This is a genomic window from Candidatus Pseudothioglobus sp. uisw_070 (assembly GCF_059512545.2).
In genome coordinates this window covers 1439605-1554947 of sequence record NZ_CM183456.2, presented here as the reverse complement: position 1 = coordinate 1554947, position 115343 = coordinate 1439605, and the positions used below count along the sequence as shown (strand labels likewise).

117 protein-coding genes and 1 tRNA gene (2 of these 118 only partly in view) are annotated in these 115343 nt (G+C 36.1%); 87 read left to right on the top strand and 31 right to left on the bottom strand.

From position 1 onward, the window contains the following. The 6 genes from AC5YGD_RS07805 to AC5YGD_RS07780 all read left to right on the top strand — a co-directional run. A protein-coding gene (locus tag AC5YGD_RS07805; RefSeq protein WP_416686599.1) for an acetate--CoA ligase family protein crosses the window boundary here: on the top strand, nucleotides 1-923 show its 3' portion. The gene continues 1135 nt to the left of window position 1, outside the view; 923 of the gene's 2058 nt are visible here — the last part of the coding sequence; the start codon falls outside the window, past its left edge; its stop codon occupies nucleotides 921-923. 23 nt (nucleotides 924-946) lie between these two features. After that, nucleotides 947-1732, top strand: a complete 786-nt coding sequence (locus tag AC5YGD_RS07800) for an enoyl-CoA hydratase-related protein (protein WP_496141368.1) — start codon at nucleotides 947-949, stop codon at nucleotides 1730-1732. Nucleotides 1733-1812: 80 nt separating this feature from the next. Next, nucleotides 1813-2124: a c-type cytochrome gene (locus tag AC5YGD_RS07795; RefSeq protein WP_271556499.1), complete on the top strand. Its 312-nt coding sequence runs from the start codon at nucleotides 1813-1815 to the stop codon at nucleotides 2122-2124. 86 nt (nucleotides 2125-2210) lie between these two features. After that, nucleotides 2211-2849, top strand: a complete 639-nt coding sequence (locus AC5YGD_RS07790) for a c-type cytochrome (protein ID WP_271556498.1) — start codon at nucleotides 2211-2213, stop codon at nucleotides 2847-2849. An 18-nt stretch (nucleotides 2850-2867) separates the two neighbouring features. Next, nucleotides 2868-3056, top strand: coding sequence for a hypothetical protein (locus AC5YGD_RS07785; RefSeq protein ID WP_416677688.1), 189 nt, complete (start codon nucleotides 2868-2870; stop codon nucleotides 3054-3056). 21 nt (nucleotides 3057-3077) lie between these two features. Next, nucleotides 3078-3254, top strand: coding sequence for a hypothetical protein (locus tag AC5YGD_RS07780; protein WP_416677687.1), 177 nt, complete (start codon nucleotides 3078-3080; stop codon nucleotides 3252-3254). A gap of 209 nt (nucleotides 3255-3463) precedes the next feature. Here the strand turns inward: AC5YGD_RS07780 and AC5YGD_RS07775 are convergent, their stop codons facing one another. From AC5YGD_RS07775 to AC5YGD_RS07730, 10 genes are all read right to left on the bottom strand, one after another. After that, nucleotides 3464-4252 (bottom strand): SDR family oxidoreductase, encoded by a 789-nt coding sequence (locus tag AC5YGD_RS07775; RefSeq protein ID WP_271556496.1) that lies wholly within the window; start codon nucleotides 4250-4252, stop codon nucleotides 3464-3466. Next, nucleotides 4252-5286, bottom strand: coding sequence for a betaine/proline/choline family ABC transporter ATP-binding protein (locus AC5YGD_RS07770; RefSeq protein ID WP_496141367.1), 1035 nt, complete (start codon nucleotides 5284-5286; stop codon nucleotides 4252-4254). Before AC5YGD_RS07770 ends, AC5YGD_RS07775 begins: the two co-directional genes overlap by 1 nt. Before the next feature lie 9 nt (nucleotides 5287-5295). Continuing rightward, nucleotides 5296-6198 carry an ABC transporter permease gene (locus tag AC5YGD_RS07765; protein WP_416679580.1) on the bottom strand — a complete coding sequence of 301 codons (903 nt, stop codon included), beginning with the start codon at nucleotides 6196-6198 and terminating at the stop codon, nucleotides 5296-5298. 157 nt (nucleotides 6199-6355) lie between these two features. Next, nucleotides 6356-7372 (bottom strand): glycine betaine ABC transporter substrate-binding protein, encoded by a 1017-nt coding sequence (locus AC5YGD_RS07760; protein WP_496141366.1) that lies wholly within the window; start codon nucleotides 7370-7372, stop codon nucleotides 6356-6358. A 315-nt stretch (nucleotides 7373-7687) separates the two neighbouring features. Next, a complete protein-coding gene (locus AC5YGD_RS07755) occupies nucleotides 7688-9631 on the bottom strand; it encodes an alpha-L-arabinofuranosidase family protein (protein ID WP_496141365.1) in 1944 nt (647 codons plus the stop codon). Next, nucleotides 9624-10679 carry an ATP-binding cassette domain-containing protein gene (locus tag AC5YGD_RS07750; RefSeq protein WP_496141364.1) on the bottom strand — a complete coding sequence of 352 codons (1056 nt, stop codon included), beginning with the start codon at nucleotides 10677-10679 and terminating at the stop codon, nucleotides 9624-9626. Before AC5YGD_RS07750 ends, AC5YGD_RS07755 begins: the two co-directional genes overlap by 8 nt. 27 nt (nucleotides 10680-10706) lie before the next feature. Then, complete coding sequence (locus AC5YGD_RS07745; protein ID WP_496141363.1) at nucleotides 10707-11570, bottom strand: ABC transporter permease subunit; 864 nt, start codon at nucleotides 11568-11570, stop codon at nucleotides 10707-10709. Between the two features lie 5 nt (nucleotides 11571-11575). After that, nucleotides 11576-12451, bottom strand: coding sequence for an ABC transporter permease (locus tag AC5YGD_RS07740; protein WP_416651554.1), 876 nt, complete (start codon nucleotides 12449-12451; stop codon nucleotides 11576-11578). Between the two features lie 9 nt (nucleotides 12452-12460). Next, nucleotides 12461-13711 (bottom strand): ABC transporter substrate-binding protein, encoded by a 1251-nt coding sequence (locus tag AC5YGD_RS07735; protein ID WP_496141362.1) that lies wholly within the window; start codon nucleotides 13709-13711, stop codon nucleotides 12461-12463. A 47-nt stretch (nucleotides 13712-13758) separates the two neighbouring features. Continuing rightward, nucleotides 13759-15189 carry a hypothetical protein gene (locus AC5YGD_RS07730; protein WP_496141361.1) on the bottom strand — a complete coding sequence of 477 codons (1431 nt, stop codon included), beginning with the start codon at nucleotides 15187-15189 and terminating at the stop codon, nucleotides 13759-13761. Between the two features lie 184 nt (nucleotides 15190-15373). On the opposite strand from AC5YGD_RS07730, the gene AC5YGD_RS07725 reads away from it, so the two are divergent. The 18 genes from AC5YGD_RS07725 to lon all read left to right on the top strand — a co-directional run bounded on the left by AC5YGD_RS07725 (nucleotide 15374) and on the right by lon (nucleotide 35768). Next, nucleotides 15374-16354, top strand: a complete 981-nt coding sequence (locus AC5YGD_RS07725) for a thiamine pyrophosphate-dependent enzyme (RefSeq protein ID WP_496141360.1) — start codon at nucleotides 15374-15376, stop codon at nucleotides 16352-16354. After that, nucleotides 16351-17367 carry a pyruvate dehydrogenase complex E1 component subunit beta gene (locus AC5YGD_RS07720; RefSeq protein WP_496141359.1) on the top strand — a complete coding sequence of 339 codons (1017 nt, stop codon included), beginning with the start codon at nucleotides 16351-16353 and terminating at the stop codon, nucleotides 17365-17367. Before AC5YGD_RS07725 ends, AC5YGD_RS07720 begins: the two co-directional genes overlap by 4 nt. Then, the gene (locus AC5YGD_RS07715) at nucleotides 17360-18073 is read left to right on the top strand and encodes a GntR family transcriptional regulator (RefSeq protein WP_496141358.1); all 714 of its coding nucleotides are present in this window, start codon (nucleotides 17360-17362) and stop codon (nucleotides 18071-18073) included. The genes AC5YGD_RS07720 and AC5YGD_RS07715 overlap by 8 nt, the downstream gene beginning before the upstream one ends. Further along, nucleotides 18073-19182: a nucleoside hydrolase gene (locus AC5YGD_RS07710; RefSeq protein ID WP_496141357.1), complete on the top strand. Its 1110-nt coding sequence runs from the start codon at nucleotides 18073-18075 to the stop codon at nucleotides 19180-19182. Before AC5YGD_RS07715 ends, AC5YGD_RS07710 begins: the two co-directional genes overlap by 1 nt. Then, nucleotides 19179-20024 (top strand): TIM barrel protein, encoded by an 846-nt coding sequence (locus AC5YGD_RS07705; RefSeq protein WP_496141356.1) that lies wholly within the window; start codon nucleotides 19179-19181, stop codon nucleotides 20022-20024. Before AC5YGD_RS07710 ends, AC5YGD_RS07705 begins: the two co-directional genes overlap by 4 nt. Further along, entirely contained in the window at nucleotides 20017-20616 is a 600-nt protein-coding gene (gene dhaL / locus AC5YGD_RS07700; protein ID WP_496141355.1) for a dihydroxyacetone kinase subunit DhaL, read from the top strand. The genes AC5YGD_RS07705 and dhaL overlap by 8 nt, the downstream gene beginning before the upstream one ends. Then, nucleotides 20613-21611 (top strand): dihydroxyacetone kinase subunit DhaK, encoded by a 999-nt coding sequence (locus tag AC5YGD_RS07695; RefSeq protein ID WP_496141354.1) that lies wholly within the window; start codon nucleotides 20613-20615, stop codon nucleotides 21609-21611. The genes dhaL and AC5YGD_RS07695 overlap by 4 nt, the downstream gene beginning before the upstream one ends. After that, nucleotides 21611-22558: a tagatose 1,6-diphosphate aldolase gene (locus tag AC5YGD_RS07690; protein WP_496141353.1), complete on the top strand. Its 948-nt coding sequence runs from the start codon at nucleotides 21611-21613 to the stop codon at nucleotides 22556-22558. The genes AC5YGD_RS07695 and AC5YGD_RS07690 overlap by 1 nt, the downstream gene beginning before the upstream one ends. Before the next feature lie 18 nt (nucleotides 22559-22576). Continuing rightward, entirely contained in the window at nucleotides 22577-24007 is a 1431-nt protein-coding gene (locus AC5YGD_RS07685) for an aldehyde dehydrogenase family protein (protein ID WP_496141352.1), read from the top strand. A gap of 16 nt (nucleotides 24008-24023) precedes the next feature. Continuing rightward, nucleotides 24024-24911 carry an NAD(P)-binding domain-containing protein gene (locus AC5YGD_RS07680; RefSeq protein ID WP_496141351.1) on the top strand — a complete coding sequence of 296 codons (888 nt, stop codon included), beginning with the start codon at nucleotides 24024-24026 and terminating at the stop codon, nucleotides 24909-24911. Beyond that, entirely contained in the window at nucleotides 24904-26028 is a 1125-nt protein-coding gene (locus AC5YGD_RS07675; protein WP_496141350.1) for an enolase C-terminal domain-like protein, read from the top strand. Before AC5YGD_RS07680 ends, AC5YGD_RS07675 begins: the two co-directional genes overlap by 8 nt. 74 nt (nucleotides 26029-26102) lie before the next feature. Beyond that, entirely contained in the window at nucleotides 26103-27725 is a 1623-nt protein-coding gene (locus tag AC5YGD_RS07670) for a choline dehydrogenase (protein WP_496141349.1), read from the top strand. A gap of 18 nt (nucleotides 27726-27743) precedes the next feature. Next, a complete protein-coding gene (locus AC5YGD_RS07665) occupies nucleotides 27744-28853 on the top strand; it encodes an enolase C-terminal domain-like protein (RefSeq protein ID WP_496141348.1) in 1110 nt (369 codons plus the stop codon). Nucleotides 28854-28922: 69 nt separating this feature from the next. Then, nucleotides 28923-30221 (top strand): trigger factor, encoded by a 1299-nt coding sequence (tig, locus tag AC5YGD_RS07660; RefSeq protein ID WP_496141347.1) that lies wholly within the window; start codon nucleotides 28923-28925, stop codon nucleotides 30219-30221. Nucleotide 30222: 1 nt separating this feature from the next. Beyond that, a complete protein-coding gene (clpP, locus tag AC5YGD_RS07655) occupies nucleotides 30223-30819 on the top strand; it encodes an ATP-dependent Clp endopeptidase proteolytic subunit ClpP (RefSeq protein WP_271558459.1) in 597 nt (198 codons plus the stop codon). Nucleotides 30820-30833: 14 nt separating this feature from the next. Further along, nucleotides 30834-32099 carry an ATP-dependent Clp protease ATP-binding subunit ClpX gene (gene clpX / locus AC5YGD_RS07650; RefSeq protein WP_271558460.1) on the top strand — a complete coding sequence of 422 codons (1266 nt, stop codon included), beginning with the start codon at nucleotides 30834-30836 and terminating at the stop codon, nucleotides 32097-32099. A gap of 40 nt (nucleotides 32100-32139) precedes the next feature. Next, nucleotides 32140-33465 carry a ribosome rescue GTPase HflX gene (gene hflX, locus AC5YGD_RS07645; protein ID WP_496141346.1) on the top strand — a complete coding sequence of 442 codons (1326 nt, stop codon included), beginning with the start codon at nucleotides 32140-32142 and terminating at the stop codon, nucleotides 33463-33465. After that, entirely contained in the window at nucleotides 33429-35768 is a 2340-nt protein-coding gene (gene lon / locus AC5YGD_RS07640) for an endopeptidase La (RefSeq protein WP_496141345.1), read from the top strand. Before hflX ends, lon begins: the two co-directional genes overlap by 37 nt. Nucleotides 35769-35781: 13 nt before the next feature. Here lon and rsmB read toward each other — a convergent pair whose 3' ends face one another. Together rsmB and AC5YGD_RS07630 are read right to left on the bottom strand one after the other, a co-directional pair. Next, nucleotides 35782-37050, bottom strand: a complete 1269-nt coding sequence (gene rsmB / locus AC5YGD_RS07635; protein WP_496141344.1) for a 16S rRNA (cytosine(967)-C(5))-methyltransferase RsmB — start codon at nucleotides 37048-37050, stop codon at nucleotides 35782-35784. Further along, complete coding sequence (locus tag AC5YGD_RS07630) at nucleotides 37040-37759, bottom strand: thioredoxin fold domain-containing protein (protein ID WP_496141343.1); 720 nt, start codon at nucleotides 37757-37759, stop codon at nucleotides 37040-37042. Before AC5YGD_RS07630 ends, rsmB begins: the two co-directional genes overlap by 11 nt. 78 nt (nucleotides 37760-37837) lie before the next feature. Here AC5YGD_RS07630 and AC5YGD_RS07625 point away from each other — a divergent pair, with 78 nt between their 5' ends. The 9 genes from AC5YGD_RS07625 to AC5YGD_RS07585 all read left to right on the top strand — a co-directional run bounded on the left by AC5YGD_RS07625 (nucleotide 37838) and on the right by AC5YGD_RS07585 (nucleotide 45724). Further along, complete coding sequence (locus tag AC5YGD_RS07625) at nucleotides 37838-39265, top strand: leucyl aminopeptidase (protein WP_496141342.1); 1428 nt, start codon at nucleotides 37838-37840, stop codon at nucleotides 39263-39265. Nucleotides 39266-39274: 9 nt separating this feature from the next. Then, nucleotides 39275-39586, top strand: a complete 312-nt coding sequence (gene ppnP, locus AC5YGD_RS07620; RefSeq protein ID WP_496141341.1) for a pyrimidine/purine nucleoside phosphorylase — start codon at nucleotides 39275-39277, stop codon at nucleotides 39584-39586. Nucleotides 39587-39716: 130 nt separating this feature from the next. Next, nucleotides 39717-40550: an aminodeoxychorismate lyase gene (gene pabC, locus AC5YGD_RS07615; RefSeq protein WP_496141340.1), complete on the top strand. Its 834-nt coding sequence runs from the start codon at nucleotides 39717-39719 to the stop codon at nucleotides 40548-40550. Continuing rightward, complete coding sequence (gene mltG, locus AC5YGD_RS07610) at nucleotides 40541-41524, top strand: endolytic transglycosylase MltG (protein ID WP_496141339.1); 984 nt, start codon at nucleotides 40541-40543, stop codon at nucleotides 41522-41524. Before pabC ends, mltG begins: the two co-directional genes overlap by 10 nt. A gap of 16 nt (nucleotides 41525-41540) precedes the next feature. Then, on the top strand, nucleotides 41541-42158 hold the full coding sequence (gene tmk / locus AC5YGD_RS07605; RefSeq protein ID WP_496141338.1) for a dTMP kinase: 618 nt from the start codon (nucleotides 41541-41543) through the stop codon (nucleotides 42156-42158). Further along, nucleotides 42155-43195, top strand: a complete 1041-nt coding sequence (locus AC5YGD_RS07600) for a DNA polymerase III delta subunit-related protein (protein WP_496141337.1) — start codon at nucleotides 42155-42157, stop codon at nucleotides 43193-43195. The genes tmk and AC5YGD_RS07600 overlap by 4 nt, the downstream gene beginning before the upstream one ends. Continuing rightward, the gene (gene hemL, locus AC5YGD_RS07595) at nucleotides 43195-44478 is read left to right on the top strand and encodes a glutamate-1-semialdehyde 2,1-aminomutase (RefSeq protein ID WP_496141336.1); all 1284 of its coding nucleotides are present in this window, start codon (nucleotides 43195-43197) and stop codon (nucleotides 44476-44478) included. The genes AC5YGD_RS07600 and hemL overlap by 1 nt, the downstream gene beginning before the upstream one ends. Next, nucleotides 44475-45077, top strand: a complete 603-nt coding sequence (locus AC5YGD_RS07590) for a TIGR00730 family Rossman fold protein (protein ID WP_496141335.1) — start codon at nucleotides 44475-44477, stop codon at nucleotides 45075-45077. Before hemL ends, AC5YGD_RS07590 begins: the two co-directional genes overlap by 4 nt. Continuing rightward, nucleotides 45068-45724 (top strand): histidinol-phosphatase, encoded by a 657-nt coding sequence (locus tag AC5YGD_RS07585; protein ID WP_496141334.1) that lies wholly within the window; start codon nucleotides 45068-45070, stop codon nucleotides 45722-45724. The genes AC5YGD_RS07590 and AC5YGD_RS07585 overlap by 10 nt, the downstream gene beginning before the upstream one ends. A gap of 1 nt (nucleotide 45725) precedes the next feature. Here the strand turns inward: AC5YGD_RS07585 and AC5YGD_RS07580 are convergent, their stop codons facing one another. The 5 genes from AC5YGD_RS07580 to rpiA all read right to left on the bottom strand — a co-directional run bounded on the left by AC5YGD_RS07580 (nucleotide 45726) and on the right by rpiA (nucleotide 48114). After that, a complete protein-coding gene (locus AC5YGD_RS07580) occupies nucleotides 45726-46241 on the bottom strand; it encodes a DsrE/DsrF/DrsH-like family protein (protein ID WP_271537945.1) in 516 nt (171 codons plus the stop codon). A 14-nt stretch (nucleotides 46242-46255) separates the two neighbouring features. Continuing rightward, nucleotides 46256-46480, bottom strand: a complete 225-nt coding sequence (locus AC5YGD_RS07575; RefSeq protein ID WP_271558474.1) for a sulfurtransferase TusA family protein — start codon at nucleotides 46478-46480, stop codon at nucleotides 46256-46258. 47 nt (nucleotides 46481-46527) lie between these two features. Continuing rightward, nucleotides 46528-46938 carry a DUF6691 family protein gene (locus tag AC5YGD_RS07570; protein WP_496141333.1) on the bottom strand — a complete coding sequence of 137 codons (411 nt, stop codon included), beginning with the start codon at nucleotides 46936-46938 and terminating at the stop codon, nucleotides 46528-46530. Next, nucleotides 46935-47366, bottom strand: a complete 432-nt coding sequence (locus AC5YGD_RS07565; RefSeq protein WP_496141332.1) for a YeeE/YedE thiosulfate transporter family protein — start codon at nucleotides 47364-47366, stop codon at nucleotides 46935-46937. The genes AC5YGD_RS07570 and AC5YGD_RS07565 overlap by 4 nt, the downstream gene beginning before the upstream one ends. Before the next feature lie 82 nt (nucleotides 47367-47448). Next, nucleotides 47449-48114 (bottom strand): ribose-5-phosphate isomerase RpiA, encoded by a 666-nt coding sequence (rpiA, locus tag AC5YGD_RS07560; RefSeq protein ID WP_496141331.1) that lies wholly within the window; start codon nucleotides 48112-48114, stop codon nucleotides 47449-47451. 37 nt (nucleotides 48115-48151) lie between these two features. On the opposite strand from rpiA, the gene rdgB reads away from it, so the two are divergent. From rdgB to AC5YGD_RS07530, 6 genes are all read left to right on the top strand, one after another. Next, a complete protein-coding gene (gene rdgB, locus AC5YGD_RS07555; RefSeq protein ID WP_496141330.1) occupies nucleotides 48152-48739 on the top strand; it encodes an RdgB/HAM1 family non-canonical purine NTP pyrophosphatase in 588 nt (195 codons plus the stop codon). Then, nucleotides 48732-49865 carry a radical SAM family heme chaperone HemW gene (gene hemW / locus AC5YGD_RS07550; protein WP_496141329.1) on the top strand — a complete coding sequence of 378 codons (1134 nt, stop codon included), beginning with the start codon at nucleotides 48732-48734 and terminating at the stop codon, nucleotides 49863-49865. Before rdgB ends, hemW begins: the two co-directional genes overlap by 8 nt. Before the next feature lie 100 nt (nucleotides 49866-49965). Next, nucleotides 49966-50838, top strand: coding sequence for an acetylglutamate kinase (argB, locus tag AC5YGD_RS07545; RefSeq protein ID WP_496141328.1), 873 nt, complete (start codon nucleotides 49966-49968; stop codon nucleotides 50836-50838). Then, the gene (locus AC5YGD_RS07540; RefSeq protein ID WP_496141327.1) at nucleotides 50831-51691 is read left to right on the top strand and encodes an iron-sulfur cluster-binding protein; all 861 of its coding nucleotides are present in this window, start codon (nucleotides 50831-50833) and stop codon (nucleotides 51689-51691) included. Before argB ends, AC5YGD_RS07540 begins: the two co-directional genes overlap by 8 nt. Further along, nucleotides 51691-52329 carry a YggS family pyridoxal phosphate-dependent enzyme gene (locus tag AC5YGD_RS07535; RefSeq protein WP_496141326.1) on the top strand — a complete coding sequence of 213 codons (639 nt, stop codon included), beginning with the start codon at nucleotides 51691-51693 and terminating at the stop codon, nucleotides 52327-52329. Before AC5YGD_RS07540 ends, AC5YGD_RS07535 begins: the two co-directional genes overlap by 1 nt. Nucleotides 52330-52361: 32 nt before the next feature. After that, on the top strand, nucleotides 52362-52853 hold the full coding sequence (locus AC5YGD_RS07530) for an asparaginase domain-containing protein (RefSeq protein WP_271537718.1): 492 nt from the start codon (nucleotides 52362-52364) through the stop codon (nucleotides 52851-52853). A gap of 17 nt (nucleotides 52854-52870) precedes the next feature. Here the strand turns inward: AC5YGD_RS07530 and AC5YGD_RS07525 are convergent, their stop codons facing one another. After that, the gene (locus tag AC5YGD_RS07525) at nucleotides 52871-53332 is read right to left on the bottom strand and encodes a c-type cytochrome (RefSeq protein WP_496141325.1); all 462 of its coding nucleotides are present in this window, start codon (nucleotides 53330-53332) and stop codon (nucleotides 52871-52873) included. An 81-nt stretch (nucleotides 53333-53413) separates the two neighbouring features. Here AC5YGD_RS07525 and AC5YGD_RS07520 point away from each other — a divergent pair, with 81 nt between their 5' ends. From AC5YGD_RS07520 to AC5YGD_RS07430, 19 genes are all read left to right on the top strand, one after another. Next, on the top strand, nucleotides 53414-55933 hold the full coding sequence (locus tag AC5YGD_RS07520) for a YhdP family protein (RefSeq protein ID WP_496141324.1): 2520 nt from the start codon (nucleotides 53414-53416) through the stop codon (nucleotides 55931-55933). Further along, nucleotides 55930-57348: a metalloprotease TldD gene (gene tldD, locus AC5YGD_RS07515; protein ID WP_496141323.1), complete on the top strand. Its 1419-nt coding sequence runs from the start codon at nucleotides 55930-55932 to the stop codon at nucleotides 57346-57348. Before AC5YGD_RS07520 ends, tldD begins: the two co-directional genes overlap by 4 nt. 94 nt (nucleotides 57349-57442) lie before the next feature. Beyond that, complete coding sequence (gene ndhC, locus AC5YGD_RS07510; protein WP_271537725.1) at nucleotides 57443-57799, top strand: NADH-quinone oxidoreductase subunit A; 357 nt, start codon at nucleotides 57443-57445, stop codon at nucleotides 57797-57799. A gap of 12 nt (nucleotides 57800-57811) precedes the next feature. Then, the gene (locus AC5YGD_RS07505; RefSeq protein WP_271537727.1) at nucleotides 57812-58291 is read left to right on the top strand and encodes a NuoB/complex I 20 kDa subunit family protein; all 480 of its coding nucleotides are present in this window, start codon (nucleotides 57812-57814) and stop codon (nucleotides 58289-58291) included. A 2-nt stretch (nucleotides 58292-58293) separates the two neighbouring features. Further along, on the top strand, nucleotides 58294-58908 hold the full coding sequence (locus AC5YGD_RS07500) for an NADH-quinone oxidoreductase subunit C (protein WP_496141322.1): 615 nt from the start codon (nucleotides 58294-58296) through the stop codon (nucleotides 58906-58908). 2 nt (nucleotides 58909-58910) lie between these two features. Continuing rightward, on the top strand, nucleotides 58911-60164 hold the full coding sequence (locus AC5YGD_RS07495) for an NADH-quinone oxidoreductase subunit D (protein ID WP_271537730.1): 1254 nt from the start codon (nucleotides 58911-58913) through the stop codon (nucleotides 60162-60164). Continuing rightward, a complete protein-coding gene (nuoE, locus tag AC5YGD_RS07490) occupies nucleotides 60161-60634 on the top strand; it encodes an NADH-quinone oxidoreductase subunit NuoE (protein ID WP_496141321.1) in 474 nt (157 codons plus the stop codon). The genes AC5YGD_RS07495 and nuoE overlap by 4 nt, the downstream gene beginning before the upstream one ends. After that, complete coding sequence (gene nuoF, locus AC5YGD_RS07485; protein WP_496141320.1) at nucleotides 60631-61932, top strand: NADH-quinone oxidoreductase subunit NuoF; 1302 nt, start codon at nucleotides 60631-60633, stop codon at nucleotides 61930-61932. Before nuoE ends, nuoF begins: the two co-directional genes overlap by 4 nt. Further along, complete coding sequence (nuoG, locus tag AC5YGD_RS07480; protein WP_496141319.1) at nucleotides 61925-64168, top strand: NADH-quinone oxidoreductase subunit NuoG; 2244 nt, start codon at nucleotides 61925-61927, stop codon at nucleotides 64166-64168. The genes nuoF and nuoG overlap by 8 nt, the downstream gene beginning before the upstream one ends. A 12-nt stretch (nucleotides 64169-64180) precedes the next feature. Further along, nucleotides 64181-65248 (top strand): NADH-quinone oxidoreductase subunit NuoH, encoded by a 1068-nt coding sequence (nuoH, locus tag AC5YGD_RS07475; protein WP_416651470.1) that lies wholly within the window; start codon nucleotides 64181-64183, stop codon nucleotides 65246-65248. A 12-nt stretch (nucleotides 65249-65260) separates the two neighbouring features. Next, nucleotides 65261-65752, top strand: coding sequence for an NADH-quinone oxidoreductase subunit NuoI (gene nuoI, locus AC5YGD_RS07470; RefSeq protein ID WP_496141318.1), 492 nt, complete (start codon nucleotides 65261-65263; stop codon nucleotides 65750-65752). Between the two features lie 9 nt (nucleotides 65753-65761). Continuing rightward, nucleotides 65762-66376, top strand: coding sequence for an NADH-quinone oxidoreductase subunit J (locus AC5YGD_RS07465; protein ID WP_496141317.1), 615 nt, complete (start codon nucleotides 65762-65764; stop codon nucleotides 66374-66376). Continuing rightward, nucleotides 66373-66678, top strand: coding sequence for an NADH-quinone oxidoreductase subunit NuoK (nuoK, locus tag AC5YGD_RS07460; protein WP_416651464.1), 306 nt, complete (start codon nucleotides 66373-66375; stop codon nucleotides 66676-66678). Before AC5YGD_RS07465 ends, nuoK begins: the two co-directional genes overlap by 4 nt. 2 nt (nucleotides 66679-66680) lie before the next feature. Further along, nucleotides 66681-68642, top strand: coding sequence for an NADH-quinone oxidoreductase subunit L (nuoL, locus tag AC5YGD_RS07455; protein WP_496141316.1), 1962 nt, complete (start codon nucleotides 66681-66683; stop codon nucleotides 68640-68642). A gap of 9 nt (nucleotides 68643-68651) precedes the next feature. After that, complete coding sequence (locus tag AC5YGD_RS07450; protein ID WP_496141315.1) at nucleotides 68652-70199, top strand: NADH-quinone oxidoreductase subunit M; 1548 nt, start codon at nucleotides 68652-68654, stop codon at nucleotides 70197-70199. Further along, nucleotides 70199-71644: an NADH-quinone oxidoreductase subunit NuoN gene (gene nuoN, locus AC5YGD_RS07445; RefSeq protein ID WP_496142368.1), complete on the top strand. Its 1446-nt coding sequence runs from the start codon at nucleotides 70199-70201 to the stop codon at nucleotides 71642-71644. Before AC5YGD_RS07450 ends, nuoN begins: the two co-directional genes overlap by 1 nt. Before the next feature lie 44 nt (nucleotides 71645-71688). Continuing rightward, nucleotides 71689-72390: a glycerophosphodiester phosphodiesterase family protein gene (locus AC5YGD_RS07440; RefSeq protein ID WP_496141314.1), complete on the top strand. Its 702-nt coding sequence runs from the start codon at nucleotides 71689-71691 to the stop codon at nucleotides 72388-72390. After that, the gene (locus AC5YGD_RS07435; RefSeq protein ID WP_496141313.1) at nucleotides 72383-73249 is read left to right on the top strand and encodes an EamA family transporter; all 867 of its coding nucleotides are present in this window, start codon (nucleotides 72383-72385) and stop codon (nucleotides 73247-73249) included. The genes AC5YGD_RS07440 and AC5YGD_RS07435 overlap by 8 nt, the downstream gene beginning before the upstream one ends. Before the next feature lie 16 nt (nucleotides 73250-73265). Beyond that, entirely contained in the window at nucleotides 73266-74408 is a 1143-nt protein-coding gene (locus AC5YGD_RS07430; RefSeq protein WP_496141312.1) for a glycerate kinase, read from the top strand. Here AC5YGD_RS07430 and AC5YGD_RS07425 read toward each other — a convergent pair. Then, nucleotides 74405-75433, bottom strand: a complete 1029-nt coding sequence (locus AC5YGD_RS07425; protein ID WP_496141311.1) for an NAD(P)-dependent oxidoreductase — start codon at nucleotides 75431-75433, stop codon at nucleotides 74405-74407. The two genes, AC5YGD_RS07430 and AC5YGD_RS07425, sit on opposite strands and share 4 nt — an antisense overlap. Nucleotides 75434-75439: 6 nt before the next feature. Further along, nucleotides 75440-76810: a Rieske 2Fe-2S domain-containing protein gene (locus AC5YGD_RS07420; protein WP_496141310.1), complete on the bottom strand. Its 1371-nt coding sequence runs from the start codon at nucleotides 76808-76810 to the stop codon at nucleotides 75440-75442. A gap of 242 nt (nucleotides 76811-77052) precedes the next feature. Between AC5YGD_RS07420 and AC5YGD_RS07415 the strand changes: the two genes are divergently transcribed. The 22 genes from AC5YGD_RS07415 to AC5YGD_RS07310 all read left to right on the top strand — a co-directional run bounded on the left by AC5YGD_RS07415 (nucleotide 77053) and on the right by AC5YGD_RS07310 (nucleotide 97982). Further along, nucleotides 77053-78144, top strand: a complete 1092-nt coding sequence (locus AC5YGD_RS07415; protein ID WP_496141309.1) for an SRPBCC family protein — start codon at nucleotides 77053-77055, stop codon at nucleotides 78142-78144. A gap of 11 nt (nucleotides 78145-78155) precedes the next feature. Then, a complete protein-coding gene (gloA, locus tag AC5YGD_RS07410) occupies nucleotides 78156-78578 on the top strand; it encodes a lactoylglutathione lyase (RefSeq protein WP_416651446.1) in 423 nt (140 codons plus the stop codon). Between the two features lie 12 nt (nucleotides 78579-78590). Then, entirely contained in the window at nucleotides 78591-78989 is a 399-nt protein-coding gene (locus tag AC5YGD_RS07405; protein WP_416651444.1) for a EutQ-related cupin domain-containing protein, read from the top strand. 7 nt (nucleotides 78990-78996) lie between these two features. Then, entirely contained in the window at nucleotides 78997-79548 is a 552-nt protein-coding gene (locus AC5YGD_RS07400; protein ID WP_496141308.1) for an AsnC family transcriptional regulator, read from the top strand. Between the two features lie 33 nt (nucleotides 79549-79581). Next, the gene (locus tag AC5YGD_RS07395; protein WP_416651440.1) at nucleotides 79582-81000 is read left to right on the top strand and encodes a glutamine synthetase family protein; all 1419 of its coding nucleotides are present in this window, start codon (nucleotides 79582-79584) and stop codon (nucleotides 80998-81000) included. Between the two features lie 121 nt (nucleotides 81001-81121). Continuing rightward, nucleotides 81122-82015 carry a class II glutamine amidotransferase gene (locus AC5YGD_RS07390; protein ID WP_496141307.1) on the top strand — a complete coding sequence of 298 codons (894 nt, stop codon included), beginning with the start codon at nucleotides 81122-81124 and terminating at the stop codon, nucleotides 82013-82015. A 2-nt stretch (nucleotides 82016-82017) separates the two neighbouring features. Continuing rightward, nucleotides 82018-82692 (top strand): protein glxC, encoded by a 675-nt coding sequence (locus AC5YGD_RS07385; RefSeq protein ID WP_496141306.1) that lies wholly within the window; start codon nucleotides 82018-82020, stop codon nucleotides 82690-82692. Between the two features lie 12 nt (nucleotides 82693-82704). Continuing rightward, nucleotides 82705-84027 carry a glutamate synthase-related protein gene (locus AC5YGD_RS07380; protein WP_496141305.1) on the top strand — a complete coding sequence of 441 codons (1323 nt, stop codon included), beginning with the start codon at nucleotides 82705-82707 and terminating at the stop codon, nucleotides 84025-84027. A 43-nt stretch (nucleotides 84028-84070) separates the two neighbouring features. Beyond that, nucleotides 84071-85384 (top strand): type III glutamate--ammonia ligase, encoded by a 1314-nt coding sequence (gene glnT / locus AC5YGD_RS07375; RefSeq protein WP_416686496.1) that lies wholly within the window; start codon nucleotides 84071-84073, stop codon nucleotides 85382-85384. Nucleotides 85385-85429: 45 nt separating this feature from the next. Continuing rightward, nucleotides 85430-86440, top strand: a complete 1011-nt coding sequence (locus AC5YGD_RS07370) for an alpha/beta fold hydrolase (protein ID WP_496141304.1) — start codon at nucleotides 85430-85432, stop codon at nucleotides 86438-86440. Nucleotides 86441-86448: 8 nt separating this feature from the next. Continuing rightward, the gene (locus tag AC5YGD_RS07365; RefSeq protein ID WP_416651430.1) at nucleotides 86449-86784 is read left to right on the top strand and encodes a tRNA-binding protein; all 336 of its coding nucleotides are present in this window, start codon (nucleotides 86449-86451) and stop codon (nucleotides 86782-86784) included. Between the two features lie 273 nt (nucleotides 86785-87057). Continuing rightward, a complete protein-coding gene (locus tag AC5YGD_RS07360; RefSeq protein WP_416694865.1) occupies nucleotides 87058-88368 on the top strand; it encodes an ABC transporter substrate-binding protein in 1311 nt (436 codons plus the stop codon). 79 nt (nucleotides 88369-88447) lie between these two features. Next, the gene (locus AC5YGD_RS07355; RefSeq protein WP_496141303.1) at nucleotides 88448-89308 is read left to right on the top strand and encodes an ABC transporter permease subunit; all 861 of its coding nucleotides are present in this window, start codon (nucleotides 88448-88450) and stop codon (nucleotides 89306-89308) included. Between the two features lie 17 nt (nucleotides 89309-89325). Further along, nucleotides 89326-90141 carry a carbohydrate ABC transporter permease gene (locus tag AC5YGD_RS07350; protein ID WP_416653548.1) on the top strand — a complete coding sequence of 272 codons (816 nt, stop codon included), beginning with the start codon at nucleotides 89326-89328 and terminating at the stop codon, nucleotides 90139-90141. Beyond that, nucleotides 90138-90926, top strand: coding sequence for an SDR family oxidoreductase (locus AC5YGD_RS07345; protein ID WP_496141302.1), 789 nt, complete (start codon nucleotides 90138-90140; stop codon nucleotides 90924-90926). The genes AC5YGD_RS07350 and AC5YGD_RS07345 overlap by 4 nt, the downstream gene beginning before the upstream one ends. 8 nt (nucleotides 90927-90934) lie before the next feature. After that, nucleotides 90935-91819, top strand: coding sequence for a helix-turn-helix domain-containing protein (locus tag AC5YGD_RS07340; RefSeq protein WP_496141301.1), 885 nt, complete (start codon nucleotides 90935-90937; stop codon nucleotides 91817-91819). A gap of 4 nt (nucleotides 91820-91823) precedes the next feature. Next, the gene (locus tag AC5YGD_RS07335; protein ID WP_496141300.1) at nucleotides 91824-93257 is read left to right on the top strand and encodes a mannitol dehydrogenase family protein; all 1434 of its coding nucleotides are present in this window, start codon (nucleotides 91824-91826) and stop codon (nucleotides 93255-93257) included. 32 nt (nucleotides 93258-93289) lie between these two features. Then, entirely contained in the window at nucleotides 93290-94285 is a 996-nt protein-coding gene (locus tag AC5YGD_RS07330) for a sn-glycerol-3-phosphate ABC transporter ATP-binding protein UgpC (protein ID WP_496141299.1), read from the top strand. 106 nt (nucleotides 94286-94391) lie between these two features. After that, nucleotides 94392-95315: a PfkB family carbohydrate kinase gene (locus AC5YGD_RS07325; protein ID WP_496141298.1), complete on the top strand. Its 924-nt coding sequence runs from the start codon at nucleotides 94392-94394 to the stop codon at nucleotides 95313-95315. Between the two features lie 121 nt (nucleotides 95316-95436). Next, nucleotides 95437-96360 carry an ATP-binding cassette domain-containing protein gene (locus tag AC5YGD_RS07320; protein ID WP_496141297.1) on the top strand — a complete coding sequence of 308 codons (924 nt, stop codon included), beginning with the start codon at nucleotides 95437-95439 and terminating at the stop codon, nucleotides 96358-96360. Continuing rightward, nucleotides 96360-97121, top strand: a complete 762-nt coding sequence (locus AC5YGD_RS07315) for an ABC transporter permease (protein WP_416651412.1) — start codon at nucleotides 96360-96362, stop codon at nucleotides 97119-97121. The genes AC5YGD_RS07320 and AC5YGD_RS07315 overlap by 1 nt, the downstream gene beginning before the upstream one ends. Nucleotides 97122-97139: 18 nt before the next feature. Next, nucleotides 97140-97982 (top strand): MOSC N-terminal beta barrel domain-containing protein, encoded by an 843-nt coding sequence (locus AC5YGD_RS07310; RefSeq protein WP_496141296.1) that lies wholly within the window; start codon nucleotides 97140-97142, stop codon nucleotides 97980-97982. A gap of 21 nt (nucleotides 97983-98003) precedes the next feature. Here AC5YGD_RS07310 and bioC read toward each other — a convergent pair whose 3' ends face one another. From bioC to cmoB, 3 genes are all read right to left on the bottom strand, one after another. Beyond that, nucleotides 98004-98789, bottom strand: coding sequence for a malonyl-ACP O-methyltransferase BioC (gene bioC / locus AC5YGD_RS07305; protein ID WP_496141295.1), 786 nt, complete (start codon nucleotides 98787-98789; stop codon nucleotides 98004-98006). Next, nucleotides 98777-99685, bottom strand: coding sequence for a metal ABC transporter solute-binding protein, Zn/Mn family (locus tag AC5YGD_RS07300; RefSeq protein WP_496141294.1), 909 nt, complete (start codon nucleotides 99683-99685; stop codon nucleotides 98777-98779). The genes bioC and AC5YGD_RS07300 overlap by 13 nt, the downstream gene beginning before the upstream one ends. A gap of 61 nt (nucleotides 99686-99746) precedes the next feature. Beyond that, nucleotides 99747-100712 carry a tRNA 5-methoxyuridine(34)/uridine 5-oxyacetic acid(34) synthase CmoB gene (gene cmoB, locus AC5YGD_RS07295; RefSeq protein WP_496141293.1) on the bottom strand — a complete coding sequence of 322 codons (966 nt, stop codon included), beginning with the start codon at nucleotides 100710-100712 and terminating at the stop codon, nucleotides 99747-99749. An 88-nt stretch (nucleotides 100713-100800) separates the two neighbouring features. On the opposite strand from cmoB, the gene AC5YGD_RS07290 reads away from it, so the two are divergent. Both AC5YGD_RS07290 and AC5YGD_RS07285 read left to right on the top strand, forming a co-directional pair. After that, nucleotides 100801-101808: a hypothetical protein gene (locus AC5YGD_RS07290; RefSeq protein WP_496141292.1), complete on the top strand. Its 1008-nt coding sequence runs from the start codon at nucleotides 100801-100803 to the stop codon at nucleotides 101806-101808. 102 nt (nucleotides 101809-101910) lie between these two features. Beyond that, complete coding sequence (locus AC5YGD_RS07285; protein WP_496141291.1) at nucleotides 101911-103641, top strand: hypothetical protein; 1731 nt, start codon at nucleotides 101911-101913, stop codon at nucleotides 103639-103641. A 22-nt stretch (nucleotides 103642-103663) separates the two neighbouring features. Here the strand turns inward: AC5YGD_RS07285 and frr are convergent, their stop codons facing one another. Together frr and pyrH are read right to left on the bottom strand one after the other, a co-directional pair. After that, on the bottom strand, nucleotides 103664-104221 hold the full coding sequence (gene frr / locus AC5YGD_RS07280) for a ribosome recycling factor (protein WP_496141290.1): 558 nt from the start codon (nucleotides 104219-104221) through the stop codon (nucleotides 103664-103666). A gap of 3 nt (nucleotides 104222-104224) precedes the next feature. Beyond that, nucleotides 104225-104947 carry a UMP kinase gene (gene pyrH, locus AC5YGD_RS07275; protein WP_496141289.1) on the bottom strand — a complete coding sequence of 241 codons (723 nt, stop codon included), beginning with the start codon at nucleotides 104945-104947 and terminating at the stop codon, nucleotides 104225-104227. Nucleotides 104948-105031: 84 nt separating this feature from the next. Between pyrH and uvrA the strand changes: the two genes are divergently transcribed. Beyond that, nucleotides 105032-107848: an excinuclease ABC subunit UvrA gene (gene uvrA / locus AC5YGD_RS07270; RefSeq protein WP_496141288.1), complete on the top strand. Its 2817-nt coding sequence runs from the start codon at nucleotides 105032-105034 to the stop codon at nucleotides 107846-107848. Nucleotides 107849-107850: 2 nt separating this feature from the next. On the opposite strand, the gene AC5YGD_RS07265 is transcribed toward uvrA, so the two are convergent. The 3 genes from AC5YGD_RS07265 to purM are packed head-to-tail and all read right to left on the bottom strand — an operon-like array spanning nucleotide 107851 to nucleotide 110154. Continuing rightward, nucleotides 107851-108543, bottom strand: coding sequence for a DUF3108 domain-containing protein (locus AC5YGD_RS07265; RefSeq protein ID WP_496141287.1), 693 nt, complete (start codon nucleotides 108541-108543; stop codon nucleotides 107851-107853). Then, the gene (gene purN, locus AC5YGD_RS07260; RefSeq protein WP_416686480.1) at nucleotides 108540-109148 is read right to left on the bottom strand and encodes a phosphoribosylglycinamide formyltransferase; all 609 of its coding nucleotides are present in this window, start codon (nucleotides 109146-109148) and stop codon (nucleotides 108540-108542) included. Before purN ends, AC5YGD_RS07265 begins: the two co-directional genes overlap by 4 nt. Before the next feature lie 4 nt (nucleotides 109149-109152). Next, entirely contained in the window at nucleotides 109153-110154 is a 1002-nt protein-coding gene (gene purM / locus AC5YGD_RS07255) for a phosphoribosylformylglycinamidine cyclo-ligase (RefSeq protein WP_496141286.1), read from the bottom strand. 52 nt (nucleotides 110155-110206) lie between these two features. Between purM and AC5YGD_RS07250 the strand changes: the two genes are divergently transcribed. The 4 genes from AC5YGD_RS07250 (at nucleotide 110207) to AC5YGD_RS07235 (ending at nucleotide 113136) form a co-directional block, all read left to right on the top strand. After that, nucleotides 110207-110767: a CDP-alcohol phosphatidyltransferase family protein gene (locus tag AC5YGD_RS07250; RefSeq protein ID WP_496141285.1), complete on the top strand. Its 561-nt coding sequence runs from the start codon at nucleotides 110207-110209 to the stop codon at nucleotides 110765-110767. Next, entirely contained in the window at nucleotides 110764-111432 is a 669-nt protein-coding gene (locus AC5YGD_RS07245) for an HdaA/DnaA family protein (RefSeq protein WP_496141284.1), read from the top strand. The genes AC5YGD_RS07250 and AC5YGD_RS07245 overlap by 4 nt, the downstream gene beginning before the upstream one ends. Nucleotides 111433-111604: 172 nt before the next feature. Continuing rightward, nucleotides 111605-112987: a siroheme synthase CysG gene (cysG, locus tag AC5YGD_RS07240; protein WP_496141283.1), complete on the top strand. Its 1383-nt coding sequence runs from the start codon at nucleotides 111605-111607 to the stop codon at nucleotides 112985-112987. Between the two features lie 64 nt (nucleotides 112988-113051). Next, a tRNA-Leu gene (locus AC5YGD_RS07235) sits at nucleotides 113052-113136 on the top strand. A 21-nt stretch (nucleotides 113137-113157) separates the two neighbouring features. Here AC5YGD_RS07235 and AC5YGD_RS07230 read toward each other — a convergent pair. The 3 genes in view from AC5YGD_RS07230 to AC5YGD_RS07220 are tightly spaced (at most 23 nt apart) and all read right to left on the bottom strand, a layout consistent with a single transcriptional unit that may run on beyond the window. Further along, on the bottom strand, nucleotides 113158-113715 hold the full coding sequence (locus AC5YGD_RS07230) for a TetR family transcriptional regulator (protein ID WP_496141282.1): 558 nt from the start codon (nucleotides 113713-113715) through the stop codon (nucleotides 113158-113160). A 6-nt stretch (nucleotides 113716-113721) separates the two neighbouring features. Continuing rightward, nucleotides 113722-114630, bottom strand: coding sequence for an oxidoreductase (locus AC5YGD_RS07225; protein ID WP_416686474.1), 909 nt, complete (start codon nucleotides 114628-114630; stop codon nucleotides 113722-113724). A gap of 23 nt (nucleotides 114631-114653) precedes the next feature. Beyond that, a protein-coding gene (locus AC5YGD_RS07220; RefSeq protein WP_496141281.1) for an MBL fold metallo-hydrolase crosses the window boundary here: on the bottom strand, nucleotides 114654-115343 show its 3' portion. Its footprint extends 456 nt past the window's final position; only the last 690 of its 1146 coding nucleotides appear in the window; its start codon lies beyond the right edge, outside the window; the stop codon is at nucleotides 114654-114656.

Below are 115343 nucleotides of genomic sequence, written 5' to 3'. Positions count from 1 at the left end.
ACTGGCCAAGAACGCAAGAATCAGAACAAAAAGATTGGGACTTAACTTTATTGGCTCTCTCTGATGCGATTTCTGGGACACGTGAGAAGACTATAGTATTAGCTTCAATTGCAGATTGTATGCCTAAAAGGATTATTAAGGAATGCCAAAAATATGGTATCGCGCCAATGATAGGGCTGGATATTTGCTTGAAGGCTCTTAATCACTCCTATAGAATTGGACTCGCTTTTCAGAAAAGCTCAATGCAATCGATAGAGATATTACGCTCATTATCTCACCCTTCTAAAATTTCAACTCTAACAGAGTTTGAAGGCAAGAAATTGTTGAAAAAATATGGAATTCCTGTGCCAGATGGAAAAATTATTAGTAGCACTTCTGAGGCTTTAATTGCCGCTGAAAAAATACATTACCCTATAACACTGAAGGTTTCAGATGTTGAGTTGGTACATAAAACAGAGCTAGGTGCTGTTATGCTAAATATAAATGATCCTTTAGCGCTAGAGAAGGCTTGCCAGGATTTATTTAAGATTGGTTCATCCCTTCTTATTGAAAAAATGGTGCAAGATTCAGTTGCTGAATTGATTATTGGTGTTGGCCTTGACCCAATTTTTGGAAAATATATTATTATTGGAAGTGGTGGAATTTTGGTGGAGCTTTTCAAAGAAAGTATTCCACTTCTATTTCCAGTTAATAGGAAGGATGTTTCTCTAGCCTTATCAAAATTAAAAGCTTTTCCTTTAATTAACGGTTATAGAGGTAATCCACAAGGAGACGTTGAGATGATTATTGATTGCGTAATGGCTACTGTCAAACTAGTTAGTGAAAATGATATTGATGAATTGGATATTAATCCATTATTAGTATTGAAGAGAGGCAGCGGAGTTATTGCTGTCGACACTCTTATTAAGTTAAACTTAGGCTAATCAGCCTTTTAATTGGGAAATTTATGAACAACAGTGTTAATTGCAAAATCTATGATGACGTAATGTTGATTACCTTGGACCGACCAAAAGCTAATGCAATTGATGCTAAAACAAGTCATGCGCTGGGTGATGCATTTATCAGTTTTAGAGATAATAATAATTTACGGGTGGCTGTGATAACGGGTGCTGGTGATCGTTTTTTTTGCGGTGGCTGGGATTTAAAAGCCGCATCTGAAGGCGAGGCAATTGATGCAGACTTTGGGCTTGGTGGTTTTGCAGGACTAACGGAGTTGTGGGATCTTGATAAACCTGTCATTGCCGCAGTTAATGGACTAGCAGTTGGAGGAGGCTTTGAGTTAGCTTTAGCAGCTGACCTTATAATTGCAGCAGATACTGCAGAGTTTTTTGTTCCAGAAGCGACCTTAGGCATTATCCCTGATAGTGGGGGCGTCTTAAGATTGCCACGACGATTGCCATCTGCAGTGGCGATGGATATGCTTATGACAGGTCGACGAATGGCCGTAGATGAAGCAAAACACTTTGGCCTAGTTAATCGAAGCTGTACTTTAAGTGAATTAGAAGATTCAGCAATAGAGTGGGCACATCAAATTGCTAAGTCTGCACCTCTTTCTCTGGCAGCAATAAAATCTGTATTAAGGCAAACAGACCAAATGGATTTAGAAAGTGCTTATAAAGTTATGCGATCTGGTGAGATCCAGGCTTATCAGAAAATGTTGAACTCTGAAGATGCAAAAGAAGGTCCTAAAGCTTTTTCTGAAAAGAGATCTCCAAGCTGGAAAGGAAAATAATCATTATAAATACAACAGATTTTGAACAAGCTAGAACTGGGTATAATTTATTTGATGAATTAAGTTAGGATATAGATTCAATGAAAAGATATTTTTTAACATCAGTCACAATTGCTTTAGCTATTTTTTCGCTAAGTTCAAATGCCAATAGTGAAGGCGAAGCAATGTATAGTGCTTTGGGCTGTGTAAGTTGTCATGGCCAGAATGGACATTCGACAGATGAAAATGCACCTTCTTTAGCTGGAAAAGATGCTGATTGGATTGTTCAGCAATTAGAATATTTTCAGTCAGGTGAGCGTCAGAACTCATACATGAATGCAATGGCTCCAATGGCTGAAGGATTTGAACGCTCGATTGCTGAATATCTTTCTATTCAAAATTCTAAATACTAATATTAGTCGATAAAACTGTCCTAATTGAAGTTTACGATACCATTATTTTTCACGTATAATTTCCTTGAATTTTTTGGAGATTAAGAATGAAAAAGACCATTATTGCTTTAGCTTATATATTAATTGCTTCTTTCAGTAGCCCTATTATTGCTGCTGGTGATGCTGAGGCAGGTCAAGCAAAGACTGCAACATGTATGGGTTGCCATGGTCTGGCAGGTAATAGCACTATTCCTACTTTTCCTAAGTTAGCTGGACAAGGTGAGGCTTATCTTATAAAACAATTACAGCACTTTAAGTCAGGTGAAAGAAAGAATGCAATGATGAATGGTGTTGCTGGAATGCTCTCTGAGCAAGACATGATGGACATTGCAGCTTACTATTCAATCCAAACTATAAGTGAAAACAGTGCGAATGCAGATGCTGAAACTCTTGAGCTTGGTCGTAAGATTTATGTTGGTGGAAAAATGGATACTCAAACGACAGCTTGTATTGCTTGTCATGGAGCTAAAGGTTTAGGTATTCCAACTGCAGGCTTCCCAGCAATCAGCGGTCAGCATGCAGCATATACTACTTCACAGCTAAAAGCATTCCGTCAATATTCCATAAATGAACAAACGGGCTCCACAGATGTTTCTAGGGCAAATGAGATGATGGTGAATGTTGCTAAAGGTTTAACGACAGTTGAAATTGAAGCTTTGTCACAATATATAGCTGGACTTCATTAAACTAGAGCTGGTGATTTTATGAAAAGAAAAATTGGGATAGTAGCCCTATCCCTATCATTTTTGGCAGTACTCTGGCTTTTGCTTGGTATGGCTAATTTGGTGCCACTTTTGATAGAGTTACCGAACGAAACAAGTATAAGAGCGCATGCCTCACTAGCAGTAATTTTCTTGTTGATAGGTTCTGCGGCTTTTTGGAACGAAGATTAATTTTTAAAGAAGGATGTAATTATGATGAAAACGTCAGATATATGTATTTTAATGTCAGTGGGTGTTGCATTTGTAACAACTGCTTTTCTTTGGTTTCAAGGAGTGGACACAAAGCAAGAAGCATTGTTTACCGCAACTTGGATTCCATCTATTTTAACGTTCGCTATTTATTTTAAAATAATAGCCAGGAAGGACTAATTATGGATGATTCACTAATATTCTTTACTGGGTTATTTTGCTTTGCGCTTGCTTTAGTAGGAGCGGTAATGACTGTTGTAGAATTTAAACGTCTAGAGTCAGAAGATAAAAAATAACATTGGGCTGTTAAGTCTTTTAATAGAATAGTCTAGTTTTAAATAAGAGCTTTTATAGGCACTATTAAAATTATAAACGCGTAACTTTTGAGCTTAACCCATTCTCTCTGTGTTGCCGTCGACTGTCATTATTTGACCAGAAATTTTGCTTGCTTCATTTGATATTAAAAAGCTTGCCATGTTTGCTATATCTTCTTTATCTACAAATGTTTTAAGAGAAACCATTGCCTCATAGTCTTCTTTTACCTCATTTTCAGAAGAGCCTATTGATTTGGCTCTTGCTTTAATAACACGATTAATTCTATCGCCTGAGACTGACCCTGGGCAAATCGCGTTTACTCTAATATCGAATTCACCGAGCTCCATGGCGAGTGACTTTGTAATTCCAATGATGGCCCATTTACTAGCAGCGTAAGGAGTCCTTAGTGGAAATCCAAATAGTCCAGCTGTTGAAGATAGATTAATAATTGAGCCCCCCTTATTCTTCTTTAAAAGCGGAATTGCAAACTTAGTGAAGTAGAAGTGGCTATTTAAATTTATATCTATCGTTTGCCTCCAGTCCTCGATGGTTAAATCTTCCATTGGTCCAGTGGGACCAGCAATACCAACATTATTTATGAGAACATCAATGCGTGTAACTTTTTGAGAAAGGGCTTTAAAGTAAGACTTAACTGACTCCGGATTCCCAGCGTCAACATTTTCAATAAATACCCTTTTATTGAAAAGCGGATGCTTATGAATTTCATCAATTTTTTGCTGATTAATGTCAGATAAGTAAACTGTGTGGCCTTGATCTATCAAAACATTAGCCATACACCAGCCAAGTCCATCAGCTGAGGCTGAAATGATTATATTTTTACTTGCAAAATTACCCTGAGACATTACTTTGTTTTTGTTAAGGCTTCAGAGAGTTCGTCAGATGAGATGTACCCAGTTGTGCTTCCATTTTTATCAATAACTTCAATAGTTGATCTATCTTTCAAAACCTTAGGCACTAGTTCTTCAATAAAAGTATCTTCATCATACTTGTATGTTGATGATGGGTTAATGCCAGAGGTATCAAATTTATCAATTTTTGTCATTACAGTCTTAGCTCTTAAAACTTTTGAGCGATTAACGTCTTTAACAAAAGCTTTAACGTAATCATCCGCTGGATTGAGGATAATATCTTCTGGGCGACCAACTTGAACCAATCGTCCGCCATTTAGGATTCCTATATGATCGCCAAGTTTAAGCGATTCATCAAGGTCATGGGTTATAAAGACAATCGTTTTTTTAAGTTTCGATTGAAGATCAACTAGTTGGGTTTGCATTTCACTTCTAATCAAAGGATCTAAAGCGCTAAACGCTTCATCCATTAGAAGGATTTGTGGGTCAGTTGCAAGAGCCCTTGCAAGACCAACTCTTTGCTGCATTCCGCCAGATAGTTGAGCTGGGTATTGGTTTTCAAATCCTTGGAGCCCTACGGCATCAATTTGACCCTGGGCAATTTCTTTTCTCTTATCTTCAGGGACTTCCTGAATTTCAAGTCCATAAGCCACATTTTCAATGATTGTCTTGTGAGGGAATAATCCAAAGCGCTGAAAAACCATACTCATGGTTTTTTTTCTAAATTCTAAAATTTCTTTCTCATCTAAGCTTAATACGTCGACATCATTTACAAGAACTTGTCCTGCAGTAGGATCAATTAATCTATTAATGTGCCTAATCAAAGTCGACTTACCTGAGCCAGATAGGCCCATACAAACAAAAATTTCACCTTCTTCGATAGATAATGAAACGTTATCTAAGCCAACAGTATGTCCAGTTTCTTCTAGAACTTGTTCTTTATCTGCCCCGTTTTGGACCATTGATAAAACCTGGTCAGGCTGGGGACCAAATATTTTATAAATATTTTTAATTTCGATTTTTGACATAATAGGGGTTTATTCTGGTGGTTTATTTCTATCTTGTATTCTTTTACCGTAAGCCTGCGTAATTCTATCTAACACAATTGCTAATAGAACAATTGCGAGACCGGCTTCAGTTGCTTTTCCAACGTTTAGCTGTTGAAGTCCAAGTAAAACTTCATCGCCAAGGCCTCGAGTTCCAATCATTGAGGCAATGACAACCATAGCTAGTGCCATCATTGTGCACTGGTTGATTCCTTGCATAATGTTTGGTAGGGCAAGAGGTAACTGTACCCCAAGTAATTTTTGTTTCGGGCTAGCCCCAAATGCTTCAGCTGCTTCAATAACTTCGGTATCAACTAGTGTAATTCCAAGATCAGTCAATCGGACTAATGGGGGAACCGCATAAATAACGGTTGCAATAATTGCTGGAACAGCGCCCAATCCAAACAGCATAATTCCTGGGATTAGGTAACAGAAGCTTGGAATTGTTTGCATTAAATCAAGAACTGGCAGTATTGCATTTCGAACTTTATTATTTCGAGACATTGCAATACCCAATGGAATACCAATAATAATACAAATAATAATTCCAATTATCATAATAGAGGTTGTTTCTATGGCTTTATCCCAAAACTTTGGATGCAGGAAGCCTATAAAAAATGTACAGAACCCAACAAAAACGGTGGTTCCTATTTTTCTGCCACTAGAAAAGAAGACAACTGCAACAACGAGTGCAATGACTACTGGCCAAGGTAGAACGATTAAGAATTTCTTAAGAGATAGGATTGCACCAAGAAGAAAATCGTTGATTACTTCGAAGTAAATTCCATATTTTTCATTAAAGACTTTAAAACCGTCATTAATCCATTTCATTAGAGGAATATCTAACCATTTAGGCCAGTCATAGAGCCAACTTAAATCAGTAAATAGCTCCATAACACTATCGGGCTTTCTTTTCGATGAGTTATAACTTACGACTAAAAGCCATACAAAGAATATTGGGAATGTAAAGTACGTGAGAATTTTTCTTATCATAATGATTTTGATGAAAAAAAGAGCCCACAAGTGAGCTCTTTTTTATATTAAGATTAACTTATAGAGCTCCAGATACTTTAGCAGCAACGTCTGCTGGTACCCAAGATTTCCATGAATCATCATTCGCTAAGTACTCCATTGCAGTTAGCTCCATATCACCATCTGACTCATCTTCATAGAATGCAAGTAGTCTGTTAACTTGCGCAGTTGGTATGCTATAAGCCTCTAAAAATGCAGTCTCTGCAGGGTGTGAATCCGCCCATGAAGAAAGAACTGACTTGTCTAGTGACATGTCTCTGTACTCAACTCCACAAGTAGGTACCCATGCATCTGTTCCATTGGCTTTGATGTCTTCAACAACAACTTGCATAGATGCCCAGCACTCAGAGTTAAATGGAGGCTCTGCTAGTCTAACTAAATCAACCTTACCCATAAGACCAGTTGGCGCCCAATAGTAAGTAAAGATTGGTTGCTTTTTAGCAAACGCACCTGCGATTGCTGCATCTAGTGCTCCACCTGAACCTGGATCAAAGTTAGTATAGTATTTATCTAGTCCATAAGCTTTTTGTTTAACAAGGTTAATTGTGTAGCAAGTCCAGCCACCAATACAGCTTGTCATTCTTCCCATTGATGGGTTTTCTGGATCACTGAATAACGCAGCAATTTCTGGATTATTCATATCTAGAACATTTGTAAGATTGTACTTATCAGCAGTTGCTCTATCAACATAGAATGCTTGCTGAGAGTCAGGAGTATTTACTCCTAGGTTTCTTACTGTTCCTGCAGCTTCATGACCATCAAAAGTATCTTTAATGTTGTCATACCAAAGCTCAGTAACTACATCAAGCTGTCCATCATAGTGCGCAGCCATAATAGGCGTTGTACTTCCTTTAGTTATACTAACTTCACACCCATAACCATGCTCCAAGATGAAGCCAGCAATAGCAGTATGAATATTAGCACTACTCCAGTCAAAATCAGCTAGTCTTGCCTTACCGCAGTCAGCACTAACAACTCCTGGCATTAGAGCAACTGAAATAGCTGAAATAGCTAATAGTTTATTTATTAGTTTCATTTTTTCTCCTTAGGTTTAAAACAAAATCCTTATTAAATATAAGGATTGATTTTTAGTATATATAAAATTTCAGTGCAAGTTGAATTATATTAAATTATTCAACATATTGTTTTTATTAAAAAATTTATATTAATAAAATAATAGAAATATTAAGTTAATAATAATTCTATTTATTTAGAGTCGATAGCAATCATTAAAAGATGCTTTAAATTAATTAGGGTCGTTAATTAAAGAGGGTTATGAAGTAATGGTGATAAGGGAAATTTACTTATTTATTTCACCATGAATTATTCCAATTTAGGCAATTTAATATGTCTATACTTTCATCAATATTAGGCTGAATGAATGAGGTGGGATTTCAACAAAATCTTCACCACATTCTAATTGATTTTTTTTAATAGCTATTTTATTTAGATTTTTCTTGTCATTTAAGTCAGTTGGTGAGCTACCATTAACTAAATAGTTTGCTATTATTTTCTTATGTTGGGGTATTGAAACTATTAAACTTTCTTTTTCTGATTTGTTTACTATTGAAAGACATACCTGATTTTGATCATAGGTGGCTGAAGCATCTATTAATTTATTATTTTTGTATACTGGCTGTTTTCCAAGCGCGGGAGATGAAAAAGTAGGGCTACTTACAGACGTTTTAAGTATTTCTCCTTTGTGATATTTAGTAAATAATTCTAATACTAAAGTAGTAGGAGTTTTCCATATTTTTTGACCGTCTATCCTATAGTTACCCATCACATTAATAAGGTGATACACCCCAGTATTTGTAATCATATCACCCCTATTAATACAAGCGTTTAATAAAGAGCCTGCATATAATGCATCAGAAATATTATAATTTTCAATATAGTTTGGATGTTCAGCTTCTACGTAGGTGTTCCACTCATCAAAGGCAATGGTAATATTTTTTTTAGTATATTTTTTGATTTCAGCAATTGTTTTATCAAGCATTATTTCTACTTCTGTTGACGCAGCAACTGTAGGAATATATCTAGAGGTGTAATGAGGATGTGTTTTATCTTTTTCAGTTCTTATAGAGTAATAATGAACACTTAATTCATCGACTCTTTCTCTGATATTTTTCAATACTATTTCATTCCAATGACCAAAATGATCCGCACAAGCTCCTACTGCAATATATCTTAAATTTGGATTAACTTTCTTGATTGCTCTTACAAATTTATTATATTTAAGTGCATAGGTTTTTGCATCTGTATGACCAATTTGCCAGCCTCCAAACATTTCATTACCAATAAATATGGTTTTAAGATCATAAGGCTTAACTCTTCCATTTTTTGCCCTAAGTTTGCCATATTTTGTTTTGATTGATCCGGTGATATATTCAATCCAAGAGGCGGCTTCTTCAGGAGTTCCATTGCCTGTATTCATCGTTATCATTGGCTCACTTCCAATATACTCACACCACTGCATGAATTCATCAGTTCCAACGTCATTGTTTTCCCATTCATACCAGGCATAGTCATAAAAAGGTAGACGATAATTCTTATCTCCAATTCCATTAATCCAATTATAGCCAGATAGGTAATTTCCACCTGGCCACCTTAGATAACTAGGGACCCATTCTTTAATTAATTTAGTGATATCTTTCCTGAAACCAAAATTTGTATTTTTTGGCTTTAAAGAACAATTGGCGATAAATAATTCATCACTATTAATTGAAATAGATAAAGTTTTTTTGGTTTTTAAATTATTAAACTTAATATTTTTTTTAAATTCAAACCACTTAGAGCGACTTTTTATAACAAAATTTAATTCACCAATTTGTATATAAACTTTTTGACCAGCCCCCTTTAGCATTATGCTGAATTGATGTGCTTCATCAACAAAATTTACGTTTATAGGCTGTTTAATACCTCTATTTTTTTCACTTTTGTCTCTTATGGTAATTTGTTGAGATTGTTTACCACTGCCAAACCTATTTATTTGTTCTTCACCCTTAACTACAAATTCAGAATTTGAATGAGCATACATGACATGCTTTGCCGAAGGATTAAAACCTTGCCAGGGTTTTATAATTCCAAAATCTAAATGATCATGCTCAACTCCTGTTTCCCAAGTAAATTTATCAGCGCCACAAAACTTCCTATTTTCAATGACCTCTGCCCAGACACCATTTTTATATATGGCTTCACCAATGTGCTCTAGATTAGCACCAAACATATGAGGAGAAAGTTTGCCTATGCCTTCATCTATGTTAAATAGAATTTTATTTTTTGATTTAATCATTCATTCCCCATATCTTGTCTTCGGGCAAGTGGACAAAGACTTGATCATTCTTAGATATCTCTTTATTACCTACAGATTGGACAGAACAGTCCAGGATAATATCTTTAATTTTAATTTTGTACCTAGTATTTGTTCCTGAAAAAATAATAGATGTAACAATTCCTGAAAAGTAATTTTCTTTAAAAGTGTTGGTTTTTGATATCTTTATATTTTCAGGTCGGATAGTAAGTAAATGATTACTATTCAAGTCTTTTTTATTTTTTTGATTGTAATTTAAAGCCCCAATCTCTGTATCAATTTCTTGATTCTTTATTGTAGATTTTAGAAAGTTAACGCCACCAAAGAATCTTGCAGCCCTTTCATTAATTGGCGATTCATAATATTCTTTTGGTGATGCAAAACTTTGAAGCTCACCATCAAAAATTAACGCAATATTATCAGCTAATAGAACTGCTTCTTCTTGGTCATGGGTTACGAAAACTGTTGTGACATTTAATTTTTGCTGAATAGTTACAATTAATTCTCTCATCTCATCTCTTAGATGCGCATCAAGATTACTTAATGGCTCATCCAATAATAGTAGTCTTGGTTTTGAAATTAACGCACGAGCAAGTGCAACTCTTTGCTGCTGACCGCCTGATAGTTGTTTGGGTCTCCTGTTACCAATATCTGGCAGTTTAACTAGCTCCAGCATATCCTTAACCTTTTTATCAATTTCCCCTTTATCCATGCCCTTCATTTTGAGTGCGAAGCCAACATTTTCATTAACGTTCATATAAGGAAATAATAAATAGTTTTGAAAAACCATAACTACCCCTCTTTTCTCTGTAGGAATTGGCAGTAGAGATTCATTATTAAGAGTTATATCTCCACTATCAGGTGGAAATAATCCTGTAATCATTTTTAATATTGTTGTCTTTCCACAGCCAGATGGGCCTAAAAAAGCTATTAATCCACCTGTTTTTATATCTAAACTAACATTATTAACTGCAGGCCTATCCATTCCAGGAAAGCTTTTAAATAAATTTGAAATTTTTAAATCACTCATCTTCTATGTAGCCTTTTCTATGGTTAATTAAAGTTTGCCAAATCCAGATGTCGCAGAAGAATCTCCTGAGACGAATTTAGAGGTAAAGAACAAAATTACTATTGCTGGAAAGATAAATACGATTGATATTGCAGCTGTTAATGCTGGATTTCCAGATGAGGCTGTTGAGAATACAAGCAGCGGGAGTGTCATAATCTTTCCAGCTCCAATCAAGAAAGTTAATAAATATTGACTCCAAGAAACTAAGAAAGCAAATAAAGCAGCCACTACCATTCCTGGTGCAATTGCTGGGAGTGTAATCAAATAAAAGGTTCTGAATTTGTTAGCACCTAATGTTCTAGCTTGGTGTTCAAAGTCAGGATTATAGTTAGCAAAAATTCCAGTCATTGTTAGAACTACATAAGGCATTATTGGAACTAAATGTACCAAGCAAACACCCCAGAAACTGCCTGAGAAGCCCCATGAAATAAAGTTAATGTTTAATCCAAGTACAAATGCTATTGGAGGCAAAATGGTAGGAGAAATCATGATGAAAATAATAAGTTTTTTAAATCTGAAATTAAGTAGACCCAGCACTCTTGCTGCTGGTAATGCAATAATAATAGAGACAATAGTAACAATGACACCAATTGTAACGCTATTAACTAGCGCTTTAATAATTGCAGGGTTTGATAGCCACAAGTCTATAAAACCATCTAGAGACCTAAGGCCTTCTTTTGGAATTAGTTTAAGTCTTACCCAGGCTTGTAAACTAAGCTCTTTAGGAATAAGTTGGGGATAAAACCATCTAAATGAAAATGCATTTATAAAAAAAGCAATTAAGGGAAGAATTAGAATGAACGCCCCTAAATAAATTGCATAAATGTTTGTTTTTTTTAAATTAGTATCCATAAAAATTAATCTTTTCTAATCTTACTTTGCGTTAGTCGGAAATAAATCACAACTAAAACCATTACAATAAATGCAATAATCATACTAAGAGCCATTCCTTCACTTCTCGCGTTTAGATCTGGATTGAGAAAGAAATCTAAGGACATTACTGGAAGCATTTGAGGGTAGTTAACACCCAGAATTGCTGGAACTTCATATGCTCCAAAGCTAAATGCAAAAACAATTATTGAGGCGGAAAATAAATTTGGCATTACCAGGGGAAGAATAACGTATCTAAATCTTTGCCATTTATTAGCACCCAAGCTCTGAGCTAATTCTTCAAAATTTTCTCCAAGAGACTGAAGAACTGACATTAGTATAATAAAAAAGAATGCAGCTTCTTTCCATATATAGGCCAAGATAATTCCGAAGCCATATTTATCTTTAACTAAGATAGGAAACTCACTTGGTGAGGCAATAAATCCTATCTGAGTAAAAAATCTAGCTAATAATCCACTTTGAGAGAAAACAAAAATCATCCCTACTGCAACTACTAGGTGAGGCATAGGTAAATTTAAGGAAAATATAAAATTACAAATCTTTTTTGCAAAAAAAGTTTTTCTAATAGATAAGGCTCCCCATAAAGCGAATGCTGCAGCTAAAAAGGTACTAACAAAGCTAACCCATAAATTTAATGCTAGGCCTGACCAGAATAACTTTGCATATCTTTCAGAAAACATGACGTTATAGTATGCGTCAAAATTAAGATCATATCTTCCAATAGTTGGCTGATAGCCAAGACTTTGAAGAAATCCATATAGTATTCCTCCAAAAAACAATGTACCAATAATTAGAAGGGGCGGAGTTAAAGAAAGTACAATTTTTAATTTATCTCCACCCATTCTTATATCCTATTTTAGAAGGACATTTGCTTGCCAGTCAGCTTCAATTTTATCTTGATACTCTGCAGCAATATCTGAAACAAGAGCTCGCGCTAATATTCCTTGATCTTCCGCGGCATCACCAAGATTATTTTGAGCATCTTGAATAGCAGCAACACCATCAGAGCTTGTTACTTTTGCAGTGCTTATTCCCCAGCCACAACAAAAACCATTGGCAGGTTGAACTTGAGCAGCTTGGAGAGTAGGCTCTAAAACAAGGTTAGCATAAACTAACGCTGCTGCTTTATTAGGGGCATTGTATGGAATTGCCCAGTAATTGAAATCACCAATCATGTTGTCATAAAAAGCAAAAGCTCGAGACGTTGGAGGTGTTGTTCCAGCAGAGTTTGTTGGTCCTGCTCCTCTTGGAGACTGAGTAAAACTCATATCAACTTCACCATTAGCAAATAACGCATGTAGTTCAGCATTATTAGTTGGATAAGTCTCACCACCTCTATGAAGATCAGCTTCCCAAGAATTTAATAGAGCCCATACTTTTGGAGCCCACTTGTTGTATAGCTCTTCATTGTATGGCCCAACCCATTGTTCTTGGCCACCACTTAGTTCAAAGAAAATTTGCTTAACAAATCTCGTTCCAACAAATCCACCTTTACCAGGTCTGATATATGTAAATCTACCTGGATTGTCAGAAATCCATTTAGTTAGAAAACCATAATTTCTTGGCATGTCTTCATAGTCGTTTCTAGCTGAGTCATACATAAAATGAAACTGCGCACTTGACCAAGGACTTTCCATACCATCAACTGGTCTTCCAAAGTCTAAATTTACCGCAGGGTTATCCCATGCAACGAATTTACTATTTGGTAATCCAGCAGCAAATGGACCATACAGAAGGTCTGCTTGCTTTAGAGTCCAGAAGTTTTCACCGTTGATCCAGATCAAATCAACATTACCATTATCTCCAGTGATACCAGCTTCTTTTTCACTTAAAACTTGGTTAACCACATCAACAGTTCCTGCAACACCAATTCTATTTAAAGTAATGTTGTAGTCACTTTTTAAAGGCGCGCCATAGAAATCATCTACGAAGCCATTAATTGCATCTGATCCACCCCACATATAAACGTTGACTTGTCCACCATTTGCTGCAGCTTCGACGTCGTCCCAGTTATTAAACCCTGGGGCAACCTCAGCTGAGGCTATTTTGGCGAAAAGTAAACTAAATATGGCAATGGATACTATCTTGATTTTATTATTCATCGTATCTCCTTTTTTAGTTACAAATTATCAAATAAACATTTATTTGATTAGTCATCCAATGGTGATAAGTAATCTACCAAGGGAATTTCTTTTATTAGCTTTAATTTATTCCAAGCTGCAAATTCTATTAATTCTTTACTGTAATCACCTTGTCCAACCGCATAATGATGTTCATGACCAACCATATTTAAGGTGTTTACTAAATTTTCTGAAGTTATCTTTTTTCGATTTAAATGGATATTTCTAAACCATCCTCTAGTTCCATCAAAGCCCTTATTTGTATGCTCAAAAATACTAGAATTCAATACTAATATTCTTTCAGCATTGTTGCTTATGTATGTAGTTGTAGTTTCTTGAGGAGCAAACACTTGATCACCTGCAACGCCATATTTTTTATCGGTCTTTCTTCCAAGGGTTGTATGATCTACCCATTTAATACCATCTTCGTTTGAAAAATGTCTTGGTGATACGCCGCAATGCCACATTTGTACAGCATCTGCTTCTTTATCAAATGTTGCTAAGTCTAATAATGTAGATGATTTTTCCGCATTTGAGATGTAGTTCAAAAGAAGCATGCTCATAGATCCTTGAACATCTCCTTCGCATGATACTGCAATCCCATCTTCACTTCCCAACCAGCCATAAGCCATGCATGGAGCAACCCCGTATAACTCTTGCATCTGGGACCAGCATTGAACAGCCATAGAATCCCAATTATTATCTTCCTTCATTTTCTTTAAAGCAAAATAAATACGCGTAACCTTGTTAAATGAATCATCATTAGAGACCGAAATACTAGAGGCTGCACTTTTAATTTTTATAACTTCACTATCAATAATTTTTTGATCAAAACTATCAGCAATCTTAACTAGTTCTTTGATTGTTGACTCTTCAACTGATAATCCAATATTTTTTTTAATAATTGATTGGTCAACCTTCATGTTGTCAAAGCCAGGAGATATACCTCCTACAAGACCTATTTTGGCATGCTTCATTTTCTTTAAAGCAACTAATGATCTAATTGTTACGGAAAATTTGTTTATAAACTCATCAGTATCTGCATAATTGTAAAACCACTTGGTTGTAATATCTTTATCCGATAAAACTTTTTTTATCATGGCCAGATAATGACTTGTAGACACTAAAGAATGAAGCTTAACATCACCTTCGGTCTCAATATCTGGAACAGCCCATACACCTATTTTGTCTGTAATGTTGCATAGAGGATACAATTGCTCACCTGCACTGCATGAACTTGTTTGAAGAAGCAAGAAATCTATCTTATTCTTAAAAAATTGCTCTGCCTCTTCTGAATCTTTTTTTGAAAAGATAGTTTTATGAAATGGAATAAAATTTACATCAAAATTACTGAGTAATTTCTTCAGAGCAATTTCTGATTTCTCTCTCACTTTATACTCATTTGAATAGTAGGGAGCAATTGCCGTAGCCACGTATCCAATATTTAGCTTTACTGTCATTTAATTAATTTATCCGAATTTAGTTAGGAGTCAAATTGATATCATATCACATAGTAAAGTTATAATAAATACTTTTTTAAGTATTTTAATTTCATACTAAAAAAACTACCTATATAACAATGTTTTTAGGTTATCATAGTTATTAATTATTTTTTTTATTGGAGTTGTTATAACAACTTATATTATGGATATTGATGCAGATAAGCTACATTGGATTTATAAAAAACTATTTACTATTCGGTCATTTGAAGAGAGAATTAAAAAGATCGCCAAGGAGAAATCAGTTCCTGGATATTTACACACATGCATCGGATCAGAGGCAATTTGTGTTGGAGTTATGGCTGCGTTAGGAGATGATGACTGGATTTCAAGTACTTACCGTAATCATGGCCACTCAATTGCTAAAAATTGTGAATTAAAAGAAATAACATCAGAAATCTATGGAAGAAGTACTGGTATATGTAAAGGCAGAGGTGGAAGTATGCATATCAGTGATTTTGACAAAGGCATGCTTGGATCTTTTGGAATTGTAGCCGCTGGGCCTCCAGTAGTTTTAGGGGCCGCACTTCAAGAAAAAATTAATGGTGGGACCAAAATGGCAGCAACTTTTTTTGGTGATGGTGCTATACATAATGGGGCCTTTCATGAGGCTGCAGGCCTGGCTAAACTTTGGGATATCCCTATGCTTTTTGTCTGTGAAAATAATGGTTATGCCGAAGCTACTGCAACTGATTGGCATCTCAATACCAAAGAACTAAAAGATATTGCCAAAGCTTATGACATGATTTCATATCAAGGTGATGGTAATAATGTTTTTGAAGTGCACCAAATAACCAGAGATGCCATTATTGAATCCAAGACTAAAAACACCCCTATTTTTTTAGAGTTTAAAAATTATCGATTTTCAGGGCAATATGAGGGGGATACTCAGCTTTATCAGCCATTAGAAGAGATTGAAGAAGCAAAAAAAAATGATCCAATCAAAAAATCTATAGAAATGGCCGCTCAATATAATCTTTCATCTGACGAAGTTAAAAAAATACAGGCTGATGCATTGAAAGAGGTAAATGACGCGTTTGATTTTGCTGAAACTCAGCCTTGGCCAAAGCCAGAAGATGCATTAGAAGAAGTTTATGTTAACTATCCTAGAGAGTTACTAATATGAGAGAACTAACTGTAAAAGATGCTATCAATGAAGCCCTTGTGGAGTCATTTCAAAATGATAAAAATGTAATTTTGATGGGAGAAGATATTGCTGGAGGCAAGGGAAGGGAGCAGTATCCTGGTACACAAGATAGTTGGGGCGGGCCCTTTGGTGTTACCCAAGGATTGCTGACTAAATTTGGTCCTGAGCGAGTCAGGGATACAACTATTACAGAGGCTGGTTTTTTTGGTGCAGCAGTTGGAGCTGCTATGACTGGCTTAAGACCAATTGTAGAGTTAATGTACGTTGATTTTTTAGGGGTTTGTTTTGATCAGCTGATGAACCAAGCAGCTAAAATGAGATATATGTTTGGTGGAAAACAGCGAGTTCCAATGGTTGTTAGAACTGTGGTTGGTGCTGGCTTTAGAGCTGGTAGCGAACATTCACAAGCACTTTATAGTTTATATGTTCACATACCTGGATTAAAAGTTGTTGCGCCTTACGATGCTTATGACGCAAAAGGATTATTATTATCAGCAATTCAAGATGACGATCCAGTAATATTCATGGAACACAAAAGGCTATATATGAAAACTTGCCATGTTCCTGAGAATATGGAGCCTATCCCTTTAGGTAAAGGAAGGATAAGGCGACCAGGAAAGGATGTCACTATCATAGCAATACAAAGAATGAATCTCTTTGCAGAAGAAGCTGCAGAGGAAATGGCTAAGGAGGGTATAGATTGTGAAATTATCGATCCTAGAACTTATTCACCATTGGATGAAGAATTAATTTTTGAATCAGTTAGAAAAACAGGGAGAGTAATTGTTGTTGATGAGTCCAACCCTAAATGTTCCTTAGCATCTGAAATTACTTCTTTGATTTCGGAAAAATGTTTTGATGATCTAAAGGCTGCCGTTATTAAAATAACTGCTCCACATACTCCTGTGCCCTTTAGCCCTCCTATGGAAGATTTTTATATACCTTCCACAGCAAAAATAACTCAAGCAATTAAGAAACTTTATCATGGCTAATACTGCAAAGACTAAATATCAAGATGTCTATACTCAGATTCGAAGCTTTATTTCCTCTGAAAAGTGGCCTTTGGGAGGCACAATCCCTTCAGAAAATGATTTAGTTGATTACTTCAATGTTAGTAGGATAACTGTCAGATCAGCCCTTAGGCTGCTTGCTGATGATGGACTAATTGTCAGAAAAAGAGGCAAAGGAACAGTAGTCACTGGTTCAATGCCTCAAACAGAAAATTGTTTTGAATCATTAACACAAAAAATTATTCAGAATGGAGATGTTCCTTCATCAGTTATCTTAGATTTTCAAAAAATTACAAATGATAATCATACTGATCACTTCAATCAGGGCGAAAAGTTATATTATGTAAAGCGATTGAGAAAAGTTAATGATGAGCCATATTTGATTAGTAACGCTTTTGTGTCATATAAACATGCGTTTGGTTTGAGCAAAAATTATTTCTCAGAAGATGGCTCAAATCAGTCAATTATATTTATCTTAAATGAGAAATTTGATATTGATTTTAAGAAAAACTCACAATTTATTTGTGCAGAAACCTTGTCTTCATATGACTCTTTAGTTTTAAACAAAGACTCTGGAATTCCCTGTTTGGCTCATGAGTGTCTTTTATTCAACCACACAAACGAATTAATTTTGGTTGATAAAAACATTACTTTTAATACAATTAAACTAGATCAGGAGTTAGTGTAATGACAGTACCTATTGAGATACTCAATAAATTTCCAAAGCTTTCAAATGACCAATTGTTACTAAATTTATCAAACCCTATTGGTAAAAGTAAACTAATAATTGATACTGATACCGCAAATGAAATTGACGATCAGTTTGCCTTGGCTTGGGCCTTATTGTCTGAAGATAAAATTGACTTATTAGGAGTAACTGCTGAACCATACTCTTTTCAACACCACAAAGAAGAGCTTTTAAAGGCTTATAAAATAATTAAAGAAAAAAAAGAAATTTCTGACAATAATATTGAATTAGTTAATAATTATAAAGATTGGGTAAATGGATTAATTGATTCGAACAAACACCCTGATGATATATATTTTGATTCACCTGCAGAAGGAGTTGAAAAAAGTTATCAAGAAATAATTAAAATATTTAATAAATTAAAAATGCCTCATGAAGGGAGGGTTTTTAGGGGTTCAGATCAATATTTAACTAGTTTTGATGAGCCTTTAGTCACGGAGTCTAGTGAATTTATTGTTAAAACATGTCTTCAATCTCCTAATGAAAAGATTTATGTTTGTGCGATTGGGTGCTTAACAAATATAGCTTCAGCTTTATTGATGGCGCCAAAAATTATTAACAATTTAGTAGTGGTTTGGACATCTGGATTTCCTACTTATAGTGTCAATAATAATACTAATTCTTTGAATTTAGTTCAGGATGTATTATCCTCTCAATTACTTTTTGAGTGCGGTGTTGCGCATGTGTACTTACCAGGATATAACGTTGGCGCACAATTAACTTTATCTCTTCCTGATATGAAAGAATTTGTTAATGGAAGAGGAGATATTGGAAATTATCTTTATGAGCTTTATACAAACAACCCTCTTCATAAGCAAAGAGGAGTAATTGATCAAACTTGGAGAACTTGGGTTATTTGGGATGTTATCAACATTGCTTGGATGATTGAGCCTTCATGGGTCCCATCACATATTGTTTCTTCACCCGTCTTAAATGATGAGCTTTTCTGGAAGCGAGAAAATGAATCTTATCCAATGAGAGAGGCGTTCGGAGTTAATAGGGATGCAATATTCCATGACTTTTTCGTAAAAATTGATAAATTAAAATGATTTTAGGAGTCCATTCAGCAACATTTGTAAAAAATTGGTATGAAGATGTCACGCCTTATATCCATAAGTGTAAAAAAGCTGGATATAAGTCTGTAGAAGTTTCTCTTCTGGGGCAAACTCCTTCAAGTGTAAAAGACATTTCAAAGCTAGCTAAAGATTTAAATATTACTCTTACTTGTACCACTGGTCTTTCGAAAGAAGAGGATATAAGTAGCGGTGATTCAGACATTCAAAAAAATGGAATTGAGGCACTTAAAAGGGCAATTGATATGACCTCAATTATGGAGGCTGAACTGCTCACTGGAGTTGTCCATGCCGCTTGGGGTATAAGTAATACTATGGGCAAGGAAAAAGAAGATAAATTTAAAAATTCATCTAACTCTATTAAAAAAATTTCAAGCTTATTAACTGAAAAAAATATTAAATTAGGGATAGAGCCTCTAAATAGGTATGAATCAGATTTTATTAATACAGTTGATGAAGGATTAAGGTTGTGTGAGCTAATTGATCATCCTAATGTAGGGTTACTTTTAGATGTATACCACATGAATATTGAGGAAAAAAATATGTGTCAATCAATTGAAAAAGCTAGACACAAATTGTTTCATTTTCAAGTTGCAGAAAATGACCGAGGCGTTCCTGGTTCAGGCTCCATTAACTGGCCAGAAATTTTTAGTACTTTGAAAAAAATTAACTATAAGGGGCATGTTTCTTTGGAAATGTTTATCCAAGCAAATGAAGATACTAGTAAGGATTTATTTACATGGAGAAATATAGAGGCTGACCCATATGATGCTATTGTAAGATCTTTTAATTTTTTAAATGAGCATTTAAATGCATAGTCAGTATAAAAATTGGATTGTAAATTCGTATGATAGGATTAAATCTAATTCAGTTGAATTAGATAAATTAGATCAGCTTGTAGGAGATGGTGATCATGGCTCTACAATCCTTAAAGGAATGACTGTTGTAAAGCAATCCTTTTTAGATAATCTTAATTCACCGCTAGATGACACTATGGTAGCTATCTCAAAACAAATGCGAATTGAAATGGGTGGTGCATCAGGAATTTTAATGTCGATTTTTTTTAATGAGTCTGGAAAAATAGATAAATTACATTTAACTCAGTCAATCATTGAAATTTTTGAGAAATCGATAGAAAAAATTATGAAGAGAGGAAAAGTAAAGGCTGGAGATAAAAGTATTCTTGATATCTATATTCCAGTTTTAGAATTCTTAAGAAAAAATTCAGATTTAAAAATTGAAAAAAATAAGATTAATGAAATTCTTTCTCTTTCACTATCTAAAACAAAAGATATGAAAGCCCAAGTTGGAAGGGCTAAATTTCTTGAAGAAAAAGGACTTGGGTTTATTGATCCTGGAGCAAAGTCTACTGAAATTATTCTCAGAGAGTACTTCGAAGCAATTCTATGAAAAAAATTATAAATAATAAAGACAATATTGTTGATGACATGCTCAGTGGTTATATAAAGGCTAATAGTGATAGAGTTAAGTTTTCGAGCGTTAGTAAGAGAATCATTTTAAGAAAACAACCAAAAAATACTAATAAAACAGCAATCTTAATTGGTAATGGTTCTGGCCATGAACCTATTGCAATGGGGTGGGTTGGTGAAGGGCTGTTAGATGCAAATGTTGTTGGAGATATATTTGCGGCACCATCTGGAGATCTAATCTTTGAGGGTATAGAGGCCCTTAAGGAAAATTCTGGAACTATTCTTTTAATATCAAATCATGCGGGCGATGTGATGAATGGAGAGATGGCAATTGAGTTAGCAAAAGAAGATAATATTGATGCTGACTTATTATTAATGTATGACGATATTGCCTCCGCTCCAAAGGGTGACGAAGACCAGAGAAGGGGTGGCGCAGGAACTACTTTCATTTATAAAATTTTAGGAGCACTTTCTGAGACTGGAGAAAATAAAGAAACCTTATTAAGTTTAGGAAAATCGGTTAGAGACCAAACAAGAACACTTTCAATTGCTGTGGCTTCTGGAGTCTCTCCAATATCAGGTGAAAAAATATTTCAATTAGATGATGATGAGGTTTTTATTGGTATGGGTGTTCATGGTGAGTCAGGCTATGGAAGACAAAAAATTTCTTCTTCAAAAAAAATAATAAAATTTATGATGGATAAAATATTTGATGACTTCAAATATAAAAGTGGTGATGTTGTAATACCTTTTATAAATGGATCAGGAGCAACTACATTAATGGAGCTATTGATTGTATATAACGATGTCGATGATTATCTTGCTAAGTATAAAATTAAATGTTTCAAGCCACTAATTAATGAGTACATTACTACCCAAGAAAGTGCAGGATTTTCAATATCATTATTAAATTCAACTGAGCAGATGAGAAAGCTATGGATTTCTCAATCTTCAGCGCCATATTTTCACCTTTAATGAATAAGCAACTACATTTTAATAAACTATTGCATGATGAAAAATTTGTCGCTCTTGCTATTGATCAAGGAACTAGCTTAAAAGACATTATCAAAGAAAAGAAAGGAAAAAGTTTTACGCAAGCAAATTATTATTATTTCAAGAAGCAAATCGCCTTAAATCTTGGTGTTAATGCATCCTCTATTCTATTTGATTATGATACGTACATGAGTGATACATCCTTACATTCAATAGAGACATCTAAAATCATTGCATTTGAGGATGATGCATACAATATAGATAATAAATCACGCATAACCCTACTTCCAAAGAAATTACATCAAGATGATGAAATCATAAAAGATTTTTCTGCTGTTAAGTTTTTTATGTACTTTAATCCAGACTCTGATCCAGCAATAAATAATGAAAAATTTAAAGTCATTAAGCATGTTGGTCAAATATGTAATGATCTAGAAGTACCTTATTTATTTGAGCCGCTTCTCTATTTTGATGAAAGAACTAAGATTGATTATCAAAGTTATTTATTAAAAAAACCAATCTATATTAAATATCTTTATCAGGAATTTTCTCATGAGGAATACCAAATAGATATTATTAAAATTGAATTTCCCTTTAATGAGTTTGAAGTTAATGGATTTCAAAATGATGGTGCTGCTGCAATTTATAGTTATGAGAATTGCTCTGACATAATGAGAGAATGTTTTGAGAATGGCTCAACACCTTTTGTTTTTTTAAGTGCAGGAATGAAATTTAATAATTTTTTACATAGTTTAGAGCTTGCCAAGTCTTCAAAAATTGATTTCCTAGGCTTCTTGTGTGGAAGGTCAATATGGCAAGATTCTATTGATATCTTTTGCAAATATGGTGAAGATAAATTTTTAAATTGGATAAATGAAGAAGGTCAAAAAAGATTACAAAAATTGAAAAATTCTATAATTAATAATTAATTTAATCATTGGAGAGTTATGTATACAAAACTTGGGATGTTTATTGGTGGAAAATGGATTTATGAAACTGAGCGTGGCTGTGGTGAAGATGTCTTAAACCCTGCGGATGAAAGTATTTTAGGGTTCTTACCTCATGCAAGCGAGTATCATTTAGATGATGCCATTAAATCCTCTGAGATTGGCTTTGAACAGTGGAAAAATACTCATCCAGATAAAAGAAGTCAGATAATTCTAAAGGCTGCAGATATCTTAGCACAAAGAACCGATCAAGTATCTCAAGTGATGACCTTGGAGCAGGGGAAGCCTCTTGCAGAATCTGTTGGGGAGATAAACCAGTCAATTGCTATTTTAAAATTTAATGGAACTAGCGCAAAACTAATTAAAGATGAATTGGTCGCTGATAGAGACACTGGATTAAAAACTTTTATTAAGCCCCATCCACTTGGGATTTGCTTGTGCCTTACAGCTTGGAATTTTCCAATTGCTTTGGTTATTCGAAAGATTGCCCCAGCCCTGGCTGCTGGATGTTCGGTAATTATTAAACCTTCTGAAGAAACACCAGGCACAGCTATAGAGGTAGTTAAAATTTTTCAAGAAGCTGGCCTTCCTAAAGATGTTATTAATTTGGTATTCGGCGTTCCTCATGAAATTTCAGATTACCTGTTAAGCAGAGATGAAGTTAAGAAGTTAAGCTTTACTGGGTCAGTTCCGGTAGGAAAACTTTTAGCAAAAAAATCAGCAGAAACATTAAAAAGATGTACTCTTGAGTTAGGTGGACATTCTCCAGCAATCATTGCAGAAGATGCTGACATTGAAACAACTCTAGACACATTAACTGGCTTTAAGTTTAGAAATGCTGGTCAAGTTTGCATTGCTCCTAGTCGTTTTTATGTTCATGAGAATATATATGATAGGGTGAAAGATGGATTTTTAAAGAGGATACAAAATATTACTTTAGGTAATGGCATGAATGAAGGAGTATCAATGGGGCCTTTGTCAAACTCCCGAAGAATGGATGCGATGAAAGACTTCCTAGATGATGCTGTAAATAAAGGTGCAAATATAATTTATGGTGGCTCTAGACATAAGGATATTGGTTATTTTTGGGAGCCAACTCTTATTGAAAATATTAGTGAAAACTCGAAGATGATGACTCAAGAAATTTTTGGCCCTATTCTTGCATTATTTAAGTTCAATGACTATGACGACGTCATAAAAAAAGCTAATTCTTTAAATTATGGACTTGCCTCATACGTTTATACATCTAATGAAGCCTTGCAAGAAAAAATGGCTAAAGAAATTATTGCTGGTGGAGTCTCTATCAATACTGCCTCGCCATTACATCCTGAAATCCCTTATGGGGGGATTAAAGAAAGTGGTATTGGATATGAGGGAGGAATGGATGCTATTTATGCATTTATTCACAAAAAAAATATTAATATCGTTTAACTACAAGAGGGGAAATATGAAAAATATAGGTTTTATTGGAGTTGGAACAATGGGCCTTCCTATGGCTTTAAATTTATTAAAAAATGGACATGCACTTTCCTTTTATGATCCATTTGCTGATAAAAAAACTATTGAAGCATTAACTGCAGTTGGTGCTAAACAAGAAAGCAATATTCCTGACTTATGTAAGAGCCAGGATTTTCTTATATCTATGCTCCCTATTGGAAAAAATGTAAAAGATGTTGCTCTTGGTGAAGATGGAATTATCAATCAAGATAATACAGATTTAATCTATATTGATATGAGCACAATATTGCCAGCTGACTCTATTGAGGTAAGTAAGCAATTGCAAACAAAAAATATTCAAATGTTTGATGCGCCAGTTGCTCGCTTAGTTAATAATGCAATTGATGGCACTTTGCTCATAATGGTGGGAGGGTCATTGCAAGACTTTCCTAAAGTTGAAGAGATTTTGAACTGCATGGGTAGTGATGTTGTTTATTGTGGGGCAATAGGCTCAGGAAGTAAAATGAAAATCATCAATAACTATATGGCAATTGTTTCAAATATTCTTACTGCCGAAACACTTTCATTGGTTGAAAAGTCAGGGATAGACCAAAAACTTGCAATAGAATTAATGTCAACAACAGCTGCTGGCAAAGGACATATGAACTTTAGTTATCCTAAAAAGGTTCTGATAGATGATATAGGGCCTGGTTTTAAAAACGTTTTAGCTTTAAAAGATTTACGCTTAGCTATTGAGCATGGCGAGTCTGAGGGAATTGAGCTAACCTCAGGAAAAAGTGTAGTCAATGTCTATGAAAAGGCAATGGATACCAAGTATAAAGATTTAGACTGGACAGCAATGTTTAATTTTGTAAAGGAAAGTAATAATCTTGATTAAAATAAAATCCTTAAGATCTTATTATTTAGAATTTCCATTAACAAATCCTGTCATAACCTCTTTTGGAGTTATGAAATCAAGGCCATGCGTAATAATTGAACTTGAGGATTTTAACAAAAATATTGGATATGGGGAAATCTGGTGTAATTTTCCAAGTGATGGGGCTTCTTATAGGTTTCATTTACTCAATAGCATTTATCATAAAAATATTGTTGGTTGTGAATTTTCAAACCCTAACAAATTAATTAATAAAATTTCTGAAAACTTTAAAACTCTTTTTGTTCAATCAGGAGATCTAGGTTCTTTTCGTAACATCAATGCTGGAATAGATTGTGCATTTTGGGACCTATTTGCTAAGAATCAAAAATTACCTCTTAATAAGTTGTTAAATCCTGATTCAAAGAATCATATTTCTGTTTATGCTAGTGGTATAAATCCAAGTGCATCTCATGAACAAATAGCAGTTGCAAAATCAATGGGAATAAAGGCCTTTAAAGTAAAAATAGGTTTCAATCACTCACTAGATATGGATTTACTAGAGTCTTTAGATAATTATTTTGCTAATGATGAAATGATGATGTTAGATGTAAACCAAGGATGGAATATTAAGGAAGCACTCCATTATTTAAATGTATTAGAGGGCTTTAATTTTTCCTGGATTGAGGAGCCTATTTCTGCTTTATCTAGCCAGGTTGAATTTAACAATGTAATTAACTCAACCAGTTGTGATTTAGCATTTGGTGAAAACATTACTAACTTTGATGAGTTTATTTCTCTTAGTCAAAACAATAAATCTAAATATATTCAACCTGATCTTACTAAATATGGCGGTATTTCTTTAATTAATAATTTATCAAAAAAAATTCAGACTAATAAAATATGGCTACATTTTTTAGGAGGCGGTGTTGGTCTGTTAGCATCTGCCCACATTATGTCTGCCATTAACCCTTCTGCTTATTTAGAGACTGATATCAATATAAATCCTCTCAGAACAAGTTTATTTCATAATGAATTAAATATTGAGAATGGAAAAATAAGTTTTAATGATGATTATGGAATAGGAGGCCCACTTAATTTTGATACAATTAATAAGTATCTAGTTTCATCAAATGTTTGAAGTAAAATTTTGTTTTATCTATACATAAAGTATAAACTCCATCATTTTATTAATGAATTATTCATAATAAATATATGTCTAATTTCGATTACATAATTATTGGCGCTGGTTCAGCTGGGTGTGTGCTAGCTAATAGATTAAGTAAGGACCCATCCAATAAAGTGCTGCTTATAGAGGCCGGTGGTTCAGATCGTCGATTCTTTATCCAAATGCCAATTGGTTATGGGGTGACTTACCATCAAAAAGCTGTTAATTGGATGTATATGACAAAGCCAAGTCCAGAAGCTGATAATAAGCCAAGTTATTGGCCAAGAGGAAAGGTTTTGGGCGGATCTAGCTCAATTAATGCAATGGTTTATGTGAGAGGAAATCATAAAGATTTTGACCAGTGGTCTGAGATGGGTAATACAGGCTGGTCATATAATGATGTTCTGCCCTACTTCAAGAAAATGGAATCTTGGCAAAATGGTGCCAATAGTTTTAGAGGCGGTGATGGGCCATTAAATGTCTCGGAGGTGTCTGACCAGTTACACCCATTATGTAAGAATTTTTTATCTGCAGCTCAAGAGATTGGTATTAATCTTAATAGAGATATGAATGGAAAAAATCAGGAAGGAGTTGGCAACTTTCAAATCACAACTCATAAGGGTCAGCGAATGTCCTCCTCAAGAGCTTACTTGTGGCCAATAAAGAGTCGTACTAATCTTACTATTATTAAAAATGCTTTGGTTTCAAGAGTATTAATTAAAGATAAAAAGGCTTATGGAGTTGAGTATATTAAGTCAGGTAAGATTCATCAAGTGATGGCTTCATGTGAAGTTATATTAAGCGCAGGATCAATTAATTCTCCTCAGCTTCTTCAGCTATCAGGAGTAGGCCCAAAAGATGTTTTAGATAAAGCTACAGTTTCTTTAATTCATGATAGTCCAGCTGTTGGAGAAAACCTACAAGACCATTTGGGGGTTAGTTATTTTTATAAAAGCAAAGTACCAACCCTAAATGATCAGTTAAGGCCATTTCTAGGAAAGATATATCAGGGTCTAAGATATATTATTACAAGAAGAGGGCCACTGAGTTTAAGTGTTAATCAATCAGGAGGATTCATTAAGACACGTGATGGTCTTGAGAAGCCCAATATCCAGCTTTATTTTTCGCCCGTCAGTTACTCTCTGGAATCTCCTGAAAAAAGGGCAATGATGAGTCCAGATCCCTTTTCAGCAATGTTATTTGGAATTTCTAGTTGTAGCCCTCTTTCAAGGGGAAGAGTTCATATTGAAAGTAATAACCCATTAAAACCTCCAATCATTGAACCTAACTACCTTTCTCATAAAAATGACATCAGAGATTTATTAGAGGGGGTTAAGGTCCTTAGGAAGTTGGCTAAAACTGATAGTTTTAGAGAAGTTATTGGAGAAGAGTTTCGTCCTGGGCAGGAATGTCAGACTGATGAGCAAATGATTCAGCATATTAAAGATACAGTTTGGACTGTTTTTCATCCTTGTAGTACTTGCCGAATGGGCCCTGATCCACTGAAAAATGTTGTTGATAGCAATCTGAGGGTTCATGGGATCAAAAATCTGAGAGTGGCAGACGCCTCAATATTTCCTCAAATAGTTTGTGGTAATATTAATGCCGCAACTATTATGGTTGGTGAAAAAGCATCAGATTTAATATTAGCAAGTGCAGAAAATAATTAAAGTTATTAAAGAATCCTTATGAAGATAATTAGTATTGAAACTTTTACGAATGAATACGTCGGTTTAGTTCGCATAAGAACTGATGAGGGCGATGAAGGGTGGGGTCAAACCTCTACCTATAATTCTGATATTAGTTCTCAGGTAGTTCATAGACAAGTTGCTCCTCATATTTTAGGACTCAGTGGATTTAACATTGAAGATATAAATAGAGAGGTCTTAGAGAGAGAGCATAAGTTTCCTGGTACATACCTTTATAGAGCTTTAAGTGGAATTGATACCGCGCTTTGGGATATTAAAGCTAAGCGTGCGAACAAGAGTGTTTGCCAGCTTTTGGGCGGTGAAAAACAATCTATTCCAGTTTATGCTTCAAGTATGCAGAGAGAGATTAGTCCAGAAGCCGAGGCTGAAAGACTTCTTGCGCTAAAGGAAGTAAATGGTTATTTCGCATTTAAATTTCGGATTGGAAAAGAGTGTGGCCATGATTTTGATCAATGGCCTGGGCGAACTGAGGCAATTATAAAAGAAGTGAGAAAAGTTCTAGGAGATGATGTTGCTTTGCTTGTTGATGCAAATAGTGCTTTTAGCCCCAAAAAGGCAATTGAAGTTGGACACATGCTCCAAGATTATGGCGTAAGTCATTTTGAAGAACCTTGCCCATACTGGAAGCCAGATTGGACTCGAGAAGTTAAAAATGCACTAGATATTGATATCAGTGGCGGCGAGCAAGACAATGATATGAGAGTTTGGAGTCATATGATTGATACTAAGGTTGTTGATATTGTTCAGCCTGATATATGCTACATGGGAGGCGTTACTAGGACACTAGAAGTTGTAAAGATGGCAGAGAAGGCAAATCTTCCTGTAACTCTGCATTCAGCAAACCTTTCTCTAGTGACACTTTTTTCGGCTCACATTATGGGCTCTATTAAAAACCCAGGAAAATATTTGGAGTTTTCAATAGAAGGTCCTGATTACTACCCATGGCAAGATAATATTTTTTACCCAAACTATAAAATTATTGATGGGTGTCTTGAGATGATCCACAAGCCTGGTTGGGGGGTTGAAATAAATCAAGAATGGCTGTCTTTATCAGATTACAAAGTAAGCTATACAGGGTCTCGCTTTTAGTGCAATTTTTTGGGTAAGAAAATCCTGTATAATTTCTTTTTTTTTAATAAGTTACGGATTTATAACTAGATGAAGACCTCACTCACTAAACTTGAGGGATTAAAAAGATCCCTTGTGGTTGAATTGCCTGTAGACACTTTCAATCAAAAAACAGAAAGAATTATCAAGAGCCTTGCCTCAAAAGTTCGTATTGATGGCTTTAGGAAAGGAAAAATTCCAGCTGCAATTTTGCGTCAACGCGTTGGCGGTAGTGCTAAATCCGATGCTGCTAATGAAATTGTTACTGAGACTTTGGCGGATGCCCTTAAAGATGCAGATGTTTCTCCGGCTGCTCAGCCGTCATTGGTGAATGTAGATACTGAGAATTCAGACAGTTTTATTTATACAATAGAGTTTGAAGTGTTTCCAGAGATCAAAGTGGGCTCTTTAAAAAGCTTGACTATGGATCAGATTAATTCAAAAGTTACTGAAGAAGATGAGGAACGAGCTCTTCAAGATCTACAAGATAGGTCAACTGAATATAAGACTGTCAAGAGAAAATCTAAAGAAGGGGATCGTTTAATTATAGATTTTGAAGGCTTGCTAGATGGAGAGTCATTTGAAGGCGGAGCTGCTGAGGGTTTTGAAATTGTTTTAGGCAAAGGCACTATGATTGAAGGTTTTGAAAAAGGTCTTATAGATATCGCACCTGAAAAAACCGTTGAAGTAGCTGCAACATTTCCGGAAGATTATCATGTAGAAAATCTGGCAGGAAGAGAGGCCATCTTTAAAGTTACTGTTAATGAAGTAGGTTCACCAACAGAAGTAAAGAGAGACGATGAATTTGCCAAAAAATTTGGTGAAAAAGATTTTGAAACTATGAAATCGAGAATGTCAAAGCAGATGCAAGTTGAATTAGAATCTCGATTAGTTCAGCAAAATAAAGACACCGCATTTTCTGTTCTTTTAGATGCAAATGATTTTGAGGTGCCTGAAGGCAGCGTTTCTGCTGAGTCACTCAAGCTACAGCAAGATATGGAATCTAGAATGGAGCAGCAAGGTATGCCTTCTAAAGGTAAATTACCTGCAGAAATGTTTCAAGAGGAAGCGGCAAGAAGAGTTAAACTTGGTTTGTTAATTAATAAAATTGCAACAGATGGTGAAATAAAAGCTGAAAAAGAACAGGTTGATGCTAAACTTAATGAAATGGCACTCCAATATGGTGAAAGTGCTCAGCAAATGATTGATTGGTATAATACAGATCCTTCAAGACTTGCCAACATTGAATCAATTGTCGTTGAAGATATGGTTGCGAAACATGTTGCAGATCAAGCCAAAGTAACGATGACAGACAAGACCTTTTTAGAAATAATGAGCCCACAAAATTAATATGACAATTCAAAACTTAAATCAAATCCCAATGGTAATTGAGAGCTCTGGAAGAGGAGAGAGGGCTTATGATATTTATTCTAGGCTTCTCAAAGAGCGAGTTGTTTTTATGGTTGGTCCGGTTGAAGATTACACTGCAAATGTAGTAGTAGCTCAGTTGCTTTTTTTAGAATCTGAGAATCCAGACAAAGATATTCATTTGTATATAAATTCACCAGGCGGCTCAGTAACTGCAGGCCTTGCTATCTATGACACAATGCAATTTATTAAGCCAGATATTTCTACTCTTTGTATTGGACAGGCGGCAAGTATGGGTGCATTACTTCTTACAGCTGGTACTAAGGGGAAAAGGTTTGCGCTACCTCATGCTAGGATGATGATTCATCAGCCTCTTGGAGGATTTTCTGGTCAGGCAAGCGATATAGATATTCATGCACAAGAAATTCTTAAAGTTAGAGATAACTTAAACACCATACTTAAGGACCATACTGGTCAAAGTATGAAAAATATTCAGAAAGATACTGATAGAGACAATTTTATGTCAGCGAGCGAGTCTGCCAAATATGGACTCATTGATAAAGTAATTAATAAGCGATAAATTTAAGTTTGTCTATGGACCAAAATACTGAAGACCTTAGCTGTTCGTTCTGCTCAAAACACAAAGATGAAGTAGTTCGCTTAATTGCAGGACCGGGAGTTTATATTTGTGATGAATGTATAGACTCCTGCTATAGCTTGATTCAAGAGCAAACTATCAAAGATAAAAAAGATCAACATCAGGATTGGAATAATACTCCAAAAGAATTGTATGCCTCTTTAGATGAGTATGTGATTGGACAGTCTCATGCAAAAAAAGTTCTGTCAGTGGCAGTTTATAATCACTACAAGCGACTAAAAACAAATTACATCTCAAACGATGTAGAGCTTGATAAATCAAATATTTTACTTATAGGCCCAACAGGAAGTGGCAAAACGCTTCTTGCGCAATCTCTGGCGCGTTTTTTGGACGTACCTTTTGCTGTTGCTGATGCAACAACTTTAACAGAGGCTGGCTATGTTGGTGATGACGTAGAGAATGTAATTAAAAGTCTGCTCTCAAAATGTGATTTTGATCCAGAAAGGGCAGAACAAGGCATTATTTTTATAGATGAAATCGATAAGATTTCACGCCGGTCTGACTCTCCCTCAATCACAAGAGATGTTTCTGGTGAAGGAGTTCAGCAAGCTATGCTTAAGTTGATTGAAGGCACTATTGCATCGGTTCCTCCTCAGGGTGGTAGAAAACATCCTAACCAAGAAACTATTGATGTTGACACTTCAAAAATATTGTTTATTTGTGGCGGTGCATTTGATGGGCTTGGGAAAGTAATTGATAGGCGCATTGAAAAGGCTACTGGTATTGGTTTTTCTGCTAACGTTAAGGAAGCAAGCGGTAAAAAAACATTAACTGAGCTTTATAAATTTTTAGAGCCAGATGATTTAATTAAATTTGGATTAATTCCTGAATTAGTTGGTCGTTTAGCTGTTCATACTTCTTTAGATGAGCTTGATGAAGAGGCATTGGTTCAAATTCTTACGAAGCCCAAAAATTCTGTAGTCAAGCAGTTTCAGCAATTTTTTGCCATTGAGGGTGTTAAGCTGACGATAAGAAAAAATGCTCTTTTAGCGATTGCTAAACTTGCGCTTAAAAGGAAAACTGGTGCGAGGGGTTTAAGAGCTATTTTAGAAGATCTACTACTGGAGACTATGTATGAAATACCTTCTACTCCAAGCGTTAAAGAGGTTGTTGTAGATAAAGAGGTTGTGGAAAGAAAAAAACAACCTATGATTGTTCATGTTTCTGATAAAAAACAAAGCAATATTCGTAAAGCAAGTTGATTAATTTCATCTTATATATACTGGTCTCTTAAGAATATCTATGGAGCTTTTTGATCGCCAAAAAGATGCAGTTGGTCAAGGTGAAAGAACTATATTGGTTCATATTGAGCTAACTTCAAATAGAAAGGCATCAAGTAGTATTGGTGAATTCCAACAGTTGGCACTTTCCTCTGGCCTCAGTATTATTGACACTATAACAGTTAAAAGAAGCATTACTAAAGCCCAGTTTTTTATTGGCACGGGCAAGGTTGATGAGCTAGCAACAATTGTGTGTGACAATGAAATCGATTTAGTTATTTTTTCTCTACAGCTATCCCCCTCTCAAGAGCGCAATTTAGAGAAAGCATTAAAGTGTCAAGTGATGGATCGAACTGGCTTAATATTAGATATCTTTGCATTAAGAGCAAGCTCCTTTGAGGGAAAGTTGCAAGTAGAGCTAGCGCAGTTAAAGCATCTATCTACTAGACTTGTAAGAGGCTGGACACACCTTGAAAGACAAAAAGGTGGTATTGGACTTCGTGGACCAGGTGAGACGCAGCTAGAAACTGATAAGCGATTAATTTCGGTACGTATAAAAAATATTAATAAGCGATTAGATAAGGTTCATAAGCAGCATGATTTGGGACGTAAATCCCGAATTAAGAATCAACTTCCTATGATTTCACTTGCAGGATATACCAATGCAGGAAAATCAACCCTCTTTAACCTTCTAACTAAGGCCAAAGTTTATGCAGATGACAAGTTATTTGCTACACTAGACTCAACTATTCGACGTGTTATCTTGCCAGCTTCTGGTGAGGCAGTTATAGCTGACACGGTTGGCTTTATTCAAGATCTACCTCATGAGCTGGTTGAGGCCTTTAAGTCGACTCTTGAAGAAACACGACAAGCTAACGTCCTACTTCATGTGGTCGATGCGTCAGATCCGAATAATAGGGATAAAATTGAGCAGGTAGAGGATATTATTGAGCAAATAGAGGCACAAGATATTCCAAAAATTATTGTAATGAATAAGATTGATGGAATTGCTGATTTTAAACCTCGCCTTGATAAAGACCATGATGGTAATATTTATAGAGTTTGGATTTCAGCTCATACGGGAGAAGGAATAGATCTGCTTTATCAGGCACTTTCGCAGAGTTTAAGTGGAATGATGACTTTTGCAGGAATTAAGTTAGATGTTCAATCTGCTTACATTAGAAGTGAAATTCATAAAGTTGGATTTATTCAAAAAGAAATAATGAATGAATTTGGGCAATGGCTACTTGAAATTAATGTCACTCGACACTATCTAGAAAGATTACTAGACAAGCAAGGCGTTTCATTATTATGGGAACAGAAATCATCACAGAGCCAAACGGCTTAAGCAAGCAATCAATACCACTACTTCCTCTTAGAGATGTAGTAGTTTTCCCGCACACGGTAATTCCTTTATTTATAGGAAGAAAATCTTCAGTTAATGCAGTTACTCAGGCTATGGAGGCTGATAAGAATATTTTTTTAGTTACCCAGAAAGATGAAACTATTGAAGAGCCAAATAATGAGCAGCTTCACAAGGTTGGAACCCTTGCAACAATTCTTCAATTACTGAAACTTCCAGATGGAACTATTAAAGTTTTAGTCGAAGGTGTTAAAAGAGCAAAAATCGAAGAATTTGTTGATTTAGGTGAGCATACAGAAGTAATTTTAAGTGACTGTAGTTTGACTCATGATGATGACACTGAGATAAAGGCTATGATGCGTTTAGCCCTTGAAAACTTTGAAAAATATATCAAGCTCAGTAAAAAAATCCCTGAAGAAGTTTATAAAGTACTTAAAGAGATTACAGATATTGAGCGTTTCAGTGATGTCATTATTGCAAATCTTAATCTTAAAATTGAAGAAAAGCAGAACTTACTTGAGAGCAGTGAGGCAAGAGAAAGACTCGAGAAAATTCTATCAATCCTTGAAGGAGAGCTAGATGTTCTTGGCGCAGAGCAAAAAATTCAAAGTCGAGTGCGCAAACAGATGGAATCCAATCAAAGGGATTACTATTTGAATGAGCAAATGAAGTCCATTCAAAAAGAGCTTGGAACTGTCGATGATGAGAATGAAATTGAAGAATTACAAAACAGTATTAATAAGGCAAAAATGCCTAAAGAAGCTAAGAAGAAGGCCCAAGGAGAGCTTAATAAGCTTCAAAGAATGTCATCTCAATCATCAGATGCTTCAATCATTAGGACTTACATAGAAAATTTATGCTTAGTTCCCTGGAGTAAAAAAACGAAAACAAACCAAGATTTGGTAAAAGCTCAAAGAATTCTGGATGAAGATCACTATGGTTTGGATAAAGTTAAAGAGAGGATCATGGAGCACTTAGCAGTCCAAAGTCGAGTCACCCATAATAAAGCAAATATATTATGTTTGGTCGGACCACCAGGAGTTGGAAAAACTTCTCTTGGGGAGTCAATTGCAAAATCAGTCAATCGTAAATATGTTCGTATGGCTCTTGGGGGAGTTCGAGACGAAGCTGAAATTCGAGGCCATAGAAGAACTTATATTGGGGCAATGCCTGGTTCAATTGTCCAAAAAATGCAAAAAGTTAATGTAAAAAATCCATTATTTCTATTAGATGAGATTGATAAGATGGCATCTGATTTTAGAGGAGATCCTGGCTCTGCAATGCTAGAAGTCTTAGATCCAGAACAAAATCATACTTTTAATGATCATTACCTAGAAGTTGATTATGATCTTTCTCAAGTCATGTTTGTTGCTACTGCAAACTCTTTAAATCTTCCTGAAGCTTTAATAGATCGCATGGAAATTATTCACTTGTCTGGATATACTGAAGATGAGAAGCTTGAAATTGCTAAGCGCCATCTAATTTCTAAACAAATGAAAAATAATGGTGTTAAAAGCTCTGAAATTATTTTTAAAGACTCCGCAATAATGGATATTATTCGTTATTACACAAGAGAGGCAGGAGTTCGAAGCCTCGACCGCGAAATTGGAAGTATTTGTAGAAAGGTTATTAAAGATATCACTCTAAAAAAACGAAAAGCTAGAGCAATCATCAATTCAAAAAGCCTTCCAAAATTTTTGGGTATGAAGAAATATCGCTTCGGTCTTGCTGAAGAACACAACCAAATTGGTGAAGTGACTGGACTGGCATGGACATCTGTTGGTGGAGACTTGCTGACAATTGAAGCTTCTTCATACAAAGGTAAAGGAAAGCTCAATTACACAGGCCAGCTTGGTGATGTCATGAAGGAATCCATTCAGGCGGCAATGTCTGTAACAAGATTGCGAGCTGAATCACTTGGCATAGCGGATGACTTTCATGAAAAACTTGATATTCATATTCATGTGCCTGATGGATCAACTCCGAAGGATGGTCCAAGTGCTGGAGCTGCAATGTGCACCGCTCTTGTGTCAGTTTTAACAGGTCGAAAGGTAAAAGCTGCAGTGGCAATGACTGGAGAAATAACTCTAAGGGGCGAAATAACTCCAATTGGTGGGCTAAAAGAAAAATTACTTGCGGCGATGCGGGGCGGGATTCAAACTGTCATTATTCCTGAAGATAATGAGCGTGAGTTATCTGAAGTGCCCGAAAAAATTAAAAGTAAACTTGAGATTATTAAAGTTAAGTGGATAGATCAGGTTTTAGACATTGCACTTGAGGAAAAATAAAGGCAATTAACTTTTATAGCTTTTTTGTAAGTTTGGCATAATAAAAGCCGTCATATATTTTCTTAGGAAGTTGTTGTTTTCCAATGGAGCCATCTCCCCATGAAAGGGATATTTCTTCATTAGTAGCATCTTTAAACCTGTCAAGAAAGCTAACAATTTGTCTCTCGTTTTCATCTGGAAGAACTGAACAAGTAGCATATATAAGCTTCCCACCGGGCTTTAAGAGATGCCATAAATTATCAAGAATTAACGCTTGAATTTTAGTAATTTGATTGACATCTTTTAGTTTTCTTAATAGTTTAATATCTGGGTGTCTTCGAATGACTCCTGTTCCTGAACAGGGGGCGTCAATTAAGATTTTATCAAACTGATTTTGGTCCCACCAGTCTTGCCTTGTTGCGTCCCCAACAATCATTTCAACATTCTTAGTTTTAAGGCGATCAATATTTTCTTTAACTTTTAGTATCCGTGTTTCATCACTATCTAGAGCAACTATATTTGCTTCAGGACATAGTTCGGCTATGTGAGTTGTTTTACCTCCAGGAGCACAACATGCATCAAGAATTAATTCCCCTTTTTTTGGTGAGATTAGATGAGCTGCAAGTTGAGCAGATACATCCTGCACATAGCAAGACCCTTTTTCAAAATCTGGCAGGCTGCCTACTTTTACAGCACTCTCAAGAATAAGTGCTTGCGGGGCAATGTTTGATTTCTCAGAACATATATCTTGTTTTTTTAATTTCTCTTGAAAAGCGCTTAAATCAATTGATGGGTGAACTCGAATTGACATTGGGGCTTTTTTATTATTTTCAAAAAATATTTCTTGGAAGTCTAACGGATAATCTTTTTTTATTTTTTTTACAAGCCAGCTTGGATGAGAATGATGAGCTGTCTTCAAGATTGAGTCTTTATCTCGATCAATTCCTCTAAGTATTGCATTAACAAAACCTTTGGCCCAGGTTTTTCCAATTTTTTCTGCAATTTCAACAGTTTCATTGATTGCTGCATGACTTGAAATATCAGTATATAGAAGCTGATATGCTCCAAGAATCAATAAACTATGGATATCAAGGTTTTTCCTTTCTAAAGGCTTCTTTATTCGGGGCGTAATTATGTCATTAAGATGATGATAGAATCGGATTGAGCCATATACCAAGGATTTTGCAAAAGGAGATTCAGTACTTTCCGCTGGAAATAAGGCGTCCGATAAAGCTTGCTTCTCTAAAGCTACTAAGCAGATGGCTTTATGAGCTATAACCCTGGAGTTTACGTTATTGAGCAATTGCTTGTAAGATACTATTTAAAAGTTGATTGGGCTCTTGGTAGCCAGGAATATTTGAGCCATTTTCAAGGAAGATTGAAGGCGTTCCATTAACTCCTAATTGCTTAGAGATTGCAAGTTGATCTTCAACAGGATTTATGCAATCAGGGCTATTAGGTAAATAACGATTAGTTTTATAGTTGTGCATTGCAATGGCTTTATCTTCAGCACACCATATTTTTTCCATAGCGCTTTGTGCATTTGGATGAAGTTGTTCAATTGGAGAAGCTAAGTATTTAACTGTGATACCTAGAGAATTCATACCCTGCATATTTGAGTGAAGCTTTGCACAATAAGGACAATCTACATCTGTAAAAACATGGAGAATGTATTGCTCATTTTCGGCCTTGAAAACTATTTTATTATTTTCATTAATACTATTTAAAATTTTAATTTTTTCTGAGTTTATTCTTTTAGTAGAAAGATTAGCCATTAACTCTATGTCGGTTACTGCACCTTGAATAACATAACGCCCATCAAGCGAAATATACAAAACCTCAATCTGAGGATTGGTAAGAACTACCTCGTAAAAACCTTCCAATTCTGAGCTGCTTATATTCTCAGTTTTAATAGTTGGGAAGAATGGCTTTAAATTATCCAAAACCTTGTCAACATTTGCAGTTACGGAGTTAGTAATTATGATTAAAGATAAAAGAAGAAGCTTTTTCATATTAAAAATTCAAGATTAAAGAAGTAAATTTTACAGTTTTTTGGTAGAATACCGAGATTATAATTTTCGGAAAAAGTCATGGAATTTTTTGTTACTCATCAAGCAGCGGATCATTACAGTGGTGACTGCTCAGTCGCTTTTGTTTTTAAAGATACAACTAATGAAAATAGAATTCTTCAAGGGCTTCTTGAGCTCCATCGTTTTGAAGCAAGTCTAGGCGAAACCCTAATGCTTAGTAAGGTCGAAGGCTATAAATCAAAAAGGGTATTAGCAATTGGCTTGGGAGAGTCGCCATTAACTCAGAAAAAATATATTAAGGTGCTTAAGTCACTTTCTTCAGCCATGGATGATACAAAAGTAAAAAATGTTGTAATACCAAGTCTTGAAGTAGAGGGATGTGACGATTCTTGGTTGCAAATTACAACTGCTCGAGTGTTAAAAAATGAAAGTTACCAGATAAAAAAAGTTGGCTTAGAAGTGGAAAAGAAAGCTACTGTTCTTGAGGCAGTGAATATTCATTCTGAAAATAATGGTATTACAGAAATTAGTAAAGGAGTTGCAATTGCAAATGGAATGGCTCTGGCACGAGAGTTAGGCGACTTGCCGCCTAATATATGTACGCCAACTTATATTGCTGAAAGAGCTCAATTATTAGCATCAACCTACAAACTGAAATGTGAGGTTTTAGAGGAGTCAGATATGGAGGCCTTGGGGATGAATTCATTACTCTCAGTTTCTCTTGGATCGTCTCAACCTGCAAAGCTAATTAGTTTAAATTACTCTAATGGTGGAAAAGAAGACCCGATTGTTCTAGTTGGAAAAGGAGTAACTTTTGATAGTGGAGGTATTTCGTTAAAGCCAGGATCTGGTATGGATGAGATGAAGTATGACATGTGTGGTGCTGCATCAGTTCTTGGAACTATGAGTGCGGTAGCGGAGATGGGCCTTAAAGTTAACTTAACAGTTGTAGTGCCTACTGTTGAAAATATGCCTGCTCACAACGCCTCTAGACCAGGAGATGTGGTAAAAAGTATGTCTGGCCAAACTATAGAGATTCTAAATACAGACGCAGAGGGCCGGTTGATTCTTTGTGATGCCCTAACTTACTGTGAAAAATTTAATCCTAAAGTTGTGATTGATGTTGCGACTCTTACTGGCGCCGTGATTGTTGCATTAGGTAAACATCACTCTGGCGTTATGTCTAATGACCAAAATCTCGCTGATAGCCTTAAAGCATCAGGGATTTCATCAATGGATACAGTTTGGCAGCTCCCACTTGATGATGAATATGACGAATTACTTAAGTCTAATTTTGCAGATATGGCAAATATTGGTGGGAGAGAAGCGGGAACTGTAACTGCTGCGTGTTTTCTAGCGCGTTATACTAAGAATTACTCTTGGGCACATATTGATATTGCAGGAACTGCTTGGCTTGGAGGTTCAAAAAAAGGCGCAACAGGAAGGCCAGTTCCTCTATTAACTCAGTATGTCATGGACCAAGTTTAGGAGTAAATTATGTCAACATTTAAAAATGTAGAAATTAGTAAAGAGGCTAACATTTATTTTGATGGCAAGGTTACAAGTAGAAAGGTTAAATTCAGAGATGGAGTAGTTAAAACTCTGGGAATTATGATGCCAGGCTCCTTTGAATTTGGTACTGAGCAGCATGAATTAATGGAAATTACAGCTGGTAAAATGAATGTATTGTTAGCTGGAAAAACTGAATGGCAAACGATTCAAGGCGGGGAATCGTTTGAGGTTCCTGCAAACAGCTCTTTTAAGTTGGAAGTAAAATCTGTAGTAGATTACTGCTGCTCTTACTCATAAACAAGGCTATTCTTGATTCTTTTCTTTATAGAGCTTTGTTTGGTTGACTCGCATTCTCTCAATTAAGGTAGCTATAAGGTTTACTTTTCTTTCGCTATAATTTATTCTTACAAAAAGACAAAATCATGATATGAATCCAGTTGTATTGATTAATGGTGAAGAGCAGGACAAGATTTCTATTTTTAACCGAAATATGCAGTATGGCGACGGTTTATTTGAAACTTGTGTTGCTAGGGATAATCAAATTTTATTTTGGCCACGTCATTATTCTCGCTTAGAAATAGGTTGCGTAAAACTTAACATTAATAAGATAGATGAAGGTATATTGCTGAGCGATATAAAGAAGGCATTTGAGTTATCATCGAAGAAAAATTGCATTGTTAAGTTGATCTTGTCACGTGGTGATTCTCTCAGAGGGTATGGCTATAGAGATGACATTGAGCCTGTAAGAGTTGTTATTGTCTCTGAAATGTATCAACCTTTATTTAATAAAGAATTTTCTCTTGAATATGCAACAAGTGGTTATCATTCAAATCCACAATTAGCTGGCATAAAGCATTGCAATAGGCTTGAACAGATTTTAGCAAGGTCTAACTTGTCAAGTAATGAGGCAATTATGCTGGATGAAAAAGAAAATATCATCTCGGTAACACAAGGCAATATCTACTATATATTTGGAAATAAGTTATTAACACCTAAACTAGATTGCTGCGGTGTTGTGGGTAGCAGAAGATCGCTTATTCTTGAGCTTGCAATGTCACTTAAAATGGAAGCTTTAGAAAGTAATATTTCTATTAATCAAGCCCAAAAAGCCGACGAGGTATTTATTTCAAATAGCGTGATAGGTATTCAGCCTGTCCATTCAATTGAGAGTTATAAGCTTGGTAAAAATCCACTAACAGAAAAGATTCAAAAAGCATTTTTATCTAAAACAAAAGAAATTAGTTCGTGGACATGTCCATAAGCGATAAGAATAAAAAGTTTTCAAAATTAGCAGCTTTATTTGTTCTGCTATTATTTGCAATCTGGTCCCTTTCAACGAAAGATATGATAGCTACTGAAAGCCATATATTTGAGGTTAAAAAAGGATCTTCAATGGGCTCTATTGCCAAAGAGCTGAGTAATAAGGGACTCATAAAGTCTGAGTTATTTTTTACATCATTCAGTAAATTTCTTAATGCTAATAAGAAATTAAAGTCAGGTTATTATGAGATATTGCCAGGCACAAGTGTATGGACTTTTATAGATAAAATTTCAACAGGATCTGTTCTTTCAACTAAGGTGACCTTGATAGAAGGTAAGACTATTAAATTTTATTTTAATCAATTAACTAATGACCCTTCTATTAAGCCTAGTGGCTCTCTTAAAGAGGTAATGACATCAATTGGTATTAATGAGCCATATGATGGATGGTTTTTTCCTGAAACGTATAGTTTTAATTATGGAGAGAGCCTTGAGAATGTATTGAAAAGGGCTCATCAAGAATTGATGAAAAATTTAATGGTATTGTGGGATCAAAGAGATAAAGGTTTGCCACTTAAGACACCGTATGAGGCTATTATCCTAGCCTCTCTAATAGAAAATGAAACAGCACTAGATGAAGAAAAATCATTAATTTCAGGTGTATTTATACGTAGACTTAATGAAGGGATGCGGCTTCAAACTGACCCAACTGTTATTTATGCTTTAGGAGATGCTTACTCCCCTCCACTTAGGAAGAGTGATTTAAGGATAAACAGTTTATATAATACCTACCGCAATAAAGGGCTACCACCAGGAGCAATTTCTTCTGTAGGTTATCAATCTCTGTTCGCCGCCCTTCATCCTTCAGGCAATACTGACTTATATTTTGTTTCAAAAAAAGATGGTAGCCATGCTTTTGCACCAAACTATGAGAAACATAAAGAAAATATCAAGAAATATTTAAATAATAACTAGTCTAAAATTGAAAGTTATGAATAAAGGAAAATTTATTACAATTGATGGGGTTGAAGGTTCTGGTAAAAGTACTCAAATTGATCTTATTTGTAGTTATTTGCAGCGAAAAAGTATAGATGTTGTAAGAACTCGTGAGCCAGGTGGTACTGATCTAGGTGAAAAAATTCGCTCCCTATTGCTTGATGTTGATAATAAAGAAATGCATAGTGATACAGAGTTATTGCTAATGTTTAGCTCTCGTAATGAGTTAATACAGAATAAAATTATCCCCGCTCTAAATAAGGGCTCTTGGGTTGTTAGTGATCGATTCACTGATGCTTCATTTGCTTATCAAGGCGGAGGGAGAATGCTTGACTTAAATCGTATTTCTAAGCTTGAAAGCTGGGTATTAGGTGAATTTCAACCAAATTTAACGTTGTTTCTTGATGTGAGTGTTGATGTTGGAATGCAAAGAGTTGAAGCAAGAGCAGCCAAAGATAGGATTGAGTTGGAGGAAAGAGCCTTTTTTGAACGGGTGCGCTCAGTTTTTATTGATAGATCTAAATCCTATCCAGAGAGAATAAAATTAATTGATGCAAGCGGCTCAATAAATGAAATTCATAACAACATAAAATTATTTTTAGACGTATTATGAATTTGCCTTGGCATAGTAGTGCTCATAAAAAGATAAATAAAATGATTGATCAGAATCATTTGCCGCATGCGCTTCTTATTACTGGAGTTCAAAAGATAGGTAAATTCGAATTTGCCCAAACCCTAATTCAAAAACTCCTATGCAAAGATTCATCCTGTGGGAGCTGTGCAGTCTGTTTATCTTTAACAAAAGATGAGCCAAATGCTAATTTAGAGCATAGTGTATTAATACGACGATCGCATTATCCAAACTTAATTTATTGCCGAGCTGAACTAAATGACTCAGGCTCTATGTCTAAGGATATTCGTGTAGATCAGATTCGTTCTTTTTGTGAATCACTTGGAAAAACAGCTGACTCACTGCAAATTGGCATTATTTTTTACGCGGACCAAATGAATGTAAATGCTGCAAATGGTCTTTTAAAGACTCTAGAAGAGCCTAGAAAAAATACTCTTATTATTTTATTAGCTCACAATGCGCGCTCACTTCCGCAAACTGTTTTATCTAGATGCCAGACTATCCATATCAATCCCACATATGAGCAAGAAAGCGCAGATTGGCTCTCAAAAAATATTGACAAAGATTCAAGAGATGATTTTGATGCTTTGCAGCTATTAGAAAGTTCCCATGGAATACCTTATAAGGCCCTAGAGGATTTAAAGGGGGACTACTTTTTTCACTATCAAAACTGGCAGAATTCACTATTAGAGATTGCAATAAGCCCAACTAAGATATACGATACTGCAATATTTGACGGAAATGAAATTGGGGTTTTGAAATGTTTACAACAGCTAATTAATGAAGGGATAAAAATAAAAATCCTTAATCATGAAGGGGCTAATTTAGAGCTAAATAAGGTTGTTGAGAGAACATCTAGTAATTATTTATTCAATTTGCAGGATGATATTAATTCTGCGATTTCTATGTCACAAACTACTGTCAATATGAAGTTATTATTGGATAATGTATTAATTGTCTGGTCACACATTTCTCATTTAAAAAAATACCCAGCTATTACTAATATTCAGGAAAACTAATGAATCGATCATCAGCATTATTTAAAGAGGCTCAAGACTATATGCCTGGAGGTGTTAATTCGCCTGTTCGTGCCTTTAATGGTGTCGGCGGAACTCCAATATTTTTTGAGCGTGGAGAAGGCGCTTATCTTTATGATGTAGATGGCAATGCGTATATTGATTATGTAGGCTCTTGGGGCCCAATGATTTTAGGGCATGCTAATCCTATAATTATAGATTCAGTAAAAGCTGTTTTAAAGAAAGGATTGGGTTTTGGGGCGCCTACTGAAATTGAAACATCTCTTGCAAAGAAAGTTTGTAAGCTTGTTCCTTCAATTGATTTAGTTCGGATGGTGAGTTCAGGTACTGAAGCAACTATGAGTGCAATTCGCTTGGCTAGAGGGTATACAGGGCGAGATAAAATTTTAAAATTTGAGGGTTGTTATCATGGGCACTCTGACTCTTTATTGGTAAAAGCAGGTTCAGGTGCATTAACTTTGGGTGTGCCAACTTCGCCTGGAGTGCCAAAAGACCTGGCGAAACATACTCTGACACTTGAATATAATAATTTAGAGGTTGTGGAGGAATTATTTTCTGAGATGGGCGAAGAAATTGGATGCATTATTGTTGAGCCAGTTGCAGGAAATATGAACTGTATACCTCCAAAAGAAGGATTTTTACAAGGTCTCCGTAAGATTTGTGATGAATATGGTGCTGTGCTTATTTTTGATGAGGTGATGACAGGTTTCCGGGTGGCTTTAGGTGGTGCTCAAGAGTTTTATAATGTTAAACCTGATCTTACTGCCTTAGGAAAAGTGATTGGAGGTGGCCTTCCTTGTGCTGCGTTTGGAGGGAAGAAAGAAATTATGAATCAAATTGCCCCTCTTGGACCTATTTATCAAGCTGGAACACTTTCTGGAAATCCTCTTTCAATGGCTTCTGGACTTGCCATGTTGAGCGCTTTGGAATCTGATAAATCTTTTTATGAAAACCTTGGTAAGCGCTCTCAGTATTTAGTTAATGGAATAGTTTCTGAAGCTAAAGCACAAAATATTCCGATGACAAGTAATAGTGTTGGAGGAATGTTTGGTTTATTTTTCAGTTCTGAAAAAAAGGTTAGTAACTTTTCTCAAGCATCAAGCTGTAATATAGAACTATTTAAGAAATTCTATAATGCGATGCTGAAGCAAGGAATCTATTTAGCGCCATCTGCATATGAAGCGGGCTTTCTATCAAATGCTCACACAGATGATGACCTTGATAAAACTATCAATGCAGCTTCAACTGCATTTTCTTTGATATGAGCTTAGTAACGGTTGGCGCTGAATTATTGGCTGCAAAACAACGACTTCAGATATTTAAAAATAATGTTACTGTTTTTGGCTCCGCTAGAATTAAGCTGACAGACCCTTTGTATAATGATGCTTATGAGTTAGGAAAAAGTTTATCTAATAGTGGCTATAACGTATTTACCGGTGGCGGTCCTGGAATCATGAGTGCAGTAAATAAGGGGGCGTATGAGGGGAAATCAAAAAGTATAGGCCTGAATATTGAACTACCACAAGAGCAATCTAGTAACCCTTATCTTGATGAGAATATTACATTTGACTACTTCTTTTCTCGAAAGGTTATGCTTGTCAAATACTCTAGTGCTTGTGTGTACTTTCCCGGAGGTTATGGAACTGCAGATGAGTTAATGGAGGTTTTGACTCTAATGCAAACTAACAAAATGAAAAAAGTTCCAATAATTTTGTACGATTCAAAATTTTGGGCATCATTACTCTTATGGATTGAGCAGTCAGTCGAAAAATCTTATGTAAGTAAAGAAAATTTTGAATTAATAAGAGTGGTTGACTCAGTTGAAGAAATTATTAATATTGTGGAAACAGAAGTATGTCTTTAGCAATTTTTGATCTTGATAATACTCTGATCGGCGGCGATAGTGACCACTTATGGGGTGAGTTTTTATGCGATGAAGGCATCATTGTTGATCGCCAATCATTTCAAAAAAAGAATGATTATTTTTATCAACAATACGAATTAGGCTTATTAGATATATATGCATGGGCAGAGTTTAGTTTTGAGATACTGGCGCGACACTCCATGAAAGAGTTAGGCGAGCTCCATCATAAATTTATGATTGCAAAAATTGAACCAATTATTTTAGATAAGGCTCAAAATTGTATAGATAACCATAAAAAAAATGGAGACACAGTTCTCGTCATAACAGCCTCAAATACCTTTGTCACTTCTCCAATTGTCAAGAGGTATGGGATCGACCATTTACTGGCAACTGAGCCTGAAATAAAGTCAGGACGTTATTCTGGAAAAATTTCTGGGACTCCATGCTTTCAGTCAGGAAAAATAGATAATTTAATACCATGGATGGCTAAAAATAATGAAACATTAGAAGGTTCTTCTTTTTATTCAGACTCGCATAATGATCTTCCACTCTTGGAGTTAGTTGATCACCCAGTTACAATAAATGCTGACAAAATTTTAACCTTAGAGGCTAAGAAAAGGGGCTGGTTGAATATAGACTGGCGTTAGTCTAGATAAACAAATCTTGGCTAGATTTATCAGCAACATCAAGATAAGTTGCGGCTCCAGCAAATTCTATTCCTTCAATAAAGTCATCTCTTGAAAATCCAAACATACCCATTGTCATTTCGCAGGCAATAAATTTAACACCCATTTCAACACAAATAGATCTCAGCTCTTCAATTGAAGCCATACCATTATTTTTAAAGGTTTTTAGCATCATTCGAGTTGCAAAAAGTTCCATACCAGGGATGTTCCAAAAAATATTTGGAATTTTTTGGCTAAAATCTATAGCTTGAAACCACTTTGGGCCAAATGGCATTTTCATTGGCATATCTGGATTTCCTTGAGGTGATATACGAAGATGTGACAAATCCTTAAGGAGAAGGTTTAAGCCATAAAAAGTGCAAAAAACTGTCACTTCTTTGCCCATTGCAATACCTGTTGAAGCTAGTATAAAGGGCGGATATGCCCAGTCAAGAGTGCCTTTAGAGGCAATAACAGTCATTTCTTTTGAGTTAGGCATTTTTGTTTGGTAAATTAATTTTTTTGAATATTAAAGATGATTTTATTTCCATCATTTTTTTGTGACAATAACTTATGACCAAGTTGGTTGCAGAAGGCTTCAAAGTCTTTTTTTGAACCTTGGTCTGTGCACGTTACTTCAATTACCTCATCCGTATTCATTTTGGCTAATGCCTGCTTAGTTTTTAAAATAGGCATTGGACATGCATAGCCGCACATATCTAGAGTTTGATCTGCCATAATGTACCTTAAGGATTAAGTAAGAGTATTTTAGTTGCTAATTAACTCTATTTTATCGTATTTTTTTTAACTAAAACACCTGCAGCCATTGAAATTAGGAAGACTAGGGTAATTGGATCAAAGGTTGCTAATGCTGAGATTGCGGGTCCAGGACAAAGACCAACAAGCCCCCAACCAATTCCAAATAGTGATGAACCTATAATTAGTTTTTTATCTATATTTTGTTTAATTGGCAAATTAATTTTATCACCTAGGGCTGAAAGTTCTTTATTTTTTAAGAAGTAAAAGAATGGGCCTGCAGTAATAATAGCCCCGCCCATAACAAATATTAAAGAGGCATCCCAGTCGTGGGTAATACTTAAAAAACCTATGACTTTTTCGGGATTTGTCATTCCTGAAATAACTAAACCAATACCAAATATAATCCCACAAATTAAAGAGATAATTTTATCGTTCATAAGTAAATCCCAAACTGCTGAAGAACAGCAACAGTAAGCATTCCAATTGCTACAAAAATGCCAGTAGCGATTATAGAGCTTGTTGATAGCCTTCCAATTCCACAAATCCCATGCCCAGAAGTACAGCCCCCTCCAAGTCTTGTTCCAAAACCAACTAAAAAACCACCTGGAATAATTAAAAGATAAGAGTGGGTTATGTTGAATGCTACAGGAGCACTGGAGGCAATAAAATTGAAGTAAATTAAAGGCCCAATTACTAACCCAAGTAAAAATGCAAGATGTGAAAGCCTTTGAGAGGCTTTAGTTATGGCATTTTCAAAAATTCCACTAATTCCTGCCAGCCGGCCTGTCATATAGAAATAAAAAACTACAGAGAGTCCAATGATTACGCCTCCTAAAAGAGCGCTAAAAGGTGTAAAGTTGTTCATTAATATGAAGCTAAAACAAAATCTAATTTAATTACTTTAATCATAACAGAATTATTCAATTATTTAAAGGACGGTAAATAAGTTAATCTGAAACTATTGTTTTTACGCCACTCTCAGATCCCAAAAGAAGAATATCGGCACCTCGATTTGCAAATAGTCCATTAGTAACAACTCCAACAATATTATTTAATCTATTTTCAAGAGTTTTAGGATCATCTATAGTTAGATCATGTATGTCAAGTATTAAGTTGCCATTATCTGTTGTTAGCTCTTCTCTTAAGATTGGATTGCCTCCAATAGATTTAATAATTTCACGTTTTACATAGTTTGTAGCCATAGGAATCACTTCAATTGGCAAAGGAAACTTACCCATCACATCAACAAGTTTAGATTCATCAGCTATACAAATAAATTGGTTAGAAACTGCAGCAACTATCTTTTCACGTGTCAGTGCTCCACCACCACCCTTTAATAAATTGAGCTGATGATCTGATTCATCAGCACCATCAACATACACTGAAATTTCTTTAATTTCATTCAAATTAACAACATCTATTCCGTGGCCCCTAAGACGATTTTCAGTATCAATTGAGCTCGCTACAGCTCCTTGAACTGAATCTTTAATTGTAGCAAGTTGATCAATGAAAAAATTTGCTGTTGAGCCTGTTCCAACGCCTATAATAGTCCCTGGAATAACATACTTAAGCGCTGCTTTTGCAACCTCATTTTTTAATTCGTCTTGGGTCATTTTCTCTTAATTTTTTTGTTCAAAATTATTATACACTATGAAAAAAATAATCCTTGCAACAGGCAATGAAGGCAAAGTGAGAGAACTTAATGACATGCTTAAGGGCCACTATAACGTAATTTCTCAGAATGATATGCAAGTCAAAGAAGTTCCTGAAACTGGAACTACATTTATTGAAAATGCATTAATTAAAGCTAGACATGCATCTCTCCAATCGAAATTACCAGCCCTAGCAGATGATTCTGGTCTTCAAGTTGAAGCTCTTAATGGTGATCCAGGTATTTATTCTGCGAGGTATGCTGGCGAGGATGCAACGGATAAAGATAACATTGAAAAGCTTATTTTAAATATGGATCAGCATAGTAATCGCAAAGCCCATTTTTGTTGTGCGATGGTCTTTATACATAGTGCTAATGATCCATGCCCAATTATTATTGAAAAGCATTGGGAAGGAGAGTTGTTGAGAGAGCCAATAGGCATTAATGGTTTTGGTTATGACCCTATTTTTTATTTGCCAGATCATGATTGTAGCTCAGCTCAGCTTCAGCCCCAGGTAAAAAATGAGATATCACATCGAGGACAGGCTTTAAGTGAGCTATTGAAGCAACTATTATCTTTTGAATAATTTTTTGGAATTGCCACCTCTCGCTCTCTATATCCACTACCCATGGTGCGTCAAGAAATGTCCATATTGTGATTTTAACTCGCATGAGGGGTCAATTCATAATGGCTATATTAAGGCTTTACTTAAAGACTTAGATGATGATTTAAAGTTTATTCAAAACCGAAAAATCCATTCAATTTTTATTGGCGGTGGAACACCAAGTTTGATGAGCATAGAGGATGCTTATGAGTTGTTTGATGGTTTAAATGAAAGGCTATCAATATCAAAAAACATTGAAATCACACTTGAAGCGAACCCTGGAACATTTGAAGTAGAAAAATTTGCTGAATTTCGAAAGGTAGGCATTAATCGCCTTTCAGTAGGGGTGCAATCATTTAAAGAAAATCAGCTTAAATTTTTAGGAAGAATTCATAGTGGAGGCGATGCCTTAAGGGCAATTTCTGAAGCTAAAAAAGTAGGTTTTGATAATTTGAATATTGATCTAATGTATGGCCTAAAAGATCAAACTATTGATATGTGTCTTGAAGATGTGATGCAAGCAATTAAATTAAAACCAAGTCACATTTCTTTTTATCAGCTAACCCTTGAGCCAAATACATTATTTGCAAAATACCCACCAAAACTTCCAATTGATGAAAAGATATGGGATATGGGAGAGCAGGGCGCTGAACTTTTAAATCAGAATGGGTTCAGACAATACGAAGTATCAGCTTATAGTGAGAGGCCATCAGAACATAATATAAATTATTGGAAATTTGGAGATTACATTGGCATTGGTGCTGGAGCGCATGGAAAGATAACAGATGTTGAGTCTCAACAAATATTTAGAACACTAAAGCCTAAATCACCAAAGGACTACTTATCTAAAATGCAGACTGGAGCTGATATTCCAACTAAAAAAGAAGTGGATAATGTGGCTTTTGAATTTATGCTTAATAGTCTTAGGTTAAAAGATGGTTTTAGCTCTTCATTGTTTGAATCAAGAACAGGATTATTAATCAAATCTTTGAGTTCTGAGCTAGGAAGAGCAGAAAATCTTGGTTTATTAGAAAATAAGAATAATTGGATAAAGCCCACACCGAAAGGTTTTAATTTTCTTAATGAGCTGCAAGAAATTTTTTTATAAAACTCCTTTTAATTAATTCTATTAAAAAAAATAGGTAAAGCCTGACACTTGGGTTTATGGCTGTTAAAATACTTTTTAGTTTTTATAAACTTATAATAATATGAAATCTCATACAATTGCTGACGTTCTTACTGAGTCTTTGCCTTATATCCAAAAGTTTAAAGGCAAGACAATTGTCATTAAATATGGTGGAAATGCTATGGTTGATGAGGATCTAAAATCGAGTTTTGCGAGCGATATAGTCCTTATGAAATCTGTCGGTATGAATCCTATTGTGGTTCATGGCGGTGGCCCTCAAATAGGTAAAACACTTGAAAAACTAGGTAAAAATAGTAAATTTATAGATGGCATGAGAGTTACTGATAGCGAAACTATGGATGTTGTTGAGATGGTCCTTGGCGGCCTAGTTAATAAAGAAATTGTTAATCTTATTCATCAACATGGTGGAAATTCTATTGGGCTTACTGGCAAGGATGGGCGGCTTATTACAGCAAAGAAACTGAAGACTAAGGTTGAGCCTACTTCAGAAATTATTGACTTAGGCCATGTAGGACAAGTTGATCAAATAGATGTTTCAGTAATTAACTTGTTATTACAGGGTGATTTTATTCCTGTCATTGCGCCAATTGGTGTTGGTAAAGATGGCTATTCATACAATATAAATGCAGATCTAGTTGCAGGCGCAATTGCCGAGTCATTAAATGCTGAAAAGCTTATTCTTCTTACTAATACTGCTGGTTTGTTGGATGATGATGGAGAGCTTATGACTGGAATGAGCTCGAAAAAGGTCAAAAAACTGATTGACGATGGCACAATTCATGGCGGTATGCTTCCCAAGATTGGGTGCGCTTTGTCAGCAGTTGAAAATGGCGTGGAAGCGAGTCATATTATTGATGGCAGAGTTTCTCACGCAGTTCTTTTGGAGGTGTTCACTGACTCTGGTGTTGGAACGTTAGTAACAAAAAATGGTTAAAAGTAATCGAGATACAATTAGTGTTAATGATTGCCAGATATTAGCCCACTATAAGTATGAAGCAGAGCAATATATTCTCACTCTAGCCTCAAAAGAGATTGCAGAAAATACCCAACCTGGTCAATTTGTCCATCTTTCTGTTTCTGGGATGCTTGCTATGAGAAGGCCTATTTCAGTTATGTCTGTTGACAAGGACAATGGAACCTTTGATCTTCTTTATAAAATTGTAGGAGAAGGCACTAGGCAGTTGGCAGATCGTAAAATTGGAGATGTTTTGTCGGTTATTGGGCCTATTGGTAACGGTTTTAAAATGACCGATAAAAAAATTCCACTTTTGATAGGCGGTGGCGTTGGAATGCCTCCAATTATTGCAATTGCTCAAAATATAAAAGATAACGATTACTTTAATCCATACGTTATCTTAGGCTCTGAAGTGCCATTTCCTTTTGACACTGTCGTAAGTAACCTAGGTGGGTTTTATTCTTCAAAAATTTATACTATGCCTTTACTGGAAGAGTGGGGCATACAGGCTGGACTAACAAGTCTACAAAACTTTGAAGGGGTATATGAGGGTTATGTGACTGGCTTAGCAAAAGAATATCTAGATAGTTTATCCAAAGATGATTTATTAAATGTTGAAATTTTTTCGTGCGGACCTCACCCTATGCTTGAAGCTGTCTTTAAATTAGCTAAAGACTTCAACTTGCCTTGCCAAGTGTCACTCGAAGAATATATGGCTTGTGCAGTTGGTGGGTGTGCTGGATGCGTTGTTGAGGTTCAAACAGAGAATGGCCCAGCAATGAAAAGAGTTTGTGTTGACGGCCCAGTTTTTGAAGCGCAGACAGTGTTTTAATGATTGCTGATAATTTAAAGCGGGTAACTTCACGCATAGATTCAATTGAATGCAATCATGAAGTGCAGTTAATTGCAGTTAGTAAAACTCGCTCTACTGCTGAAATCCAAGAGGCGATAAATGCTGGCCAAATTCATTTTGGAGAAAACTATTTACAAGAATCCCTAGATAAAATTTCTTTTTTTAAAGAAAGTAAACTAATTTGGCATTTTATTGGCCCAATTCAATCAAATAAAACAGCCTCAATAGCAAAAAATTTTGATTGGGTACATAGCGTTGATAGGCTTAAAATTGCAAAAAGACTCAGCGATCAAAGAGACCCTAGCCTAAAAAAGCTCAATATTCTCATTCAGATAAATATTGACGAAGAACAGACTAAGTCCGGGTTACTTCTTAAAGATATAAATGAAATTATTTCAGAAGTGAGTGATCTGCCTAATATATCTTTGAGGGGCTTTATGTGTATTCCAAGTCCAAAAAACTCAGCTGTGAGCTTTAAAGAGATGGCAAATTTAATATCAAAATACCCTTTTCTTGACTCACTTTCGATGGGCATGTCCTCAGACTTAGAGCTTGCGATAAAAAATGGTGCAACCTTTGTCCGAGTAGGAACGGATATTTTTGGACCAAGAAGTTAATTATTAATGTATTTTTTTTGGATGATAATGTTATGAAAGTAAGACTACTTATTACGGGTGGAACGATTGATAAGGTTTATAACCAATCAAATGGCGAGCTTGAGTTTGATAAAACACACTTTCCAGAAATGATTTCTAGATCAAGAATTGAAGTGGACTTGACGCCTGAACAAGTTCTTCTAATTGATAGCTTAGATATGGTTGATGCAGATCGAGATTTAATAATAGATAGGTGTGTTAGCTGTGAGGAGAAATTTGTTTTAATTACTCATGGAACAGATACCATGTGCGACACAGCAAAACTTTTAGGTGAGGCCTCAATTGACAAAACAATTATTTTATTTGGATCGATGGTGCCTTATGCAGTGAATAACTCGGATGCTTTGTTTAATTTTGGGTGTGCTTTAGGGTCTCTTCAGTTACTAGAATGCGGCGTTTATGTTGCAATGAATGGAAGGGTTTTACCCTGGACTAATGTTGAAAAAAACAGGAGTCGAGGCGTTTTTCAGGCCTTGAACTCCTAAGTTTGAATCATAGCTCTTTACTCTAGGCTATCAAGCATATACTGAACTGATAGTTTGATTTCGTTATCTGAACAATCCATACAGGTTCCTCTTGCAGGCATACCGCCCTTTCCTGCAATAGCTGATAAAGTAAGTTTTTCAAGACCCAAATCAATTCTTGGAGCCCAATCTTCTAAAGAGGCATACTTAGGCGCACCCATCACTCCAGAGCTATGACAGCCTTGGCAGTTGGCACTATAAATTTCTTCTCCAGTGCGCTCAGCTTTTTCTGAGCTTGCAGATGTGGCAACAACAATGCTACTATCAATCCGAACTTCGCCTATAGGTTTTATTCTTTCAAGTAAGGCGCTATCAATCATAACATCACTATTAGATGTCTCTTCGCTTGATGAGTTGAGAGCTTTGTAGCCAATAAAAAGCATAGCAAGAACCCAAACGATAATCATTAGTTTTGTAGAACCTTTAGAACCCTGACTCATTGCGCCTTTCCTTAGATTATATTAAATTCCGGAATATTATACATTTGGTTATAATAACTTGCAGTTTAATGCAATAAAAATATGCTTAAAAAAACTCTATTACGTAGCTTCAATGTTTTAAAGATTAGCACATGGTTAGCTGCATTTATTGCTTTTGCTTTATTGGCTGTTGTTGCTTTTTTTATATTATTCCCTCAGACGATTAAAGGATCAATTGAAGATCGCCTCTCTCAAGTGAGTGGGTTGAGCGTTAGTATCGATAAAATTTCTCTAGAATTTCAAGATAATGAGCTTATATTGGCAGTTAGAAATGTTGAAATTTATGCTGAAGGGCTTGAGCCGATTGCCTCAATAGATGTCCTGAGATGGGATGCTAATTTAATTGCTCTATATAGAGGGATTGAAATACCTGGCCATATTGATGTCAATGAATTATTAATTGACACTTCGTCAATTGATGAGTATGTTTCGATTATAAATACAGATTCAGTTTTATCTAGCCTTGGGTTGTCTGGCCTTTTAGCTCTTAAATCGCTTTCTATCAATCGAACGAAGTTAATCGGAGATCAGTCAGTTGAGCTAGCGCCTATAGAAATAACAAGAAATAAACAAAAGGTAAGTTTGTCAATGAGAGACCAGACAATTTTTACTAGCCCCAAAGTTCCTAAGCTTGGGAGTATAGTAAATATAAGCAGCACTATTGATGTTTCAAAAGCAAGAGAGGATAGAATTGCAGTCATTCCTTTTTCACTAAAAAATGAGGACTTTAGTCTCTCAGCTCAGCTTAAAATTTTTACTCAACAAGACAAAGTTTACCTTGAGTTTGAGAGTTATATTGATCAGATTGAAGTTTCAAAAATTAATCAGAATATACCTGATATTCTTGCTAATACTGAGGGTGCTCGATGGATAAATGATGTTTTGACTGAAGGTGTTTTGACTGATATAAAGCTGACAACTCGTTTTAATATGTCAGGCGATCTTGAGGCGCCAAATACGAAATTTTCTGCAAATCTGTTGGGAGCGAAAATAAATGTTAGCTCTGATTGGCCTTCTATTGAAGAATTAGATGCAAAAGTTACTTTTTCAAATGATTATCTAAAGATAGTTGGAAATAAAGCAAGCATGAAAGGTATTGATTTAAGTTACTTGAGCATCACTACAAGGGATTTTACTCAACCAAATGCTGTACTGTCATTAAATGGAAGATTTAGCTCACAAAGCAAGAAGATTGCTAAATTTATAACTCAGTCCCAAGTTCCTTTAAAAATTAAAAGTTATTTTGATGAGTTTGAGCTTAATGGAAAGTTGTGGGGTAATGTTAATTTAATAGTACCACTTCAAAAAACTAACGGTCAAAAAACTAAAATTGCTTTTGATATGTTCGCATCTGAAAATTCATTAACACTTCTTTCTGGAAAATTAAAAGTTGATGAATTTAGTTCACAACTTTCATTTAGTGATGGGTTGATAAGAACAAAAGGCAAAGGCCTTATTGGCGGCGAACTTTTTCAAATATCTTTAAATCCTAAAGAATGGATTGACGACCAAGATAATAATTTTAGAGTTAAGTTAAGTCACTTGGATAGTGAAACTAATTTTTATGTCACCAAAAATTTAGCTAATCAATGGGATAGCGTCATTGAGTCAGATAACTTACAAGCTAATATTAGTCTAATAATTAATCAAAACGGAAATTATTTTGTTAACTTGAAAGATTTAAATGTTGAGAATTTTGAGAATGTAGATGCTTGGAAGTTAACGCCTAATATGTTTCCTAGTTTTCATTTATCCTCAAAGAATGCTAAGTTCAATGGAAAAACTATCCCTAATCTTGAGGTTGATCTTGTTAATAATGAAGATGTGATGGAAATTAAAAATCTGATTTTTGAAAATATCGGTCTTAGTAATGAGGATTTAATTTTTAATGGAAATTGGCTTAATGGTAAGACTGTGCTTAGGGCAAAAGCATCGAATGATAACTTGTCAAACTTTTTAACCAAATTTGGAGTTGATGAGCCAGTTATTGGAGGCAGTTTTAATGTCGATTTGAGACTATATTGCGACTGTGAGCCGTGGCAAGTTTCTATGAAAAAAGTTAGTGGCTTCATGAAAGCGGATGTTGAAAAAGGAGTCTTTACGAATCAAGACCCAAGCCTCATAAAGCTTCTTTCTTTTATTAACCTAGAATCTATTGCAAATAGATTGAGGCTTTCAAGAAGTGAGCTGAGAGAGCAGGGTTATGTATATGATCAAATAAATGCTAAGTTATTATTTGAAGATGGTGTTGCTAAGGTGGATTATTTTCTAGTTGAAAGTGAAGAAAGTGATATTGAACTTACTGGCTCTGTTGACCTAATTAAAAGAGACTATAATTTAGCAGCAAATGTACAACCTTCAATCGCTGATACTATTCCAATTGCTACTTATTTTGCTGGAGGTGGACTGGCTGGATTGGGAGTTTGGGCTGCAGACAAAGTACTTTTTGGGGGTAAGGTGATTGGCGAACTATTAGACAATGTTGTTGAAATAACCTTTATGATTTCGGGCCCATGGTCTGATCCAATTATTGAAAAACTAGATGGAGTTAAAGTTTTATGATTAAGCAATTACTCGGTGAACACAAGATTAATGAGAATGAAGTATTTAATTTACTTAGTTCGTTATCTGAGACAGGAGCGGAATATTCTGATTTATATTTTCAACACTCTGTTGCAGAGTCATGGGTTCTTGATGAAGGGATAGTAAAGGATGGTTCGTACAATATTAGTCATGGAGTAGGTGCTCGATGTGTATCAGGTGATAAAACTGGCTTTTCTTATTCTGACGATCTTAATATTAAAGCTATTAAGGGGGCTGTAGATTTTGCAAAAGGTATATCTAATAGTAACTCCAGCAAAGATCCAGAGATTTTAAAGACTATTAATTATCCCACTAAGTATGCCGCTTTAAGTCCACTTGATAGTTTAACTTCAAAGGAAAAAGTTGATCTACTGAGGGAAATCAATTCGATTGCAAGAAAAGAGCCAAAGGTTGTCCAGGTTAGTGCTTCTCTATCTGGAGCCTATACAGAGGTATTAATTGCTTCAACAGACGGCGTATATCAAATTGATTGTAGGCCAATGGTCAGAGTAAGTGTAACGGTTATTGTGGAGCATAATGGAAGGATAGAGCAAGCCTCAAGCGGCGGCGGCGGGCGTTATGATTATGGCTATTTTGCAAGTAATTCGCTTGCTGAAACTTACACTAAAGAAGCCCTTCGCTTGGCCTTTGTTGCGCTTGAATCTAAAGATGCGCCAGCTGGCAAAATGCCTGTTATTTTAGGCTCTGGATGGCCGGGTGTCTTATTGCATGAAGCTATTGGACATGGCCTAGAAGGAGACTTTAATCGAAAGGGGAGCTCTGTTTTTAGTGGAAAAGTTGGTGAAAAGATTGCGAGTGATAAATGCACTATTGTAGATAATGGAACAATTGCTAATCGTCGTGGTAGCCTTACAATTGATGATGAAGGAACACCAACTCAAGAGACGACACTGATAGAGAATGGAATATTAAAGGGCTACATGATGGATAAGATGAATGGTCGCCTAATGAATAAGCCTAGCACTGGAAATGGAAGGCGAGAATCTTATGCTCATATTCCAATGCCAAGAATGACTAATACTTATATGCTAAATGGAAAGGATCATTTTGAAGACATGGTTTCCTCGGTTGAGGATGGAATTTATGCCAAGAATTTCGATGGTGGTCAGGTTGACATTACTTCTGGAAAATTTGTATTTTCAGCTAATGAAGCCTATTTAATAAAAAATGGAAAAATAACAACTCCTATAAAAGGAGCGACTCTTATTGGCGCTGGAGATGAGGTTCTCCATCAAATTTCAATGGTTGGCGATGATTTAAAACTCGATCCAGGGGTGGGCGTTTGCGGAAAAGATGGTCAAAGTGTTCCAGTTGGAGTGGGGCAGCCCAGTTTAAAAATAGACATGTTAACTGTTGGCGGAACTCAGCTATAGTTTGCTGTCTTTTTTGCAATTATTTGAAGGCTAATAACTAGCTGTTTTCCAATAATCTTGTTATAATATCTCGTTGTTTAATTTAGGATAAACAATGCTCGAAAATTATTTGCCAATTATCGTATTTATATTCCTTGGAATAGCCTTTGGAGTTGGGCTTACGCTTGTTGGCTATCTTCTCGGTCCAAGCAATCCTGGTGAGGAAAAAAACTCACAGTTTGAGTGTGGATTCCCTGCATTTGATGACTCGCGAATGCACTTTAATATCCGCTACTATCTTGTTGCTATTTTGTTTGTTCTTTTTGATTTAGAAGTTGCATTTTTCATTCCTTGGGCAGTAGTCCAGGCAAAACTTGGATGGTTTGGATTTGTGGCTATGTCTATTTTCTTACTACTACTGGTGGTTGGTTTTATTTTTGAATGGAAGAAAGGCGCATTAGAGTGGGAATAATGAGGATTAAATATGGCTATTGAAGGTTTAATGAAGGAAGGCTTTGTTACCACATCACTTGATAAGGTTATTAACTGGGCAAGGACTGGATCGCTATGGCCAATGACTTTTGGTCTTGCATGTTGTGCTGTTGAAATGATGGAGGCAGGCTCAGCACGTTATGATCTTGATCGTTTTGGGATTGTTTTTCGTCCAACTCCACGCCAGTCTGACCTGATGATTGTTGCTGGAACCCTAACCAATAAGATGGCGCCAGCATTGCGTAAAGTTTATGATCAAATGCCGGATCCAAAATATGTTCTTTCAATGGGTTCTTGTGCAAATGGTGGTGGCTATTACCATTATTCTTATGCTGTTGTTAGAGGCTGTGATCGCATTGTGCCAGTTGACGTTTACGTTCCTGGATGTCCACCAACAGCGGAAGCTCTTCTCTATGGAATTCTTCAGCTTCAAGATAAAATTCGAAGAACTAACACGATTGCCCGCACTTAGGTATGAATGAATTTAAGAAAAATTTAGCTAAAGCTTTTGGTAAGAAAAATCTAAGCGAGTCATTCGACGAGTTAACGCTTGTTATTAATAGTGATGATGTAATTGAGGTTTGCACGCAATTACGAGACGATTTTAATTTTGATATTTTGATTGACCTTTGCGGAATTGACTACTTAACCTATGGAGAGTCAGATTGGAATGGAAATGCTAGCTCTTCAGGTTTTGGAAGGGCGCGCCAAGCACAAAAATCATCAAATAAAAAGGACCAACGTTTTGGAGTTGTTTACCATCTCCTTTCAGTCTCAGACAATCAGAGGTTACGAGTCAAAGCAGTTCTCTCTTCAGAAAACTTAATGATTAAATCTGTAACGAAAATTTGGAATTGTGCCGACTGGTATGAAAGGGAAGCATTTGATTTGTTTGGAATCTTGTTTGAAAACCATAATGATCTGAGAAGAATACTTACAGACTATGGCTTTGTTGGCCACCCTCTAAGAAAAGATTTTCCAATGATTGGTGAAGTTGAGATGAGATATGACGAAGAGTTAGGTAGGGTAGTTTATGAGCCTGTAAGCATTGAGCCAAATATAAATGTCCCTCGAGTCATAAGGAAATAACTATGTCTGAAATGAAAAACTACACGCTTAATTTCGGACCGCAGCACCCTGCTGCTCATGGAGTTCTTAGATTGATTCTTGAGCTTGATGGTGAGGTTGTAGAGCGTGCTGATCCTCATATTGGACTTCTTCATAGAGGTACCGAGAAACTAGCAGAGTCTAAACCGTATAACCAGTCTATTGGATATATGGATCGCCTTGATTACGTCTCTATGATGTGCAATGAACATGCCTATGTGATGGGTATAGAAAAGATGCTGGGTCTTAAAATTCCAGAGCGAGCTGAGTATATAAGGGTAATGTTTGATGAAATTACCCGAATCATGAACCACCTAATGTGGATTGGAACTCACGCACTAGATGTCGGCGCTATGAGTGTTTTCTTGTATGCTTTTCGAGAGCGAGAGGCTCTAATTGATTGTTATGAGGCAGTAAGTGGCTCAAGAATGCACGCAACTTACTATAGACCAGGTGGAGTCTATAGAGACTTACCAGACAAGATGCCTCAATATCTAAAGTCTAAGTTAAGAAGTGATAAAAAACTTGAAGAGATTAATAGAAATCGCCAAGGCTCGTTACTAGACTTTATTGAAGATTTTGCGATTAATTTTCCAAAAAGTATTAAGCAATACTCTGACTTATTGACTGATAATAGGATTTGGAAGCAGAGGCTTGTAAACATTGCTATTGTATCTGCTGAGCGTGCAAAACAACTTGGATTTACTGGAGCAATGCTAAGAGGCTCTGGAGTTGAGTGGGATATTAGAAAAAATGAGCCCTACTCAGTTTATGAAAAATTAGAATTTGATGTTCCAGTTGGCGTAACTGGTGATTGCTATGATCGATACCTTGTCCGAATGGAAGAGATGCGCCAATCAACTAGAATTATAAATCAATGCGTTTCATGGCTTAAAGCTAACCCTGGACCAGTAATGTCAGATGATCATAAAGTTACCCCTCCAAACCGTGAAGCTATGAAGGATGATATGGAGTCATTGATCCATCACTTTAAATTATTTACTGAAGGGTTTTGTATTCCCGAAGGTGAGAGTTACACTGCAGTTGAAGCGCCCAAAGGTGAGTTTGGAGTTTATCTAGTTTCAGATGGAGCCAATAAGCCTTATAGAGTAAAAATTAGAGCACCTGGATTTCCTCATCTTGCATCAATGGATGAGATGTCAAAGGGCCATATGCTTTCAGATGTAGTGACCATTATTGGTTCTCAAGATATTGTTTTTGGAGAGGTTGATAGATGATTTCTGATCAAGCAAAAAAAGAAATTGATTTTTGGGTAACAAAATATCCAGAGGGAAGGCAAAGTTCAGCCGTAATGCAGGCACTAACAATTGTTCAGAATGAAAATAATGGGAGCTTGACGGGCGAATTAATGCAAGAGGTTGCTGATCACCTTCAAATGCCATGCATTAGCGTCCAAGAGGTTGCAACTTTTTATGAGAACTATAACCATAAACCAGTTGGCAAGCACATTATTCGATTCTGTCACAATATTTCTTGCATGCTTAATGGCTCAGATGAGCTCATCTCATATCTTGAAGAAAAGTTGCAAGTAAAGACAGGCGAGATTAGCAAAGATGGTTTAGTAAGTGTAAAGAAGGTTGAATGTTTGGGCGCCTGTGTTGGAGGTCCAATGTGTCAGATTGGTGATCAATACCATGAGCATTTAACGCCGAGTAAATTAGATAATATTTTGGATAATTTAAAATGAATGAAGTCTGCTTTAAAAACTTAGATAAAAAAAACCCAGCAAGTTTTGCAACCTATGAATCAACAGGTGGTTATAAAGTTTGGAGAAAAATTCTTAATGGAGAGTTAACTCCTGAGGATATTCTTACTGAATTAAAAACATCAGGATTAAGAGGACGAGGTGGGGCAGGTTTTCCAACTGGCTTGAAGTGGAGTTTTATGCCTCGCAATCAAGAAGGACAAAAATATGTAGTTTGTAATTCTGATGAAGGTGAGCCGGGCACTTGTCATGATCGAGATATTCTTAGATATAATCCTCATTCTGTAATTGAGGGGATGGCTATTGCAGGCTTCGTAATGAATGCAACTGTTGGCTATAATTATATTCGTGGCGAGTTCATGGAGCCCTATTACCGTTTTGAAGAAGCTTTAAAAGATGCTTATGATGCAGGGTTACTTGGTAAGAGTATTCAGGGGAGTACGGTTAGTTTTGATTTATATACTCATTTAGGTGCTGGAGCTTATATATGCGGAGAAGAAACCGCATTATTAGAGTCTCTTGAAGGCAAAAAAGGTCAGCCAAGATTTAAGCCTCCTTTTCCAGCAAATGTTGGGTTATATGGTAAGCCAACAACCATTAATAATACTGAGACATTTGCTAATGTTCCAGAAATTTTAACTCGAGGTGGGCAGTGGTTTGCTGATTTAGGAGTTGAAAATTCGGGAGGCACAAAATGTTTCTCAGTTACAGGTAATGTAAAGAATCCTGCTAATTTTGAAGTACCAATGGGAACGCCTTTTAGTAAGCTGTTAGAGTTAGCTGGTGGCCTTAAAGAAGGAAGAACTCTCAAAGCAGTTATTCCAGGTGGCTCGTCGACTCCACTTTTGTCAGCAGATACTGCAATGAATATGACAATGGATTATGACAGTATTGCAAATGCCGGCTCAATGCTTGGTGCAGGCTCAGTAATTATAATGGATGACACTACATGCATGGTTAAAACCCTAACACGATTAGCTCACTTTTATTATGATGAGTCTTGTGGACAGTGTACTCCATGTCGTGAAGGTACGGGCTGGCTCTACAGAGTATTGCAACGCATTTTAGATGGTAATGGAAAAAATGAAGATTTAGACTTACTTGTTTCAGTTGGAGAGAAAATAAGTGGCAACACTATTTGCGCCCTTGGTGACGCAGCGGCAACGCCAGTTGAGAGCTTTATAAGACATTTTAGACATGAGTTTGAATACTATATTAAGCATGGTAGAAGTATCGTAGAAAGTGAGCATCATTTAATTGAGGAAGAGGCAATTGTCTGAAATTGAATTTGAAATTGATGGCAAATTAGTTTTCGCTAATCAAGGCGACTCTATTATTTCTATTGCGGATAGAGAAGGTATTGATGTACCTCGTTTTTGCTACCATAAAAAGCTATCAGTTGCAGCAAACTGCAGGATGTGTTTAGTTGATGTTGAGGGTGTTCCAAAAGCCCAGCCAGCTTGCTCTACTCCTGTTGCAAATGGTATGAAAATTCAAACTAGAAATGATAAAGCTAAGAGTGCACAAAAAGCGGTGATGGAATTCTTACTAATTAATCATCCTCTTGATTGTCCAATATGTGACCAAGGTGGTGAGTGCGAACTTCAAGATGTGGCAATGGAGTATGGCACAGATGTTTCAAAATTTAACTTAGGAAAACGAATAGTTGCAGACAAAGGTATTGGTGCATTAATTCAAACTGACATGACTCGATGTATTCACTGTACTCGTTGCGTTCGTTTTGGCGCAGAAGTTGCAGGTATAGTTGAAATGGGTGGAACTGGAAGGGGTGAAGGCGTAAAAATCGAGCCATTTTTAACTGAAGGTATTCAGTCAGAGCTTTCTGGAAATATGATTGATGTTTGTCCAGTTGGCGCTCTAACTTCAAAGCCATTTAGGTATGAAGCCAGAACCTGGCAAATGAATGCCGTGGAAACGATTGCAAGGCATGACTTGATAGGCTCAAATATTTATACCCAAACCTATAGAGGTAAGGTTAAAAGAGTTGTTGCAAGAGATAATGAATTAGTAAATGAAACTTGGATTTCTGATCGTGATCGCTTTTCATATGAAGGACTAAATCATGAAAGCCGAGCATTACATCCTAAAATTAAAAAGAATAACAAATGGCAGGAAGCCAGTTGGGAGATTGCTCTTGATTTTGCGATTAGTGGCCTGAAAAAAAATGCACAAAATCCAAATCAATTGGGCGTATTAGCTTCAAAAAACTCAACACTAGAAGAATATTATTTGATGCAAAAATTAGCTCGTAGTTTTGGCTCAGAAAATATTGATTATCGTTTAGATAAAGCAGACCTAAGCATTGGAAGTTCCATGCTTTCAAATATTTCTTTATCTGAAATGGAATCAATAGATCACGCTTTAATTGTTAATTCATACCTTCGATTAGAGCAACCAATGATCAATCATCGTATTAGAAAGGCAACTTTAAATGGCGCCTCGGTTAATACGATTAATAATAAAAAATTTGACTTTAACTATCGGACTAATTTGGAAGTTTTATCTTCTCCACAAAAAACTGTACTAATGCTTCAGTCTGTCCTCAAGTCTCTTCATGACAAAACTAAGACTACTGCTCCAAAGCACTTATCTAAGATCACAGTTGACGATAGTCAAAATAAAATTGCAGATGACTTAATTACTGCAGAAAGGCCAGTGATTGTTATAGGCGAGCACGTAAATAGTAATATATCTTCTTCAGATATTATGAATATTATTTCTGAAATTGCAACGCTTGCAAATGCAAAAATTGCCAACTTAAGCCATAGTGGAAACTCATTATCTGCTGAAAAAGTTGGATTTAAGCCTTCTAATAAAGGAAAAAATGCAAACTCAATGCTTTCTGAAAATACTAAAGCATTTATACTGATGGACGTTGATTTGAACTATGACTTTATTAACCCAAAATTAGCTGCTGATACTTTTAATAAAGATGATGTCTTTGTTGTTTCACTTAATAGTTTTGAAGATGAGGCGTCTCAAATAAACTCTGATGTAATATTGCCGCTAGCTAGCTTTTATGAAAGTTCAGGTACGCATATAAATTTTGATGGCATTGCTCAATCATTTAGCGCCTCAGTTAAAGGTCCAGGAGACTGTAAACCAGGCTGGAAAATTATTAAAGTTCTTGCAGATTTATTTGAGTTCAAAGGTTTTGAATATACCGATTCAACTCAAGTAGCTGATGAAGCGCTTGCTATTACTTCAATCGGAAATAATGATATTGTTGACAAGAATACTAAAGCAATTGATGATTCTAAGATTGCAATTCATTGGCAGTATTCGCCTTATGCAGTCGATGCAGTAACTCGCAAAGCTAAATCTCTCCAAGAAACACAAATTGGAAAAATGAATGCTGCATTTATTTCTTTAGTAACGGCCAAAGAGTTGAAGCTTTCAGGTGGTGATTTATTTCATGGAGTTCCAGTTTCTATTAATGAAACTGTTGCTGAAGGGTGTGTCTTTGTTCATACTTATCAATCGAGAAAGGGATAGGAGGTATTGACTATGTGGCAATCATTAGTTGACAGTATCCATAATTTAATTCCTTGGTTTGATGGGGGACTTGCAGACGTAATAATTATCTTAATCAAGGGCCTTGCCCTAATCTTTCCATTAATAATTGCGATGGCATATATGACTTATGCTGAGCGCAAAGTTATTGGCTTCATGCAGCTTAGAATTGGTCCAAATAGGGTTGGGCCATTGGGGCTATTGCAACCATTTGCTGATGTTTTTAAAATGATGTTTAAGGAAATAATTTTTCCTACTAAGTCAAACATTTATCTATTTCTTTTAGCGCCTGTATTGGCCTTTGTTCCTGCAGTAGCAGTTTGGGCAGTTGTTCCATTTGGAGAAGGCTTTTATATTGCTAATCTTGATGTGAGCTTGCTGTATGTTATGGCAATCGGTTCAGTCGGTGTTTACGGAATTGTTCTTGCAGGCTGGGCATCTAACTCTAAGTACCCACTTCTTGGAGCTTTAAGAAGCACAGCTCTGCTGATTTCCTATGAACTTGTAATTGGATTTGTTCTTGTAACAGTCGTAATGATTGCAAGCTCTGTTAATTTAAATACTGTTGTAGAAAAACAAGCTGGAGGGATACTTAATTGGTATTGGATTCCACTATTCCCAATGATGATAGTTTTTTGGATTGGGGCTTTAGTTGAAACAAATAGGGCACCATTTGATGTTGTAGAGGGCGAGTCGGAAATTGTTGGTGGTACGCATGTTGAGTATTCTGGAATGCCTTTTGCATTGTTCTTTATGGCAGAATATTTCAACATGATTTTTATGGCTATGCTGGCAGTTTTATTATTTTTTGGCGGATGGCATTCTCCATTCGAAGGTATACCTCTTCTTGAGGGTTGGTTTGAGTTTGTTCCTGATTTATTCTGGCTACTCTTTAAGATGAGTTTCTTTTTATTTTTATATTTTTGGATTCGTGCTTCCTTTCCAAGGTTTAGGTACGATCAGATTATGCGTTTATGTTGGAAAATTTTCTTACCCTTGACAATTGTGTGGATCTTTGTGGTTGCATTGATGACACAGCTTCATATAGGACCTTGGTTTTAAGGAGAAAAAGATATGATAAAAAAAGTTAAAAAACTAGTAAAAGATTTTGGTTTAGGCGAGCTACGAACTGGTCTTAAAGTGACTGGTAAAGAATTTTTAAATAATAATATTACGGTTCAGTTCCCAGAAGAGCGAACGCCAATTTCACCCAGATTCAGAGGCCTTCATGCTCTTCGTCGCTACCCAAATGGAGAGGAAAGGTGTATCGCTTGTAAGCTTTGTGAGGCGGTATGTCCAGCAAATGCGATAACTATTGATTCTGAAATGAGAGAAGATGGTACTCGCCGAACAACTCAATATGATATTGATCTTTTTAAATGTATTTTTTGCGGCTTCTGTGAAGAAGCATGCCCCGTTGATGCCATTGTAGAGACTCATATTTTTGATTATACGTTTGAGTCAAGAGAGGGAAGTATTATTGATAAAAAAGGGCTTTTGGCTATTGGCGATGAGAATGAAAAAGAGATTAGCAAAGCCAGACTTGAAGACTCTAAATATAAATAATAGGTAGCTATGGAATTTTCATCAATTTTATTTTATGTCTTCTCCTTTTTCTTTATCGTTAGCTCGATAATGATGATTACATCAAGGAATACTGCAAAGGCTGCTTTATTCTTAATACTAACTTTTTTTAGTGCTGCTAGCTTATGGTTGCTTCTTGAAGCAGAGTTTCTAGCAATTACACTTATATTAATTTATGTCGGCGCCGTTATGGTGTTATTTATGTTCGTTATTAAGATGCTTGATACCGATAAATCTACCCTTCGAGCTCAGTTCACGCGCTATCTGCCATTGGGAATTTTTGTATCTATAATTGTGATTGCGCAAATGGTGCTAGTCCTTAATGCCGGTCAGTTTGATCTAGCAATGACTGGTGTTCCAGAAAAGCATGACTCTTCATATAGCAATATTACTGCCATTGCAGAGCAGCTTTATACAGTTTATGTGTACCCTTTTGAATTAGCAGCAATACTTCTTTTAATCGCAATTATTGCAGCAATTACTCTTGTTCATCGAAATGAATCTAGAAGCAAAAAGCAAGATATTTCAGAGCAAATTAATGTTCAGGCAAAAGATAGAATGAGAATGGCCTCTATTAAGCCAAAGCCAGCAAAGGAGTCAAAATGATAGCACTATCTGATTACCTAATTCTGAGCTCAATAGTTTTTTGTATCGGTCTAGCTGGAATCTTTATTAACAGAACTAATATCATTATGCTTTTGATGTGTGTCGAGTTAATTTTGGCTGCAGTTAATACTAATTTTATTGCCTTTTCATATTATGGCGGCGATCTTGCTGGACAAATATTTGTATTCTTTATTTTGACAGTTGCTGCTGCTGAAGTGGCTATAGGTCTTGCAATCCTCACACTGATGTTTAGAAGTCGTGGCTCGATTGATATTGATGCAACTAATACATTGAAAGGGTAGCTATGCTTAATATTTATTCTACAATTGTACTAGCGCCCCTAATTGGTTCAATCATAGTTGGACTTGCTGGGAATAGACTCGGACGAAAAGCTTCGCATTCAATTACGATTTTAGGGGTAGCAATCTCTACCGCACTATCACTTTATGTTTTTAATCATCACGTTCTAAATGATGGTGAAATTTTTAATCAGAACATCTATACATGGATGCAAATTGGAGGACTCAATATTAGTGTCGGCTTTTTAGTTGATAACTTGACCGCTCTGATGTTGGTGGTGGTTTCATTTGTTTCACTAATGGTGCACATCTACACAATAGGCTATATGCATGATGATAGGGGATATACTAAATTTTTTAGCTACATATCCCTATTTACTTTTGCAATGTTTACACTTGTAATTTCAAATAACTTTATGCAGCTATTCTTTGGCTGGGAGGCTGTTGGTCTGGTTTCATATCTTTTAATTGGATTTTGGCACCATAAGGAATCAGCAGTTCAGGCTAACTTAAAAGCTTTTCTTGTGAACCGGGTTGGTGACTTTGGTTTTCTTCTAGGAATTGCAATGGTCCTGATGTTTTTTGGTACTTTAGATTACGCCGAAACATTCAGTCAAAAAGATCAAATTATTGGACAAACTTTATTTGGAGGCGTCTCTGCTATAACGGTAGTCTGCCTTCTACTTTTTGTAGGAGCAATGGGCAAATCAGCACAGGTTCCTCTGCATGTTTGGCTGCCTGGCTCGATGGAAGGCCCTACTCCGATCTCTGCTTTGATTCATGCGGCAACAATGGTAACGGCTGGTATCTTTATGGTTTCCAGAATGTCACCCTTATTTGAGTTAAGTGATGTTGCACTAACAGTAGTCATGGTAATAGGAGCCATAACAGCCCTATTTATGGGCTTACTAGGTATTGTTCAAAATGATATAAAGAAAGTTGTTGCTTATTCCACACTCTCTCAGCTTGGTTATATGACTGTTGCTCTAGGAGTAAGCGCCTACTCAGTTGCAATTTTTCACTTAATGACTCATGCCTTCTTCAAAGCTTTGCTTTTTTTAGCAGCTGGATCAGTAATTGTTGCACTTCATCATGAACAAGATATTCGAAAAATGGGTGGCCTAAGAAAGAAAATGCCAATAACCTACGTTACTTCTCTTTTAGGTACTTTAGCTCTGATCGGCTTTCCTGGCTTCGCAGGGTTTTATTCAAAAGATATGATAATTGAGGCCGTTCATTATTCGGACCTACCTTTTGCTGGGTGGGTTTATTTTGCAGTTGTGCTGGGCGTATTCATTACTGCTTTTTATAGTTTACGACTATTATTTTTAGTGTTTCATGGTGAGTCAAGGCTTGATAGTCATACCGAAGAGCATGTTCATGAGACAGCTCCATCAATTACGGTTCCTTTAATATTACTAGCGATACCATCTGTATTGATTGGGTATTTTACAATTGAGCCGATGCTTTTTGGTGGGTGGCTAGAAAATGGAATATTTATTGATTCTTCTCATCTTGCCGTTTCAAAACTTGAGGATCACTTTCATTCAGCGTTCTCTTTAATAACCCATTCAGTCATGACACTTCCATTCTGGATGATGGTTGGTGGTGGTTTGACAGCATGGGTTTTCTGCATATATCGAACTGACTGGGCAGACCTAATTCAGAGTAAATTCAAACGTATTAATTATGTGTTGAATTCTTTGTATGGTTTTGATCGATTTAATGAAATTGTCTTTGTTCGTGGATCACTGAAAATTGGTAATCTGTTGTGGAAAATTTCAGATATGGCAATCATTGATCAGCTTTTGGTTAATGGGAGTGCTAGATTCGCTCGTTACTTAGGCGCTTTTATTCGACCAGTTCAAACTGGGTATGTCTATCACTATGCATTTTTTATGATAATTAGTTTGATGTTTGTTTTGGGGTGGGTTCTTATTGCCTCAGATTATTCATTTTTTAGTTAAGGTAATAGTATGGATTCATTACTAAGTATTTTAATTTGGCTTCCTATATTAGGGGCTGGCTCAGTCCTATTTATAGGAAACAATAGAGCTCAACTTGCCCGCTTGGTAAGCGCTGGTATTTCTGTGATTGTTTTCGTCTTATCAATAAATTTATTTTTAGACTTTGATACTTCAACCTCCTCAATGCAGTTTGTAGAAAAGGTCAGTTGGATTACCCAATTTAATATTTTTTACCATCTAGGTGTTGATGGAATATCAATGCCACTAATTATTCTTACCACCTTTTCAACAATATTAGTAATTGTTGCTGGGTGGGAAGTTATCAAGAATAGAGTGGCAGATTATATGGCAGCTTTTTTAATCATGGAAGGCCTCATTATTGGTGTTTTTTCGTCAATGGACTCCATGTTGTTTTATGTTTTTTGGGAGTCATCACTAATACCAATGCTTTTAATTATTGGTGTCTGGGGTGGTCAAAATCGTGTCTATGCCTCGATTAAATTCTTTTTATACACTTTTCTAGGGTCAGTATTTATGCTGGTTTCACTTATTTATATGTACAATTTAAGTGGCTCATTCGCAATTTCTGAAATGTACACCTTGCCGCTTACTATGGCTCAGCAGAGTTGGATATTTTGGGCTTTCTTCCTTGCTTTCGCGGTAAAGGTGCCTATGTTTCCTGTCCATACATGGCTTCCAGATGCTCACGTCCAAGCACCAACAGGTGGCTCTGTAATCTTGGCAGCTATAATGTTAAAGATGGGTGGTTACGGATTTTTCCGCTTCTCACTGCCTATCACGCCGGATGCATCATCATCATTTGCAACTGTAGTAATCGTTCTTTCTTTGATCGCAATTGTTTATATTGGTTTTGTAGCGCTGGTTCAAAAAGATATGAAAAAATTGATTGCCTACTCGTCAATTTCCCATATGGGCTTTGTTACTTTAGGTGTTTTTGCGTTATTTTCTATTATGAAAATGGGATCAAATGGTGAGCTAATTTCTATTAGTGGCGCAAGTATTGAGAGTGCTTATCTTGGCTTAGAAGGTGCAATGATTCAAATGATTTCTCATGGCTTTATTTCTGCAGCAATGTTCTTAGTTGTTGGCGTGCTTTATGACAGACTTCACTCAAGAGAAATATCTACCTATGGAGGGGTTGTAAACTCAATGCCTAAATTTACAGGTTTTGCTGTTCTATTTGCAATGGCAAATGCTGGCCTTCCTGGAACTTCAGGTTTTGTCGGGGAGTTTATGGTTATTCTTGGAGCTTTACAAGCTAATTTTTGGTTTGCATTTTTGGCTTCAATGACTTTGATCATTGGTGCTGCATATACATTATGGATGGTTAAGCGTGTTTTTTGGGGAGAGATAACTAACCCAGAGGTAAGCACTTTGAGTGATATCAATTCTAGGGAATTTGGAATCTTAGCTATTTTAGCTATTGCTGTATTATGGATGGGTTTATACCCACAGCCAGTAATTGAGGTAATGCATGCTTCCATTGTTAATCTTCTTGAGCAAGCACTTACAACTAAACTACCAGTTTTATTATGATGAACTTTAATTTTAATGTTGCAGAACTTCTCTTTGCTTTGCCAGAGTTGTTTTTATTATTTGCAATTTCACTTATATTGTTATTTGACCTTTTTGTAAGCCAACGTTTAAAGCAATTTACTTATTACTTGACTCAGTTAGCACTTCTAATAACAGGTTTCTTGGCGTTTAATTTAATTGGCGAGAATGCAACGATTTTTTCTGGTACTTTTGTTCTTGATTCTTTAGGATCAACTTTTAAAGTTTTCATACTTGGGTTTGCAATTATTGCCCTTGTCTATACTCGTCATTATCTTAAGGCGCATGAGCTTTTAAGAAATGAGTATTTTATTCTGGCAATGATGTCAATACTAGGAATGATGGTAATGGTTTCTGGACATAGCCTCCTTACTTTGTACTTGGGTTTAGAAATAATGTCATTGTCGTTGTACGCACTTATTGCCACAGCAAGAGACAGAGCTAGTGCTATTGAGGCTGCCCTTAAATACTTTGTTCTGGGCGCTATTGCTTCGGGATTATTGCTTTATGGAATGTCCATGATTTATGGAATAAGTGGAAGCCTGGATATTTCCCAGATATCAAGTTTTGCAAGTGCCTCAACTTTGGGCTCTCAGCAAACATTAATTCTTAATTTTGGTTTAGTTTTCTTAGTCATTGGTATTGCTTTCAAACTTGGAGCTGTGCCTTTTCATATGTGGGTTCCAGATGTATATCAGGGATCACCAACTTCAGTTACTATGTTTTTATCAACTGTGCCAAAAATTGCCGCGATCGCATTACTGATTCGATTGTTAATTGATGGTTTAGGAGAGCTTCAGCATTACTGGGCAGATTTATTTATGATCTTAGCTGTCCTCTCAATTGCAATAGGATCATTAGTTGCATTAACTCAAACTAATATCAAACGAATGCTTGCTTACTCAACAATATCCCATATTGGTTTTGTTTTATTGGGTTTTGTTACAGGAGTGGTAGATGGTTATGGCGCTGCAGTCTTTTATGTGCTGGCTTATATCTTGATGAGTTTAGCGGCCTTTGGTTCAATTATTGTTCTAAATAGGAAGGGGTTTGAGGCTGATCAAATTTCTGATTTTCAAGGTTTGAGTAAACATTCCCCATGGTTTGCATTTATTATGTTGGTGGTTATGCTTTCAATGGCTGGTGTTCCACCCTTTATTGGTTTTTATTCTAAGTTATTTATTCTTCAGCAAGTGGTTGCAGAGGGCTATGTAATTCTTGCTATAACAGCGGTAATCTTCGCTGTAATAAGTGCTTACTATTATCTGCAAATTATTAAAACAATGTATTTTGATGATGTAGATAAAGAGATACTGGTTTCTGCTCCATTAGATATGAAGGTTGTGCTTTCTATCAATGGTACTCTTATTCTAGTCGTTGGCTTGATGCCAAGTTTCTGGATGGAGCTATCTGTTTCACTATTCTAAATTTTTTAAAAAAAGACTGCTAAATTTTTATGTAGAATATCTCAATGATTATTGCACATCGAGGTATTTCATTTGATCTACCAGAAAATTCTTTACCAGCTTTTAATGCCTCTTGGGATAAAGGGGTGGATGGAATAGAAGGTGATTTTCATCTTACCAAGGATGGCGCCATTGTTTGTATTCATGATGATGATACTCAAAGAGTCTGTAATAAAAAGTTAATTATTAAAGACTCAACCCTTGCAGAGTTAAAGCAACTCAACTTATCTCATAAAATTTCTAATAATTCAAAAGTAAAAATTCCTACTCTAGCTGAAGTGCTTAACGTGTTGCCTTCTGGTAAAAAAATATTTATAGAGATAAAGTGTGGTATTGAGATTATAAAGCCCCTAATTAAAGAGCTTTCTCAATCTGAAATACATACCGAGCAAGCTGTGATTATTTCATTTGATGAGAGAGTTATTAAGGCTTTTAAATCAGCAGCACCTAATTATAAGGCTTACTGGTTATATTCATATGAGCCGGACTATGACTTAAATAAAATATTAGATGTACTGAATGATATTAAGGCCGATGGCCTCAGTTCAGATAATGAAAACTCAAAAACTTTAATTGACCGAATTATGGATGCTGGTTTTGAATACCACTCATGGACAATTGATGATATTGATATTGCTAATAAATTGATTAGCTGGAGAGTACAATCTATCACAACAGATAATCCAGGCCAAATCCAAAATGAGTAATAAGATATTTTCAAGTATTTTTACAGCAATTTTATCTGCCTTCTTTTTCTCTCTTGCAGCCACTACTGCTCCCTATTTCTATGGTGTTGGAGGAGGCGTATTTCTTCTTCTTTCTGTTCGCTATGTTAGTACTTTTATTTTTGCAAGTATTTTAAATAAATCACCTAAGAAAATTAAAAGCAAGTCAACACACATTAGACTAATACTAATTAGTATTTTTCAAGCAATTTTTATTGCATCGTATATGTATTCAATAAGCTTGATTCCATTAAGTTTAGCCGTAGTAGTGATTTATACATTCCCAATTATTACCTTTTTTGTTAACTCAATACTTAAGAGCAGATCCATTGATTTTTTATCAGCTGCCGCACTTCTTGTGTCATTATTTGGCATTTGGATTTTAGTTCAAGGAGATTCAAGTGATTGGAATTTATGGGGCGTTTTTTGGGGCCTTATTGCTTCTCTTGCCCAGGTTACTGTAAATATTTTATCTCGCCATAAAAGTGTAGAGTCAGGATGGGGCTTAATTCAATATATTATGGTATTGCCTTCAGTAGTTTTTGTGTTGATATATTTTATAGTCACTTTAGAACCTATAGCTTCAGTATCTTCAGAGATGTTACTTTGGAGTATTCTTTCAGCAATGGGGATGACTGGAGGTATTTACTTTTTCTTTAGGTCAATATCAATTATTGGACCCGTGCGAACCTCAAATGTGATGTACTTAGAGCCTATTTTTACTATTATTTTAGGTGTAATTCTTCTTCAAGATATGCTGGGCATGAATCAGTGGCTTGGTATGTTTATTATTTTTACTGCAACAATCTCACTTGAGAGGTGGGGTAAAAAATATAATTAAGTTAAAGAAGTAAAATATGAAGATATTAATTGCACCTGATTCTTTTAAAGAAACCTTAACAGCTTCTGATGCAGCAAATGCAATTGAGGAAGGTTTTTTAGGTATTTTTCCAGATGCTAATATTTTAAAATTACCGATTGCTGATGGTGGAGAGGGAACAGTTGATGTTTTAGTTGCTGCTACTCAAGGTAAGTATTTTTCAACGAAAGTGTCAGGCCCTCTAGGAGAGTATATCAATGCCAAGTGGGGTATGCTCGGCAATTCAAAAACAGCAGTAATCGAAATTGCTGAAGCTTGTGGCTTGCACCTAGTTCCACTTAAAAAAAGAAATCCAATGAATACCTCTAGTTTTGGAGTTGGTGAGCTCATTCTTGCTGCAATTGATGTAGGTGCTGAGCATATTATTATTGGTTTAGGAGGAAGTGCAACAAATGATGGAGGAATGGGTTTTTTAGAGGCAATTGGAATCCAATTTTTAGACTCTTTTGGTAAGGAACTCACTGGAGGTGTAGAAAGTTTAAATACACTTTCAGATATTAATATTACTTCTATCGACTCACGCCTCAAAGGAGTCAGTTTTGAGATTGCATGCGATGTGGACAATCCTCTCATTGGACAGCAAGGCGCATCAGTTATTTTTGGATCTCAAAAAGGTGCTGATGAAAAGATGATTAATCAATTAGATAATCTATTGAGTCATTACTCTAGAATCGCTTCCAGTAAATTAGATAATAACCTCTCAATGCAGCCAGGGGCAGGTGCAGCAGGTGGCATAGGTTATGGTTTTCTTGCTTTTTTAAAGGCGGATCAAAAAAGTGGGGTACAAATTATTCTTGAAAAACTTAATTTTGAGCAACATCTATCAACTTCAGATCTTGTAATAACAGGCGAAGGTAGGTTTGATAGTCAAAGTCTTAGAGGTAAAGCTCCAATGGGAGTAATTGATTATGCAAGAAAGTATAAATGCAGTATCTTTGTAATTGCAGGTAGTGCAGAGGATGATGAAATACTTGAAAATAAATATGATATCGACAAGGTATTTAGTATTATTTCTAATGACCTATCATTTAAACAGTCAATTGCAAATCCCAATGATAGTCTAACGGCTACTGCAAAAAAAGCAGCCCAGCACTATAAAAAATATTATTTGAATCTTTAATATCCTAGATCAGGGTTTATTAAATTATTTAATTTTTCATCAGCAATGTATCTTTGCATATTCATTAGAACGAGATCAAGTGTTAGAGGAATATATGTATCACCATCATCAGCAGATATATGTGGCATAACCATTAAGTTCGGTGTATCCCATAATATTGAATTTGAAGGGAGTGGCTCAGGATCAAAAACATCAATAATAGCAGCCTTGATGTGACCAGAATTTAAGTTCTCTACAAGAGCATCATAGTCCATTGTGGCAGCCCTTCCGACATTAACAATACCAACTCCTGGCTTCATTAATGATTGACGCCTTTTATCTAATAAATTAAATGTTTCAGTTGTATTCGGTGTTGACATAAAAATGTAATCAGCTGCAGGGAGTACTTCATCTAATTTATCTACCTTAACCATTTGATCGACGCCTTCTAAAGGCTTTCCATGACGACTTACCCCAATTACTTTCATGCCCAATAATTTGCATTTTTTTGCAGCAGCATGTCCTATATTGCCAGTACCTATAACCAGCAATGTCTTACCTAATATTGGAGATGAATAGAGAGATTCCCAATGCTTGTTTTGTTGATTTTGAATGATTTCAGGGATATGCGTATGCAGCATTAGCACACTCATTAGACCAAACTCCCCTGCTTTTGCTGAGTGCACACCCCGATTATTAACAACTGAAACGTGTTCTGGTACCCAGTCCATTGGACATAAATGTTCTACCCCTGCACCAATAATATGAATCCATCGAAGTTTAGGCGCAATTTCAGCAAGATTCTCAGTAGGAAAATCCCAGCACACAAGAACCTCAGCAGTCTTCATGGATTCATAAAAGTTCTCTAAATCCCAATCAAAAATTGGCTCAATTTTGTTTTTTAAATCCGTGTAGCTTTCAATTGCATTATCAAACCTTTCTTTGGTAATAGCAAAAACACTTTCCCCTTCAATAGTTGGTGGGAATGAATCAGGGTCAGCATGATTACTCTTAAAATGAACTCTTATTTTATTATCACTTGCCATAGCTATTTATTTATTGGTATTTGAAGTTTCTCTTGATTGTATTTCTTTTAATTTTTTCGTAACTATTTTAACTCTCTCTTCTTCAACCTTTCCATCGACTTCAAATTGAATTTGAACGAATTCATGTGCAAGTTTACTTAAGAAGGAATTGTCTTCCAAATTACTTGCTGGAATATTAAGGACAGAATCACCTCCATAAGTTGGAACTGGCAATCCATTAATGCCACTTGCTAGATATGGTTTTTTGCCAGAGGCAACAGTTTTTATTTGCTCTCTAATTCTCTGACGCATCATTGCAACTCCTTGATCACTGGGTAATAAATTTTCATTTTTATGGATATTTATTGGACCCATTCCTTCGCATGCTTCTCGGTCTGCAGGAAATCTTTGACGTTCTTTGTAGGGGCGATCAAAAATTTCACCCTGTTCAATTAGTTCAGGACCCTCTGGAGTGTTAAATTCCTGTGGATCTCCTCTCTCCCCAAAATTAGCCCAGGCATAGCAGATAGTTGTTTCATCGTCGATTGGAACAACCCATCTTGTAAATGAACTTCTACCATAGTGTATTTGCTTTGTTCCATCTGCAGCAAAAGCTGCGCCTGCTTGAGTAAAGTTTGGCAAAACAACTTCGTTAATCCTAAACCAAATATTGTCACCAACTCTCCTGGTATTGCAGCCTAAAATCCAACTATCACGCTCAAAAAAATCAATCTGTCCAACTTCTCCAAAGCCTTCTGAAAACTGTTGTCGACTCATATTTGAATGAAGGAAAGAGGTATGAATTGGATCAACTATAGCATCCAAAACCTGAAGCCAGTTGCAATTGAAGGGTGCCTTATAGGGAACCATTTCCATATCTTTAAAATTTAGGCTGTCATACATTGGGAATTCGGGTTTTTCATCAATTGGCCCAAGATAGGCAAAAATTAAACCTTTAAATTCATAAGTCGGATAGGCGCCAAGTCGAACCCTCTGTTTAATAATGTCAGCTACATGTTCAGGCTGGCCAGGAACATCTAATAATGTTCCATCAATGCCAAAGTGCCATCCATGGTAGCAACATTGAATTCCTGTTTCTTGACAAATACCAAATTCAAGAGAAGCTTGCCTATGGGGGCATTGTTTATGAACCAATCCTAATTGATTACTTTTGTCTCGAAATAGAACAAGTTCTTCACCCAGAATTTTTATTGATACAGGAAGATCATCGAGTTCAGAAGAGATAAAAACTGGCTGCCAGTATCTTCTAAGGTATTCACCTGCTGGCGATCCAGGACCAATACGTGTAATTTCATCATCAGCATCTTTTGAGTGGATTAATCCATGCCCTGAATATCCTTTCAACTCAACCTCGAAGTCACTTCCTTTAATGCCCATATTGCATCCTCCCCTGATTAAAAGTGTTAATGAAAGTTACAAATCATACCAAATTAATATGAATGTTAACAGTAAATAATTTTTATGATTATTACATATTAATTATTTTTAATCGAATAAATAGCTGTATTGGTAACTTATTCTTTAATTTATTACATTTAATGTAATAATTAGGTTTATAATTTTTGTCATTATCATTTGTTTCATTTATTTTTTGAGGTATTACAATTAATAAACTTGACATGTCATCTTTTTTTGAGAAAGGCAAGCTTAAGCATGGGCTGCCCTCATCTGCCTATACTAGTGCTGATTTTTTTCGCACTGAGTGCGATACCATTTTTACCGATAATTGGGTTTTTGTAGGTTTTGCTCATGAGCTAAATGAGCCAGGCGATGCAAGACCAATTATGGTTGCTGGTCAGCCAGTAGTCTTAATTAAAAATAATGAAGGAAAAATTTCAGCTTTCCATAATGCATGCTCTCATCGATGTTTGAAGTTAGTTGATGAGCCAATGAATGTTGGCAAGATGTTATCTTGCCCCTATCATGCATGGACATACAGTCTTGATGGTGATCTTTGTGCTACGCCGTTCTTTGGTGGCAAAGAGCATCAGCCAGAAGGCTTTGAAATGTCAAATCATGATCTTAAATCAATAAAAATAGCTATTTGGCAAGATTGGATTTTTATTAATTTAAGTAGCAATGCTGTCAATTTTGAGGATTATGCAGCTCCTCTTATTCAAAATTTTAGTGATATAGATTTTCAAAAAGTGAAGCCTGTAGCTACTTTGGATTTTGGTGAGATTTCTACGAACTGGAAATTTCTTATGGAAAATTTTATAGAGCCTTACCATGTTCAATTTGTCCATCGAACAACAACAAATCAGCCTCTTGAGGATCATTACACAATTGTTGATGGCGTTTGCCTAGGAAGCGCTATTGATCTAGATGATGATGATAAGGTAAAGGGGAGTTTGTCTGTAAGTTCAAGATACTTAACTCTTTTTCCAAATTTTATAATTGGTCGTTATGCTCCTGATCAAATTGGAGTCTATTTGAATGTTCCAGTTGATGAAGGTCATACGCATCAAAAAAGGGTTATCTACACCACAGAAGGCGAGAGCGTTTCAATTAAAGAGGTTGATGAAATGAAAAAGCTATGGTGGGATGTCCACAAAGAAGATCATGCAATTTGTGAAAGGATGCAGCTTGGGAGAGCATCTCCAGTTTCAAAAGATGGTGGTATGTTGTCACCTCACTGGGAAGATAGTGTTCGCGCTTTTCAAGAAATGATTTTAGAAGCCGTTACTAACCCACCAAAAAATAATACATAAAGGAGAATTTAATGACCGATACAAGTTTTAATAGTGACTTTAGATTAGCACATACGATGATGAGAGTTCTTGACTTAGAAAAGTCACTTCATTTTTATTGTGACATTTTAGGTATGCAAGTGCTAAGGCGAACTGATTACCCAGGGGGAAGATTTACAAATGCATTTGTAGGTTATGGTCCTGAAATTGAATTTCCTGCGCTGGAGCTAACCCATAACTGGGATCAAGAAGAGCACTACGACAAAGGTAATGGATGGGGGCACATTTGTATTGAAACGCCAGATGTATACAAAGCTGTTGAAGACCTAGAAGCTGGAGGTGCCAAAATCATTAGTCCAGCTAAACCTATGAATGCTGGAACTCGAATACTTGCATTTATTGAAGATCCAGATGGATATGTCGTAGAACTTAATGAAAAACTTAACTTAACTTAAAAAGGGATAAAAATGAGTAATAAACCACAACTATATAAATTTGGTGACATTGAGCACCGTTTACACACTTTAGAGCCAGGACAAAGCTACATCAAGCCTTTTGTGACTAGTGCAGTTAGTGATACGATGTGCGGCGGTTTGAATTTTTTAAACCAAGTATCTGTGCCATGGGAGTTAACATGCGATGAGATTATTTATTGTATGGAGGGGACGTTTAGATTAACGTGTGATGGCGAGTCTTATAACTGCAATCCAGGTGATGTCCTTTATATCCCTAAAGATAACTCAATAGCTTATGAGTGTGATGAAAAATGCGTAATATTCTATGCCGCCTATCCTCATGACTGGAAGCAACAAGCAGGAATTACTTTTGTGCCTGGAATAGATCCAGAAGACATGCCTCAAAACTAGGATTTAAATGAGTCATTCAAGTAATCGTATAGTGCACCTAAGTCAATCTAATGATAGTAATGATAGCGATCAACTTCCGCGTGTTCCAACCAGGGATACGCTAAAAGATAAATTGAATCAACGAATCATTGATATGCTTGAGATTGATGGACGAAAGCCATTTAACGAAATTGCTAAGTCACTGGAAATCTCTGAAGGAACTGTTAGGAATCGCGTGAATCGCATGAAAGATGCAGGTGTCTTGCAAATCAAAGCATTGGTAGATCGCTCTGCTATAAATTATGCAACAGATTCGATGCTCGGAATAAAAGTTGCTTCAACTTCTAGCCCTACTGAGGTTGCTAAACGTCTTCAAGATTGCAATGAAATAGTCTTTATTATCTGGGTCACAGGTCGATATGATCTTTTAGTAGAAATTGCCTCTGAAGGAGATGAGACCCTTACTAGGTTTCTAGATGAACATTGTTTTAATAACGGTGATATAAAGGATGTTGAGGTAATGAAAGGCCTGGCAACATATAAAAATCAATTTTTATTAAAATCGCAAGAAAAATTATAAATATTTAATAAATTCATAAATAAGGAGAAGAATATGGCAAAGATTTATCACACAACAATGGCAGATGCCCTGCCATCAAAGAAACGTGTTGCAGAGGAAAAAGCTCGATTAGAAAAAGCAGGCGTAAAGTACATTCTGTCGTGTTGGATTGACATGCTCGGCCTTCCTAAAACAAAGCCAATTCCTATGAAGGAGTTTGAGGCATTGTGTGCAGGAAAGGGCCCTCAATTTGCAGTTCACTCAGTTTCTTTTGTTCCTGAATTAGGACCTAATGACTCAGATCAAATCCCTGTACCTGATTTAGATAGCTTGGTAATTTGTCCATGGGATAAGACTTGTGTATGGGTTTTTTCAGATTTATGGTGGGAAGGTAAACCTTATAACTTGTGCCCTCGTCAAACTCTTAAAAGAGCGGTACAAAAAGCAGATGACGCTGGATATAAAGCCTTTTGTGGTATTGAGCCAGAATTTATTGCGATGCGATGGGAAGATGGTCAACCTGTTAAAGCTTTTGATGATGACCCATTACCAGGTGATGGCTTACGTCCTCGCAGACAAGCTTTTGGATACGATGTTGAGTATTCAATTGACTCAATGGAATTCCTCAAAGAGTTAATTGATACTGTAAATGATTTAGGCTGGGATATGAAGGATGTGGTTTGTGAGGGCGCCTACTCACAGTTTGAGCTTGACTTCACTTATACAGATATTCTTCAGATGGCAGATCGATTAGTTTTCTTAAGGGTTCTTCTTAAAGAAGTTGCTAAAAAGTATGGGATGTTTATTACCTTTATGCCAAAGCCAACGATTGGTGATTGGAGGTCTGGAGCGCATATTAATTTTAGTATGACGAGTAACTCGGATAACAAAAATGTTTTTGAAGGTAAGGATGGAAAATTCTCTGATACAGCTTATCATGTAGTTGGTGGATTGCTAAAGCATGCAACAGAAATTACAGCTATTGCTTGTTCAACGGTAAACTCATATAACGGTTTGGTTCCAATAGTTGGTGGATTTGAAGGAGGAGTCTATACATGGGCGCCGACAACAATGGCCTATGGAGATAATAATCGATCTTGCATGATCCGACTCCCTCAAAACCGGTTTTGTATCGAGAATCGTGCTGCTGACATGTGCATGAATCCATACTTATCCTTAGCACTTACAACAGCTGCAGCTTTGGATGGAATTGAGAATAAGATTGATCCAGGCGATCCTTTAAATATAAACTTGTATACATTAAGCCCTGAAGAAATGAAGGAAGCAAACATTAAATCTTTACCTCGTAATCTTTTAGAGGCAATTGAGGCTTTAAATGAGGATGATTTTGCAAGAGAGGTTTTAGGTGATTCAATGCTCCTTCAATTTTTCTCTTATAAGAAAGATGAGTGGGATCGATATCATCAGGCTGTTACAAACTGGGAAGTTGAGGAGTTTTTAAGGCTCTATTAAGCCAGATTTTTTATCAAAAGATAATAGATAAAAGCATTAATCGTTTTTTTCATTTAAACTATTGCCCTTGAGTTCATGTCATGCATGAATACAGGGGCTATAATAATTTTTTGGAGTTTTTATGTGTGGAATTGTAGGACTTTTTATTAAAAATCAAGCTCTAGAGTCTCAATTAGGTGCGCTTGTAGCACCAATGCTCAGTGAGATGACTGAGAGAGGGCCAGATAGCGCAGGTATTGCCGTTTATCGTAATCCTCAAGAGAATGGCTGTAAGATTACTGTCCTTGCTCAGCACCAAGACTTTAATTGGGGTGCTTTAGAGGCTGCAATAAGTAATCATTTTTCTTTAATAGATATTACAGTCACCCGCAATCATGCAGTTTTGAGTCTAGATTCTGAAATTGATGATGTTCAAGTTTGGATGAGAGATAACTGGAGTGATCTTAGTATTACAAGTGCAGGAACAAATATTGAGATCTTTAAAGGTAAAGGTAACCCAGCTGAATTTATTGATCAGTTTGATATTAAAAGTATGACTGGCACTCACGCACTTGGACATACCAGAATGGCAACAGAAAGTGCAATTACAACAGAGCACTCCCACCCTTTCTCAACAGGCCAGGATTTATGTCTTGTGCATAATGGCTCTTTATCAAACCATAACAGATTACGTGAAACTTTACGAAAAAAAGGTGTTCGTTTCAAAACTGATAATGATAGCGAAGTTGCTGCAGGATATTTGAGCTGGCGCTTAAGTGAGGGGGATGATCTGGATCAAGCCTTGAATCATGCCATAGAGGATTTAGATGGATTCTATACCTTTGCAATTGGAACTAGGGATGGTTTTGCAGTTATGCGTGATCCAATTGGTTGTAAGCCAGCAATTATGGCAGAAACTGATGATTGGGCTGCGATGTCTTCTGAATATCGTGCTATTGCAACTTTGCCAGGCGCTGAAAATGCGCGCATTTGGGAGCCTGAACCAACTCAGATTTATAGCTGGAAAAGGAGTTAATAATGACTGAAATTAATTTAAAAAAAAGCACTATTAGAGAGCTTAATGAAGCATTGCAGGCAGGGTCTTCTGGTGATAAATTTTCTGTAAATAATACTGTTGGAAAGCATGCTCTTTCAGTTGGTCTTACAACAAAGGTAGATGTTGAAATTAATGGACATGTTGGCTACTATTGCGCTGGTATGAATCAACAGGCCAATATAATAATTAATGGAAATGCTGGGCCAGGTTTAGCTGAAAATATGATGTCTGGCCAGGTACGTGTTACTGGAAATGCCTCTCAATATGCTGCTGCAACAGCACATGGTGGACTATTAGTTATTGAGGGAGATTCAAGTTCACGATGTGGAATTTCGATGAAAGGCGTAAATATTGTTGTTGGCGGTAATATTGGACATATGAGTGCATTTATGGCGCAATCTGGATGCTTAGTCGTTTGTGGAGATGCTGGAGATGCTCTAGGTGATTCAATTTATGAAGCCAAAATTTATGTTCGAGGTAAAGTCAAAAGCCTAGGTACAGATTGTATCGAAAAAGAGATGCGAGATGAGCATAAGAAAGAGCTTCAGCAATTACTAAGCCAATCAAAAATGAGTCATGGGGTTGAAGAATTTCGACGTTATGGTTCTGCGCGCAAATTATATAATTTTGACATTGACCAAGTCGATGACTACTAAGGAGATCAGATTATGAGCAAAGATAATCCAACATTAATAGAGTCTGCAACTTTTCCTCGGCATGTGATTGCGGAAATTCAGCGCGCAGCTAAAACAGGAATTTATGATATTCGTGGATTTGGTGCTAAAAGAGATATTCCTACATTTGACGATTTAGTATTTCTTGGTGCTTCAACTTCTCGCTATCCATTAGAGGGCTATAGAGAAAAATGCACAACTGAGGTCATTTTAGGTAATAGGTTTGCAAAAAATCCTATTCATTTAAAAACACCAATCACAATTGCAGGCATGAGCTTTGGCTCCCTTTCAGCTCAAGCCAAAGAATCGCTTGGAAGAGGCGCGACTATAGCAGGCACTAGCACAACTACAGGGGATGGCGGAATGACTCCAGAAGAAAGAGGGCATTCTAAAACTTTAGTTTACCAATACTTGCCTTCAAGATATGGGATGAATCCAGATGACTTAAGGAAGGCTGATGCAATCGAAATTGTTTTGGGTCAGGGTGCAAAGCCGGGAGGCGGAGGCATGCTATTGGGGCAAAAAATTTCTCCTAGAGTAGCACAAATGCGAAACCTTCCAGAAGGAATAGATCAGAGATCTGCTTGTCGTCATCCAGATTGGACGGGTCCAGATGATCTTGAAATCAAGATACAGGAATTACGTGAAATAACAAACTGGGAAAAACCGATCTATGTCAAAGTTGGAGCGACGCGAGTTTTTTATGATGTCACCCTTGCTGTAAAGGCAGGCGCTGACGTTGTTGTTGTTGATGGCATGCAAGGAGGAACTGCAGCAACACAAGATGTTTTCATTGAGCACGTTGGAATACCGACGCTTCCAGCAGTTCGAATGGCTGTTGAAGCTCTCCAAGAAATGGATATGCATCGTAAGGTACAGCTGATTGTTTCTGGTGGTATTCGAAGTGGGGCAGATGTTGCAAAGGCCTTAGCTTTGGGTGCGGATGCAGTTTCAATAGGTACTGCTGCATTAATTGCACTGGGCGACCAAAGCCCTGAATTTGATGATGAATACAAAGAGATAGGTTCAGCAGCAGGTTTTTGGGATGACTATCAGGCGGGAAATGATCCAGCTGGCATTACGACTCAAGATCCTGAGCTTGCAAAGAGATTAGATCCAATTCTAGGTGGCCGCAGACTTGCGAATTATATAAATGTTCTTACGCTTGAATTGCAAACATTGGCCCGGGCATGCGGTAAGAGTCATGTGCATAATTTAGAGCCAGAGGATATGGTAGCATTAACTATGGAGGCAGCTGCGATGGCTGGCGTTCCCCTAGCTGGTACTGATTGGATTCCAGGTAAGGGCGGAATATAATTACTAATTGAATAAAAATAATAACGAATAAATAGGAGAAATTATGGCCACTAAACTTAGTAAAGTAGCTGCAGATAAAGGTATTGAATATTTTCTTATTAGCTTTGTAGATCTTTTTGGAAGTTTGCGTTCTAAGTTGGTTCCTGCAAGGGCCATTGATGGAATGCAAAAAGATGGAGCGGGTTTTGCAGGATTTGCAGCCTGGTTAGATATGACGCCTGCACATCCCGATATGTTTGCTATTCCAGATCCTGATAGTCTTATCCAGTTGCCTTGGAAGCCAGAAATTGCTTGGTTAGCCTCAGATTTATGGATGGATGGTAAGCCTGTTGAGGCTTCTCCGCGAGTTGCATTAAAGAAGCAATTGGCAGAGGCTGAAAAGCAGGGTTTTAGAATGAAGACAGGTGTTGAGTGTGAATATCATCTCATCAATGAAGATGGAACTGATATTGCTGATGAGAAAGATACTCAAAGCAAACCTTGTTATGACCAGCAGGCCTTAATGCGCCAATATCCAGTTATTAAGCAAATTTGTGACAGCATGATTGAGTTAGGTTGGGGTCCATATCAAAATGATCACGAAGATGCTAATGGTCAATTTGAAATGAACTGGGATTTTGATGATGCTCTAAAAACTGCTGATCGCCAAGTATTTTTTAAATTTATGGTGAAATCAATCGCCGAGCTTCATGGCATGCGCGCAACATTTATGCCAAAACCTTTTAGTCATCTTACGGGTAATGGCTGTCATTCTCATGTCTCAATATGGAATCTAGATGGTTCTCAAAATTTATTTAATGGTGAAAATGATAGCCGAGGTTTAGGATTGTCACCTCTTGCGTATCAGTTTTTAGGCGGGATTATGCATAGCGCAGATCGCTTAACTGCCATCTTTAACCCAACTGTAAATAGTTATAAACGTATTAATGCCCCAAGAACAGTTTCTGGTGCAACGTGGTCTCCTAGCTCAATTACTTATGGTGGAAATAATCGTACTCATATGATTCGAGTTCCAGACTCAGGTCGTTTTGAATTACGATTAATGGATGGCGCAGCAAATGCTTATTTAATGCAGGCAGCAATACTTGCTTGCGGTCTTGATGGCATTGCTGGCAACCGTGACCCAGGGGACCCACTTGATATAAATATGTATGAGCTTGGAAAAGACATCGAGGGCTATAAGCAACTGCCGCGTAATTTACTTGATGCGCTTAGATTACTTGAAGATTCAGATGTTCTTAGAGAAAGACTTGGAGACAGCATAATTGATGCTTACATAAAATTAAAGCATACAGAGTGGAGTGGTTATGCCTCCCATCTGACTCAATGGGAGAGGGATAATACTTTAGATTGTTAGGCGTAAAATTTAATGATTTTCTTATAACTATAATGAAACTTTGTGATGGATTATGAAAAGTTTGAGCTAGGTGATGTTTCTCTTTTATCAGGAGAGGAGTTAAATTCAGCCTTTTTAATTTACAAAACTTATGGAAAGCTGAATAAAGGTAAAGATAATGTTGTTGTTATGCCTACTTTTTACACTGGCTCACATCAAAGAAATGAGGGCTTTTTTGGTGAAGGTAGGGCAGTTGATCCGGCAAAACATTTTATTGTTTCAATTAACTTATTTGGAAATGGACTCTCCTCTTCACCGAGTAATTCAAAATCGCCTCAAGATGGCCCAAGATTTCCGCGTATCTCTCTTTGGGATAATATTGCTTGTCAGTACAAGCTATTAAAAGAGCATTTAGGTGTCGAGAAAATTGCGCTAGTTACTGGCTGGTCAATGGCAGGTTGTCAGGCTTATCAATGGGCTGCACAGTACCCTGATTTTGTTAAAGCAATCTTGCCTTTTTGTGCTTCAGCTAAAACATCCCCTCATAATCATGTATTCCTGGAAGGGGTAAAGGCGGCACTTTGTGCGGACCAAAATTGGAATAATGGTGATTATTCTTCTCCTCCAGTTGCTGGCCTTAAGGCATTTGCAAGAGTTTACGCAGGTTGGGCATTTTCACAAACTTTTTATCGTAACTCTCTATATAAAGAGATTGGATACGACTCCTTAGAAGATTTACTTGTCGATTGGGAGGAAGATCATTCTAAGAATTGGGATGCCAATAATCTCCTTTGTAAGCTTGATACTTGGCAGACTAGTGATATCAGTGTTGGCCCAATATATAACGGAAACATAGAGATGGCGTTAAATGCTATTAAGGCCAAAACTATCTTGATGCCCTGTATGCATGATCTTTACTTCCCACCTGAAGATAATGAAATTGAAGCAGGCTATATAAAAGGTGCTGATTTTCGACCATTTAATTCTCCATGGGGACACTGTGCAGCAAACCCTGGAAATGATCCTGACTTCACAGCTGAACTTGAGCGTGCCATTAATGAATTACTCGAAGAATAAAGGTTGAGATGACAATTACATGGAAAGATTTCGAAAAAGTTGACATACGGATTGGCACTATTGTTGAGGTTGAGGATTTTCCCGAAGCAAGAAATCCAGCCTTCATATTGCATGTTGATTTTGGAGTAGAAATTGGATTAAAAAAATCAAGCTCTCAAATTACAGATCTTTATACCAAGAATCAATTGCAAGGTAAACAAGTTATGGCAGTTGTAAATTTTGAACCAAAACAAGTGGGACCTATTATGAGTGAATGTTTGGTGCTAGGATTTTATCGCCAAGATAACTCAGTTGTTTTGGCCACAAATGACCTACCTATTAATAATGGTTCTCGACTTTTATAATAGACTTACGATCTAATTCTTTACTGATACTAATCCAACCAATAAATATAGAAATATTCAGTATTGAATCTAATTTGTATCATAATGGTTTTAAACTATAATCTATTAGAAAGTAATTGTTTTTTGTATCACTTTGAGCCATAATAGTATTATATAAACAATATAGTATTAGTTTTAGGCTTTTTTACATTAGATTTGTATAATATTGAGGTGTATATTCCTAATTTCATAACTGGGTTTTCAGCTATGTTAAATAATGGAAGGGAGAAATAAATGAAGAAAAATATAAAAATCTTGGCCGGTAGTGCGATTCTTGCTGTTGCAAGTTCTGCTGCTGTTCAAGCTGGCGAGTTAACAGTCGCTACAGTAAATAATGGTCATATGATCACTATGCAAAGTCTAACAGGACACTTTGAAAAAGATAATCCAGGAATTAAAGTTAACTGGGTGACTTTAGATGAGGGTACGTTGCGTCAACGCGTAACAACAGACATTGCTACTAAAGGTGGTCAGTTTGATGTTATGACAATTGGTATGTATGAAGCTCCAATGTGGGGTGCAAAAGGTTGGTTACATTCTTTAGAGTTTGGCTCTAGTTATGATGTAGACGATCTTCTACCTGCAATGCGAAATGGATTATCAGCTAATGGTAACTTATATGCAGCACCATTTTATGGTGAGAGCTCTATGATTATGTATCGTAAGGACTTGTTAGATGCAGCTGGTATGAGTATGCCTGATAACCCTACTTGGGGTCACGTCCAAGACGCAGCAGCAGCAATGACTGACAAAGCTAATGGTGTTTATGGTATCTGTCTTCGTGGTAAGCCAGGTTGGGGTGACAATATGGCATTCTTAACTACAATGGCTAACTCGTTTGGTGCGAGATGGTTTGATGAAGAGTGGAAGCCTCAGCTTGATTCACCAGCTTGGAATCATGCAGTTAATTTCTATGTTGATTTATTAACTCATTATGGTCCTCCAGGATCATCAGGTAACAGCTTTAATGAGATCTTAGCTTTGATTAACGAAGGTAAGTGTGGTATGTGGATTGATGCAACTATTGCGGCTTCTTTTGTATCAGACCCAAGTCAATCTAAAGTTGCTGATGTAATTGCTTATGCACAAAGTCCAGTAGCTGTAACCCATCGTGGTGCTAACTGGTTATGGGCATGGGCTCTAGCTGTTCCAGCTGGAACACAGCAATCTGATGATGCTCTTAAGTTTGTTGAGTGGGCTACTTCTAAAGAATACATTAATCTTGTAGGCGAAGAGAAGGGTTGGGGAAGTGTTCCTACAGGTACACGTTCAAGCACTTACCAAAATATGAAATTCCTAGCTGCAGCAAATTTTGCTGAAGCGGAAATGAAAGCTATTTTGTCGGCTGATCCTTCAAACAGTACGCAAGAGCCAACACCATACCAAGGTGTTCAGTTTGCATCAATTCCTGAGTTTCAGGCTATTGGTACTGCTGTAGGCCAACAAATGAGTGCTGCTTTGGCAGGTACGATTTCTGTTGAAGATGCTCTTGCTGCATCGCAAAAAGCGGCAGAAAGAGAAATGATTAAGGCCGGTTACTACTAGAGAGTAATAACCATTTAAACGGGTCAGTTTTGCTATAAAACTGGCCCGTTTTTTTTAATATCTACTGGGGTTTTTTTTGATGAAGTTCAGCGTTTCAAAAGCATTACAAGCTCCAAGTGTCATTCTTCTTCTTCTGTGGATGATTGTCCCACTAAGCATGACAATATATTTTTCATTCATGCGTTACAACTTGCTTTATCCAGAGCGCTATGGCTTTAATGGGCTTTCGAATTACGATTTCTTTTTAACAGATCCAGCATTATTTAGCGCAGTCACAAACAGTATTACTTTGGTTGGAAGTATTATTGCAATATCAGTCATTTTAGGCCTGGGTATTGCTTTGTTATTACAAGAAACCTTTAAAGGCCGAGGGATTGTAAGGGTTTTACTAATATCTCCTTTTTTCATAATGCCGACAGTCAATGCGTTGATTTGGAAGAACATGTTTATGAATCCGGTTTATGGCCTTTTTGCATTCGTCAGTGGAATTTTTGGCTGGCCAGTTGTTGACTTCTTATCAGACTTTCCTTTATTGTCAATTATTATTATGTTGAGCTGGCAATGGACTCCATTTGCTTTACTTATTTTTATGACTTCACTCCAATCTATGGATACAGAGCAGATTGAAGCTGCTGAACTGGAAGGTGCTGGCTTTTGGTCAAAGTTCCGTTATCTAACCTTGCCACATTTGGGCAGAGCTATTGGTGTTGTTGTAATGATTCAGGCTATTTTTCATCTCTCAATTTTTGCAGAAATTTTTGTGACAACCGGTGGTGGGCCCGGTTATGACAGTACAAATACAACTTTTTTAATTTTTACTCAAGCACTTCTTCAATTTGATGTTGGCGTTGCTTCTGCAGGAGGCGTTTTTGCAATTGTGGTTGCTAACATTATTGCTTATTTCTTGATTAAGACAGTTGCTAAGGGAATGGCTAAATGAACATAAGTTATAGAAATATGAAAAAAATAAAGCACCAATCGAGGATATTGGCTTGCTGGACTTTAGCTATAATTTTCTTTTTTCCTATTTTTTGGATGGTTTTAACGAGTTTTAAAACTGAGCTTCAAGCAATCTCCATTCCACCACTTTTCATTTTTGAGCCAACTTTTGAAAATTTTTCAATTGTCCAGGAAAGAAGTGATTATTTTAAGTATGCCACTAACTCGCTAATTACTTCTTTTGGTGCAACAATTTTTGCGCTAATTATCGCTGTGCCTAGCGCATATTCAATGGCATTTTTCCCTGGAAAATATACGAAAGATATTTTACTTTGGATGCTATCTACCAAGATGCTTCCAGCTGTTGGTGTTCTTATGCCTATTTACTTGCTAGCTGATGCAGCTGGCTTGCTAGATACCAAAACTGTTTTAATAATTATCTTTGCAATGATGAATTTACCAATTATTATGTGGCTATTATTTTCATATTTTAAGGAAATACCAAGTGAAATTCTTGAGGCTAGTAGGATGGATGGGTGTAGCACATTTGATGAATTAAGACATATTGTATTACCTCTTTCTTGGGGTGGTGTTGCTTCAGCTGGTCTTCTAAGTATTGTTTTATGTTGGAATGAGGCATTTTGGGCAATTAATCTAACTGCTGGAGATGCTGGCACCTTGACAGCGTTGATTGCTTCATATTCAAGCCCAGAAGGATTATTTTGGGCAAAACTTTCTGCCGCTTCAACACTTGCATGTGCACCTATTATTGTATTTGGGTGGTTTTGTCAAAAACAGCTAGTTCAGGGCTTAACATTTGGAGCTGTGAAATGATGAATAAAAAACAATACTCAGAGCCTAATTTATCAGAAGCCATTATTCTTGTTACAGGTGCTAATGGAGGCATTGGATTTGACATTGTAAAGTCTGCATTAAAATCTGGAGCTACAGTTCTAGGAACTGATGTAGTAATTAGCAAAGACCTTGAAGAATTACACCCAAATGCTAGCTTAGAATTAAGAGCTTATGACCTTTCTAAAGATAATCATCTTGAAGAGTGCCTTTTATGGGCAGATTCACTGGGAGTCAATGTACTCATTAATAATGCTGCAATTTTTGATATGGCTCCTTTATTGGAGGCAGATCTTGATCAGTTTGATAAGTTATTTGCGGTGAATGTTAGGGCTATGTTTGCGATGATGCAGGGTGTTGCTAAGAGCTTAGTTTCGCGAAATGAAAAAGGTGTGATTATTAATTTTTCAAGTCAAGCGGGTAGGCGTGGGGAAGCTTTGGTTTCTCATTATTGCGCTACAAAGGCAGCAGTAATAAGTTACACGCAATCTGCCGCATTGGCTTTAGCGCAGAAAGGAATTAGGGTGAATGCAGTAGCTCCAGGCGTTATTGATACTCCAATGTGGGATAAAGTTGATGCATTATTTGCTAAATATGAGGATCTTGATATTGGAGAAAAGAAAAAAAAGATTGGAAAATCTGTCCCACTAGGTCGGTTTGGGACTCCATCAGATGTAACTGGAGTTGTATTATTTCTAGCCTCTAACCAATCTAAATATATTACAGGTCAAACTATCAATGTTGATGGTGGCAATGTTTTAAGTTAAGGAAAAGTATGTCAATAATAGATAGAATAAAACCAGAGTTTGAAATCGTTGATAAAGTAGAGACGATTCGGTATTTAGAGCATGGCTGGCCCACAGCGCTTTGCCGCTGGCATGCGCATGAAGAGTATGAGCTGCATTTAGTTGTAAAAACTTCAGGTAAGGTTTTTGTAGGTGATTATGTTGGACAATTTTCACCTGGATCTTTATTTTTGACTGGACCTAACTTGCCACATAATTGGGTCACTGAAGAGAGTTCAAGTAATCTAGTCCCATTAAGAGATATGTTGATTCAATTTAATCACGAAACATTGAAAAAGGCATTTACAGCGTTTCCTGAATTTGTGGAATTAGATCATCTTTTAGAGTCATCACGCTCTGGCATTGAATTCAAGAATTATGATCCAGAACTTGCTAAAAAACACTTAGAGTTAATACGTGATAGTCAGGGTATGAAAAGACTGTTGAATTTTTTAAATTTTCTTCATGAACTTAATGAATGGTCAGAAAAAGTAACGTTATCACTAACTAAATTAAATCCTAGCTTATCTTCAAGTAGTCAACATCGAATTAATGAAGTTGTGAATTATGTAATAGATAACTACAAAAATAACATTTCATTAGTCGAGGCGGCAAAAATTGCAAATATGAGTGAGAGTGCATTCTCAAGATACTTTATGAAAACAACAGGAAATCGATTTTCAGAATTTGTCTCAAGAATTAGATTAGGAAGGGCATGCGTTATGCTCTATGAAACCGATAAAAATATTTCAACTATAGCCTTTGCATCTGGCTATAACAATCTTGCTAATTTTAATAGACAGTTTGTTAAATTAAAAGGTATGACGCCAAGAGAATACAGAAAGACAGCATATAAAGGATTAATAAGTGAATAAAGGTATGACAAAAAACATAAATGAGAGTAATTCTCTAGTTAAAGCTAGTTTTGAACCTGCCAACTGCAAAGTTGGAGTAATTCATATTGGTGTGGGAAATTTTCATAGGGCGCATCAAGCAGTATATTTTAATAATATCTTAAAGAACGCAAGTTCAAACAATTGGGGTATTGCTGGAATCAATTTAAGGAAAGAGCAGAGTAAATTAATTATGGATTTGAAAAAATCTAATAATAACTATATCTTAAAGACTGTCTCTGCAGCTGGAGAAGCTAGGCATGAAGAGATAAAATCAATTATAGAGTTATATGATTGGGAGATTAATGATAGAGAAATTCAACATCTTTTTTCATCTAGTAACGTTCAGTTGGTAACAACTACGGTTACTGAAAGTGGTTATTATTTTGATAAAGACAAGCAATTAAAAATAACAACAAAAGATATTCAAAATGATTTAAATGGAGGTACGCCATTAACTATTTTTGGGGCCCTTGCAAAAGGTTTGAGAGTAAGAATGGACAGTAATGGCCTGCCAATAACTATTGCGTGCTGTGACAATATTCAAGAAAATGGCGTTATGTTAAAACATTGCTTTAATCAGTATTTAAATGAATTAGGTGATGAAGTTTTATTAGATTGGGTTTCAAAAAATACCAGTTTTCCATCTAGTATGGTTGATAGAATTACACCTAAAGTTAACGCCAAAGAGCTACTAAAAATTCAAGAATCTTTTAGTCGAAGCGAAGACTGTTCAGTTATCTCTGAAGACTTCATTCAATGGGTAATTGAAGATAAATTTTCTGGAAAAAAACCCCCTCTAAGTTCTGTTGGAGTTGAAATTGTTGATGATATAGAGCCCTATGAAAATACAAAAATTCGTATTTTGAATGGTGGGCATACTGCTCTTGCTTATCTTGGTGTTTTGCAAGGATATAAAACTTATGATCAAGCTTTAAGTGATCCTGAGTTGTCTAATTTTTTTGACTCAATACAAGTTAAAGAAATTATTTCATCTTTGCCAATAGAACCTTCAATTAATTATTTAGATTACTTATCTACAACTAAGAGAAGGTTTGGAAATCAAAATTTACCTGACTCTTTGTCAAGAATTTGCATGGATGGAGGCTCTAAGTTCCCTATATTTTTATTGCCAGTCATCGAGTGGCATTTATCAAAAGGAGAGACTCCTGAGTTCTCATTAAAGGCTATTGCAAGTTGGTATATTTTCCTATGTCAAGTGATTACTAATAAGGTAACTTTTGAATATGTTGAGCCAAAATGGAGCATGTTAACTCCTTTTTTAGTCGAAGGTGGTGAGCTTGGCTTTGCAAAAGACTCAGAACTTTGGGGAGATATTCCACAAAAGTACCCAGACTTTGTTGATGGAGTCATTAAAGAAATACAAGCAATGAAAGAACAATATCAGATTAATTTTTAAAATGTTATTAGGCGTATACGAGGAGAGTAATTTTGGCTGAAATTAAATTAGAATCAATACATAAAAATTTTGATGAAGTAAGTGTCATTAAGGGTGTTGATATTGAAATTCATGATGGAGAGTTTGTTGTTTTTGTGGGGCCATCTGGCTCAGGTAAATCTACTTTACTAAGAATGATTGCTGGTCTTGAGGATATTAGTTCAGGACTCTTAATGATTGATGGTGAAGAAATGAATGATGTACCACCATCTAAAAGAGAGTTGGCTATGGTATTTCAATCCTATGCTTTGTATCCTCATATGAGTGTCTTTGATAACTTAGCTTTTGGACTTAAATTGGCAAAGGTAAATAAAAGTGAAATTAAAGGGCGCGTTGAGAAGGTGGCTGAAGTCTTACAAATTCATGATTATTTAGAGAGGCTTCCTAAACAATTATCTGGTGGGCAGCGACAACGAGTTGCTATTGGTAGGGCAATTATTAGGGAGCCTAAGGTTTTTTTATTTGATGAGCCTCTATCTAACTTAGATGCAGCTTTAAGGTCTGATATGAGAGTTGAGCTTGCAGAGCTTCATGAAAAGCTTAGTGCTACAATAATTTATGTAACGCATGATCAAATTGAAGCTATGACTCTTGCTGATAAAATTGTTGTTCTGAATAATGGGTTGGTTGAGCAAATTGATACTCCTACTGAACTCTACAATAATCCAAAAACTGAATTTGTTGCAGGCTTTATTGGGTCTCCAACTATGAATTTTTTAAGAGGTGATATAGTTGATAAAAGTGGTGCAGAGGTTTATGGAGTAAGACCAGAACACATTTCACTTTCTCCTAATAAGGGCAAAATAAAGTGTACTTTGAAGCATCTAGAGAATCTAGGTGCAGATACCTTATATTATATGCAGTCAGAAGATTATCAGCAAATTACAGTTAGAGTCGAAGGTATGGGTTCCCATAAAAAAGGTGAAATATTGTTTTTAGATTATGATGAAGCCAATGTGCATATGTTTAAAGATGGAAAACGAGTTTAATTTAACTAATTAAAACCATCTAGATTGTTTGTATAAAATTAGTTGACTTACTTGTTGCTATATTTAGTATTCAATTTTTATAATGTAACCTTTAAATAAGTTTCTCATGATAATTTGTGCTGGTGAATCTTTAATTGATATGGTGTCTTTTTTAGGTGAGGTTGAATATGCTCCTCATGTTGGCGGCAGTAACTTTAATTCTGCAATTGCTCTTGGTCGTTTAGGTGCCAATAGTTATTATTTTGGCGCTGTGTCAAATGATAACTATGGAAAGCTAATTGAAGATTCCCTTAAAAACTCTAATGTCAGAGAAGAATTCATTATAAAAACTAACCGACCAACCACTCTTGCCTATGCAGATGTGGTTAATGGTATTGCCGAATATACATTTGTTGATGAACATTCAGCTGGACGAATGCTAGATAAGGCTAGTTTAAAGCCTTTTTTGAGTAGAGTGATGAAGGCAAAAGCATTATTGGTTGGAGGGATTAGTCTTCAAGCGGAGCCTTGTGGATCAAGCTGGCAGTGGTTAGTTGAGCAAATCTCTGGCCATTTACCAGTTTATTTTGACGCCAATATTAGGCCTGATTTTATTGAGGTTAAAAATGATTACGTAAACCGTTTCAAAAAACTTACTTCAAAAGTTGACATAATAAAAATTTCTGAAGACGATTATCGTTATCTTTTTGGTGCACAGGATTTTAAAGAAGTTAGCAAAGAGTGGCTCAAGAATGGCGTTAAATTAGTTATCTTGACATTAGGTGGAGATGGATCAAAGGTAATTTTTGATGGTGGCAAAGAAGTATATGTCAAGAGTAACCAAGTTGAAGTTGTCGATACAATTGCTGCGGGCGATAGTTTTAATGGAGGTTTTCTGTTTAGTCTTGAACAACAAGGGCTTCTTAGTAGAGATAAATTGAGTTTGATGGAAGAAGCTTCTCTTAAAAAAACACTTACTTTTGCAAATCAAGTTGCAAGCTTAACTGTTATGAAGAAAGGTGCAAATCCGCCTTGGCTTAATGAGATTTAAATAGCCTTGTAGATTAGATCTATTTATGACAATTTATCAAGAGTCTGTTTTCAATATTTAAGGCAATACATTCTTAGTGAAAGGTTAAAATACTTTTTTCGATTCCCCCGATTAGATATCAATGCAAACAATTATTTCAATTAAGAATTTATCAAAAGTTTATGATTCTGGCTTTAATGCTTTGAAAAGTATTAATCTAGACATAAATACAGGCGAAATATTGGGACTCTTGGGTCCAAATGGAGCTGGCAAAACAACTTTAATTTCAACAATATGTGGAATTGTTTCTCCAACCTCTGGCGAGGTTACTGTTGATGGCTATGATATTATTAAGGATTTTAGAAAAACACGATCAATAATTGGCCTTGTTCCACAGGAGTTAACTCTTGGATCATTTGATACGGTTTGGGGGACAGTTCGTTTTAGTAGGGGTTTGTTTGGAGCCAAGAGAGATGATGATTATCTTGAAGAGCTCTTAAAAGACTTATCTCTTTTTGATAAAAAAGACTCTGAAATTAGAATGCTTTCTGGAGGAATGAAGAGGCGAGTTCTTATTGCTAAAGCACTCTCTCACAACCCTAAAATACTGTTTCTTGATGAGCCTACTGCGGGCGTTGATGTTGAGCTACGTAAGGATTTATGGAAGATTGTTAATGTATTAAAATCTAAAGGTGTTACCATAATTTTGACGACTCACTATATTGAGGAAGCTGAAGAGTTAGCTGATAGGATTGGAGTTATTAGTAATGGTGAACTTTTACTCGTTGAGAAAAAAGCGCATTTGATGGAAACTCTTGGAAAGAAGCAATTAATTGTTGAGTTAAAAGAGCCACTCTCCAAAGTACCTTCTTCTCTTGATAAGCATAATATTGAGATTTCTGAAGATGGTATGCATATTTCATACACGTATATTGTTAAAGATGAAGAAACTGATATGTCTGAGGTACTCCAGGAAATTACAAATTCTGGATTGCATATAAAAGACCTTAAAATTGTTCAGAGCTCACTTGAAGATATATTTGTAGATTTAGTTAAGGAAAAATAATGAATTTAATGGCAATCAAAGTAATTTATTTAAACGAGATGATGCGTTTCTGGAATACACTTTTTCAGAGTGTCGCCTCTCCAGTAATATCAACAGCTCTATATTTTGTAGTCTTTGGCTCAGCAATTGGCTCAAGGATTGAAAATATTGATGGTATCTCTTATGGGCTTTTTATTGTTCCGGGCCTGACAATGCTCTCTGTATTAACCCAAAGTATCTCAAATGCATCTTTTGGTATATTTTTTCCAAAATTTACAGGCACGATTTATGAACTTTTATCAGCCCCTGTCTCATTCTATGAGACTTTAATTGGTTATGTTGGAGCCGCTGCGACTAAGTCATTAATTTTGGCAACTATCATTTTACTTACGGCTAACCTCTTTGTTGATTTGAATATTGCGCATCCAATCTGGATGCTGAGTTTTTTAGTTTTGACCTGTGTGGCATTTAGCTTATTTGGTTTTATTATTGGTCTATGGGCCGATAACTTTGAAAAGCTACAAATAATCCCACTTTTAATTATTACTCCATTAGTATTTTTAGGTGGAAGTTTTTATTCAATCAGTATGCTCCCACCGGTATGGCAGAAGGTTACTTTATTTAACCCTGTTCTTTATTTAGTGAGTGGCTTCCGTTGGAGTTTCTTTGAAATTTCAGATGTTGGAGTCGGAGTGAGTCTACTAATGGTTTTACTTTTCTTAAGTATTTGTATTGCTATAATAGCCTGGATGTTCAACACTGGTTATAAGTTAAAACAGTAAGCTAAATTCAGGGGCTTTATGGTTCAAATTACTGATCTATTTATCTATCCTGTAAAATCACTCAAAGGTATTGCCCTTGAAGAGTCAATGACTGCACTTCGTGGTCTTGAGTATGATCGTGAATGGATGGTGACTACTATTGATTACGAATTTATTACTCAGCGCGAAATCGAGTCGATGTCAACAATTAACGTGAGTATTGATTCAGGTGGCTTAATACTTAGCTCAAAGAATAACTCTAAACATAATATTCCTTTGGATTCAATTAAATCTGAGCCAATTAAGGCATCTGTTTGGGGTGATATTTGTGATGCCTATGACGAGGGTGATGATGTTTCATTGTGGCTAACTAGCGTCTTAGGTCAGTATAAAGGTAAGTCTCTAAGGCTTGTGAGGTTTGCCAGTCAAGGACTCCGTCCAGTACCCTCTAAGTATCTTGAAGGTATGGAGGCTCAGAGTGCATTTTCGGATCAATTTCCCTATCTAATAACGTCATGGGAGTCTCTAGATATGCTGAATAAAGGCCTCATTAAAAATGGCTCTCAAGTAGCTAAAATGGATCGCTTTAGGCCTAATATTGTTGTCAAAGGTATTGAAGGTCTTGAAAAAAAAACATCTCAAAATTTTTTATGCCAGCAAAGTGGGTATAGCTTTGGACTAAGAAAGCCCTGTAAGCGCTGCAAAATTATTACGATTAACCAAGATGATGGCAAAATTGATAACCCAAAAGAGCCTTTAGCAACGCTAACTTCTCTGAGGTTTAGTGATGAGATAAATGGTGCATTTTTTGGACAAAATGCGATTTTATTATCGACGAAAAATTACATTCTTAAAGTGGGTGATGAGCTTTCAATTGGCTAGTTTAGATAGCGCTATTCTGGTTTAATTCTCCAGTGAAATAGCGCCAAGCTTGTTTTCGTTTTTCCAGGCATGTCCATAAATTACTTCGTAGGTTGCTGGCAGTTTTCCATCAGAGCGATAGCTTTCGTACATCTCTATCATTTTTTTAAATTTAGTTTTCCCTGTGAGCGCTTTTGATCGGCTACCTACATTTTGTGCACCAATTGATTTCAGGTCATGCATTAAGTCGAGCACTTTTTCGTAGGTGAGGGTTATGTTCTCCATTTCCATTATTGGGCTTTGAAAGCCTGATTGAAGCATCTGGTCGCCTATATCATGCATGTCAATAAAATTATTAACGTGCGCGCTACTATCAACTGCTGACCAACTCCGCTTAAGTTCCTTTAGAGTATCTGGCCCAAAGGTAGTGAAAAGAATTAAGCCCTCAGGCTTGAGAACTCTAAAGCATTCATTAAAAAGTGCTTTTAAATCAGGACACCACTGCATCATTAAGTTAGAAACAATAAAGTCAACGCTGTTGGATGCAAATGGAAGCTCGTAGGCATTTGCGCAAACCTTTAAGTTGTGAGGATTTTCTAAAAGTGATTGTTGCGCAAAATCTACACAAATTAGATTTGCATTTGGAAATATTTCAGCTGTTTTATTACTAAGAAGTCCAGTGCCAGAGCCAAGATCAATTATTGTTTGAGGCTTAATTGAAATAACTTTCAATTTTTCAGCCAGTCTATTTGCTATTTCACTTTGAAGAAATGCATTATCATCATAATTGCTAGCAGCGCCATTAAAAGTGCTTCTTATTTTAGACATAAGGCCAATTGACTTGAAATTCTTTTCATTAAGTTAAAGTATTGATTGGGCCCTGCTGGATATTTGGTTCCCAAAATATCAATTTCGAATGTTTTTAAGCTGAGACCTTCCGACAAGACGCTTATTTGATTTGGCTTGGCCTCTTGTCCATAGAGTAGACACGAAACACTTAAATCACTCATAGCTTCCTTGGCCATAAGAGTTCTAATGATGCTCAATCTTGCTCCGTGATATGGGGTTATTATGATAGGTCTTATAAGTTTCATGCTCTTTTCAAAGTACTGCATAGTGTCTGAAAATACTGCAAACTGTGAAGCTAGAAAAGGATCAATCTCTTTTTCTAAATCTATTTTTAGTTCCTCAAGATCAAGCATTAATTCTAGAAAATTGTTGTTATATTTATCTTCGTTGACTGGATCTATTTTAATGAGCAGATTATTAATATGTTTGGCTATAAGTTTCATGTTGTTAATATCTAGCCATAGATGTAAATCATAAATATTCTCTTCATGCTCATCAGCGTCATCATGTTCCTTTGACTTAAGTATTTCAGACCTCGATTTATGGATACTGAGATTATTCAAACTCATAATTTGAAATAGCGAATCATCTTCTATGTTTTTAATTGCTTTTCTTAATCCAGATTCAAAGTCTCCACTAATAATTATTACTAAGTCAGCATTTGCAAGCATCTGGACTTGTGAGGGCTTCAAGTGAAATGTGTGTGCTGAGTTACTCGACTTAAGTAATAACTGTGGCTCTGCAATGCCGCTCATAAGGCTCGTCACGATACTATGAATAGGTTTAATACTGACGACGACAGACGGCGTTGATTGTGCAGCAACATTTTTGATAGCTAAAAGAAAAATAAAACTTAGGAGGAGACGATATTTCATAATAAGACTAAAATTGAAATTGAAGATAAATTATACGTTAATCGATGAATTCAACTTTGAATTAGTTGTTGCAAATAATGATTACTCGAGTAGGTGCAGGGTGACCTTCTTTTGTGAGAGATGAGTCAGATGGGTCAAGGAAATCCTCTAATGAAGCCGCATTATCTCCTATCCATTCAGTTCTCCTTTGCTCTTCAGGGGAAGTTTTGCTAATATCAATAACTTTAATATTTTTGAATTTGGCATCAACAAGCCATGATTTCAGAGTCTCAACACTAGGCAGGCAATGAACATTCCGCATTTGAGCATAGCGACCATCTGGGATAAGTGAGTATCCATTTGGACCTTCAACTACTAAGGTCTCTAATATTAGCTCTGCGCCTGGCACCATCATATCTTTTAACTGAAGCAAATGTTCCATATGACTTCTTTGGTGATATAGAACACCCATTGAGAAGACAGTGTCAAAGATTGATAATTTAGGCATTTCTTCAAGTCTAATAGGAAGAAGCATCACATTAATGTCTTTATTGACTAACGATTTAATTGCAGCATACTGGTAATTAAATAAAAGGAAAGGCTCAATTCCTAGTGCTTTCTTGGCACCTTCCATCGCCATTCTTAATGTGAAATAGCCATTTCCAGCACCTACATCAAGAACTTTTCTATTTTTTAATGGAGTAATGTGCTTTTGCAGACGTTTCCATTTAAGATCACCTTGCCATTCGCTCTCAAGTTTTAAATTATTGAATATGAATGGGCCTTTCCTCCATGGCAGAAGTCTTTTGAGCGCCCTTTCGAGTAATATAGGGTCAGCACTATTTTGATCTATTCTAATGTAGGGTTCATTTAGCTCTATTTCGCCTTTAGGTATAGCTTTTAACTCATCCAATGCTATAGTCCATTTAGGAATATTTCCGTTATTAACGTTGAAGGCATCTAGGCTTATTCTGAGGCATTTATCTGCAATTTTTTGGAGTGATGAATCATTGAAAAATAGCTTAAATTCATCCGTAAATAAAATCATAAATTAAATATGTTCATAAAATATATCTAGTATAAAATAAAGTTACATATATATACATATATTACTTTTAACTCTTTTGGAGATTAGCGTGATAAACAAATCAATTAAATTTTTTATAATCTTTTTCCTTTCATTTAATGTTTTCGCTGGTGGTGACGATCGTGATGATGCCTACTATGCAAATTTAGATGAAGAGTTGGCTGCATTTGAAGCTCAAATCGCTGCTGATGTATTGGCTGATGAGCTTGCTGCATTTGAGGCTGAAATGGCAAGGCAGGCTTCTGAGCTTGCTCTTGAGCAAGAATTGGCTAACTTTGAAGCACAACTTGAGGCTAATCTAACTGCCCAAGAAATGATGGCTGAAATAGAAGCAGAAATGGCAAGACAAGCTGCCCTTGATGCCTTTCAGGCAAAACTAGCTGCGGATAAAGCTGCAGCTGCGAAGTCTACAGCTGCTTATCAATCTAAACGTGCAAATGACGCAAGGATCGCTGCGCTTATGGACCAGCTCAATACCGAAAAAGAATTGGCTAACTTTGAAGCACAACTTGAGGCTGAATTAGCTGCTCAAGAAATGATGGCTGAAATAGAGGCAGAGATGGCTAGACAAGCTGCTCTTGATGCCTTCCAAGCAAAACTAGCTGCGGATAAAGCTGCTGCTGCTGCGTCAACTGCTGCTTACCAAGATAGTCTTTTAGATGCAGAGTTCGCAGCGCTTGAGGCTCAAATTAAAGCTGAAGCGGATGCTGCTGAAATGATGGCTGAAATTGAGAGAGAAATGGCACTTGCAGATTTCCTACAAAAACTAGCGGATGAAAAAGCTGCTGCTGCAGCGTCAACTGCTGCTTACCAAGCCTCACTTGCTGAAGAAGAAGTTATAGGCGTCATTGAAGAGGTAGTTGTTACAGAAGCTGCGCATGAGGCATGTAAATACGCATTAAATTTATCTGAAAGTAACATTGCGCTCTTTAAGTCTGCATTGGCTGACGGAACTTTATTTAATGTAGGCCCTCAAGTTTCATCTGGAACTGAATTCACAGCAAATAGATGGGATGCATATGCAAACTGTGTCAGTAACTATGTCAACCCTTTCTAAGGTTTAAGATAATTTGTCATTTTGCTTACTTAGTGTAAATGCAGAATGTGTCAGAAATAAAAACCCAGGGCTTGCTCTGGGTTTTTTTATTTATAATGAATTATGAAAAGTAATTTAATAAGTATTCTTATAAAACTGGTATGTATTTTATTACTGTCATTTAATGTCCACTCAAGTGACGATGTAAATGATTCACCCCAGCAGGATGATAACGATATTATGCTGATAAATGAATTTAGTTCATGCACAGATCAATATGAAATTAATGATTTAGAATCTAATAACATCACTTCCTCACTTTTATTATCTGGAGATGCCTTCTTTGCTCCAGGTGATTTGGTTATTAGTTCAAAAAATGCAAGAGCTATTGTTGATTCATATGATTCTTCGACAAATAAATTGATATATTATCAAACTGCTGAAACTGGATTTAAATCATTTTCTCTAGGCGAAAAAGTTGTTGGTAAGGGTGAAAATGTTTCTATTATTGAAGAGTTTATTCTTGATTTTGGAATTCCTTGCTCAGATCTTGTTGTCTCAATTGAAGAAAGTCCTGAGCAAATGATATTTATTTTTGCTGACTCTGATGAAGCAATTAAAGCTAAATTAGCCGCCCAAGAAATGATGGCTGAAATAGAAGCAGAAATGGCAAGACAAGCTGCCCTTGATGCCTTTCAGGCAAAACTAGCTGCGGATAAAGCTGCAGCTGCGAAGTCTACAGCTGCTTATCAATCTAAACGTGCAAATGACGCAAGGATCGCTGCGCTTATGGACCAGCTCAATACCGAAAAAGAATTGGCTAACTTTGAAGCACAACTTGAGGCTGAATTAGCTGCTCAAGAAATGATGGCTGAAATAGAGGCAGAGATGGCTAGACAAGCTGCTCTTGATGCCTTCCAAGCAAAACTAGCTGCGGATAAAGCTGCTGCTGCTGCGTCAACTGCTGCTTACCAAGATAGTCTTTTAGATGCAGAGTTCGCAGCGCTTGAGGCTCAAATTAAAGCTGAAGCGGATGCTGCTGAAATGATGGCTGAAATTGAGAGAGAAATGGCACTTGCAGATTTCCTACAAAAACTAGCGGATGAAAAAGCTGCTGCTGCTGCGTCAACTGCTGCTTACCAAGATAGTCTTTTAGATGCAGAGTTCGCAGCGCTTGAGGCTCAAATTAAAGCTGAAGCGGATGCTGCTGAAATGATGGCTGAAATTGAGAGAGAAATGGCACTTGCAGATTTCCTACAAAAACTAGCGGATGAAAAAGCTGCTGCTTCAGCGTCAACTGCTGCTTACCAAGATAGTCTTTTAGATGCAGAGTTCGCAGCGCTTGAGGCTCAAATTAAAGCTGAAGCGGATGCTGCTGAAATGATGGCTGAAATTAAGATTGAGATGGCAAGACTGGATGCTCTTGCTATCTTCCAAGCAAAACTAGCGGATGAAAAAGCTGCTGCTGCAGCATCAACTGCTGCCTATCAGGCTAAGCTTGCTTATGATTTGAGGGTTACTAAAATTATGGATGATTTAATTGTTCAATTAGATGAGCTAGGAATTATTGATGATTATAAATCGACTATCAAAGATGAGCTTATAAATAAAGCGACAGAGAAGCTAGAAGATGAGAAATTCATAGGCACAATTTCTGGAGAAATAGTAACGGTTGCGATACATGATTTTTGCAAGGTAAATTTAGGGCTATCAGATAGCAATATTGAACTTTTTAAGAAAGCATTAGAGGGTGGTTATTTAGGAAATGTTGGCCCTCAGGTAACAAATGGAACTGAATTTTCATCGAATCGATGGGATGACTATATAGAGTGTGTTGGCTCTAAGAGAATATAAAAAATTGTTTAATAAGTAACTATTATATTTCTAATAATGAATTTTCTTTGTCAGTCAAAGATCTTTCAATTAAAGAGATATGTTGATCTGTAATTTTTTGTATATTATCTTCAGCTCTATGTGACTCATCTTCTGATATTTCTTTTTCTTTAAGGAGCTCTCTAAAGTCAGATATAGCATCTCTTCGAATATTTCTTATTGCCACGCGCGCATTTTCAGCTTCATCACGAACAACTTTTACTAATTCTTTTCTGCGCTCTTCAGTTAGAAGGGGTAAAGGAATTCGCAAAACCTGTCCTTGAGTGTTTGGATTTAAACCTAAATCAGACGTCATAATTGCTTTTTCAATTGGTCCAACCATATCTTTTTCCCAGGGTGAAACCTTAAGAGTTCTTGAGTCTTCAGCGCTTACATTAGAAACTTGTGAAAGAGGAACCATGCTGCCATAGTATTCAACGGTAATTTGATCAAGTAGTGAGGGGTGAGCCCTGCCAGCACGAATCTTACTAAAGTCAGTCTCAAGAGAAGCGAGTGATTTACTCATTCGGCTATTTGCATCACTGTGAATTTCATCAATCATTATTTATTCTCCATTTTGACTAACAATCGTGCCAATTGATTGGCCATTTAAAATATTAGCTAAAGCATAATTATCATCAAACATACTAAAAACACAAATTCTTATATTATTTTCTCGACATAATGCAAATGCAGCAGTGTCCATGACCTCAATATTCTTTTCAATAGCCGAATCAAAACTAAGCGCGTCAAACTTTATAGCATTTGAATCTTTCAATGGGTCACTTGAATAAATACCATCGACCTTAGTAGCTTTAAAGACAATATCAGCCTCAATTTCAACTGCTCTTAATGCCGCAGCAGTATCGGTTGTAAAGCAAGGACTTCCAGTACCAGCAGAAAAAATAACTACCTTACCTTCTGATAGAGCATTTTGAGCTTTAGTATGATTAAAAGGATCACAAACACCACCACCAATCGAAAAGCCAGACATGACAATTGAAGGAATATTATTTCTTTTAAAAGCATCTGATATTGCTAATGCATTCATTACTGTAGCAAGCATTCCAATATGATCTCCAGTGATTTTGTGCATTCCATCACTTGCAAGGGCAGCGCCTCGATAGATATTTCCACCACCAATTACTATGGCGATTTCAACACCAAGATCCAGGGCAGATTGAACAATAGTGACTACTTTTTTTAGCATTTCAGGATCAATATTATTATTGTCACTTTTTAGTGCTTCACCACTAAGTTTAAGTAAGATTCGACGATAAGAAACCATGTGCTAAGAATTGAATACAAAATTAAGATTTTACACAACGCATGAGTATAATGAACCCTTTGTCCACCATAAAATAACTAACCTATGGATTCAATAAACATACGTGGCGCTAGAGTCCATAATTTAAAAAACGTTGACGTTAGCATTCCAAGAAATAAGCTTGTAGTTATTACTGGGCTATCAGGTTCTGGCAAGTCATCATTAGCCTTTGATACAATTTATGCTGAAGGACAAAGAAGGTATGTTGAGTCATTATCAGCATATGCAAGGCAGTTCTTATCATTAATGGAAAAGCCAGATGTTGATCATATTGAAGGACTATCTCCTGCAATATCAATCGAACAAAAAGCTACCTCACATAATCCTCGCTCTACAGTAGGAACCATAACTGAAATTTATGATTATTTGAGACTACTTTTTGCCAGAGTTGGCTCACCTAGATGTCCTGAACATGGAGATGAATTACAGGCACAAACAATTTCTCAAATGGTGGATGCAATATTAGACCTTCCAGAAGATGCAAAGATTATGATACTTGCACCAATTGTAAAAAATAGAAAGGGTAGCCATCTAAAATTATTACAAGAACTTTCTCATCAAGGCTTCCTTCGTGCAAGAGTTGATGGTGAGGTTATGCTACTTGAAGAAATTGATGAGCTTGATGGTAATAAAAATCATACCATCGAGATCGTAATTGACCGATTAAAAGTTAGGCAAGATATAACGTCAAGGTTATCTGAGTCTCTTGAAACTGGCCTTAATATGAGCTCGGGTATTGCTATAGCTTGCCCTATGGATATTGACTCTGGTTTTAAGGAGTTAACATTTTCAGCAAAGTTTTCTTGTGTTCATTGTGGTTACTCTTTGGAAGAGTTAGAGCCAAGACTCTTTTCATTTAATAATCCTGTGGGGGCATGCGAAACATGCGATGGTTTAGGTGTCAAAGATATATTTGACGAAGAAAGAGTTGTTGCTAATCCTGAGCTTAGCCTGGAAGATGGCGCAATTTATGGTTGGAGTAAAAGTAATGCCTATTTTTATCAAATGCTTTCTTTAGTTGGTAATTATTATAAATTTGATATTGCCACACCATTTAATGAGCTCTCAGAAGAGAATAAAAAAATTGTTCTTTATGGAAGTGGAAGCCAGGTTATTGATTTTTCGAAAATTAAAGGAAGAAGAGGTTGGACAAGTAAGAAAAAACCTTTTGAGGGTGTAATTCCAAGAATGATGCGTCGTTATGCAGACAGTGATATCCGCTCAATTAGGGAAGAATTATCTAGATATGTAATAAGCAAGCCCTGCTCAAGTTGTAATGGAGATAGACTTAATGCATCTGCAAGAAATGTCTTTATAGATAATAGAAATATTTCAGATCTAACAAAGTTAACGATAGACCAAGTATTTGATTTTTTTGAATCTCTTGAGCTAGAAGGTCAGCGTGGGGAAATTGCAAGTAAGATTCTAAGTGAAATTTCACAGCGTTTGCATTTCTTAATTAATGTTGGGCTTGATTATCTTAATTTAGAGCGAAAAGCCAACTCTCTATCTGGCGGGGAGGCTCAGCGAATAAGATTAGCCTCTCAAATAGGTGCGGGCTTGATTGGGGTCCTTTATGTTTTAGACGAGCCATCAATTGGACTTCATCAGCGCGATAACCAAAAGTTACTTGATACGTTGACTTATCTTAGAGATTTAGGAAATACAGTTATTGTTGTTGAGCATGATGAAGACGCAATAAGACAGGCTGATTATGTTGTGGATATTGGACCTGGAGCAGGTATCCATGGTGGTGAGATTGTTGCGATAGGGACACCTGATGAAGTTATAGCTAATACAAAATCCCTTACTGGAGATTATTTAAGTGGACGATTAGAAATCAGTACTCCTAAAATTAGAAAGAAATCAAATGGCTGGCTTAATATTACTGGAGCAAGTGGAAATAACTTAAAGCATGTTGACTTAAAAATCCCTGTTGGCGTTTTAACCTGCATTACAGGTGTTTCTGGCTCTGGAAAGTCAACATTAATTAACAATACACTTTATGAGTTAGCTGCAAAAACACTTAATGGAGCTCAAACTGATGTTGCTCCATTTAAAGAGGTTAAGGGTATGGATCTGTTTGATAAAGTAGTTAATATTAATCAAAGCCCAATTGGAAGGACTCCTCGATCTAACCCAGCTACTTACACGGGCGTTTTTACGTTAGTTCGTGACCTTTTTGCATTGACGCTTGAGTCTAGGACGCGAGGATATAAATCTGGACGTTTTAGTTTTAATGTTAAAGGAGGAAGATGTGAAGCCTGTAAAGGTGATGGCTTAATTAAAGTAGAGATGCACTTTTTGCCCGATGTTTACGTCTCATGTGATATCTGTCATGGCCATAGATATAACCGAGAAACCTTAGAAATTAAATACAAAGGAAAGTCAATTGCAGACGTTTTGGAGATGACTGTCGAAGATGCTCTTGATTTTTTTAAAGCGATTCCAAAGATTAATCAAAAAATGCAAACTTTAATGGATGTTGGGCTTTCGTATATTACACTTGGCCAAAATGCAACCACCCTTTCTGGAGGAGAAGCTCAGCGTATAAAACTTGCTAAAGAACTCTCTAAAACAGATACAGGGCAAACTTTATATATATTAGATGAGCCAACAAGTGGACTCCATTTTCATGATATTAAGCAATTGCTATCAGTAATCTTTAGACTTCGAGATCGAAATAATACAATTGTTATAATCGAGCATAATCTAGACGTTATCAAGACTGCCGATTGGGTTGTTGATCTTGGCCCCGAAGGCGGGAACAAAGGCGGCGAAATAATTGCATTCGGGACTCCAGAAGAGGTTTCCAAGAACCCAAGATCATATACTGGGCAGTTCCTTAAGGAGCATCTTTAGATTTAAGTTTCAAAGCCTATAAGCGTCATCGTGAAAGCAGTTTTACCATTAATCTTGTGAATTTTTATAGGCTGAAAATTCTCTTCAACAGACAGATTTAGAATTAATTGTAATTCATCGCAAATTACCTTCATAGTTTCAATTTCACGCCCATTAATTAAAATTTTTTCAGATCCATCTAACTTGAATTGAAGATAATTAACACCAACTTCATCAACAACTTGATAGGTAAATTCTGATTCATTAGGCTTATTAACCATATCATTGGATAATGCTAGATAAACACTTAAGGTGTCAACTAGAAGACCAGGTTTTATTTCAAACTCATCACCACTGCTTGACACTGCATAATTTTTATCAGTTTCGATGGTAATTTCATAGTTCTTTTTAACTTCACCTTTGATTTTTTCTATGACTCTAAAGGAAGTATTAATGATCTGCCCATCAATTTCATCACCTATACTTTTTTCTGATCTTGAGTAATCATACAAAGCTTTCCAAACCGATGCTGTGCTGGCCTCAGTTGTGAATTCAAACTGATTGTCATTGACCTCTAAGTTTAATATTGCAGTGCCAATTTTTAGGTTGCCCATTACAGTTTCAGCATAAAGCTCATAATTTCCTTTATACGGGGTTAGGGACAAAGATTGGGCAGAGTAAAGAAAGGCTAAAAATAAGAAAATTACTTTATTCATATTATTTTTCCGTCAAGTGTTGCAGTTTTATCATCAATTAGGTGAAGTCTTTTTTTAGTATACCAATGAATCACTTTAGGGTAGATGACATGTTCTTTTTTTAAAACTTTCATAGAGAGTGTTTCCTTAGTATCTAGATTGTCAATAATAACTGACTCTTGACAAATTAAAGGACCACCATCCAATTCTTTAGTAACAAAGTGAACACTTACACCATGAGCTTTCTCAGAAGCGTTAATAGCTCTTTGGTGTGTGTTGAGTCCTGGAAATTTTGGAAGTAAGGACGGGTGAATATTAAGAATTTTCCCAAAATAATGTGACACAAATAATGGAGTAAGAACTCTCATATAACCCGCTAAAACAATTAACTCTACCCCATGCTGTTGAATAATTGAAATGAGCTCTCTATCAAAAGCTTCCTTGGAGTTATATAATTCAGGATCAATAATGGCGGTCTGAAGTTTTGCAGATTCAGCTCGTTTCAAGCCAAAAGCATTTTTGTTATTACTAATGACGCAGCTAATTTGCAAGTCAATTCTATCTGCATTATCAATTATTGATTGTAAATTAGAACCATTACCTGAAATTAAAATAACAGCTTTCATAGTATCAAATTATTACTTGCTCGCCTTTAGACTCAACAACTTCTCCAATTAACCAGGCTTTTTCGCCTTTAGAATTTAATAGCTTAATAGCGTCATTTGAGGATTCTTTTGGAACAATAACGACCATGCCAACGCCGCAGTTAAGAACTCTATGCATTTCACTTGTATCTATATTTCCTTGAGCCTGCAGCCACTGAAATATTTCTGGAAGCTCCCAAGAGTTTGCATCCAATTTTGCAGCTAAATGTTCTGGTATTACTCTGGGAATATTTTCAAGAAGGCCGCCGCCTGTAATATGCGATATTGCATGTACAGGTAAATTTTGAACTAATGACAAGATTGATTTAACATAAATTTTAGTTGGCTCAATAAGCTCCTTGAGCTGGCTTGATGTTGGCTTTGTTTTTTCCAAAACTTTTCTGATGAGTGAGTATCCATTTGCGTGAGGACCGGATGAACCAAGTGCTATTATGTGATTACCTGATGAAACTTTAGAGCCATCTATAATTTTATCTTTTTCAACAATGCCTACACAAAACCCAGCAAGATCATACTCTTCGCCTTTATACATTCCGGGCATTTCAGCAGTTTCCCCTCCAATTAACGAGCATCCAGATTGACGGCAGCCTTCACCAATTCCAGAAATAACAGAAATCGCAACATCTGGATTAAGAGAGCCCGTTGCGTAATAATCTAAAAAAAACAATGGCTCAGCGCCCTGAACTATAAGATCATTGACGCACATTGCAACTAAATCAATACCAATAGTATCATGCTTATTAAGCATCTCAGCAACCATCAATTTTGTTCCAACGCCGTCAGTTCCTGAAATTAAAACTGGTTTTTTATATTTATCTAAAGGAATTTCAAACATTGCACCAAAGCCGCCAAGACCAGCAAGAACACCAGGTCTTAACGTTGATTTTGCAATTGGTTTAATTTTTTCAATAAGCTGATTACCTTTGGTAATATCAACTCCAGAGTCCTTATAAGTCAATGATGACATCTTGTTTTCCGTATAATTAAGGTCTAAAAAATGAATTTAATTAAGCAAAATAATGAGCTACTCAATGCTACCCAATGCGCTTTCAATAATACGCATTATTTTAACAGTTCCAATAGTTATAGCGCTACTAAAAGAGCAGTATCTTTTGACGCTTCTATTATTTCTATTGGCTGGAATTACCGACGCATTAGATGGTTGGATAGCTAAACAGTTTTCATTACAGTCCCGTCTTGGTTCTATTCTTGATCCGATGGCAGATAAGATATTATTAACCTGCTCTTTTATTGCTTTATATTGGGTTGGGATTATGCCTTTATGGCTACTCATGATAATGTTTGTTCGTGATGTTATTATTGTAGCGGGCGCATTGGGATATTTTCTAGGTGAAATATCTAGGGATAGTGATTTGCTAGAGCCTTCTTTAATTAGTAAATTTAATACAGTATTACAAATCGCCTTGGTTTTATTTTTGCTGTTAATTCAAATATATACCGAATTAAATAGCCTTAGAGATATGGTCTTCATAGTGGTTGCCACTTCGACCGGTTTAAGTGGTGCGGACTATGTGTTACTTTGGGTTAAAAAGTTTATCTTGCAAGAGACTAAAAAATGAATCAACTAGGCCTTCCAATCTCACTGAACTCCAAAATGCTTTTAGATAACTTTATTGCTAATAGCGAGCTTGTTAATTTAATTCACCAACTTTTTCAGAAAAAAAAAGCTTCTGAAATCTACGTATATGGATTAACAGGTCAAGGCAAAACGCATGTCCTTCAAGGAGTAGTATTAAAGGCCTTAGAAATGGATATGAATGCAATTTATATCGATTGTATTGATTCTTTTCCAGAGCATTTATTTGACTTTATTGACCAATTAAATTTTATTAGCTTTGATAATTTTGATCTTATTAGTAGTGATAACCAAGAGACATTTTTCGATTTATATAATCGAGCAAGACAGGCTGGAGTTGTTGTTTTAGTCAGTGGCTCTAGTTTGCCCAGTGATTTAACCGTTATGAAGGATCTTAAGACTCGCCTAAGTTTAGCAGCTGTTTATAAATTAGAAGAACTTAATGATGAGTTAACAATGGACGTACTTAATAAACAAATGAGTGATAGAAATTTAACTATTGACTCAAAAATTTACGAATATTTATTTAAGAATTATTCTCGAGATTTAAATACTTTAGTATCTGCGATGAATGAGCTAGATAAAGCATCACTCCAATCAAAAAAGGCAATTTCAATTCCTTTTGTTAAAACAGTACTTCAACTTTAGTAGCTACTAAATATCAATTTATTAAGAAATATAAAATATTTTTCTAATATTATGTTTTTTTAAGAAATATTTATATCTTTTAACTCAGTAATAATAAAAATATAGAATTTTTTACTATACTTCGTAAAATATTTAAAACAACGCTCTAATCTTGAGAGCTTAATATATTTTTATGGACCATCTGCCTATCTTTATTAATTTAAGAAAAAAGCCAGCCCTAGTTGTTGGAGGTGGAGATGTTGCATTAAGAAAAATAAACTTGTTATTAAAAGCTCAGGCTAAGGTTACATGCGTTTCTCCCTATTTTTGTGAAGGCATAAAAACCTTGTCTTTAGATAGTAATGTAAGTTTAGTTAATAAGCACTTTGAGGCATCTGATATTTCAAATTATTCAGTAATTATTTCTGCTACAGATGATTCAAAAGTAAATGAATCTGTCTCTAAGATAGCTCACGAAAGTCGTATACCGGTAAATGTGGTTGACTCGCCTGAGCTATCAAGCTTCATCATGCCCTCAATAGTTGACAGGTCTCCAGTGGTAATTGCTGTCTCTTCATCCGGTAAGGCGCCAGTCCTAGCTAGATTAATTCGTGCAAAGCTTGAAACAGTTATTCCTAGCTCTTATGGCATACTTGCTGAAATTGCTGGTGAGTATAGACAGAAAGTTAAAGACAGGTTTTCAAAAATTAAAGATAGAAGGGCATTTTGGGAAGCTACTTTTTCTGGCGTTATAGCTGAAAAAGTTTTTTCAGGGCGTATTCAAGAAGCAAAGACTGATATTGAAAAGCAGCTTATTGACGCAGTTGAGATGAACTTGGGAGAGGTCTATTTAGTTGGCGCTGGTCCTGGCGATCCTGACCTATTAACGTTTAAAGCTTTGAGGCTTATACAGCAAGCCGATGTTGTACTTTATGATAGGCTGGTCTCTAAAGGTGTTATGGAGCTTGTTAGGAGAGACTCAGAGCTCATTTATGTCGGTAAAAAAGGTGGCAGTGATAAATCTACTAGGCAAATAGATATTAATGCTCTTTTGGTTGATCTGGCAAAATCAGGCAAGAGAGTTTGCAGGTTAAAGGGCGGTGATCCTTTTATTTTTGGCCGAGGAGGCGAAGAAATCGAGTCTCTTTCTGAGCACGGCATCCCTTTTCAGGTTGTGCCCGGAATAACTGCAGCATCAGGTTGCTCTTCTTATGCAGGTATTCCGTTAACCCATAGAGACTTCTCTCAATCCTGCCGTTTTGTGACCGCCCATTTAAAAGATGGTACGACTAACCTTCCATGGGAAGAATTTATTGTTGAGCAGCAGACGATTGTTTTTTATATGGCATTGAGTGGGGCAAGTTACATTTGTGAGCAGTTAATTGCTCACGGCATGAGAGAGGAGATGCCAATTGCGATTATTGAAAAAGGAACAATGCCTGAGCAAAAAGTCTACATTACCTCTCTAAAAGACTTGCCTCATCTGTTAAGTAAAGAAGATATTAATGCACCTACTTTAATGATTGTAGGAGAGGTTGTCAGTCTAAACGAGAAGTTAAGCTGGTACGGCAATTAAATAAGAAAATCTATTTCTTAAATAAGAAATGTTTGATTTAATTCGGTATAATTTCAAAATCTTCGCGGGGGTGGTGGAATTGGTAGACACGCTGGATTTAGGTTCCAGTGTCGCAAGACGTGAGAGTTCGAGTCTCTCTCTCCGCACCATATATTTTTAAAAAAGAGCTCTTAGGAGCTCTTTTTCATAATATCCCAGATTACATTCAGTTCACTCTCACTTGGCTTGGAAAGATTTCTTAATTTTAAGTTTTTAATAATCGTTTCAGTTGCTGACCAACTTATTTGAAAGAGTAGGTCAAAATCAATATCTCTAAAATAACCTTCTTTAAAAAATAGTTTCATATCAGTCATTGATTTTTCAAAATTTTTGAAGCCTATTGCCCTTGCTTCTTCAGATACCATGGGATCGATATCAACTAAACTTAAAAAGATAAATTCATTGTAGTTAGTTAAAAAATACTCAATAATTTTTCGGGAAGCTTCTTTGAACTGAAGTTCAACACTTGAATTATCAGGCATATTTTCATTCAAGTCAGAAAAAGCATTTTTTTTAATGCTTATGTATATTGTGTCAATAAGCTCTTGCTTTGATTTAAAGTGTACAAAAAGCGTTCCAGAGGCAACCCCTGCTTTTTTGCTAATTTGAGCAGTTGAAGTTGACTGAATACCCTGACTGGCAAATAGCTCTAGAGCGCTTTGATAGATTTTATCTTTAGTTGAGAGCATTATTTTTTAGTCAATGGAGTAACTCACTCCAGTTAGTTCTTCAGATAGCTTCCATAGTTTTTTTGCATTATCTACATTATATGATAAATCATTTGATTTAACTAATGCAGGGTGACCTTTCATACCGCCCATTGATGGAGAGCCAAAATAATTATCTGACTGGGCAGTTGGATCGGTAGCCGCTCTAAGACCTCCAAGAGCACCTACCTTAACTTTCTGTCCAAGAAAAATATTCATAAAATTTGCCATACCAGAATGCTTCTGAAGATCTGTAGCAGTCCACCCTGGATGTGAAGCTAATACCATTGGACTTCCTTTATCCTGACCAAGTTTACGAGATAATTCATAGGTGAAATATAAATTTGCTAGCTTAGTGTCACTGTAGGCGCTCCAAGTTTTATATTTTCTTTTTTCCCAATTAAGATCATCAAAATCAATATTTCCAGAGGTGTGAGCAATACTAGCTACATTTACAACTCTTGAATTTGGCGTCTTTTTGAGTAGAGATATTAGTTGACCTGTTAAAGCAAAATGACCTAAATGATTCGTGCCCATCTGTATCTCAAAGCCATCTTTTGTTTTTGAATAAGGGCAGGCCATTATGCCAGCGTTATTGATAAGGCAGTCTAGTGCTTTGTATTTTTTGTTTATAGATGTTGAGAAATTATTGACTGATTCGAGGCTTGATAAATCTAGCTCTTGAATATCTATCTTCGCACTGTTATTTTCAGCAAGAATTTCTTTTTTTACAGAATCAGCTTTTTTAATATTTCTAGCAGCCATAATAACGGTTGCGTTTTTTCGAACAAGAACTTTAACCGATTCTTTACCAAGACCACTCGTTGGTCCAGTTACTATAAAAATTTTCCCTGATTGATCAGGGATATTTGATTCGTTCCAATTTTCTTTTTTCATTTTTTTCCTTAAATAATATTAGTTTAATTTCTAAGCTTTTCCCACCAAGGATTTTTTGGTAAGTTGGTTAGCTCAAATACTTCACCAATCATTGGGGTTGCAATGTTGACATTCCTTTTCGCAGCTTCCTTAGTAATTCGAATGATTGGCTCATCCCATGGATGAATCGATAAATCAAATTTAGACCAATGGATTGGAAAAAGGACTTCAGCTTTTAAGTCGATACTGGCTTGAACAGATTCATCAGGAAACATATGAACATTTGACCAGTCTATGTTGTAAGCACCATTTTCGATAAAGGCAATGTCAAAAGGGCCATATTCATTACCTAATTTTTTAAATGTCTCTGAGTATCCTCCGTCGCCACTGAAATATGCACTTAATGATTTTGATTTAACAATCCAAGAGCCCCATAACGTCGAGTTGCCATTGGTTATGCCTCTTCCACTAAAGTGAAGAGCTGGCGCAAAAATAAACTCAACATCTTTATAGATCTTGCTTTCATACCAGTCAAGCTCAGTAATTTTATTTTTATCCACGCCCCATCTTTTTAAATGTGCTCCGACCCCTAAAGGCACAATAAAATGATCTACTAGATTTGATAAGTCTTTAATTGCTTTAGAGTCAAGGTGATCATAGTGATCATGTGAAATGATAACAACGTCGACCTTTGGAAGATCCTCTATCAATATTTGGTTTTCAAATACAAATGG

Excerpts from the sequence above, each read along its gene's own strand:
- AC5YGD_RS07800 (WP_496141368.1), top strand. The coding sequence starts at position 947 with ATGAACAACAGTGTTAATTGCAAAATCTATGATGACGTAATGTTGATT.
- AC5YGD_RS07795 (WP_271556499.1), top strand. The coding sequence starts at position 1,813 with ATGAAAAGATATTTTTTAACATCAGTCACAATTGCTTTAGCTATTTTT.
- AC5YGD_RS07790 (WP_271556498.1), top strand. The coding sequence starts at position 2,211 with ATGAAAAAGACCATTATTGCTTTAGCTTATATATTAATTGCTTCTTTC.
- AC5YGD_RS07785 (WP_416677688.1), top strand. The coding sequence starts at position 2,868 with ATGAAAAGAAAAATTGGGATAGTAGCCCTATCCCTATCATTTTTGGCA.
- AC5YGD_RS07780 (WP_416677687.1), top strand. The coding sequence starts at position 3,078 with ATGATGAAAACGTCAGATATATGTATTTTAATGTCAGTGGGTGTTGCA.
- AC5YGD_RS07775 (WP_271556496.1), bottom strand. The coding sequence starts at position 4,252 with ATGTCTCAGGGTAATTTTGCAAGTAAAAATATAATCATTTCAGCCTCA.
- AC5YGD_RS07770 (WP_496141367.1), bottom strand. The coding sequence starts at position 5,286 with ATGTCAAAAATCGAAATTAAAAATATTTATAAAATATTTGGTCCCCAG.
- AC5YGD_RS07765 (WP_416679580.1), bottom strand. The coding sequence starts at position 6,198 with ATGGAGCTATTTACTGATTTAAGTTGGCTCTATGACTGGCCTAAATGG.
- AC5YGD_RS07760 (WP_496141366.1), bottom strand. The coding sequence starts at position 7,372 with ATGAAACTAATAAATAAACTATTAGCTATTTCAGCTATTTCAGTTGCT.
- AC5YGD_RS07755 (WP_496141365.1), bottom strand. The coding sequence starts at position 9,631 with ATGATTAAATCAAAAAATAAAATTCTATTTAACATAGATGAAGGCATA.
- AC5YGD_RS07750 (WP_496141364.1), bottom strand. The coding sequence starts at position 10,679 with ATGAGTGATTTAAAAATTTCAAATTTATTTAAAAGCTTTCCTGGAATG.
- AC5YGD_RS07745 (WP_496141363.1), bottom strand. The coding sequence starts at position 11,570 with ATGGATACTAATTTAAAAAAAACAAACATTTATGCAATTTATTTAGGG.
- AC5YGD_RS07740 (WP_416651554.1), bottom strand. The coding sequence starts at position 12,451 with ATGGGTGGAGATAAATTAAAAATTGTACTTTCTTTAACTCCGCCCCTT.
- AC5YGD_RS07735 (WP_496141362.1), bottom strand. The coding sequence starts at position 13,711 with ATGAATAATAAAATCAAGATAGTATCCATTGCCATATTTAGTTTACTT.
- AC5YGD_RS07730 (WP_496141361.1), bottom strand. The coding sequence starts at position 15,189 with ATGACAGTAAAGCTAAATATTGGATACGTGGCTACGGCAATTGCTCCC.
- AC5YGD_RS07725 (WP_496141360.1), top strand. The coding sequence starts at position 15,374 with ATGGATATTGATGCAGATAAGCTACATTGGATTTATAAAAAACTATTT.
- AC5YGD_RS07720 (WP_496141359.1), top strand. The coding sequence starts at position 16,351 with ATGAGAGAACTAACTGTAAAAGATGCTATCAATGAAGCCCTTGTGGAG.
- AC5YGD_RS07715 (WP_496141358.1), top strand. The coding sequence starts at position 17,360 with ATGGCTAATACTGCAAAGACTAAATATCAAGATGTCTATACTCAGATT.
- AC5YGD_RS07710 (WP_496141357.1), top strand. The coding sequence starts at position 18,073 with ATGACAGTACCTATTGAGATACTCAATAAATTTCCAAAGCTTTCAAAT.
- AC5YGD_RS07705 (WP_496141356.1), top strand. The coding sequence starts at position 19,179 with ATGATTTTAGGAGTCCATTCAGCAACATTTGTAAAAAATTGGTATGAA.
- dhaL (WP_496141355.1), top strand. The coding sequence starts at position 20,017 with ATGCATAGTCAGTATAAAAATTGGATTGTAAATTCGTATGATAGGATT.
- AC5YGD_RS07695 (WP_496141354.1), top strand. The coding sequence starts at position 20,613 with ATGAAAAAAATTATAAATAATAAAGACAATATTGTTGATGACATGCTC.
- AC5YGD_RS07690 (WP_496141353.1), top strand. The coding sequence starts at position 21,611 with ATGAATAAGCAACTACATTTTAATAAACTATTGCATGATGAAAAATTT.
- AC5YGD_RS07685 (WP_496141352.1), top strand. The coding sequence starts at position 22,577 with ATGTATACAAAACTTGGGATGTTTATTGGTGGAAAATGGATTTATGAA.
- AC5YGD_RS07680 (WP_496141351.1), top strand. The coding sequence starts at position 24,024 with ATGAAAAATATAGGTTTTATTGGAGTTGGAACAATGGGCCTTCCTATG.
- AC5YGD_RS07670 (WP_496141349.1), top strand. The coding sequence starts at position 26,103 with ATGTCTAATTTCGATTACATAATTATTGGCGCTGGTTCAGCTGGGTGT.
- AC5YGD_RS07665 (WP_496141348.1), top strand. The coding sequence starts at position 27,744 with ATGAAGATAATTAGTATTGAAACTTTTACGAATGAATACGTCGGTTTA.
- tig (WP_496141347.1), top strand. The coding sequence starts at position 28,923 with ATGAAGACCTCACTCACTAAACTTGAGGGATTAAAAAGATCCCTTGTG.
- clpP (WP_271558459.1), top strand. The coding sequence starts at position 30,223 with ATGACAATTCAAAACTTAAATCAAATCCCAATGGTAATTGAGAGCTCT.
- clpX (WP_271558460.1), top strand. The coding sequence starts at position 30,834 with ATGGACCAAAATACTGAAGACCTTAGCTGTTCGTTCTGCTCAAAACAC.
- hflX (WP_496141346.1), top strand. The coding sequence starts at position 32,140 with ATGGAGCTTTTTGATCGCCAAAAAGATGCAGTTGGTCAAGGTGAAAGA.
- lon (WP_496141345.1), top strand. The coding sequence starts at position 33,429 with ATGGGAACAGAAATCATCACAGAGCCAAACGGCTTAAGCAAGCAATCA.
- AC5YGD_RS07630 (WP_496141343.1), bottom strand. The coding sequence starts at position 37,759 with ATGAAAAAGCTTCTTCTTTTATCTTTAATCATAATTACTAACTCCGTA.
- AC5YGD_RS07625 (WP_496141342.1), top strand. The coding sequence starts at position 37,838 with ATGGAATTTTTTGTTACTCATCAAGCAGCGGATCATTACAGTGGTGAC.
- ppnP (WP_496141341.1), top strand. The coding sequence starts at position 39,275 with ATGTCAACATTTAAAAATGTAGAAATTAGTAAAGAGGCTAACATTTAT.
- pabC (WP_496141340.1), top strand. The coding sequence starts at position 39,717 with ATGAATCCAGTTGTATTGATTAATGGTGAAGAGCAGGACAAGATTTCT.
- mltG (WP_496141339.1), top strand. The coding sequence starts at position 40,541 with ATGTCCATAAGCGATAAGAATAAAAAGTTTTCAAAATTAGCAGCTTTA.
- tmk (WP_496141338.1), top strand. The coding sequence starts at position 41,541 with ATGAATAAAGGAAAATTTATTACAATTGATGGGGTTGAAGGTTCTGGT.
- AC5YGD_RS07600 (WP_496141337.1), top strand. The coding sequence starts at position 42,155 with ATGAATTTGCCTTGGCATAGTAGTGCTCATAAAAAGATAAATAAAATG.
- hemL (WP_496141336.1), top strand. The coding sequence starts at position 43,195 with ATGAATCGATCATCAGCATTATTTAAAGAGGCTCAAGACTATATGCCT.
- AC5YGD_RS07590 (WP_496141335.1), top strand. The coding sequence starts at position 44,475 with ATGAGCTTAGTAACGGTTGGCGCTGAATTATTGGCTGCAAAACAACGA.
- AC5YGD_RS07585 (WP_496141334.1), top strand. The coding sequence starts at position 45,068 with ATGTCTTTAGCAATTTTTGATCTTGATAATACTCTGATCGGCGGCGAT.
- AC5YGD_RS07580 (WP_271537945.1), bottom strand. The coding sequence starts at position 46,241 with ATGCCTAACTCAAAAGAAATGACTGTTATTGCCTCTAAAGGCACTCTT.
- AC5YGD_RS07575 (WP_271558474.1), bottom strand. The coding sequence starts at position 46,480 with ATGGCAGATCAAACTCTAGATATGTGCGGCTATGCATGTCCAATGCCT.
- AC5YGD_RS07570 (WP_496141333.1), bottom strand. The coding sequence starts at position 46,938 with ATGAACGATAAAATTATCTCTTTAATTTGTGGGATTATATTTGGTATT.
- AC5YGD_RS07565 (WP_496141332.1), bottom strand. The coding sequence starts at position 47,366 with ATGAACAACTTTACACCTTTTAGCGCTCTTTTAGGAGGCGTAATCATT.
- rpiA (WP_496141331.1), bottom strand. The coding sequence starts at position 48,114 with ATGACCCAAGACGAATTAAAAAATGAGGTTGCAAAAGCAGCGCTTAAG.
- rdgB (WP_496141330.1), top strand. The coding sequence starts at position 48,152 with ATGAAAAAAATAATCCTTGCAACAGGCAATGAAGGCAAAGTGAGAGAA.
- argB (WP_496141328.1), top strand. The coding sequence starts at position 49,966 with ATGAAATCTCATACAATTGCTGACGTTCTTACTGAGTCTTTGCCTTAT.
- AC5YGD_RS07540 (WP_496141327.1), top strand. The coding sequence starts at position 50,831 with ATGGTTAAAAGTAATCGAGATACAATTAGTGTTAATGATTGCCAGATA.
- AC5YGD_RS07535 (WP_496141326.1), top strand. The coding sequence starts at position 51,691 with ATGATTGCTGATAATTTAAAGCGGGTAACTTCACGCATAGATTCAATT.
- AC5YGD_RS07530 (WP_271537718.1), top strand. The coding sequence starts at position 52,362 with ATGAAAGTAAGACTACTTATTACGGGTGGAACGATTGATAAGGTTTAT.
- AC5YGD_RS07525 (WP_496141325.1), bottom strand. The coding sequence starts at position 53,332 with ATGAGTCAGGGTTCTAAAGGTTCTACAAAACTAATGATTATCGTTTGG.
- AC5YGD_RS07520 (WP_496141324.1), top strand. The coding sequence starts at position 53,414 with ATGCTTAAAAAAACTCTATTACGTAGCTTCAATGTTTTAAAGATTAGC.
- tldD (WP_496141323.1), top strand. The coding sequence starts at position 55,930 with ATGATTAAGCAATTACTCGGTGAACACAAGATTAATGAGAATGAAGTA.
- ndhC (WP_271537725.1), top strand. The coding sequence starts at position 57,443 with ATGCTCGAAAATTATTTGCCAATTATCGTATTTATATTCCTTGGAATA.
- AC5YGD_RS07505 (WP_271537727.1), top strand. The coding sequence starts at position 57,812 with ATGGCTATTGAAGGTTTAATGAAGGAAGGCTTTGTTACCACATCACTT.
- AC5YGD_RS07500 (WP_496141322.1), top strand. The coding sequence starts at position 58,294 with ATGAATGAATTTAAGAAAAATTTAGCTAAAGCTTTTGGTAAGAAAAAT.
- AC5YGD_RS07495 (WP_271537730.1), top strand. The coding sequence starts at position 58,911 with ATGTCTGAAATGAAAAACTACACGCTTAATTTCGGACCGCAGCACCCT.
- nuoE (WP_496141321.1), top strand. The coding sequence starts at position 60,161 with ATGATTTCTGATCAAGCAAAAAAAGAAATTGATTTTTGGGTAACAAAA.
- nuoF (WP_496141320.1), top strand. The coding sequence starts at position 60,631 with ATGAATGAAGTCTGCTTTAAAAACTTAGATAAAAAAAACCCAGCAAGT.
- nuoH (WP_416651470.1), top strand. The coding sequence starts at position 64,181 with ATGTGGCAATCATTAGTTGACAGTATCCATAATTTAATTCCTTGGTTT.
- nuoI (WP_496141318.1), top strand. The coding sequence starts at position 65,261 with ATGATAAAAAAAGTTAAAAAACTAGTAAAAGATTTTGGTTTAGGCGAG.
- AC5YGD_RS07465 (WP_496141317.1), top strand. The coding sequence starts at position 65,762 with ATGGAATTTTCATCAATTTTATTTTATGTCTTCTCCTTTTTCTTTATC.
- nuoK (WP_416651464.1), top strand. The coding sequence starts at position 66,373 with ATGATAGCACTATCTGATTACCTAATTCTGAGCTCAATAGTTTTTTGT.
- nuoL (WP_496141316.1), top strand. The coding sequence starts at position 66,681 with ATGCTTAATATTTATTCTACAATTGTACTAGCGCCCCTAATTGGTTCA.
- AC5YGD_RS07450 (WP_496141315.1), top strand. The coding sequence starts at position 68,652 with ATGGATTCATTACTAAGTATTTTAATTTGGCTTCCTATATTAGGGGCT.
- nuoN (WP_496142368.1), top strand. The coding sequence starts at position 70,199 with ATGAACTTTAATTTTAATGTTGCAGAACTTCTCTTTGCTTTGCCAGAG.
- AC5YGD_RS07440 (WP_496141314.1), top strand. The coding sequence starts at position 71,689 with ATGATTATTGCACATCGAGGTATTTCATTTGATCTACCAGAAAATTCT.
- AC5YGD_RS07435 (WP_496141313.1), top strand. The coding sequence starts at position 72,383 with ATGAGTAATAAGATATTTTCAAGTATTTTTACAGCAATTTTATCTGCC.
- AC5YGD_RS07430 (WP_496141312.1), top strand. The coding sequence starts at position 73,266 with ATGAAGATATTAATTGCACCTGATTCTTTTAAAGAAACCTTAACAGCT.
- AC5YGD_RS07425 (WP_496141311.1), bottom strand. The coding sequence starts at position 75,433 with ATGGCAAGTGATAATAAAATAAGAGTTCATTTTAAGAGTAATCATGCT.
- AC5YGD_RS07420 (WP_496141310.1), bottom strand. The coding sequence starts at position 76,810 with ATGGGCATTAAAGGAAGTGACTTCGAGGTTGAGTTGAAAGGATATTCA.
- AC5YGD_RS07415 (WP_496141309.1), top strand. The coding sequence starts at position 77,053 with ATGTCATCTTTTTTTGAGAAAGGCAAGCTTAAGCATGGGCTGCCCTCA.
- gloA (WP_416651446.1), top strand. The coding sequence starts at position 78,156 with ATGACCGATACAAGTTTTAATAGTGACTTTAGATTAGCACATACGATG.
- AC5YGD_RS07405 (WP_416651444.1), top strand. The coding sequence starts at position 78,591 with ATGAGTAATAAACCACAACTATATAAATTTGGTGACATTGAGCACCGT.
- AC5YGD_RS07400 (WP_496141308.1), top strand. The coding sequence starts at position 78,997 with ATGAGTCATTCAAGTAATCGTATAGTGCACCTAAGTCAATCTAATGAT.
- AC5YGD_RS07395 (WP_416651440.1), top strand. The coding sequence starts at position 79,582 with ATGGCAAAGATTTATCACACAACAATGGCAGATGCCCTGCCATCAAAG.
- AC5YGD_RS07390 (WP_496141307.1), top strand. The coding sequence starts at position 81,122 with ATGTGTGGAATTGTAGGACTTTTTATTAAAAATCAAGCTCTAGAGTCT.
- AC5YGD_RS07385 (WP_496141306.1), top strand. The coding sequence starts at position 82,018 with ATGACTGAAATTAATTTAAAAAAAAGCACTATTAGAGAGCTTAATGAA.
- AC5YGD_RS07380 (WP_496141305.1), top strand. The coding sequence starts at position 82,705 with ATGAGCAAAGATAATCCAACATTAATAGAGTCTGCAACTTTTCCTCGG.
- glnT (WP_416686496.1), top strand. The coding sequence starts at position 84,071 with ATGGCCACTAAACTTAGTAAAGTAGCTGCAGATAAAGGTATTGAATAT.
- AC5YGD_RS07370 (WP_496141304.1), top strand. The coding sequence starts at position 85,430 with ATGGATTATGAAAAGTTTGAGCTAGGTGATGTTTCTCTTTTATCAGGA.
- AC5YGD_RS07365 (WP_416651430.1), top strand. The coding sequence starts at position 86,449 with ATGACAATTACATGGAAAGATTTCGAAAAAGTTGACATACGGATTGGC.
- AC5YGD_RS07360 (WP_416694865.1), top strand. The coding sequence starts at position 87,058 with ATGAAGAAAAATATAAAAATCTTGGCCGGTAGTGCGATTCTTGCTGTT.
- AC5YGD_RS07355 (WP_496141303.1), top strand. The coding sequence starts at position 88,448 with ATGAAGTTCAGCGTTTCAAAAGCATTACAAGCTCCAAGTGTCATTCTT.
- AC5YGD_RS07350 (WP_416653548.1), top strand. The coding sequence starts at position 89,326 with ATGAAAAAAATAAAGCACCAATCGAGGATATTGGCTTGCTGGACTTTA.
- AC5YGD_RS07345 (WP_496141302.1), top strand. The coding sequence starts at position 90,138 with ATGATGAATAAAAAACAATACTCAGAGCCTAATTTATCAGAAGCCATT.
- AC5YGD_RS07340 (WP_496141301.1), top strand. The coding sequence starts at position 90,935 with ATGTCAATAATAGATAGAATAAAACCAGAGTTTGAAATCGTTGATAAA.
- AC5YGD_RS07335 (WP_496141300.1), top strand. The coding sequence starts at position 91,824 with ATGACAAAAAACATAAATGAGAGTAATTCTCTAGTTAAAGCTAGTTTT.
- AC5YGD_RS07325 (WP_496141298.1), top strand. The coding sequence starts at position 94,392 with ATGATAATTTGTGCTGGTGAATCTTTAATTGATATGGTGTCTTTTTTA.
- AC5YGD_RS07320 (WP_496141297.1), top strand. The coding sequence starts at position 95,437 with ATGCAAACAATTATTTCAATTAAGAATTTATCAAAAGTTTATGATTCT.
- AC5YGD_RS07315 (WP_416651412.1), top strand. The coding sequence starts at position 96,360 with ATGAATTTAATGGCAATCAAAGTAATTTATTTAAACGAGATGATGCGT.
- AC5YGD_RS07310 (WP_496141296.1), top strand. The coding sequence starts at position 97,140 with ATGGTTCAAATTACTGATCTATTTATCTATCCTGTAAAATCACTCAAA.
- bioC (WP_496141295.1), bottom strand. The coding sequence starts at position 98,789 with ATGTCTAAAATAAGAAGCACTTTTAATGGCGCTGCTAGCAATTATGAT.
- AC5YGD_RS07300 (WP_496141294.1), bottom strand. The coding sequence starts at position 99,685 with ATGAAATATCGTCTCCTCCTAAGTTTTATTTTTCTTTTAGCTATCAAA.
- cmoB (WP_496141293.1), bottom strand. The coding sequence starts at position 100,712 with ATGATTTTATTTACGGATGAATTTAAGCTATTTTTCAATGATTCATCA.
- AC5YGD_RS07285 (WP_496141291.1), top strand. The coding sequence starts at position 101,911 with ATGAAAAGTAATTTAATAAGTATTCTTATAAAACTGGTATGTATTTTA.
- frr (WP_496141290.1), bottom strand. The coding sequence starts at position 104,221 with ATGATTGATGAAATTCACAGTGATGCAAATAGCCGAATGAGTAAATCA.
- pyrH (WP_496141289.1), bottom strand. The coding sequence starts at position 104,947 with ATGGTTTCTTATCGTCGAATCTTACTTAAACTTAGTGGTGAAGCACTA.
- uvrA (WP_496141288.1), top strand. The coding sequence starts at position 105,032 with ATGGATTCAATAAACATACGTGGCGCTAGAGTCCATAATTTAAAAAAC.
- AC5YGD_RS07265 (WP_496141287.1), bottom strand. The coding sequence starts at position 108,543 with ATGAATAAAGTAATTTTCTTATTTTTAGCCTTTCTTTACTCTGCCCAA.
- purN (WP_416686480.1), bottom strand. The coding sequence starts at position 109,148 with ATGAAAGCTGTTATTTTAATTTCAGGTAATGGTTCTAATTTACAATCA.
- purM (WP_496141286.1), bottom strand. The coding sequence starts at position 110,154 with ATGTCATCATTGACTTATAAGGACTCTGGAGTTGATATTACCAAAGGT.
- AC5YGD_RS07250 (WP_496141285.1), top strand. The coding sequence starts at position 110,207 with ATGAGCTACTCAATGCTACCCAATGCGCTTTCAATAATACGCATTATT.
- AC5YGD_RS07245 (WP_496141284.1), top strand. The coding sequence starts at position 110,764 with ATGAATCAACTAGGCCTTCCAATCTCACTGAACTCCAAAATGCTTTTA.
- cysG (WP_496141283.1), top strand. The coding sequence starts at position 111,605 with ATGGACCATCTGCCTATCTTTATTAATTTAAGAAAAAAGCCAGCCCTA.
- AC5YGD_RS07230 (WP_496141282.1), bottom strand. The coding sequence starts at position 113,715 with ATGCTCTCAACTAAAGATAAAATCTATCAAAGCGCTCTAGAGCTATTT.
- AC5YGD_RS07225 (WP_416686474.1), bottom strand. The coding sequence starts at position 114,630 with ATGAAAAAAGAAAATTGGAACGAATCAAATATCCCTGATCAATCAGGG.